The sequence below is a fragment of the Paenibacillus catalpae genome (assembly GCF_900112695.1).
GTDB classification, from domain to species: Bacteria; Bacillota; Bacilli; order Paenibacillales; family Paenibacillaceae; genus Pristimantibacillus; species Pristimantibacillus catalpae.
Genome location: NZ_FOMT01000006.1, coordinates 115,343 through 230,685, shown reverse-complemented (window position 1 = coordinate 230,685; position 115,343 = coordinate 115,343). Strand labels below are relative to the sequence as shown.

113 protein-coding genes and 2 pseudogenes (2 of these 115 running past the window's edge) are annotated in these 115,343 nt (G+C 50.7%); 41 read left to right on the top strand and 74 right to left on the bottom strand.

Features of this window, described 5'->3' with window-relative positions; translation table 11 throughout:
• The 6 genes from BM200_RS30670 to BM200_RS25620 all read right to left on the bottom strand — a co-directional run.
• Positions 1-305, bottom strand: partial view of a DUF4358 domain-containing protein gene (locus BM200_RS30670; RefSeq protein ID WP_091189596.1) — the beginning only. 523 nt of this gene lie to the left of the window's left edge; only the first 305 of its 828 coding nucleotides appear in the window; the start codon lies at positions 303-305; its stop codon lies off the left edge, out of view.
• Positions 306-334: 29 nt separating this feature from the next.
• A complete protein-coding gene (locus tag BM200_RS25640; protein WP_245773153.1) occupies positions 335-1,483 on the bottom strand; it encodes a DHHW family protein in 1,149 nt (382 codons plus the stop codon).
• A 20-nt stretch (positions 1,484-1,503) separates the two neighbouring features.
• On the bottom strand, positions 1,504-2,904 hold the full coding sequence (locus BM200_RS25635; RefSeq protein WP_091189593.1) for an MBOAT family O-acyltransferase: 1,401 nt from the start codon (positions 2,902-2,904) through the stop codon (positions 1,504-1,506).
• A 6-nt stretch (positions 2,905-2,910) separates the two neighbouring features.
• Positions 2,911-3,402, bottom strand: coding sequence for a DUF4358 domain-containing protein (locus BM200_RS25630; RefSeq protein WP_091189591.1), 492 nt, complete (start codon positions 3,400-3,402; stop codon positions 2,911-2,913).
• A 147-nt stretch (positions 3,403-3,549) separates the two neighbouring features.
• Positions 3,550-4,092 carry an NADPH-dependent FMN reductase gene (locus BM200_RS25625; protein ID WP_091189590.1) on the bottom strand — a complete coding sequence of 181 codons (543 nt, stop codon included), beginning with the start codon at positions 4,090-4,092 and terminating at the stop codon, positions 3,550-3,552.
• Between the two features lie 91 nt (positions 4,093-4,183).
• Positions 4,184-5,062 (bottom strand): LysR family transcriptional regulator, encoded by an 879-nt coding sequence (locus BM200_RS25620; protein ID WP_091189588.1) that lies wholly within the window; start codon positions 5,060-5,062, stop codon positions 4,184-4,186.
• Positions 5,063-5,185: 123 nt separating this feature from the next.
• On the opposite strand from BM200_RS25620, the gene BM200_RS25615 reads away from it, so the two are divergent.
• Positions 5,186-5,926, top strand: a complete 741-nt coding sequence (locus BM200_RS25615; RefSeq protein WP_091189586.1) for an SDR family NAD(P)-dependent oxidoreductase — start codon at positions 5,186-5,188, stop codon at positions 5,924-5,926.
• Between the two features lie 2 nt (positions 5,927-5,928).
• Here BM200_RS25615 and BM200_RS25610 read toward each other — a convergent pair whose 3' ends face one another.
• From BM200_RS25610 to BM200_RS25595, 4 genes are all read right to left on the bottom strand, one after another.
• The gene (locus tag BM200_RS25610; protein WP_091189585.1) at positions 5,929-7,074 is read right to left on the bottom strand and encodes a Ger(x)C family spore germination protein; all 1,146 of its coding nucleotides are present in this window, start codon (positions 7,072-7,074) and stop codon (positions 5,929-5,931) included.
• 6 nt (positions 7,075-7,080) lie between these two features.
• Entirely contained in the window at positions 7,081-8,550 is a 1,470-nt protein-coding gene (locus tag BM200_RS25605; RefSeq protein ID WP_091189584.1) for a spore germination protein, read from the bottom strand.
• Positions 8,547-9,671 carry an endospore germination permease gene (locus BM200_RS25600; protein WP_245773152.1) on the bottom strand — a complete coding sequence of 375 codons (1,125 nt, stop codon included), beginning with the start codon at positions 9,669-9,671 and terminating at the stop codon, positions 8,547-8,549. The genes BM200_RS25605 and BM200_RS25600 overlap by 4 nt, the downstream gene beginning before the upstream one ends.
• 109 nt (positions 9,672-9,780) lie before the next feature.
• Positions 9,781-11,070, bottom strand: a complete 1,290-nt coding sequence (locus BM200_RS25595) for a glycosyltransferase family protein (protein WP_091189582.1) — start codon at positions 11,068-11,070, stop codon at positions 9,781-9,783.
• Between the two features lie 120 nt (positions 11,071-11,190).
• Here BM200_RS25595 and BM200_RS25590 point away from each other — a divergent pair, with 120 nt between their 5' ends.
• The gene (locus tag BM200_RS25590; protein WP_091189580.1) at positions 11,191-13,704 is read left to right on the top strand and encodes a choice-of-anchor A family protein; all 2,514 of its coding nucleotides are present in this window, start codon (positions 11,191-11,193) and stop codon (positions 13,702-13,704) included.
• A gap of 248 nt (positions 13,705-13,952) precedes the next feature.
• Positions 13,953-15,443 (top strand): DHA2 family efflux MFS transporter permease subunit, encoded by a 1,491-nt coding sequence (locus tag BM200_RS25585; protein ID WP_091189579.1) that lies wholly within the window; start codon positions 13,953-13,955, stop codon positions 15,441-15,443.
• A 53-nt stretch (positions 15,444-15,496) separates the two neighbouring features.
• On the opposite strand, the gene BM200_RS25580 is transcribed toward BM200_RS25585, so the two are convergent.
• Positions 15,497-16,465, bottom strand: a complete 969-nt coding sequence (locus BM200_RS25580) for an iron-hydroxamate ABC transporter substrate-binding protein (RefSeq protein WP_091189578.1) — start codon at positions 16,463-16,465, stop codon at positions 15,497-15,499.
• 178 nt (positions 16,466-16,643) lie between these two features.
• Here BM200_RS25580 and BM200_RS25575 point away from each other — a divergent pair, with 178 nt between their 5' ends.
• Positions 16,644-17,171 (top strand): YfiT family bacillithiol transferase, encoded by a 528-nt coding sequence (locus BM200_RS25575; protein ID WP_091189576.1) that lies wholly within the window; start codon positions 16,644-16,646, stop codon positions 17,169-17,171.
• A 20-nt stretch (positions 17,172-17,191) separates the two neighbouring features.
• On the opposite strand, the gene BM200_RS25570 is transcribed toward BM200_RS25575, so the two are convergent.
• From BM200_RS25570 to BM200_RS25525, 10 genes and pseudogenes are all read right to left on the bottom strand, one after another.
• Positions 17,192-17,572 (bottom strand): MmcQ/YjbR family DNA-binding protein, encoded by a 381-nt coding sequence (locus BM200_RS25570; protein WP_091189575.1) that lies wholly within the window; start codon positions 17,570-17,572, stop codon positions 17,192-17,194.
• A gap of 3 nt (positions 17,573-17,575) precedes the next feature.
• A complete protein-coding gene (locus BM200_RS25565; protein ID WP_091189573.1) occupies positions 17,576-18,256 on the bottom strand; it encodes a YdeI/OmpD-associated family protein in 681 nt (226 codons plus the stop codon).
• Positions 18,219-18,722: an SRPBCC family protein gene (locus BM200_RS25560; protein ID WP_091189572.1), complete on the bottom strand. Its 504-nt coding sequence runs from the start codon at positions 18,720-18,722 to the stop codon at positions 18,219-18,221. The genes BM200_RS25565 and BM200_RS25560 overlap by 38 nt, the downstream gene beginning before the upstream one ends.
• Before the next feature lie 85 nt (positions 18,723-18,807).
• Positions 18,808-19,383, bottom strand: a complete 576-nt coding sequence (locus BM200_RS25555) for a GNAT family N-acetyltransferase (RefSeq protein WP_091189570.1) — start codon at positions 19,381-19,383, stop codon at positions 18,808-18,810.
• A 119-nt stretch (positions 19,384-19,502) separates the two neighbouring features.
• Positions 19,503-19,937: an SRPBCC family protein gene (locus BM200_RS25550; RefSeq protein ID WP_091189569.1), complete on the bottom strand. Its 435-nt coding sequence runs from the start codon at positions 19,935-19,937 to the stop codon at positions 19,503-19,505.
• Positions 19,934-20,419 (bottom strand): annotated as a pseudogene (locus tag BM200_RS25545) (MerR family transcriptional regulator); the annotation flags it as partial. The pseudogene BM200_RS25545 and the gene BM200_RS25550, both read right to left, overlap by 4 nt.
• A 62-nt stretch (positions 20,420-20,481) precedes the next feature.
• A complete protein-coding gene (locus BM200_RS25540; protein WP_091189566.1) occupies positions 20,482-22,383 on the bottom strand; it encodes an FtsX-like permease family protein in 1,902 nt (633 codons plus the stop codon).
• Positions 22,384-22,745: 362 nt separating this feature from the next.
• Positions 22,746-24,578, bottom strand: coding sequence for a carbohydrate-binding domain-containing protein (locus BM200_RS25535; RefSeq protein WP_091189565.1), 1,833 nt, complete (start codon positions 24,576-24,578; stop codon positions 22,746-22,748).
• Positions 24,579-24,612: 34 nt separating this feature from the next.
• Complete coding sequence (locus BM200_RS25530; RefSeq protein WP_091189563.1) at positions 24,613-25,293, bottom strand: DUF4956 domain-containing protein; 681 nt, start codon at positions 25,291-25,293, stop codon at positions 24,613-24,615.
• Positions 25,290-26,030, bottom strand: a complete 741-nt coding sequence (locus BM200_RS25525; RefSeq protein ID WP_091189562.1) for a polyphosphate polymerase domain-containing protein — start codon at positions 26,028-26,030, stop codon at positions 25,290-25,292. Before BM200_RS25525 ends, BM200_RS25530 begins: the two co-directional genes overlap by 4 nt.
• A gap of 184 nt (positions 26,031-26,214) precedes the next feature.
• Here BM200_RS25525 and BM200_RS25520 point away from each other — a divergent pair, with 184 nt between their 5' ends.
• Positions 26,215-26,892, top strand: coding sequence for a response regulator transcription factor (locus BM200_RS25520; protein WP_091189560.1), 678 nt, complete (start codon positions 26,215-26,217; stop codon positions 26,890-26,892).
• Positions 26,892-28,178 (top strand): sensor histidine kinase, encoded by a 1,287-nt coding sequence (locus BM200_RS25515; RefSeq protein WP_091189559.1) that lies wholly within the window; start codon positions 26,892-26,894, stop codon positions 28,176-28,178. Before BM200_RS25520 ends, BM200_RS25515 begins: the two co-directional genes overlap by 1 nt.
• Before the next feature lie 131 nt (positions 28,179-28,309).
• Here BM200_RS25515 and BM200_RS25510 read toward each other — a convergent pair whose 3' ends face one another.
• Entirely contained in the window at positions 28,310-28,567 is a 258-nt protein-coding gene (locus BM200_RS25510) for a hypothetical protein (protein ID WP_091189557.1), read from the bottom strand.
• Between the two features lie 89 nt (positions 28,568-28,656).
• Here BM200_RS25510 and BM200_RS25505 point away from each other — a divergent pair, with 89 nt between their 5' ends.
• The gene (locus tag BM200_RS25505; RefSeq protein WP_245773151.1) at positions 28,657-29,622 is read left to right on the top strand and encodes a phosphodiester glycosidase family protein; all 966 of its coding nucleotides are present in this window, start codon (positions 28,657-28,659) and stop codon (positions 29,620-29,622) included.
• A gap of 18 nt (positions 29,623-29,640) precedes the next feature.
• Positions 29,641-30,654: a bifunctional glycosyltransferase family 2/GtrA family protein gene (locus BM200_RS25500; protein ID WP_091189554.1), complete on the top strand. Its 1,014-nt coding sequence runs from the start codon at positions 29,641-29,643 to the stop codon at positions 30,652-30,654.
• A 337-nt stretch (positions 30,655-30,991) separates the two neighbouring features.
• Here the strand turns inward: BM200_RS25500 and BM200_RS25495 are convergent, their stop codons facing one another.
• Together BM200_RS25495 and BM200_RS25490 are read right to left on the bottom strand one after the other, a co-directional pair.
• Positions 30,992-31,687 (bottom strand): response regulator transcription factor, encoded by a 696-nt coding sequence (locus BM200_RS25495; RefSeq protein ID WP_091189553.1) that lies wholly within the window; start codon positions 31,685-31,687, stop codon positions 30,992-30,994.
• A 6-nt stretch (positions 31,688-31,693) separates the two neighbouring features.
• Positions 31,694-33,226, bottom strand: a complete 1,533-nt coding sequence (locus BM200_RS25490; protein WP_091189551.1) for a sensor histidine kinase — start codon at positions 33,224-33,226, stop codon at positions 31,694-31,696.
• A gap of 237 nt (positions 33,227-33,463) precedes the next feature.
• Here BM200_RS25490 and BM200_RS25485 point away from each other — a divergent pair, with 237 nt between their 5' ends.
• The 4 genes from BM200_RS25485 (at position 33,464) to BM200_RS25470 (ending at position 37,956) form a co-directional block, all read left to right on the top strand.
• Complete coding sequence (locus tag BM200_RS25485; protein ID WP_175533020.1) at positions 33,464-34,753, top strand: ABC transporter substrate-binding protein; 1,290 nt, start codon at positions 33,464-33,466, stop codon at positions 34,751-34,753.
• Positions 34,754-34,835: 82 nt separating this feature from the next.
• Positions 34,836-35,726 carry a carbohydrate ABC transporter permease gene (locus BM200_RS25480; protein ID WP_091189548.1) on the top strand — a complete coding sequence of 297 codons (891 nt, stop codon included), beginning with the start codon at positions 34,836-34,838 and terminating at the stop codon, positions 35,724-35,726.
• Positions 35,727-35,744: 18 nt separating this feature from the next.
• Positions 35,745-36,590, top strand: coding sequence for a carbohydrate ABC transporter permease (locus tag BM200_RS25475; RefSeq protein ID WP_245773150.1), 846 nt, complete (start codon positions 35,745-35,747; stop codon positions 36,588-36,590).
• Positions 36,591-36,609: 19 nt separating this feature from the next.
• The gene (locus tag BM200_RS25470) at positions 36,610-37,956 is read left to right on the top strand and encodes a glycoside hydrolase family 5 protein (RefSeq protein WP_091189547.1); all 1,347 of its coding nucleotides are present in this window, start codon (positions 36,610-36,612) and stop codon (positions 37,954-37,956) included.
• A gap of 55 nt (positions 37,957-38,011) precedes the next feature.
• On the opposite strand, the gene BM200_RS25465 is transcribed toward BM200_RS25470, so the two are convergent.
• From BM200_RS25465 to BM200_RS25450, 4 genes are all read right to left on the bottom strand, one after another.
• Positions 38,012-38,593 (bottom strand): LOG family protein, encoded by a 582-nt coding sequence (locus tag BM200_RS25465; protein WP_091189545.1) that lies wholly within the window; start codon positions 38,591-38,593, stop codon positions 38,012-38,014.
• A gap of 13 nt (positions 38,594-38,606) precedes the next feature.
• Positions 38,607-38,927, bottom strand: a complete 321-nt coding sequence (locus tag BM200_RS25460; protein WP_091189543.1) for a MazG nucleotide pyrophosphohydrolase domain-containing protein — start codon at positions 38,925-38,927, stop codon at positions 38,607-38,609.
• Between the two features lie 127 nt (positions 38,928-39,054).
• Positions 39,055-39,852, bottom strand: coding sequence for a lipase family protein (locus BM200_RS25455; RefSeq protein ID WP_091189541.1), 798 nt, complete (start codon positions 39,850-39,852; stop codon positions 39,055-39,057).
• A gap of 82 nt (positions 39,853-39,934) precedes the next feature.
• On the bottom strand, positions 39,935-40,879 hold the full coding sequence (locus BM200_RS25450) for a helix-turn-helix transcriptional regulator (RefSeq protein WP_091189539.1): 945 nt from the start codon (positions 40,877-40,879) through the stop codon (positions 39,935-39,937).
• Positions 40,880-40,979: 100 nt separating this feature from the next.
• On the opposite strand from BM200_RS25450, the gene BM200_RS25445 reads away from it, so the two are divergent.
• Positions 40,980-42,161, top strand: a complete 1,182-nt coding sequence (locus BM200_RS25445) for an MFS transporter (protein ID WP_091189538.1) — start codon at positions 40,980-40,982, stop codon at positions 42,159-42,161.
• A gap of 45 nt (positions 42,162-42,206) precedes the next feature.
• On the opposite strand, the gene BM200_RS25440 is transcribed toward BM200_RS25445, so the two are convergent.
• Positions 42,207-42,536 carry a hypothetical protein gene (locus tag BM200_RS25440; protein WP_091189536.1) on the bottom strand — a complete coding sequence of 110 codons (330 nt, stop codon included), beginning with the start codon at positions 42,534-42,536 and terminating at the stop codon, positions 42,207-42,209.
• A 132-nt stretch (positions 42,537-42,668) separates the two neighbouring features.
• Here BM200_RS25440 and BM200_RS25435 point away from each other — a divergent pair, with 132 nt between their 5' ends.
• Entirely contained in the window at positions 42,669-43,307 is a 639-nt protein-coding gene (locus BM200_RS25435) for a DUF2306 domain-containing protein (RefSeq protein WP_091189535.1), read from the top strand.
• Between the two features lie 71 nt (positions 43,308-43,378).
• On the top strand, positions 43,379-44,389 hold the full coding sequence (locus BM200_RS25430) for a GNAT family N-acetyltransferase (RefSeq protein ID WP_175533019.1): 1,011 nt from the start codon (positions 43,379-43,381) through the stop codon (positions 44,387-44,389).
• 16 nt (positions 44,390-44,405) lie between these two features.
• Here the strand turns inward: BM200_RS25430 and BM200_RS25425 are convergent, their stop codons facing one another.
• The 14 genes from BM200_RS25425 to BM200_RS25365 all read right to left on the bottom strand — a co-directional run bounded on the left by BM200_RS25425 (position 44,406) and on the right by BM200_RS25365 (position 59,305).
• The gene (locus BM200_RS25425) at positions 44,406-45,353 is read right to left on the bottom strand and encodes an SDR family NAD(P)-dependent oxidoreductase (RefSeq protein ID WP_091189531.1); all 948 of its coding nucleotides are present in this window, start codon (positions 45,351-45,353) and stop codon (positions 44,406-44,408) included.
• A 115-nt stretch (positions 45,354-45,468) separates the two neighbouring features.
• The gene (locus BM200_RS25420; protein WP_091189530.1) at positions 45,469-45,990 is read right to left on the bottom strand and encodes a TetR/AcrR family transcriptional regulator; all 522 of its coding nucleotides are present in this window, start codon (positions 45,988-45,990) and stop codon (positions 45,469-45,471) included.
• A gap of 203 nt (positions 45,991-46,193) precedes the next feature.
• Positions 46,194-48,149, bottom strand: coding sequence for a GTP-binding protein (locus BM200_RS25415; protein WP_091189528.1), 1,956 nt, complete (start codon positions 48,147-48,149; stop codon positions 46,194-46,196).
• Between the two features lie 35 nt (positions 48,150-48,184).
• Positions 48,185-49,480: an MFS transporter gene (locus tag BM200_RS25410; protein WP_091189527.1), complete on the bottom strand. Its 1,296-nt coding sequence runs from the start codon at positions 49,478-49,480 to the stop codon at positions 48,185-48,187.
• A 176-nt stretch (positions 49,481-49,656) separates the two neighbouring features.
• Positions 49,657-50,619, bottom strand: a complete 963-nt coding sequence (locus BM200_RS25405; RefSeq protein WP_425434627.1) for a phage baseplate protein — start codon at positions 50,617-50,619, stop codon at positions 49,657-49,659.
• 148 nt (positions 50,620-50,767) lie between these two features.
• On the bottom strand, positions 50,768-52,057 hold the full coding sequence (locus BM200_RS25400; protein WP_091189524.1) for an amidohydrolase family protein: 1,290 nt from the start codon (positions 52,055-52,057) through the stop codon (positions 50,768-50,770).
• Positions 52,058-52,071: 14 nt separating this feature from the next.
• Positions 52,072-52,767 carry an NAD(P)H-dependent oxidoreductase gene (locus BM200_RS25395; protein WP_091189522.1) on the bottom strand — a complete coding sequence of 232 codons (696 nt, stop codon included), beginning with the start codon at positions 52,765-52,767 and terminating at the stop codon, positions 52,072-52,074.
• Positions 52,768-52,771: 4 nt separating this feature from the next.
• Positions 52,772-52,915 carry a hypothetical protein gene (locus BM200_RS30135; protein ID WP_175533018.1) on the bottom strand — a complete coding sequence of 48 codons (144 nt, stop codon included), beginning with the start codon at positions 52,913-52,915 and terminating at the stop codon, positions 52,772-52,774.
• The gene (locus BM200_RS25390; RefSeq protein ID WP_091189521.1) at positions 52,881-53,870 is read right to left on the bottom strand and encodes an ABC transporter substrate-binding protein; all 990 of its coding nucleotides are present in this window, start codon (positions 53,868-53,870) and stop codon (positions 52,881-52,883) included. Before BM200_RS25390 ends, BM200_RS30135 begins: the two co-directional genes overlap by 35 nt.
• A gap of 136 nt (positions 53,871-54,006) precedes the next feature.
• The gene (locus BM200_RS25385; protein WP_091189520.1) at positions 54,007-55,311 is read right to left on the bottom strand and encodes an amidohydrolase family protein; all 1,305 of its coding nucleotides are present in this window, start codon (positions 55,309-55,311) and stop codon (positions 54,007-54,009) included.
• Positions 55,312-55,464: 153 nt separating this feature from the next.
• Positions 55,465-56,340 carry an ABC transporter permease gene (locus tag BM200_RS25380; RefSeq protein ID WP_091189518.1) on the bottom strand — a complete coding sequence of 292 codons (876 nt, stop codon included), beginning with the start codon at positions 56,338-56,340 and terminating at the stop codon, positions 55,465-55,467.
• Positions 56,341-56,343: 3 nt separating this feature from the next.
• The gene (locus tag BM200_RS25375) at positions 56,344-57,696 is read right to left on the bottom strand and encodes an FAD-binding oxidoreductase (protein ID WP_091189517.1); all 1,353 of its coding nucleotides are present in this window, start codon (positions 57,694-57,696) and stop codon (positions 56,344-56,346) included.
• Positions 57,697-57,711: 15 nt separating this feature from the next.
• Complete coding sequence (locus BM200_RS25370; RefSeq protein ID WP_091189516.1) at positions 57,712-58,485, bottom strand: ABC transporter ATP-binding protein; 774 nt, start codon at positions 58,483-58,485, stop codon at positions 57,712-57,714.
• A gap of 13 nt (positions 58,486-58,498) precedes the next feature.
• On the bottom strand, positions 58,499-59,305 hold the full coding sequence (locus tag BM200_RS25365) for a creatininase family protein (protein ID WP_091189514.1): 807 nt from the start codon (positions 59,303-59,305) through the stop codon (positions 58,499-58,501).
• 258 nt (positions 59,306-59,563) lie between these two features.
• Here BM200_RS25365 and BM200_RS25360 point away from each other — a divergent pair, with 258 nt between their 5' ends.
• Positions 59,564-60,343 (top strand): DeoR/GlpR family DNA-binding transcription regulator, encoded by a 780-nt coding sequence (locus BM200_RS25360; protein ID WP_091189513.1) that lies wholly within the window; start codon positions 59,564-59,566, stop codon positions 60,341-60,343.
• Positions 60,344-60,417: 74 nt separating this feature from the next.
• On the opposite strand, the gene BM200_RS25355 is transcribed toward BM200_RS25360, so the two are convergent.
• The 3 genes from BM200_RS25355 to BM200_RS25345 form a co-directional block, all read right to left on the bottom strand.
• The gene (locus tag BM200_RS25355) at positions 60,418-60,867 is read right to left on the bottom strand and encodes a helix-turn-helix domain-containing protein (RefSeq protein WP_091189511.1); all 450 of its coding nucleotides are present in this window, start codon (positions 60,865-60,867) and stop codon (positions 60,418-60,420) included.
• Between the two features lie 193 nt (positions 60,868-61,060).
• Positions 61,061-61,720, bottom strand: a complete 660-nt coding sequence (locus BM200_RS25350) for a hypothetical protein (protein WP_091189510.1) — start codon at positions 61,718-61,720, stop codon at positions 61,061-61,063.
• A gap of 33 nt (positions 61,721-61,753) precedes the next feature.
• The gene (locus BM200_RS25345) at positions 61,754-62,560 is read right to left on the bottom strand and encodes an AAC(3) family N-acetyltransferase (protein WP_091189508.1); all 807 of its coding nucleotides are present in this window, start codon (positions 62,558-62,560) and stop codon (positions 61,754-61,756) included.
• A gap of 92 nt (positions 62,561-62,652) precedes the next feature.
• On the opposite strand from BM200_RS25345, the gene BM200_RS25340 reads away from it, so the two are divergent.
• Together BM200_RS25340 and serS are read left to right on the top strand one after the other, a co-directional pair.
• Positions 62,653-63,147: an 8-oxo-dGTP diphosphatase gene (locus BM200_RS25340; RefSeq protein WP_091189507.1), complete on the top strand. Its 495-nt coding sequence runs from the start codon at positions 62,653-62,655 to the stop codon at positions 63,145-63,147.
• Between the two features lie 283 nt (positions 63,148-63,430).
• Positions 63,431-64,708 (top strand): serine--tRNA ligase, encoded by a 1,278-nt coding sequence (gene serS, locus BM200_RS25335; RefSeq protein WP_091189505.1) that lies wholly within the window; start codon positions 63,431-63,433, stop codon positions 64,706-64,708.
• Between the two features lie 398 nt (positions 64,709-65,106).
• On the opposite strand, the gene BM200_RS25330 is transcribed toward serS, so the two are convergent.
• The 3 genes from BM200_RS25330 to BM200_RS25320 are packed head-to-tail and all read right to left on the bottom strand — an operon-like array spanning position 65,107 to position 70,369.
• A complete protein-coding gene (locus tag BM200_RS25330) occupies positions 65,107-66,888 on the bottom strand; it encodes a PAS domain S-box protein (RefSeq protein ID WP_091189504.1) in 1,782 nt (593 codons plus the stop codon).
• Complete coding sequence (locus tag BM200_RS25325; RefSeq protein WP_091189502.1) at positions 66,860-67,702, bottom strand: CheR family methyltransferase; 843 nt, start codon at positions 67,700-67,702, stop codon at positions 66,860-66,862. The genes BM200_RS25330 and BM200_RS25325 overlap by 29 nt, the downstream gene beginning before the upstream one ends.
• Positions 67,703-67,714: 12 nt before the next feature.
• A complete protein-coding gene (locus BM200_RS25320; protein ID WP_091189500.1) occupies positions 67,715-70,369 on the bottom strand; it encodes an ATP-binding protein in 2,655 nt (884 codons plus the stop codon).
• 236 nt (positions 70,370-70,605) lie between these two features.
• Here BM200_RS25320 and BM200_RS25315 point away from each other — a divergent pair, with 236 nt between their 5' ends.
• The 10 genes from BM200_RS25315 to BM200_RS29790 all read left to right on the top strand — a co-directional run bounded on the left by BM200_RS25315 (position 70,606) and on the right by BM200_RS29790 (position 80,188).
• Positions 70,606-72,078: a circularly permuted type 2 ATP-grasp protein gene (locus BM200_RS25315; protein ID WP_091189499.1), complete on the top strand. Its 1,473-nt coding sequence runs from the start codon at positions 70,606-70,608 to the stop codon at positions 72,076-72,078.
• Between the two features lie 33 nt (positions 72,079-72,111).
• Entirely contained in the window at positions 72,112-73,083 is a 972-nt protein-coding gene (locus BM200_RS25310) for an alpha-E domain-containing protein (RefSeq protein WP_091189497.1), read from the top strand.
• Positions 73,084-73,240: 157 nt separating this feature from the next.
• Positions 73,241-74,086, top strand: coding sequence for an AraC family transcriptional regulator (locus BM200_RS25305; protein WP_091189495.1), 846 nt, complete (start codon positions 73,241-73,243; stop codon positions 74,084-74,086).
• A 71-nt stretch (positions 74,087-74,157) separates the two neighbouring features.
• Complete coding sequence (locus tag BM200_RS25300) at positions 74,158-74,859, top strand: response regulator transcription factor (RefSeq protein WP_175533017.1); 702 nt, start codon at positions 74,158-74,160, stop codon at positions 74,857-74,859.
• Between the two features lie 4 nt (positions 74,860-74,863).
• Positions 74,864-75,787, top strand: coding sequence for a sensor histidine kinase (locus BM200_RS25295; protein WP_091189492.1), 924 nt, complete (start codon positions 74,864-74,866; stop codon positions 75,785-75,787).
• Between the two features lie 117 nt (positions 75,788-75,904).
• Positions 75,905-76,825 carry an ABC transporter ATP-binding protein gene (locus tag BM200_RS25290; protein WP_091189490.1) on the top strand — a complete coding sequence of 307 codons (921 nt, stop codon included), beginning with the start codon at positions 75,905-75,907 and terminating at the stop codon, positions 76,823-76,825.
• Positions 76,818-77,591, top strand: coding sequence for an ABC transporter permease (locus tag BM200_RS25285; RefSeq protein ID WP_175533016.1), 774 nt, complete (start codon positions 76,818-76,820; stop codon positions 77,589-77,591). Before BM200_RS25290 ends, BM200_RS25285 begins: the two co-directional genes overlap by 8 nt.
• Positions 77,592-77,604: 13 nt before the next feature.
• Complete coding sequence (locus BM200_RS25280; RefSeq protein WP_175533015.1) at positions 77,605-79,119, top strand: alpha/beta hydrolase family protein; 1,515 nt, start codon at positions 77,605-77,607, stop codon at positions 79,117-79,119.
• Between the two features lie 107 nt (positions 79,120-79,226).
• Positions 79,227-79,691: an SgcJ/EcaC family oxidoreductase gene (locus tag BM200_RS25275; protein WP_091189485.1), complete on the top strand. Its 465-nt coding sequence runs from the start codon at positions 79,227-79,229 to the stop codon at positions 79,689-79,691.
• A gap of 128 nt (positions 79,692-79,819) precedes the next feature.
• A complete protein-coding gene (locus BM200_RS29790; protein ID WP_139230839.1) occupies positions 79,820-80,188 on the top strand; it encodes a phosphotransferase in 369 nt (122 codons plus the stop codon).
• A 57-nt stretch (positions 80,189-80,245) separates the two neighbouring features.
• On the opposite strand, the gene BM200_RS25265 is transcribed toward BM200_RS29790, so the two are convergent.
• Together BM200_RS25265 and BM200_RS25260 are read right to left on the bottom strand one after the other, a co-directional pair.
• Positions 80,246-81,754, bottom strand: coding sequence for a malate:quinone oxidoreductase (locus BM200_RS25265; protein ID WP_091189481.1), 1,509 nt, complete (start codon positions 81,752-81,754; stop codon positions 80,246-80,248).
• A gap of 410 nt (positions 81,755-82,164) precedes the next feature.
• On the bottom strand, positions 82,165-82,512 hold the full coding sequence (locus tag BM200_RS25260; RefSeq protein WP_091189480.1) for a winged helix-turn-helix transcriptional regulator: 348 nt from the start codon (positions 82,510-82,512) through the stop codon (positions 82,165-82,167).
• 145 nt (positions 82,513-82,657) lie between these two features.
• Between BM200_RS25260 and BM200_RS25255 the strand changes: the two genes are divergently transcribed.
• Positions 82,658-83,299: an NAD(P)-dependent oxidoreductase gene (locus BM200_RS25255; RefSeq protein ID WP_091189478.1), complete on the top strand. Its 642-nt coding sequence runs from the start codon at positions 82,658-82,660 to the stop codon at positions 83,297-83,299.
• Positions 83,300-83,336: 37 nt separating this feature from the next.
• Here BM200_RS25255 and BM200_RS25250 read toward each other — a convergent pair whose 3' ends face one another.
• Positions 83,337-83,528 (bottom strand): hypothetical protein, encoded by a 192-nt coding sequence (locus tag BM200_RS25250; RefSeq protein WP_091189475.1) that lies wholly within the window; start codon positions 83,526-83,528, stop codon positions 83,337-83,339.
• A 224-nt stretch (positions 83,529-83,752) separates the two neighbouring features.
• Between BM200_RS25250 and BM200_RS25245 the strand changes: the two genes are divergently transcribed.
• Positions 83,753-84,106 carry a hypothetical protein gene (locus tag BM200_RS25245; RefSeq protein WP_091189474.1) on the top strand — a complete coding sequence of 118 codons (354 nt, stop codon included), beginning with the start codon at positions 83,753-83,755 and terminating at the stop codon, positions 84,104-84,106.
• A gap of 61 nt (positions 84,107-84,167) precedes the next feature.
• Here BM200_RS25245 and BM200_RS25240 read toward each other — a convergent pair whose 3' ends face one another.
• From BM200_RS25240 to BM200_RS25205, 8 genes are all read right to left on the bottom strand, one after another.
• A complete protein-coding gene (locus BM200_RS25240; RefSeq protein WP_091189473.1) occupies positions 84,168-84,950 on the bottom strand; it encodes a GNAT family N-acetyltransferase in 783 nt (260 codons plus the stop codon).
• Entirely contained in the window at positions 84,944-85,330 is a 387-nt protein-coding gene (locus BM200_RS25235) for a YciI family protein (protein ID WP_091189472.1), read from the bottom strand. Before BM200_RS25235 ends, BM200_RS25240 begins: the two co-directional genes overlap by 7 nt.
• A gap of 207 nt (positions 85,331-85,537) precedes the next feature.
• Complete coding sequence (locus BM200_RS25230) at positions 85,538-86,839, bottom strand: polysaccharide deacetylase family protein (RefSeq protein WP_175533014.1); 1,302 nt, start codon at positions 86,837-86,839, stop codon at positions 85,538-85,540.
• A gap of 39 nt (positions 86,840-86,878) precedes the next feature.
• The gene (locus BM200_RS25225) at positions 86,879-87,526 is read right to left on the bottom strand and encodes a hypothetical protein (protein WP_245773148.1); all 648 of its coding nucleotides are present in this window, start codon (positions 87,524-87,526) and stop codon (positions 86,879-86,881) included.
• Between the two features lie 259 nt (positions 87,527-87,785).
• Positions 87,786-89,018: an FAD-dependent oxidoreductase gene (locus tag BM200_RS25220; RefSeq protein WP_175533013.1), complete on the bottom strand. Its 1,233-nt coding sequence runs from the start codon at positions 89,016-89,018 to the stop codon at positions 87,786-87,788.
• 135 nt (positions 89,019-89,153) lie between these two features.
• Positions 89,154-90,023, bottom strand: a complete 870-nt coding sequence (locus tag BM200_RS25215; protein WP_091189466.1) for a DUF5666 domain-containing protein — start codon at positions 90,021-90,023, stop codon at positions 89,154-89,156.
• Complete coding sequence (locus tag BM200_RS25210) at positions 90,004-90,501, bottom strand: RNA polymerase sigma factor (protein WP_091189465.1); 498 nt, start codon at positions 90,499-90,501, stop codon at positions 90,004-90,006. Before BM200_RS25210 ends, BM200_RS25215 begins: the two co-directional genes overlap by 20 nt.
• A gap of 211 nt (positions 90,502-90,712) precedes the next feature.
• A complete protein-coding gene (locus tag BM200_RS25205; protein ID WP_091189464.1) occupies positions 90,713-91,579 on the bottom strand; it encodes an SDR family oxidoreductase in 867 nt (288 codons plus the stop codon).
• A 197-nt stretch (positions 91,580-91,776) separates the two neighbouring features.
• Here BM200_RS25205 and BM200_RS25200 point away from each other — a divergent pair, with 197 nt between their 5' ends.
• A complete protein-coding gene (locus tag BM200_RS25200) occupies positions 91,777-92,355 on the top strand; it encodes a TetR/AcrR family transcriptional regulator (protein WP_091189463.1) in 579 nt (192 codons plus the stop codon).
• Between the two features lie 48 nt (positions 92,356-92,403).
• On the opposite strand, the gene BM200_RS25195 is transcribed toward BM200_RS25200, so the two are convergent.
• From BM200_RS25195 to BM200_RS25185, 3 genes are all read right to left on the bottom strand, one after another.
• The gene (locus BM200_RS25195; protein WP_091189461.1) at positions 92,404-93,234 is read right to left on the bottom strand and encodes a sugar phosphate isomerase/epimerase family protein; all 831 of its coding nucleotides are present in this window, start codon (positions 93,232-93,234) and stop codon (positions 92,404-92,406) included.
• Between the two features lie 166 nt (positions 93,235-93,400).
• Positions 93,401-94,942, bottom strand: a complete 1,542-nt coding sequence (locus tag BM200_RS25190; protein ID WP_091189460.1) for a hypothetical protein — start codon at positions 94,940-94,942, stop codon at positions 93,401-93,403.
• Positions 94,943-95,021: 79 nt separating this feature from the next.
• Positions 95,022-95,792 carry a TerC family protein gene (locus BM200_RS25185; protein ID WP_091189459.1) on the bottom strand — a complete coding sequence of 257 codons (771 nt, stop codon included), beginning with the start codon at positions 95,790-95,792 and terminating at the stop codon, positions 95,022-95,024.
• Positions 95,793-95,973: 181 nt separating this feature from the next.
• Here BM200_RS25185 and BM200_RS25180 point away from each other — a divergent pair, with 181 nt between their 5' ends.
• Positions 95,974-96,708 carry an alpha/beta fold hydrolase gene (locus tag BM200_RS25180; protein ID WP_091189457.1) on the top strand — a complete coding sequence of 245 codons (735 nt, stop codon included), beginning with the start codon at positions 95,974-95,976 and terminating at the stop codon, positions 96,706-96,708.
• Here BM200_RS25180 and BM200_RS25175 read toward each other — a convergent pair.
• Positions 96,705-96,884 (bottom strand): annotated as a pseudogene (locus BM200_RS25175) (peptide deformylase); the annotation flags it as partial. The gene BM200_RS25180 and the pseudogene BM200_RS25175 overlap by 4 nt on opposite strands.
• Before the next feature lie 68 nt (positions 96,885-96,952).
• Entirely contained in the window at positions 96,953-97,195 is a 243-nt protein-coding gene (locus tag BM200_RS25170; RefSeq protein ID WP_091189454.1) for a helix-turn-helix domain-containing protein, read from the bottom strand.
• A 221-nt stretch (positions 97,196-97,416) separates the two neighbouring features.
• Between BM200_RS25170 and BM200_RS25165 the strand changes: the two genes are divergently transcribed.
• On the top strand, positions 97,417-100,350 hold the full coding sequence (locus BM200_RS25165; RefSeq protein ID WP_091189453.1) for a family 78 glycoside hydrolase catalytic domain: 2,934 nt from the start codon (positions 97,417-97,419) through the stop codon (positions 100,348-100,350).
• Between the two features lie 148 nt (positions 100,351-100,498).
• Here BM200_RS25165 and BM200_RS25160 read toward each other — a convergent pair whose 3' ends face one another.
• A complete protein-coding gene (locus tag BM200_RS25160) occupies positions 100,499-101,206 on the bottom strand; it encodes a DNA alkylation repair protein (protein ID WP_091189451.1) in 708 nt (235 codons plus the stop codon).
• Positions 101,207-101,363: 157 nt separating this feature from the next.
• Here BM200_RS25160 and BM200_RS25155 point away from each other — a divergent pair, with 157 nt between their 5' ends.
• A complete protein-coding gene (locus BM200_RS25155) occupies positions 101,364-102,425 on the top strand; it encodes an SDR family oxidoreductase (protein ID WP_091189449.1) in 1,062 nt (353 codons plus the stop codon).
• On the opposite strand, the gene BM200_RS25150 is transcribed toward BM200_RS25155, so the two are convergent.
• From BM200_RS25150 to BM200_RS25140, 3 genes are all read right to left on the bottom strand, one after another.
• Positions 102,415-102,798, bottom strand: coding sequence for a winged helix-turn-helix transcriptional regulator (locus BM200_RS25150; protein ID WP_091189447.1), 384 nt, complete (start codon positions 102,796-102,798; stop codon positions 102,415-102,417). The genes BM200_RS25155 and BM200_RS25150 overlap by 11 nt on opposite strands.
• A gap of 106 nt (positions 102,799-102,904) precedes the next feature.
• A complete protein-coding gene (locus tag BM200_RS25145) occupies positions 102,905-103,531 on the bottom strand; it encodes a nitroreductase family protein (protein WP_091189445.1) in 627 nt (208 codons plus the stop codon).
• A 326-nt stretch (positions 103,532-103,857) separates the two neighbouring features.
• Entirely contained in the window at positions 103,858-105,174 is a 1,317-nt protein-coding gene (locus tag BM200_RS25140) for an alpha-L-fucosidase (RefSeq protein ID WP_091189443.1), read from the bottom strand.
• 196 nt (positions 105,175-105,370) lie between these two features.
• Here BM200_RS25140 and BM200_RS25135 point away from each other — a divergent pair, with 196 nt between their 5' ends.
• Positions 105,371-107,035: a DUF2339 domain-containing protein gene (locus BM200_RS25135; protein ID WP_091189442.1), complete on the top strand. Its 1,665-nt coding sequence runs from the start codon at positions 105,371-105,373 to the stop codon at positions 107,033-107,035.
• 106 nt (positions 107,036-107,141) lie between these two features.
• Here the strand turns inward: BM200_RS25135 and BM200_RS25130 are convergent, their stop codons facing one another.
• Positions 107,142-107,504 (bottom strand): winged helix-turn-helix transcriptional regulator, encoded by a 363-nt coding sequence (locus BM200_RS25130; RefSeq protein WP_091189441.1) that lies wholly within the window; start codon positions 107,502-107,504, stop codon positions 107,142-107,144.
• Between the two features lie 143 nt (positions 107,505-107,647).
• Here BM200_RS25130 and BM200_RS25125 point away from each other — a divergent pair, with 143 nt between their 5' ends.
• Positions 107,648-108,532 carry an alpha/beta fold hydrolase gene (locus BM200_RS25125; protein ID WP_091189439.1) on the top strand — a complete coding sequence of 295 codons (885 nt, stop codon included), beginning with the start codon at positions 107,648-107,650 and terminating at the stop codon, positions 108,530-108,532.
• Between the two features lie 2 nt (positions 108,533-108,534).
• Entirely contained in the window at positions 108,535-109,044 is a 510-nt protein-coding gene (locus BM200_RS25120; RefSeq protein ID WP_091189438.1) for a dihydrofolate reductase family protein, read from the top strand.
• Between the two features lie 19 nt (positions 109,045-109,063).
• Here BM200_RS25120 and BM200_RS25115 read toward each other — a convergent pair whose 3' ends face one another.
• The gene (locus BM200_RS25115; protein ID WP_091189436.1) at positions 109,064-109,417 is read right to left on the bottom strand and encodes a winged helix-turn-helix transcriptional regulator; all 354 of its coding nucleotides are present in this window, start codon (positions 109,415-109,417) and stop codon (positions 109,064-109,066) included.
• 142 nt (positions 109,418-109,559) lie between these two features.
• Here BM200_RS25115 and BM200_RS25110 point away from each other — a divergent pair, with 142 nt between their 5' ends.
• Positions 109,560-109,916 (top strand): DoxX family protein, encoded by a 357-nt coding sequence (locus BM200_RS25110; RefSeq protein ID WP_091189435.1) that lies wholly within the window; start codon positions 109,560-109,562, stop codon positions 109,914-109,916.
• A gap of 106 nt (positions 109,917-110,022) precedes the next feature.
• Positions 110,023-110,922 carry an aminoglycoside phosphotransferase family protein gene (locus BM200_RS25105; RefSeq protein WP_091189434.1) on the top strand — a complete coding sequence of 300 codons (900 nt, stop codon included), beginning with the start codon at positions 110,023-110,025 and terminating at the stop codon, positions 110,920-110,922.
• Positions 110,923-110,978: 56 nt separating this feature from the next.
• Here the strand turns inward: BM200_RS25105 and BM200_RS25100 are convergent, their stop codons facing one another.
• The 3 genes from BM200_RS25100 to BM200_RS25090 form a co-directional block, all read right to left on the bottom strand.
• Positions 110,979-111,740, bottom strand: coding sequence for a glycosyltransferase family 2 protein (locus tag BM200_RS25100; RefSeq protein ID WP_091189431.1), 762 nt, complete (start codon positions 111,738-111,740; stop codon positions 110,979-110,981).
• A 207-nt stretch (positions 111,741-111,947) separates the two neighbouring features.
• The gene (locus BM200_RS25095) at positions 111,948-112,637 is read right to left on the bottom strand and encodes a glycosyltransferase family 2 protein (RefSeq protein ID WP_091189429.1); all 690 of its coding nucleotides are present in this window, start codon (positions 112,635-112,637) and stop codon (positions 111,948-111,950) included.
• Position 112,638: 1 nt separating this feature from the next.
• Positions 112,639-113,661: a glycosyltransferase family 4 protein gene (locus tag BM200_RS25090; protein ID WP_091189428.1), complete on the bottom strand. Its 1,023-nt coding sequence runs from the start codon at positions 113,659-113,661 to the stop codon at positions 112,639-112,641.
• 192 nt (positions 113,662-113,853) lie between these two features.
• Between BM200_RS25090 and BM200_RS25085 the strand changes: the two genes are divergently transcribed.
• Together BM200_RS25085 and BM200_RS25080 are read left to right on the top strand one after the other, a co-directional pair.
• On the top strand, positions 113,854-114,846 hold the full coding sequence (locus BM200_RS25085; protein ID WP_091189426.1) for a sugar phosphate nucleotidyltransferase: 993 nt from the start codon (positions 113,854-113,856) through the stop codon (positions 114,844-114,846).
• On the top strand, positions 114,843-115,343 hold the 5' end (the start) of the coding sequence (locus BM200_RS25080; protein ID WP_091189425.1) for a UDP-glucose dehydrogenase family protein. The gene runs 795 nt beyond the window's last position; 501 of the gene's 1,296 nt are visible here — the first part of the coding sequence; the start codon lies at positions 114,843-114,845; its stop codon lies beyond the right edge, outside the window. Before BM200_RS25085 ends, BM200_RS25080 begins: the two co-directional genes overlap by 4 nt.

The following is a 115,343-nucleotide window of genomic DNA, read 5'->3' as shown; positions in this document are numbered from 1 at the left end:
CTTTGAGCCGGCTCCTTCGTTGCGGCTGGTTTTGTCGCTTGCTCCGGGGTCGCGCTCTGCTCAGGCGCCGGGCTGGCGCTTGGGCTAGCCGACGGACTTTCCGCCGGCACCTCCTCCGATGCCTCCTCGCTTGGCTCCGCATCCGGGCTGACCGACGGACTCTCTTCGGCTGGAGCAGATGCTGTAGGGCTTGGAGAAATATTCGCCGCGTTATTGCCGTTGTTCCCGTCATTGCTGCCGCAAGCGCTTAAGATACCGCCCAGAATCATCGTGGACAGAAGAAGAATGATGGCACGTTTTTTCATGAAAGTAATCTCCCCTATTATGTTGTTGTTTACTTGCTGAGCTTCAGAATCTCATTGTTCTCGGCGAACGTCGCCGTGTTGAACAGCAGCAGCGTATCGCTGATGCCGTTGTCCTTCATGTATTGGCTGATGCTGCCGTTATAATAGCGCATATCAATCACATGAATCTCTTTCACATGCTGCGTCAGGAATGGCAGAAAGCTGTGGGCGTAAGAATCCTTGATTACAAGCAGCTTGTCCAGATTCTCTTCGCCCGCCGGAATATCGCTTGTCAGCGTCATAAGCGCATGAACTCCGCCGAGGAAATACGAATATTTATCTTTTTTCGCCAGATAGCTCTCGTCGTACAGACGGTCCGTCCGGGTATCCGTATCTGCTACGTACATCGACGTGGCAACAGGCTTCTTCGGTATATATACCTGCAGCAAATCCGGCTTCGCCAGACTAAACTGCCCGCGCGTATGGTAGCTGCCAAGGAAGGAATCGCTTACGATCTTCACGGTATAGTCCGTCATGGGATGCGGCTTCCACCCCATCTGCTTCGCATACGCCTCATACGCGTAATAAGCGCCAAGCGTCGTCCAGTGATGATCGGTCCGGTAATAAATATCCTCCGGGGCATGCGGCATCAGAACGTTGAACCCATTCATATACGTCAGATTCGCAAGGCCCTCCAGCTGATTCCCTACCGCTTCGTTCATCTTATCCTGCGGATCATAAGGCGCCTTCCAGGGAAGCTTGTCCGGATAGAGGCCAATCGAGGTCGGCGCAAGCAGGAACTTCATGTCAGAGTCCGGATTAGCAGCGGCAAACGCCTTCACCGCAGCCGTATATTGGGCAATCAGCGCCGGATCAGGCTTCGTAAATTTCTCGAACAGGTAACCTTCCTTGCCGTTATAAATCCCGTTGTTCTCCTGCTGAAGCCTCAGCTGTTCAGACAGCGACTTCACCCACACCCACTGACCGCGCAGCGGAAAATGATCCGTGACGTACGTCTCCGCTTCTTCCGCGAACTGCTTGGAGATCAGATTATCCCAGGTCAGCTTGGGCTCCGCCTGCAAATAACGATTCTCCAGCTCGGAGAACTTGTTAGACGGCGAGAACAGGAAGAGCAGCGCAAGCACAAAGATCGTTAAGACGAACCAAATGACGAGCAGCCGGTCGGTTTGCTTTTTCATGATGATTGTCCTCCTTGCTGTCAGAAGCGGAAATACAGGAACGGATTAAACGTCGCGTCGACGAGATACGAAACGGACAAAAGGAACAAGACAATCAACCACGCGGAACCTGCCAGCGAGCGTACCGCCGAATATCCGCCTTCCCCCTCTGCGGACTTCTTCCAAGCGATTGAAGCGAGAACAAGCAGGGCGAGCAGAACGGCATTCGTGTACAAAAAGTACAGCGTCCCGTCATTCCAGGCCGGCTGCCCGTTTAAGCCAAACATCGCTTTCAGATAATCTCCAACCTTCGGCAGCTCGTCAAAGGCAAACAGCACCCATCCGATCAGTATAAAAAGGCTGGCATATAGATGCCGCATCCACCTCGGAGCACGGGCGAGCAGGCGAAGCCCGGCCCATTTTTCGAAAATAAGAATGACGCCGAAGTAGAGGCCCCACAGCATAAAGTTCCATGCCGCCCCATGCCAGATGCCGGTCAGAACCCAGACAATCAGAATGTTGCGGAGCTGCTTGCCGAGCCCCTTCCGGTTGCCGCCAAGCGGAATGTAGACGTAATCCCGGAACCAGCTGCCAAGCGAGATATGCCATCTGCGCCAGAAGTCCGTTATGCTCTGCGCCGCATAAGGCTTGTTAAAGTTCTCGTTGAACCGGAAGCCGAACATCAGTCCAAGCCCAATCGCCATATCCGAGTAGCCGCTGAAATCGAAATAAATCTGGAACGCAAAGGCCATAATGCCAAGCCATGCGGTCAGAACCGGCAGCGTACCGGCGTCCGCATCTGCGATCGAATGCCAGAGCAGTCCGATATTATTCGCAAGCAGCACCTTCTTGGCCAGGCCAATAATAAAGCGCTTTACGCCTTCGGCGAACATCTCCATCGTCACGCGGCGTTCTTTCAACTGCTCGGCCAGCGTGTTGTACTGCACGATTGGTCCCGCAACCAGCTGCGGGAACAACGCGACAAACGTACCAAAGTCGATCCAGTTGCGCTGCGCCTTTGCCGTTCCCCGGTATACGTCGATAATGTAAGACATCGATTGGAACGTATAGAACGAGATGCCGATCGGCAGCGCCAGCTCCGTCAGCGGAATATCGGTGCCAAGCAGAGCATTGACGTTATGGACGGCGAAGTCGGCGTATTTGAAATAAGACAGAAGCGCCAGATTCACGATAACCGATGCGACCACGATTGCTTTCCGCCGCTTCGGCCCCCACTCCGGCTTGCTTAACAAGAGACCAAAGCCGTAGTCCGTCACCGTCGAGATCAGCATAATGACAATGTAGACCGGTTCTCCCCAGGCGTAGAACACAAGGCTGGCGAGGAATAGAATCAGGTTCTTTCCTCGGCGCGGCGACAGCCAATAGAGCAGGAAGACTGCCGGCAGAAAAACAAACAGGAATAACAGGCTGCTGAATACCATAACTGGTTACTTCTCGTCGAAGAAGGCGTTGAAGGCGGTTACCATTTCATCCGCTTGTTCATCCATAACGAACAGCAGATAGCTGCCTTTCACGGCTGTTTTATAGTTTTTGGCATTCTCATATTGATCAGGCAAATAGCTTTCGAATTGCTTCTGAACATCTGCCGCACGCTGTTCAACGGCTTTCTGGACCGTCTCCATGTCCTTGGCGTCTTTCACCTTCAGAACGGCAACTTCATTGGTCTTGATGTTCATAAGAGGGGTCTTGATAGAATACGCTTCGAGAAGCGCCGGATCCAGATGATACAGATTCTTCACCCCTTCCGGATCAAGCTCGGCCTGCGGCGGCTGCTCGTATGGCTGCACCAGCTTCTCTACCATTTCTTTCGGGGTTAACGAGGTTTCAGGCGATTTGCTGTTGTTGCCCCCATTCGAGCACGCACTCAGCATCAGACTTAAGAGAACCGTAAATAGCAGAAGAAACATTGGTTTTTTCACGTCTAGCACACTCCTTGATGTAGGGTAATCATTTCGAATTCAGACAGTGCTTCTGACGTTAAATATGACAGGAAGGTTACACATTGCCGTTAATTAACAAAAAAAAGAGCACCCTCAAGGAGGATGCTCTTTCATGGTTTTTTGATTCTATTGTCTTAACGTCTTGAGCGCTCCGCTCCACGCTAGAACTTGATCCAGCATGCCGTTTACATTAGTCAGATGCAGATCAGCCGGCTTGAATACTGAGCCGTTCTCAAAGTCAGTGAACAGCGACAGCGCCGGGTGAACGCGTACGTCCGCTACCGACAGCTCGCCAAGAATACCGCGAAGATGCTCCGCTGCGCGGGCGCCGCCCACCGAGCCGTAGCTCACGATGCCGGCTGCTTTGTTGTTCCACGCATCACGCGCGAAATCGAGAGCATTTTTCAGGGAGCCTGTGATACTGTGGTTATATTCCGCTACGATAAACACGAAACCGTCCAAGCTCGCCAGCTTCGAGTTCCAAGCGCCCGCTTGCTCCGATGCATCCACTTCGCCAAACATCGGCAGCTTGTAGTCTGCAACGTCTACAATCTCATAATTAGCATCGCCGCGTTTATCAGCAACACCTTTAACCCACTCGCCTACTTGCGGACATACACGACCTTGGCGTGTACTTCCCAGAATGATACCAATATTCAGATTCGACATGAATTTTCCCTCTTTCTTAGACTAAGTTTAACGATTGAACAGAAATCACTTGCTCTATCGTCTCCATAACATTCTTTCTCTATACAGGGGCTTAAATCCTTTCCATATCTTGCCTTAATTTATCGTAAAGTTTGGCAGCAGCCGGAGCTAACGGCCCCGTTCGACTGAGCATTCCCATGAGCATATCGACCGATGCACCTTGAATCTCCCTTGTTATCGTGCCGGCGGGCAAGGGATCAAGGGCATACATCGGCACAAGGGCAATGCCAAAACCGCTTGCAACATAATGCTTCAACGCTGTCATACTGCCGATCTCCATCGTCCGGATAGAGATTAGTCCGTCATCCTGCAGTATTCTCTCCAGCTTCTTCCGGTAGGGACAGGTGGCCGCGGTAATAAGCAGCCTGTGCCCTTCCAGATCGGCCAAGCTAACCCGATCGGTCCCGGCGAGAGGATGATCCTCCGGCAGCAGCATGACGAACTTTTCCAGAAACAGCGGGTGGAAATACAGCTCTTCTCCAGCCTCTGGCGCCGAGCATAAAGCAAAATCCAGCGTTCCCTGCCTCAGGCTGCTTACTAGCGCCGGTGTACTTGCAATCTCAAGCGATACCTCGATTTTGGGAAATTCCCGCATAAAAGCCATTAACAGCTGCGGCAGCCGCGAGCTTGCGGTTGGCTCCGTTACGCCAAGCCGGATTTTGCCCGCCTCGCCTTTATGCATATCCGACAGATTGGCCTGCAGCTGCTCCATCCGGTATACGATATCCAGGCTTTGCTTGTAGAACAGCCGTCCCGCTTCCGTCAGCCGGACCTTCTTCCCCCGTTCAAACAGCTGTACCCCCAGATCCGCCTCCAGCTTCTGAATTTGCATCGTCACCGTGGACTGAGCATAGCTGAGCTCTTCCGCCGCCTGATTAAAGCTGCCATGCCGCACGATCGCCTGCAGGGTCTTTAAGGTTTTCAGATCCATCCGGCACCTCTTTATCCCTTATTAGTTCAATATAATTGAACCAAACATTCACTTAATTCAATTATACAAATCGATCTGAGACTTTTACAATCGATGTAAGGAAGAAATAAGGGAGGAAATCACATGAACCTGCAGCATAAAACAGCGCTAGTAACCGGAGGAGGAACCGGGATTGGCCGGGCAGCCAGTCTGGCGTTAGCAAGCAAGGGCACATCGGTTGCCGTCAACTATTCACGCTCCAGAGAAGAAGCCGAAGAGACCGTGCAGCTTATTCGGAGCCTGGGCGGACAAGCGATTGCCCTGCAGGCAGATGTCTCGAAGGATCAAGAGGTCAAAAATATGGCGGAGCAGATCGTCCGTCACTTTGGCAGCATTGACCTGCTTGTTAATAATGCCGGCATTACAAGCCATATTCCGTTCCCGGATCTGGAGGCCGCAACCGAAGAGGTGTGGGATAACTTGTTTGCTGTCAACGTGAAGGGCATGTTCTACTGCGCCAGAGCCGTCGCACCCTACATGCAAAAGCAGGGACAGGGCGCCATCGTCAACCTTGGCAGCATCGCCGGCATAACCGGCCTCGGCTCGTCCCTGCCCTACGCGGTATCCAAGGCCGCCGTTCACGGCCTTACCAAGTCGCTTGCCCGCGCTTTGGCTCCCGTTATTCGCGTCAACTGCGTCGTGCCGGGAGCCGTGGAGACCAGATGGTGGGCCGGCAGAGAAGAGCAGATGAAGCAGCATGCTCCTAACCTGCTCTTGCAGCAGCTCTCTACGCCTGAGGATATTGCGCAGCTTATCTGCGCCGCGCTGGAGCAGGAAGCGATGACTGGCCAGATTATCACCGTCGACAGCGGCCAAACGCTGTAAGCCTATTTCACAACCTCTTTATATTTACCTGTACTTGTGATGTCCACCTTAACATGCACGCTGCCGAGAGAACGTTCGTTCAGGAAGAACGAACTGCCTTTCGTTAGCTGGTGGAAGAGCCGGGGATTCCGCCGGTACAGCGTTTCTTCCAGCTGGAAAGGATCACATTTTTTTGCCAGGCCAATTTTGAAGGTATGCCGGATTTCATTCTCAATCGTTTGTTCCGCCTTCTCCTCCAGCTCCCGGATCGATGCGTCAAAGGACTCCCGGATTGTACCTTTCGCGTTAACGGAAATTTCAAACGTTACATCGCCGCCCTGGACAAGGGGCTTCACTTTCAGCTTGGGATGAGTAAACGTAATCGCAGCGTTCTTGTCCTCCTCCAGCGGGACCTGCAGCGTTGTTTTGGCGATTTTTTTGGTAGCCCACCGTATACCCTGCAGTTCTTCCACCGTCATCTTGTCCGCCAGCTTTCCATGGTTGAAAAAGTAAGCGCCGTCCATCTCGAACATCCCCTTCTTCTTCTCATCCTCCAGCCAGCTGTTCTTGTTGATGGCAATAGAGGGCATATAGAAAGAGTTGCCCGGCTCGTTCATATTCGCAATCAGCCGGTTGCCATAGGAGGCAATAACATAAGGACTTTGGCTGCGGGACTGCACGCTTGTGAACATAATCGTGTCAAGCGGCGACAGATTGAACAAGGAACGTTGAGTGAGGACATCCGGCAGCTTTTCCGCCGTTCCAAATACCAGGACGTTATACCGCACCTCATAATGACGGTTGAGCGTGCTGTAGGTTTCTTTGCCTCCGTGCCTCAATATATTTTCACTGAGCACAACCGCCTTCATATGCCCCCAGAACAACGGAAATTGAGAGGTCGTATTCGTATCGGCCAGGGAAAGCGCAAGCGTCTTCCCTTCCCCCTTGCCAATCCAGATCGGCACTTCCGTCCCCAGCTGCGTATTCTCGCTCCGGGCGATATTCGAGAAGTTAAGCACCTGAACGTAGGTCTTATACTTACCGTCCTCATAGTCGATGCCAAGCGCGGTCACGTAAGCCAGGTTCTGAATATCTCTTGAGTTCGCACAGCCTTGAAGAACCGGCACCACTAATAAACAAAGGACCGCTATCCTTCCTATTAATCGCATCAAATTTCAACCTCCCTGCCGTTCATCATCCTGATTCTGCAGGCTGATGGGACGCCGTTTCATCATAAACCACGGCAATCGGAGGAACGAAGCAACCAGATCCTTGATCTTAAGCGGGGATAACGGTGCCAGATAGCTGACGCCGAAGGAGCTCTGACTGCCCATTACAGCAATAAAAATAACAATCCCCAGAATAACCCCGTACATGCCGAGGAAGGAGGAGAGGATGAAGAAGAACAGCCGGATAATGCTGACCACCGTGCTTAATGACTGGTTAACCAGCGTTACGCCCGAGACCGCCGTTATGGCGCCTACGACTACAACTGAAGGAGAGACAAGCCCCGCCCTGATTGCGGCATCCCCGATAATAAGTCCCCCAATGGAGGTTAAGGTCTGTCCAATCGAGGTTGGAAGACGTACGCCCGCCTCGCGGAAAATCTCCAGGAGCATGAGCAGAATAAACATCTCAATTTGGGCCGAGAACGGCAGCCCGAGCCGTGAAACCGAGATCGTCGCCATGATCCGGAAAGGCAGCTGGTCCTGATGGAAGGCCATCAGGGCTACCCAGATGCCCGGCAGAAACACCGTCACAAACAGACTAAATAACCGGATGAACCGGGCGAATGAAATATAGGTGTAGTTGAAATGAATATCTTCCGGCGACTTGAGCAGCAGGCTTAATCCTGCCGGCCCCACAATCACAAGCGGATTGCCGTCCATCACAATGAGAAACCGGCCCGAGAGCAGGGAGTTCACGCAATAATCAGGCCGGCCCGTATAGTCCAGCAAGGGAAGAAACTTGTACTTCGAGCCCGTTAAAGCCTCTTCCAGCTGATTAATGCTGTATACGCCGTCGGTATCAATGGATTCCAGGCTTTTATGAACGGCATCTAACACCTTTGGACTAATAATATCCGAGAAATAAAGGAGCGCAAGCTTCGTCTTCGTCCGTTTGCCAAGCGTATATTCCCGAACATTAAGCGAGTGGCTGCGCAGCCGTTTGCGGATAAGCGCCACATTGGTCGACATATCTTCATTAAAGCCATCCTTTGGCCCTTTAATGGAGATCTCCGTGCTTGACTCCGTTGGCATTCGCTGCGGACGGTCGGCGATCTCCATCCGGAAATAACGCTTCTCCTGGACGAAGTAGAGGAATAGCCCTCCCTCAAAGATCGTCTCATCAATCTCATCGATTGTAGGATGACCCTTGTAAGAGAACAGCGATAGCCGGGACACCAGTTGATTCATCTCTTGGGCGGTGACTTTGCCCGCTCCATCGTAATATTCGGCGAGGACAGGGAGCGCAAATTCATGGATTTGCCCCGTGTCGCACAGGCCAACGGCATAGACCAATACAACTGCCGTCCTATCGCTTGCTCCAAACCGGCATGGCTTCACGCATACATCGGCCGACCCTTTATATAACTGCTTTAATCGTTCCTCCGACCAGTTCATGCTGGCTGCCGGCGCTGTCATTGAGGCTCACCCTTTCGGAATGGTTTGGAAGGCTTGGCGAATAGCGTTATGACCATCCACGTGATTGTCACAGCAAACAGGATACCGAACGATATCGGCAAAAAGAAGGCATACATCCACTTGTAATAGGTGTTATCATTCGTTGGAATAATTCCAACGAATATATAGCTGGCCATTATAATGGCTGTAGCCCATTTCCGAACCCGTCCGGTCAGCCTCAGGGTATCCGTAATCAAATAAGCGGCGAGACTGATCCGAATGCATGCCCCCGACATCCATTGAAAGATCGAGAAGAAATCGACATGCTCGATATATTCCCCCACCTTCACCAGCCGCCACTGCTCATAGGGAGGCGTCATCTGATTGGACGCTTCTTTTGGCCCGAATTCGGTAATCGCCCCAACGATGGGCCCCAGCATGATGACAATAATAAACAGGCTGTAGGCAAATACATGCCAGGTCTTGATCTTCTCGCTGAGCCGATGCTGAAGCATCAGGATGAAGATGACTTCAATGAAGCCGCTCGAAGCATAAAGGATGCCGTCAAGAACGGGAGCCCACCCATGCTCCAGAATGGGAGTTAGGAGACGGTAATCCTTTTCCGAATGATTAAAGACACTGACGAATACCCCCAGCAGACTGACAATGGGAAACAATACCCCTGCCGTAACCGCGATGACGCGAAGCCCCCATATCGTAATGAGGAAGCAGATCGCAACCAGAGTGAGCGTCAGCACCAGCGCAGGAGAAGCCGGCAAATAGTTCGTTGTATTCCATTTCACGGTATGAATGACGGTTGTAGCTCCAATCACGTACAAGACTACGCACACCGGTATCATCAGGATCCACGACACCAAAGGGTGAGTCTTCTCGGATATCCACTTCTGCCACTTCTGCTGTCCGGATTTGCGGATCATCCAGGAAAGCAGCAGACACCATACGATAAACATGCCTCCCGTTACAAGAACGGTAATCCAGGCATCCCGGCCGGAGGAATCCAGCAGCATCGGGTTAATAATGACATGATCAATAAGTCCGTTCGTTAAAGCGAATATCATAAGCAGCTGGATTATTGTAATTTTGCTCGCCGATACATTCATCTGAATATCATCCCGTTTCATAGCATCCCCTGTAACTGGGAAAAGATATGTTATACGCTCCCTCTAGAACTGCCAAATTATTCATAGAACAGCAAAAAGCCCCCTTGGGCAAGGGGGCCGGCATCCGGTTTTATAGTTGATTCTCAATTAACGGCCTCAGCCGGTGCTCCCATATCCACTGCGGGTTATAGCGCTGACGGGTGATGGTTTTGGCCTGTATGACCGGATTATCATCCATCATGCGAACGATCAGCTCCGCATGCTCGCGTAAATAGGCTTCCTCAGAAGGATGATAGGTTTCTCTCGTGTCGCAGCCGAACCCCCGCGCATTCCATCGCATGAAATACGCCTTCAGCCGATTGCCCAGCTCCTCCAGAGCAGGCACCGCCTGATTCAGGACCAGCATATTCCCGCGGCTTGCCGCCTCCAGCACAATAAGTCCAAATGACTCCGAATAGGACGTGCATATAAACAGGTTGCTCAAGGTGAACAAATCCATAACGCCGCGATGCGGGAATCCGTCCGGCCAGCCCAGCTCCGAGGTGAATACAAGCGCATCGACGCCAAGCCCGTATATCTCCCCTTCGCTTCTGATTCTTTGTTTATAAGCAGCGGGCTCAATATCAAGTGAGGGAAAGTCGCAAAAGATCATTTTCACCCGCTTCCCGGACACGGCGCCTATGGCACCCAGCAATGCGGCTGCTTTCTCCATCTGCTTACCCGTTGTCAGCCGGCCAGGATACACCGCCAGAATATCCGGCTCGAGCAGATCGGTCAGTTCTCCGAGCCGCTTAACCTCTTCACTTATCTCGCCATACAGATTCAAGCTGTTAGGAATGGCTCTGCACCGCTCGAGCGGAACCATGTATTGGTCAGCCAGTGCAGCAAGCCCCGACTCCGCCGGATATAAATACGTCGCATTCGGAAGGGGCATATACCTCGCCGAGAGGGGCCAGTCCATCCGCCGCGGCCTGGCGGCCGGATGGGAGTGGTTCATCGCGAGGAACCTTAGCCGGGGAAGCCTGACCTGCACCTGGCGGACGGCCACATTATGTACGAGATGCCATCCTTGATACAGAATATCGTGGAGAAAGACAACATCCACATCCTGCAGCGCGTCATATAAGCTGTCCGCAACGGCCTCAGCCTCCTCAAAGAAGCTCGGATGGACCCTGCCGGTTGGCTGGGTATAATCCATCCAGTGGATCTGCTTACCCTGCAGACGGTTCGTTATTTTTACCCATTCAATCCGTTTATCGTTATAGATCCCGTACCTCTCGGAATCAGGGCAGTCCTGGCTGACCAGCACCTTCACCCGCATTCCGCCGCCAAGCAGCATGTGCAGATGCTCCTCTACAACACTGACCAGGGAATAGGTCTTCGACAGCCCGTTAAACATCGTAAGAATGGCGATTTGCAACACCCGACCCCCTTTTTTTGTGTAAATACTGTCTTCTATGCCTGAATAAGAGGGAATATGCATAGGTATCTAAGGTGTGCGTAAATGGGCTTATTACTGTACTTGGGAGGGGATTCATGAATGGCCTGTGTTGATCTCGGGATAGCCAATAGCTTCAACTTATTTCTGTTTGGCGATCATACCCAATCCTTTGTAGACTCAGAGGGGAGAGTAGCCGTTGGAGGCAATGCCACTTATAACAGCTATGGGATTGGCAATACACTGCCCGTGTCAACGACAAGAGCGGATTTGATTGTGCGGGGAAATATTGATATTTCTGCGGGTACCAATTTCGCTGGGAATACCGTTATCTACCCAGGCAGTACGGTCATTAATTACACGATGACCAATAATAACGGAGTACCCGGCCAGCCCCTTGTAAGTACGCCAATCGACTTCGACGGGGCTGAACAATATTTGGCGCAGCTGTCCCTTAACCTGGCTGCCTTACCCGTAAACGGCACGGTAACCATTAATTTTGGCCAAATCGTACTTACAGGCACGGATCCTGCCATTAACATATTTATGTTCAACGGCAATAATGTGGACGGCAACGGACTGCGGCTGGATACCGCAAACGGCATTAACATCATTGCTCCGGCAAGCTCGACTATTCTCATCAATGTTGGGGATGACAGTGTCGGATTCGGAAGCTATCAGATTTTTCGCAATGGCGTTACCGCTACTCCCGGGGACGGACAATTCATTCTCTGGAACCTCTATCAGGCGATTACCGCCTTTAACCAGAACCTGTCGATTACCGGCTCCGTGCTTGCACCTTATGCGAACTGGGAAGCGATTGGCTTCGGCAACATTGATGGAACGCTCGTTGCTCAATCACTCACGAATGTGGGCGGCACGCTTGAGGCGCATAATATACCGTTTATGGGCTGCCTGCCGGGTACGGTTGTGCCGACATCGTCAACCACATCAACTTCGACGACTTCTTCTACTACATCTACAACAACGTCAACAACATCAACAACATCAACAACGAGTACAACCTCAACAACCAGCACATCATCAACATCGAGTACATCTAGTACAACAACCGCCGTTCCCACTACTTCAACAACAACAACTTCAACGACTACAACGCCAGTGCCGACGACCACAACCACGACATCGACTTCAACCACGACACCTGCAGTTGTCACGGGACCAATCATTACAGCGACCAAAACCCCAAATGTCACAACCGCACAGCTTGGCGATACGATTACGTATACGATTACGGTGACAAATATAGGAACGGCTCCCGGAGAAGTCATATTGGCCGAGGTCTTTCCTCCTGGCGTTCAATTCATTCCATCCAGCTTATTTATTGACGGAGGCCGCTTCAGCGGTGTGGACGTTACCGAGCAGGTCATCATCGGTCTCATCAACGTCGGGCAGGTCGTGACCATTCAATTCCAGGCGTTTGTTACGGGATATCCTCCTAATGGACAAATTACGAATGCCGGCTTTATCGTCGCCGTTCCGCCAGGCACTGTACCGGCAACCTGTACGCCTGGAGAAATTTCTGTAAGCGGCATGTTGGGGGTAACGCCTGTTCCCGGGCTCATTCTACCTGTCCTTCCTATCTTTAAGCCTGGCGTAACACCAACGCCGGGCCAAGTTCCGAACCTGGGGCCGATAACCGGTCCGGATGGAACTGTTCTGCTTAGTCAGCAGGTATCGGTTCCGGGCGTTACCCTTACACCGCTCGTTGGTTTGACCATACCGGTCATGGCAGGAACGGTTCAGCCCATCCTCTCAACAAGCTTTGTCACAGTCCCTTGGATAACGGTTCTGAATACGCCTAACCTGATTGTCTCCAAAGCCTTTCTTGATGTCTCCTTATTTGTGGGACAGCGGATTACCTATACCATCTTTGTCATTAACAACGGCAATGCGGTATCCGGCCGAACGACTTTAACGGACATCCTTCCGGCGAATGCACTATTCATTCCGGGAACCATTCGTGTTAATAACGTGCTTAGACTGGATGATAATCCGAGCGAAGGCATTAGTCTTGGGCCCATTGCTCAGAATCAAAGCACGACCATCCGTTTTGATGTCCTCGTAAGAGGAAGCGGAGCACTAACGAATACAGCTCAAGTAAAAGCTGATTTCGTGCTGCCGAATCAACAGATAGTAACTCAGACCTACCAGTCCAATACGATATCGAACCCGGTATCCATGATTCGCGCATCAGACTTTGCCTCCTTCCTCAAAACCGCCGACGCGCAAATCGTCAGGGTCGGAGACAGCTACCATTACAACATTACGCTCACGAATCTATCTTCGGATATTACGGCCAGCCAGGTCATCTTCTATGACCCGCTCGATAATCAGCTTTCCTTCGTATCAGGAAGTCTGACCGTCGACGGCATTCCGCAGCCTGATCCTCAAGCCGGTATCCCGCTTGGCACCATCGCACCGGGAGTAACGCGGAGACTTACCTTCCTGGTGAACGTGCTGGCCGAGCCGATGGGCGGCATTATCATTAACCAGGCAGCCGTTCTTTTCGAATTCCGGTTTGGAACCTCCTGCTTCCGGGCCGGTCTGCTGACCAATACGGTTCGCATTATCGTCGAGGAAGAAGAAGAATAATTGAGAAAGGCCCAGGATCCTTGCATGGCAAAGGTCTTGGGCTTTTCTGCAATATCGAAATTAAATATAATTATTTCTTCCCGTCAGGCACCCTTTTCTCGGCCTAGCCGCCTGTGATAAAGTGGAAATTGGGCTTGAATATAGATCCGTGGAGGGGAAAATAAGGACGGAACGCCATAGCATACTGTCCAGAGGGCCTAAACAAAATAAGGTACATACCTTTTCGATGGAAAGGAAGGCAATTATCCATGAATGCTTCTCAAGCTGGTGGATCCAGCTCGGCTCCCGACTTAAGCAATATTAAGCGCGGGCCCATTATTGCTACTATTATTATTGGCGCGTTTATCGCGATTCTGAACGAAACGCTGCTTGGTAATGCACTCCCTGAGTTAATGAATGCTTTCGAAGTTGGCCCTTCAACGATCCAATGGCTGACAACCGCTTATATGCTTGTGGTAGGTGTGCTCGTACCGGTAACAGCGCTGCTTCAACAGTGGTATACCACCAGACAAATGTTTATCGGCGCAATGACTTTGTTTTTTGCAGGCACTGTCATTTCGGCCGTTGCGCCTGAATTTGGCGTTCTCCTTGTAGGACGTATCGTTCAAGCGATCGGAACCGGTCTGATGCTTCCTGTATTGATGAACACCATTATGGCGATCTTCCCGCCGGAAAAACGCGGTGGCGCCATGGGTCTGATCGGTCTTGTTATTATGGCCGCTCCTGCCATTGGTCCAACACTGTCCGGTGTTATTATGGACTCGTTGAACTGGCGCTGGCTGTTTATTCTTGTGATTCCGCTTGCGGCATTGTCTATTATTTTCTCCTTTATGTTCCTGAAGAACGTATCGGATATAACAAAGCCTAAGGTTGATATCCTGTCCATCCTTCTCTCCACCATCGGCTTTGGCGGAATCGTTTACGGCTTCAGCTCGACAGGCGAGAGAGGCTGGTCGGATCCAGAGGTTGTCTGGATGATTACGATCGGCGCTGTCTCACTGATTCTGTTCATCTGGCGCCAGCTTAAGCTGAAGGCTCCGATTCTTGACCTGCGGGCATTCAAATTCCCCATGTTCTCGATCGTAACCATCCTGCTGTTCGTGCTTATGATGACGTTGTTCTCCACCATGACGCTGCTCCCGATGTTCCTGCAGGGCGCTTTGCTCATGACCGCATTCACATCCGGCCTGATTATGCTGCCTGGCAGTATTGTCAACGGAGTTATGGCGCCCGTCTCCGGCGTCTTGTTCGACAAGTTTGGTCCACGGGTTCTTGTTACACCGGGCTTGATTCTTGTTGCAATCTCGCTGTGGATGTTCACAGGCATTGATGCAGCCGCAAGCAACGGCCATATCATTCTGATTCATATCATTATGATGATCGGTATTTCTCTTGTGATGATGCCGGCTCAAACCTCCGGTTTGAACCAGCTGCCGCGCCATCTGTATCCTCATGGCACAGCGATTCTGAATACGCTGCAGCAAGTATCCGGTGCGATAGGCACAGCCCTGTTCATCAGTATCATGAGCAACGGCACCAAAGATTATCTAAAGACGTCATCGGACCCGACCGCACCGGCTGAAGCTGCAAAAGGAATGGTCTCCGGTATTCACGATGCCTTCTGGATTGGTCTTATTGTTGCCATCGCCGCAATCATTATCGGCTTGTTCGTGAAGCGTACAAAACCGCCGGAAAGCGATCAGCCTGAAGGTGAGAAGCGCGTCAGCATGAGCCACTAAATTGAAAAAGCGCCTTCTAGGTTGTCCTGGAAGGCGCTTTTTGTTGGGGCAGATTATTTAAGGAAGCCGTCTTTGAAGATAGTCAGCAGGCTTTCCAATGTTGTTGGGTCGCTGTAAGTCGAAGCCTCTGTATCAATTTCGATGACATGGTTATTCTTCACGGCAGGGATGTTCTTCCAAGTATCCGTGTTCATGAAGGCATTATCGTTTGCGGAGCTTCTGCTCAGTACGATCCAATCGCCCGAGTAATCAGGAAGCAGCTCTTGCGACAAGGTGTAGTAGCCAGGGCCTTGAGCATCCTTCGTTACTTTCTCAGGCATTTTCAGCCCCATCGCCTGGTACAATACTTCCGTACCGCGTGCCCAGTGGTCGCCGAATACGTAGAAGCTCTTGGCATCCGTTTCAATAACGGATACGGTTGCGTTCTCGCCGATCTTCGCTCTAACCTCTTCGCCAAGCGCGGCTGCACGGGCTTTGAAGTCCTCAACCCAAGTTTTTGCTTCTTGCTCTTTGCCAAGAATCTTGCCGATTTCCAGCTGTTGATTCAAGTAGTCCAGCTTGCCCCACGTGAAGGCAACGGTAGGAGCGATCTCGCTCAGCTTAGCAACGTTCTTGCTTTCTGTACCTACAATGATCAGGTCCGGATCCAGCTCAATGATTTTCTCCAGATCTTCATCGGATACCACTTCTGCGCCTTTCAGCTTATCCGTGAAGAGAGGGCTCATATTTGTCCATTGGTCTACGCCAACAATATTAGCGCCCAGGGAAATCATGTTTGGCGCATAAGCCAATGCTACGATACGCTGCGGATTCGCAGGAATTTCAACAGGACCGCTTTCCGCTTGGTACGTTGCCGTACCGGAAGCAGGCTGCTCTGCTGCTGATTCCGAAGGTGCGGGTGTTGCGGTAGCTTCCGCAGCCCCGTTGTTAGCGTTGTTCGTGTTGTTTGCCGAGTTGCTGCCGCATGCGCTAAGTACGACTACAAGCACAAGCAGCATCATTGCAGGGATAAACTTTTTCATGGTCTAGCTCCTTTTCTATTTTGAATGGCATTAGCTACGATAATGATTATCAATATCACATTGAATAACTATAAATGGTTATTGGAAGTCTGTCAATGAGGGCAACTTAAAATTTTTATAGAGCTTTGTTCAAATTCTTGATTTCCAATTATAGGAATTTATTAGGAGGAAAAGTGATATGACAATGGACAATTTGCGTTATCCGATCGGCCCTTTTGAAGAGATATGCGAACCAACTGACGAGCAGCGCAATCAATGGATGATGGGGATGACAGAGATGCCGTCGATGCTGCGGCAAGCCGTGGAGATTCTATCCGACGAGCAGCTGTCCACTCCTTACCGTCCTGGAGGCTGGACCATCCGGCAGGTCGTTCATCATCTGGCGGATAATGATATGAATGCCTATATCCGATTCAAAAGAGCCTTGACCGAGGAGGAATCGACCGCTTCAACGTACCGGCAAAACATGTGGGCGGAGCTTCATGACTATGAAGCTCCCATTGAGACCTCGCTCGTGATCCTTGAAGCGCTGCGCAGCAGGTTTGCCATATTGCTTCATGGGATGCAGCCGTATGAATTCCTAAGAACCTTTACCAGCCCGACACATGGGTTAATGACTCTGGATACGGCCTTGCAGCGATTTGACTGGCATGGCCGCCATCATCTCGCGCAGATTACTTCACTAAAAAAGCGTATGGGCTGGTAGCCCATACGCTTTAGTTGATTTTAGTTAATTATGCCGCTTTCCAGCACCTGCTTCACAAGCCGCTTCGGGGCGGCGAGCAAATAGGCTTCCTGAATAATTCCGGTGAGCTCTTCCCAGTTCGGCCCGACCTCCATATCTATGGAAACCCAGCCGTGATGGCCGATATACGGTGTCTTCACGTATCCGCCCTGCTCCAGCAGCAGGAACTGCTGCTCCTTTGTGGCTTTGATCGACAAGCTTGGCAAGGCACTATTATGCCCTTCTCCCATCATGATGAAGGTTTTGCCCCTCACCTTCATGACATCATGGCCAAATCCGTCTACGATCTGATCTACTTCAGGCAGCGTCCGGCAAATGTTCTGCACCCGCTCCAGCATCTCCATACCTAATGGTGTTTGCATCAATTAGCCCTCCCTTCTCCGATAAAGATCCATACTCTTAAAGCCTTCGCCCAATATGATTTTCATTTCGTCCTTCCGTTTGTTCCTGGTCCCCTCTTGAACAGCGCTGTAGACATATCGGGCCCAATCCTTGCGGTATCCCGGTGTAAGCGACTGATAGAAAGCAAGCACCTCCGGGCTCCCCGCCAGATCCTTCTCAATCTCCGCCACCTGACCCGCGTAGTCAGCCGAAACTTGACTTGGCTTCTTCGAAGCGGAAGCCTTAGACTTCCGCGCCTCCGATTTGAAGCCTACAACGGTAAAGACATCATCAAGCCCCACCATACGGGCGAACTTGATGGAGCTTGTGCCGATGTAGCCTTCTTCTTCGTCCGCGCCAAGCCCTTCAAACAGGCTGTCCCGGTGAATGTAAGTCGGATACGCTTTGTTGCCCTTCTTCGGGTATGCCGCGAATAAGTAGCCCCCTTCCTGCAAATAACCTTGCTCAATGACTTCAGCCATCAGCTTCTGCAGCGACTCCATATCGAGGACAAAAGCAAAAATAAGATCATAACGGCTGCCCGTCTGCAGCTTCGTGTCATAATGCTCAAGATCCGCCAAAGCTTTATGGCCTTCCGGCTGATGCAGCACGGCGGCTTTTTTATATTTATGTAAACTCAACTTCTCCACTATCGTCTTGCTCATCAGTGACCTCCGGTTTGTTAACATGGGCATAAGGCGCTTTGTCATACACCAAGTTAAGCTGAATGCCGTGCTCCAGATAAGCCTTCAGCCCGCACAAAACAATCGTAAACCCTTCCGTGGAACCAATCGCCTGCTGAACCACCTCTTCCGCTTCACCTTCAAAGCCGGAATCTGTAATGGTTACAAAGGTCTCGTTCTCAGACTGGGCGGTAAACGTCCATTCCGCATTTGTGCCCCAATGGATTACAATTCGTTTGTTCACTTCGAGCTCCAGTACTTGAACAGGTGCAGAAGCCCCGTACATGTCCCAATCCCATTGGACTTGCTTGCCGGCTTCTAACCTTGCACTTCCCCTCGTGAACCAGAACTTCGACGTAATAGCCGGATCGATAAAAGCCTCATACACTTCGCTCACTGGCCTTCTGATCAGCATTTCTGCTTTTGCAACCGGAAATGTCACTGTCATTACCCTCCCACTAATTAATCATCTTCCTTACTTCTATATTAGCCGGCATTCAACCTGCTAAACCTGATTTAAACCCTTAACTCTATTATCTATCCAATTTCTTATAGACGGCTTTGATGAAACCGCCAAACACCTCGTGGCTGTAAGTGAAGCCGTGCTTCAGATAAAAATCAAGCGCATCCTCATTGCCGTTGGAGACATAGATGAACAACAGCTCGACCTCCGGGAAGCTTTCCAGCCATTCCATGGACATGGCAAACAGCTTGGATCCAAGACCCATGCTCCGATAGCCGTCGCGCAAATACAAATTGCTCAGGAAGCCGATTCGTTTGGGGAGCATGACCCAATCCGGATAAAAGCCTTTACTGACGGCCGGGTCCTGGTTAGGCGCCCATGCAGGAAGCTTGTCCTCCCCTTGCTCCACATCATCTATAGTTGAGAACGCGTAGCCAACCGGAACTCCGCCATCCCTAACGATAAGAACGTGCTTGTGAAGCGCACTGTCATAGCTGCGGCGCATCCGTGTATTAAAGTTCATCCGGTCAAACACTTCGGGTGCCATAACAGCCCGGGACTGCTGAAAAGCCATAAGCTCGTCGCAAAGCTCCCGGCAAGGCTCAATATTGCCGTCCGTTACCACCTCTATTGTTATATTCGTCATGTCTGCCTCCTGCAAGCCATCTCTACTTTGTGTAACTAAAATACCTTGAATATCCGACTAATGCAATCGGTTGATAGAAGCAAAAAAGAGCCTCTGCCCAGAGACTCTCCCCAAAAGTTCTATTCAAACAGCTTGCCAAGTGCATCCAACATCTCGCCTGTGCCATGTTCGCGAATTTCCGGTGTGTCATGACCGTCAAAGAAGGCTCCCTGCTCGGTAAACACCAGCTTCGTACCGCCATCCACCACAAACAGTTCAATGGTTGTCGTGGAGACGGACATCCGCGTTCCGTTCATATCCAGGGTGTAGGTGTACACAATGCGCTCATCCTGCACGATCTCCTGATAAACCGAGTCAAAGGTAAAGACCGGTCCTTCCGGCGGTCCGCCGCTGCTGTACTCGCGCCCGCCTACCCGGAATTCGAATTGATCAGGCTTCGAGAACCATTTGCCCTTTACCTCCGGATCTGCCCAAGCTTCAAAAACCCGCCCCGCGCCAGCCTTATAAGTACGTTCAACAACAAAGGTCGCATGTTTAACAAATCTTTCGTTCATTCGTTTTCCTCCTCAAATGAATGGTCCTGCTCCAGCATCGAACCCAGCCTGTCCAAATGCTGCTCCCAGCTGGCCCGCCGCTCAAGAACGGGCTTCTCAAACTCCATTTTCATCGCTTGCAGAAGGCTTGTAAAATCATCCACCGATAGGCCCTTCTTGCCGATAAGCAGCTTGGAAGCATGCTCCAGTTGTTCAAGCAGCTTCTGCTGCTTTGCGATCTGCTCTTTAATCCGCTGCTTCTGCAGCGTCACCATCTCGAGCGGACTGATCTGCTTGGCGGATAAAGTCTCCTTAATCTCCTCGAGCGATAAGCCCAGTTCCTTCAGCGTCAGAATCTGATGCAGACGCGACAGATCAGCTTCATTGTACAGCCGATGGCCCGAATCGGTCTGCCCCGACGGCGAGAATAAGCCGATCTGATCGTAAAAGCGCAAGGTTCTGACCGTTAGCCCCGTCAATTTGGCGAGATCTCCAACTTTCCATAGATTGTTCCCCTTTCGTTTGCGCTAGCTTTATACCGGTAGCTCTATTGTAGAGCATGACGTTACGTAAGGTGCAACCCCCATGCTGATTTTACGTTCGAAATATATTTTGTACGGATAAAGAGGAAGTAGACGAGCTGAATGATAACGAAGGACCCCAGTACCGTCAGCGACGGCTTCATCATATTGTACTCGAACATATTCTGCATCGCTATAAGGGCAATTGCCCCATGAATGACTGCCACAACAATCGGCGCAAAGAACAGGATCATCAGCTGCTTCGACAGAATCGAGGACAATTCCCGGTCCGTAAGGCCGATCTTATGAATAGCCTGGAACTTCCGCTTATCTTCGCCAAGGTCGGTATAAAGACGGAAATAGAGGAAGCTGCCCGCTCCAACAAAGAACACAATGCCGATAAAAAATCCGACAAACAAGATAACGCCAAAGAACTGATCCTGCTTATACAACTCATAATCGACGCCCATGAACCAGTTGTCCGAAGAACCGTTGTCTGAATAACCCAGCTTGCCGTCGATCTCTTCACCCAGCTTTTTCAGTGCAGCATGCGAACCGGACACATCGAAGGCATATTGATAAATGACGCTCTTCGTTTCCTTCATCTGATCAAACCGCTCATCCGTCACTACATAATAGTTCGGCCCTGCCTGAATCGCAGGCGTATCAATGGTTTGAACCGGCTTCAGTGTCAACGCCGATTCTTTCAGCGTAAGAGGCGTAAGTTCAGGCTGCCCCGCACCCATCATGGTACTGGTGTAATGGACAATCGCTGCCTCATCTCCCTCGACGTCAGCTTTATTCCCTTTAGCCGCACTTACAAGCGCGTTAAAGGCGGACTCTGCCACGACGGAGATCTGCTTGCCGTCCTTCGTTTCAACATTTTTAATCGTTAATTGATATGGATGATAGGACAGTCCCGATCCCTGCAAAGTCTGTTCTATCGTCAAAGCGTCCTGCTCGGACGGCTTATCATAAGAAGTGTACTTCATCGCGAACGGATTATCGTTCCTGATAACATCCGTATACATCGATTTGAAGCCAAACAACGAACCAATGGCGGAGAAAGCAACCGTCGACAGGATCGCGACCATAAAGAACGTTCTGGCGTTATCCTTCATCCGGTAAGCGAGGTCCGAGAACAGGATGATATTCGTTTTCCGCCAGAAGATGGAGCGGCTCTTGCGGCCTTTATGAACGGCGTAAACGCTCAGCTGCGTAAACAGGAAGTACGTTCCTATTATAACGACAATCGTCACCGGCACCATCGCATAAAAAACGATCATTCCTTTGGCCAGCAGGGATACGGTATAACCGCCAACGATAAGCAACAGCGCAAACCAGGACAGCAGAGCGGACGCTTTGGGCTCCGGCTTTGGCTTGTTTGAGCCTTTCAGCAGATCAATAAGCGAATTATTCCGAAGCACGGTAACCGTAAATAACGAGATGAGCAGGAACAGCGCCATAAAGGCCGCCCCGGTCAGCAGAATAGCCTTGGCTGGAAAATAAAACGGCAGCGCCTCATCGAGGCTGAGCAGCTTCTTGGCCGACATCAGAATGATTTGGGCGAAGCCAAATCCAACGACAATACCCGCCACCGTCGCGCCGAAGCCGATTACGATATTTTCCATAAACACGAGACGGCGCAGCTGCATGCTTGTCATCCCGTGCATGATGAGTATGCCAAACTCCTTCTTGCGTGTCTTCAGGAACGACCCCATCGAGTAGAGTACAAAGAAGAACGAGAACACATAAATAACCGATTCGGCAAAATGCATAGCTACAGACACATTGGCATGAATCTTGCCATCCGCCAGTCCCGGATGAAAAGCAAACATCGAATAGACGAAAAAAACCATGACCGAAAATGCACTGCTTAGAAAATACCCCGCGTAAATCCTCCAATTGCGGATTACGTTATTGAAAGCAAACCGTCGCAAGCTCATAAATAAGCCCTCCCTGTTGATTTGTTCTCATCGTAACAAAAGGAGGAATTCTACAGCTATCGATTAACCTTACGCTTTCTTACAATATTGAAAGGTTCTGATCTTCCCTGGCTTGTAAGCTGCAATTTAAAAAGGAGATGCCCATGATTGTCACGGCACATCTCCTTTTATTAGCTTACCGGCCAGGCCTCAGGCTAAGCATTAAGGTCCCTTAAGGACCTTAAAGGTGCTGACTCCAGCCTTTTCTCCGAGGTTAAGACCCTCTAGGGACCTTAACCTCTTCAGTTCAGCCGATAATCGGCCTATTTTTAGGCTTGCCTTCTCCACTAAGGTCCCTAGAGGACCCTAGCCCTCTTTCCTTCTTATTGAGCCTGTGTTGGATCTGGCGCAGCCGCTCCGTCCGGTGGTGCGGCACCGTCTGGAGGTGCGGCACCGTCCTGCGGCATAGTGCCGCCCATACCGCGGCCGCCTCCGCCGCCCATGCCACGACCGCCGCGGCCGCCACCGCCCATGCCGCCGCCAAATCCGCTTTGGGCTTCCGTTACGCCGGACTCATTCACCCAAGTGACTAGCGTCTCTGCGGCGAAGGATACTACCTTTGTGCCGCCGCTGTATTCACCGTCTGCATAAAGCCCGTTTGTTGCAGTGCCCGTCGATTGGCCGCCCGAGTACAAGGTGTACGAAGCGCCCTTTGCCATATCCGGCGTGCTGATATATACCGCCTGATAGCTCTTCGCAGGTGCTGCCGTCACAATCGCCTTACCTGATTCATCTTCCAAATGAACCAGTGTTCCTGCCGCCTGTGCCTGCGGGAACATCATCAGAACGCCTGCTTGTGTCGAGCTGTCCGATGCCGCCTGTACCATGCCGGAGCTTCCCGCCGCAACCAGCGTACCTCCCGTCATGTTGAAGGTACCGTCATAATCCAGCGAGCCGTTGCCGTTCATTGTTGGACCATTAACAAACACGGTTCCTCCGGACATCGCAATCGAGCCGTTCGCATCGAGACCGTCACCTGCTGCATCAACGGTCAGTGTGCCGCCGCTGATTGTGAGAAGCCCTTCTGAAGCACCGCTTGCCGGACTTCCGCCGCCTCCCGGAGCAGCACCGTCAACACCGGAACCGTCGGCGCCCGTTGCTGCATTGAGACCGTCATCGCTTGCCACAACCTGAATATCTCCGCCTGCAATCGTAATATCCGTTGCTTCAATACCCTCGTTGCTCTTCGTAATGTTAATTGTTCCGCCAGAGATCAGCATGGCCATCTCCGCATGGATACCGTCGTCACCGGCCGAAATCTCGAAGCCACCGCTTGCAATCGCTAAACCGCCAGTGCTGTGCAGCGCGTCTTTCCCGGTCTGAATGTTATACGTGCCGCCATCCAAGACGATAATACCTTCTTCGCCTTCTGTATCATTGGTTGTCTTGATGCCGTGACCTTCTGCGTTCAGCGTAAACGATCCGTCCTTTACGGCGACAAGGTCTCGCCCCATCATGGCATCATCCGCCGCCTGGATTTCGAACGTGCCGCCGGTAATTTTCAGCTTATCCTTGCTGGCAATACCATTATTGTAGTTCCCTTCCACGGTCAGCTTGCCCGTACCGTTAATCGTCATATCGTCTTTGCTGAAAATAGCCGCATTGGGCTCATCCGTCTCCGCATCCGGGAATACATACGAATCGCCGTCGGATACCACGTTGCTTGTGCCTTCCGGCAGGGACAGAATCAGCTTGCCCGCTTCTTCTACATAGATCGGGGAGCTCTTGCTGTAATGAATCTCCGCTCCGTTCAGTACAAGCCGCACGGTTCCTTTATCCGCGACGTTCACGACGATCCGGCCTTCATCCAGCTTGCCGCTTGCCACGTAGGTTCCGGCTGCCGTAATGGTAATGATGCCGTCCTTCACTTCCGCACCCGAGCCGTCAACCGTTGCGGTCGTACCGTTTAACGTAAGCGTTGTTGCATCGGATGCGCTCCAATCCGAATACGCGTCGTCCTCGTCATACTCCACCTCGGTGTCCAGATCAAAGCTTGCCGTTTGAACGGCTGCTGCTGTTTCGCTTGTGTTGGTGCTGCCTGCAGCGCCGGTGGTATTCGTAGTGGCGTTGGAATTGGAATTGTTATTGCATGCCGACAGAGCCGCCGCGCATAATAAAATGAATGCCAGTTTACTTAATCTCTTTTTCTTGTTCATCGTTTCTCTTCCTCTCTATATTGCATTCGCAGTATCAAGCTTCAACGACCGTAGGGGTCATCGTTAAGGAAATATCAAGATTGCCGTTCCGGCAGCGGATCGCATCAATAAGTTCCTTCTGGTTCGTGGAAGGATCCAGCGTGACCGCATAGACCAGCTCGTACAAGCTGCCGAGCTCGGTTGTTCTTACTTTTTTGAGCTCATATTGCACATTAAAGATGTTGAAGACTTCGGCAAAAGCTTCCTCATAACCAAGGTTCTCCGGAATGGTTACCTTAAGCAGCTTCTGGGCGGACGACTTTGAGCCGAACTTCACGGCTTTCAGCAGGAACATCAAGAGACAGAGCACGACGGTGAACAGAACCGCGTAGCCGTAAGCGCCAACGCCGCACGCAAGTCCAGCCGCCATGGTGAACAGAACGAAGGCAATATCCTTCGGATCACCGGGCGCGCTTCGGAACCGGATTATGGAGAAGGCACCCGCAAGGCTGAACGCTCTGGCGATATTGCTGCCGATGAGCAGAATGATAATCGCAACGATGGTTGGCAGAACAATCATGGTTAATGCAAAATTTTGCGCGTAGACCGTTTGTGTTTTCATATACGTAAAGCTGATCATCGCACCTAACGCAAACGATAATAACAACGTAAGTATAGCTTGGCCGAATGTTAATTCGGTCACGGTGGCCGTGGTGCTGAAGAGGGAATCAATCATAGTAAAAAGCGCTCCTTTATTCGTTCTTCTTGCCTTATATTCATGCGGTATTCATTGCCGTATTTCGAGAATCCCATCCGAAACATTCCAAGCTCGGACAGCAGCTGTGCGAGCCAGACGGGAACCGTCTTCTCGGCTTTCACTTCCATCAGCCATTGATCCTTGGCCATAATCAGATCCCCGTGGTCGCCGGCCTCCAGCCTGAGATCATGCCGTCTTGAGCGGATATTCGTATCGAAGGTAACCCGCAGATCCCGGTTGTTTTTGCAGAACATGGCGATCCGGTCGTAAGCCAGATACACCTTGGGCTGCAGTTCATAACGGCCGAGAAAATATTTGATTTCCTGAATGACCTGCTTGTTCATATAAGGCTTCAGCTCCGGCTCGGCTCCCGTGCGGACGAATTCGTACGCCTCATCCAGCGTCAGTCCCGTTCTCCGTTTGTTTACCAGGCCAAATACTTTCTTTTTCAGCTCCAGATACACCTTGGCATCCTGCTTCGGAACACCGTATGCTCTAAGCCTGAGCTTTTCCCGGTATTTCGGCTTCGCCAGACTGGTGCGGATAATGGAATGCTGGTCGGTATCAAAGTACAGATTGCTTATGGAGTAGAACTGATCGTTCTTGTTGTATTCGTCGAGCTCCATATAATCAAGCAGCCGGTTATATATCTCGACAAACGACTGATTATCCATCAAATACTTGTTCTCATGTCGGTTAAATACCTCAATGGCCATTGTTCAAGCTCCTTTCCTTGCGGCATGCCGCCTGTTCATGTCTGTATCATAGAGCGGCAACCTTTAATGAATCTTAAATGTTTGTAAAGGGATTTCAGGTTTGTTTTTCGAATTAAGATTGATTAAAGGTTCCCTACCTATAATAGGTTTGCAAGGGCAGCAATTACGAAAAGAGGAATACTTCATGCGAATACTAATAGTAGAAGACGAGGTTAATCTGGCGGATGCCTTATCTCAAATATTGAAAAAGAATAATTACTCCGTTGACGTTGTCCATGACGGACAATCGGGGCTCGATAACGCCTTATGCGGCATTTATGATCTGCTGCTGCTCGATATCATGCTTCCGGAGATGGACGGCATTACGGTACTGAAGAAGCTTCGGGATGAAGGAATCGCAACGCCGGTCATTATGCTCACCGCCAAAGGAGAGATTAACGATAAAATAACCGGACTCGACTATGGAGCGGATGATTATGTAGCAAAGCCATTCTCAACAGGCGAGCTGCTGGCCCGCATTAGGGCGGCATTAAGAAGAAGAGGCGAAGTGGTGCCGGAGGACAGCCTGAAGTTCGGCGACATTGAGCTCAGCGCGGCGAATTTGAAGCTTATTTGCAAAGGGAAAGAATTAAAGGTCATTCTGAAGGAAAGCGAACTGATGGAGCTGCTCATTGTGAGGAAAACGGCGGTTACTTCCAAAGAGCAGATTATCGAGAAGCTGTGGGGGTTCGACTCGGACGTGGAGCATAACAATGTGGAAGTGTACATTTCCTTCCTGCGGAAGAAGCTCGTATTTCTCCAATCCTCGGTCAAAATCAGTACGATTCGTGGCGTGGGCTACGTACTGGAGGCGACCTCCTAATGTTTAATCGGCTGCGCAACCGGTTCCTGATTGTAAACATGGTAATCATCAGCTTTATAATGATTCTGGCCTTTTCCACGATCTATACGATCACTTATCAGAACAACCGCAAGACAATGAATGAGGACCTTATCAAAATCTCGGAATTTTACCGCAAGCAGGACGGCCCTGTGGGCGGCAAGTACGGCGGCGGCAATCATGGCCGCGGCGACATGATGTTACCGGAAGGCAGCATAAAAGCCGGTCCGCCGCCTGAGCGGTCGGTATCTTTTGCCCTTACGACGGATAACGAGTGGACAATAACGAAGACAGACTCCCGCTTCGATATGGACAGCGAATTTTATGATTTGGCGATCAAAGCTGCCTCTAACGGTGATTCCAACCGCGGCGAGTTTAATCTGGACGGCAACCGGTGGGCTTATGATGTGCAGCAGACTATGAACGGCTATTCGGTTGTTTTCCTTGATGTCACGAATCAGCATCAATTCCTGATGACGCTCTTATATACCTTCCTTGCCGTAGGCTGCATCATGCTTATCGTCATTTATTTCACGAGCCGTTACTTCGCTAACCGCTCCATCGCTCCGGTCAAGGAGGCCTTCGATAAGCAGCAGCGGTTCATCGCGGACGCCTCCCATGAGCTGCGGACGCCGCTCGCCGTCATTAATACGAATGCGGATGTGCTGCTGTCCAACAATGATGATCTCATCCGCAATCAGGAGAAGTGGCTGCATCATATTAAGTCGGAGACGGAGCGGATGCGGACGCTGACAAGCGACCTGCTCTACCTGACCCAAATGGATGATGCGCGGGACAACGTGATTTTCGCTCCCTTCGACTTAAGTGAAGCGGTGGAAAGTGTTATTCTGACGCTTGAAGCGGTAATCTTCGAAAAGGACATTGCGCTCAGCTATGACATTTCACCGGAGCTGTCCATTAACGGCAACGTCGAGCAGATGAAGCAGGTGACGCTGATCCTGCTGGATAATGCCATCAAGTATACGAATACGAAGGGCTCGATCGATCTGACGCTGAGGAAACATGGCAGCGAGGTCATGCTCACCGTGACCAACTCCGGAGAAGGCATCTCGCCCGAGCATTTGCACAAAATTTTTGACCGCTTCTACCGCGCTGACGCCTCCCGCTCCCGGAAGAACGGCGGCTACGGCCTCGGCCTTGCCATCGCCAAAGCGATCGTGGAGCAGCATAAAGGCAAGATCCACGCCAAAAGCGTACCGGGCGAAACCACCTCGTTCTACGTTCAGCTTCCCGCTGAGCGCCATTAATCTCATTAAAAGCGGTCATGCAGGTGTTACCCTGCATGACCGCTTTTTTCATATGGGAGGCTTCCGGCAGCTGTAGCCTCGGCACTTCCCTGCTCACTATAGCAGGGATGAGGGGGCCTTAATCCCGCCATTTAGGCGCCCCAGGGTCCGCCAGGACCCTGCAGCTTTCCTACCTGCCGGCCCCTCAGATAGGAAGGGGCGGATCTTGGGTAAGCAGGTGGGTTTGGAGGGAGGCTGGGGTATCCCCTGAGGAGCGGAGCGTTCGCCTTTGCCTTGCGGGAAATATCCGCCGACAAGCGGATTCCAATCGAAATTTCCTGCCAGGCAACAGCGACCGAAGGGGATACCCCAGCTCCCCACCCACCTACAACCAGCCATCCATCATTCATATCCCCTCCCCCCTCCCCTATTTAAGTTTAACTAAAGGTTCCCGCTCTAAGATTACTCCATAACCACAAGGCATCTGCCTATTAAGGAGTTGATCTTAATTTTCCGCACACGCAAAAAAACCAAAATCATCACCATTATAGCGGTCATTCTGCTCATCATCGCAGCCATTCTGTACAAGCTCGCCGACCGGTATTTGATTGAGCACGTTGAGGTGAAAGTCACGCCGGGCTCCGTATCCAATTCGGGTTCGAGCTCCGGCACAAGCAGCGGCACCTCCGCGACTACGTCAACCAACGCCGAATACGATGACTGGAATTACAAGGATGACAACCAGACGATCAGCATCAAGCAGGTGCAGACCGGCTCCGGCTCGGATATGATCACCTACTATGTTGCTGACGTCACCTTTAACAGCACAACCAACCTGCTTACCGCTTTCGCCAAGGATTCCTTTGGCACCAATATTATTCAGAATACGTCAACTATCGCGGCCGATCACAATGCCATCTTCGCGATTAACGGCGATTACTACGGCTTCCGCAGCGACGGAGTTGTTATTCGTAACGGCACCGTCTACCGGGATGAACCGGCAAGGATTGGTCTTGCCCTGTTCAATGACGGTACGCTGAAGTCTTACGACGAAGAGGAGACATCAACAGATGAGCTGCTCGCGCAAGGAGTAACAAACGCGTTCTCCTTTGGTCCCGCTCTGGTCACGGACGGTAAAATCGCCGGTGACTTCAGCCATGTCGAGATTGATAAAAACTTTGGCAACCGCTCGATTCAGGCCTCCAATCCGCGCACCGGCATTGGCATGATCTCGCCGAACCACTTCCTGCTTGTCATTGTTGACGGCAGAAGCACGGGCTATAGCCGAGGCATGACGCTGACGGAATTCGCCGATCTGTTCAAGGAGCTTGGAGCGACCGAGGCGTATAACCTCGACGGCGGCGGTTCGTCCACGATGTACTTCATGGGCCGGGTGGTTAACAATCCGCTTGGCAAGGGCAATGAACGTGGTGTAAGCGACATTATCTATATTCCTCAATCCTAAGAAACGGAGGCCACAACAATGACGATCTTAATCCCCTCATACGAGCCGGACGAAAGGCTGCTCACGCTAATTCATCATCTAAAGGAGGAAACCGGCGTCGCCTCCATTCTGATTGTGGATGACGGCAGCGGCGAGCAATACAAGGCGATCTTCGAATCGGCGGCAGAGGCTGGTTGTACGGTACTCCGGCATACGGTCAATAAGGGCAAAGGCAGTGCGTTAAAAACCGGCTTCGATTATGTCCGGCAGCATGGCGGCCATGACGGTGTTGTCTGTGCCGACAGCGACGGGCAGCACCTGCCGGAGGATATTCTGAAAATAACGGATGCGGTACGCAAAAACCGCAATCATATCGTATTAGGAAGCCGGCAATTCACCGGCAAAGTACCGCTGCGCAGCCGCTTCGGCAACTCCGCGACCCGAATGGTCTACTCGCTTGCGACAGGCAAGCCGATCCGGGATACGCAGACCGGCCTGCGCGGTTATTCCTCCGACATGCTGGACTGGCTATGCGAGGTTCCCGGCGATCGCTTCGAATATGAAATGAACATGCTGCTTGAGGCGCCGAAGGCAGGTTATGACTTCGTAGAGGTGCCGATCGAGACGGTCTATCTGGAGGATAACAAGTCCTCCCACTTCCGTCCGCTTACCGATTCGGCACGCATTTACTTCCCGTTCCTGAAGTTCTGCACCTCATCGGGCTTCGCGGCTGTACTTGATTTCGTGCTGCTGTTCCTCTTCCAGTGGCTGACCTCGAGTCTGCTCATTGCGGTAATCGGGGCCAGGGTAATCAGCTCCATCTTCAACTTCACGATGAACCGCCGCTTTGTCTTTAACGATGGGCAAGCCATTTCGATCAAGAAGTCGCTTCCCCGCTACTTCTCTCTTGTAGTCGTCATCATGATCTCGAACTATGCCCTTCTGTATCTCTTCCATGAGAGCATAAAGATCCCGCTATTTGCGGCCAAGCTGATGACGGAGGCTCTTCTGTTCGCCTTCAGCTACCTGGTGCAGCGGAGATTCGTTTACTAAAGGTAGATTGGAATAAAAAAGGGCTGTCCAAAAGTCATTAAAGATGATGACGTTGGACAGCCTTTTCTTTTCTGTACGTTGGATTTTTTACAGTTGAATCATCCGTTTAAGCGACTTCGTATTCATTAGAATGGAGTCCATCCAACCTAATCTCCGTTGAAACGAGGAATCCGTTCCAAGTTAGCACATTATACTGCATCTACTCCAACGTAGAAGGCTAACTAGCAACAATTATCTTTATAGATTGGATGAAATCCAGCGTACCCTCTGTCCTCACAAAAAAGGAACTGAGCTATCAGCCCTTGACTAAGCCCGGCAGCTTCTTTTGTAACCCTTTCTACTGCTTCGTCTTACGCTGCGACAAAATCTCCGGTATATGAAGCTCACGAAGGAGCGAGACAATCTCCGCCGCACTACTCTTGTTAAACTTTTTCAGAATGCTGTTCATTTGCGATTTTAAGGTCGAAGGCTCTACATGCCGCAGCTTGCAAATTTCCTGGCGTGTGTAGTCCTTCATCAAGAGCTCCAGCACCTCAAGCTCGGTTGGCGTCAGCTGGGAGAAAATATAAAAGTTATGCAGCAGACTGTCTTCCGTCGTCTTGATTCGCTTGAATTCCTTCGTAATCTTGCCCGCAATATTCGAATGCAGGGACGGCCGGTCATAATAGGCATCCTTGACCGCCTCCAGGATCGACTCGGCCGGCATGTTCTTGAGCAAATAATTCGTTGCCCCCAGCTCAAAGGCGCGGAACACCGTCTCATCCGTCTCGCATACGGTCAGCATGACAATCTTGATATCCGGCATGTAATTCAATATTTCGGAGGTGGCCCGGAGGCCCGCCTGTTTATCTTCCAGCTCGATGTCCATCAGAATCACATCCGGCTTGTTCAGCGCAGCCAGCATCGTGCCTTCATAGCCGCTGGCTGCCCGCCCGACAAACTCAATCTCTTCATCCTTTGACAGGATCATCTGATATCGCTTACAAATTAAGGGATCATCTTCTACAATCAGTACTTTAATGGGCGTGCTCATGCCGCTTCATCTCCTCTCCTTGTCCATCGAAAGTAACGGAATAACGATATGAAACGCAGTACCGCTCCCAACCTTGCTATCCACGCTGATCTTGCCCCCATGGGCCGTAATGATGGTATGGCAGATCGACAGCCCCATCCCCCAGTTGGTCGCGGTAGGCTTGGACGAATAGAAGGGCTGAAATATATTTGCCTGGTTCTCTTCCGAAATACCCGGCCCGTTATCTTGAATGACGAGCTCTGCCCATTTATTTTTCACATTGACCAATACATCAATCTGCCGGGCTTTCTCCGGGACAAACTCGAGCGCTTCCGCGGCATTCGTCATGATATTCTCTACCGCTTGGGACAAATAATAAGGGTCGGCCATAATCATCAGCTTCCGCTGAGATCTTGCATAATTGACCCGGATAGACTTTAATTCCACGCCCATCTCGGCCAGCAGCTTATCGAGCAGATCAAATAGAGACACGGGTTCCAGCTCGATTCTGGACTTCAGGTTCTTCTGATGAATGGCATCAAGGCGAGTATAGACCTTATTGCAGCGCTGTTCAATGACCTGCAGCTCCTCCACCAGCTCCGGCTGCTCCTCGTACAGACTCTCCAGGTATTCTGTCTGCGCCTTAATGGCCAGCAGCTCGTTCTTCATATAGTGGCTGAATACACGGGAGGTTAACAGAGCCGAATCGATATTTCGCGAAATAATTGTCTCCTGGTTATTAATCTTATTTTGTATCCGCGCGTACTTGTAGATGCTGTACAGACTCACAAACAGGCAAAGCCCCGATACATACGGCAATAACGAATAGATCGACGGATTGCCTACGAGATTCATCGGTTTATACCGGACAAAATGAGCCGCCTTCGACACATGCACCAGTATATTGGGAGCCCAATAATTCATGTAATAGTACGTAATTTGAACCGATACATACGAGATGCTAATCATAACGATATTGCTTCGTATTTGACGGACTTTCGGGGCATTATACAGAGCATATAAGAGCAGCATTATGCCTGTTGCGATAAACAGCGTATTAACCGTCAAAGTTGCCTTATGGACTGTTTCATAGAGCGAATTCAACCGCTGAGCGGACATATAATCCGGATAAAGCCTGTAATACAGATGCTCATAAAAGACCGGGTCATAGATGACCGCCTGCAGCACGCAAGGTACGGCGATTATCCCAAGCAGCCGTCTGCTTCGCTTTGCATCCGGATCAAAGGCGAAATACATCGCGGAGCAAAGTCCCGTATACAGAAACAACAGCGTGAACAGATGAAAAATACGAATAAGGGCAAGCCGGGAAACCGGCAGGAACAGCAGCTGGTTTTGCAGCCCTTTTTTGATGCCGAAATAGTTGCCCAGGCTGTTGTAATAATAAGCATCCTTGCTCATGTAGGTAATGATGCAGGTCACGACGATCAGATAGGACAAGCCCATCAGCAGCATAAACAGCGTGGCCTTTGTATATTTCTGTTGTGTCAGGCAGAATACCGCGATCGCAATAAATAACAGGAACACAAAGAAGATAAACATAGATGCCGTCCTTTCGACCAAATGAACCAAATAACATTTATTTTATTTGATCTTTACGCTGCTGTAGAGGTTGAAATTTTATACAACCGCCTTTCTATATCCTCCCGTCAATCCCCAATGTATTATGCAAGTCCAGCCCTTCCTCCTGTTCCAAGCGATGATAAAACTTCAACCTTACCGAATTGGCCGGACAGATTTACTATAAAAGGACTACAAAGCTTAGGAGGGAACATTACGATGAAAACTCGCAGCTACTTCAGCTTGGCCCTTATTGCTGCTCTTGGCGTAACCGCTGCCGGATGCGGCTCAAACGATACAAATACACAAAATAGTGCGGCAAGCGGCGGCAAGACCGTCCTGCAATACTACACCTGGACGGACGAGGCCGATTATATGCAGAAGGTTGTGGATGCCTTTAACGCACAAAGCAGCACCGCGGAAGTGAAAATGAACACCATCAGCAATAATGCGGATGAGTATAATACCAAAATTATGAACAACCTGACCGGCGGGTCCAAAATGGATCTGTACAGCATGAACGGAACGTCCAGCCTTGGTCTCTACTCTTCCAAAAACCAGCTGGTCGACCTGACCGACCGCATTAAATCGGCCAACCTCGACGTTGGCGCTTACGGCCCAAGCTACCAGGACATCGTCGAGACGCTGACAGGCGGCAAATACGTCGCCCTTCCTTACCGTACTTCGGAGTACGCGTTGTTCTACAACAAAGCGATCTTCGATAAAGAAGGCCTTCCTTATCCAACGCAGATGACTTGGAACGAATACGCGGATCTCGCCAAACAGCTGACCAAAGGCGACGGAGCCGGCAAACAATGGGGCGGCTACTTCGCAGACTGGCTGACGGCGCCGCTTAGCGCTCTTCAGAAGGGGACAACCATTCTCGATGACAGCCTTGATGATGTAGTGGAATGGCTCGACTTCCAAGACCGCTTGTACTACAAAGACCAGTCGCATATGAGCTATAAGCAAATGAACGGCGAAAGCGTTGACTGGATCAAGCAGTTCGAGAGCGGCAATGTCGCGATGCTGGTTAACGGCGAATGGACCGTCAACATGCTGAAGGCCGATATCGCGAGCGGCAAGACCGACATCAACTTCGATATGGCTCCCCTGCCTCTGCCGGAAGGAACCACCGATCCGGTTACCGTTGGCGGCGTGAGTACGTTTATCGGTATTAACCCGGCAAGCAAGAACGCTGATGCCGCCTTCGAATTCGTCAAGTTCCTAGCCGGCGAGCAAGGTGAATCCATCATTGCGCAATCGAGTGTACTGCCGGCCTATTCCAGCGACAAAACAAAGGATGCCTTCCTGAGCGCTACCGGCATTCAAGGCAGCAGCTACTTCTTTGAAGCAAATACGGTTATTGAAAATCAGCCTATCGCCCAAATCGACGAGATTAACCGCTTGTACAACGAGCAGCGCGATCTGTTCCTGTTCGAGGAGATCGACTCGGCGAAGGCGATCCAGAACTACCTGGATGCGCGCAAATCCGTTCTTAATCCTTAACCCGTAAGTATAGCTTAAGCAATCATCGGCTTCCGCTTCTAATGACGGAAGCCGATCTTATTTCAGCAAGGAGGTTCCTTCCATGACCAGCAGACGACTGCCTCAATATAAGCCGTATCTGACGGGGACGCTGTTTATCCTTCCGGCTTTTGTGCTGTTTGCCGTCTTTATCTTCATTCCGCTCGTGTATGGCTTTGTCATGAGCTTTACCGATTACGGCGGCTTTAATGTAAAAGCGAATTTCATCGGCTTTGACAATTATACGAAGTTGTTCAAGGATGATTATTTTATCGTCTCTCTCAAAAACAATCTGGTCTACACGGTCTTATTCGTTCCGCTTACGATGCTGCTGGCCCTGCTGGCTGCTATCGCTCTTAACTCGATCCTTCATCTGCGCAAGTATTTGCGCATGGCCTTTTATTTTCCGCAAATTACGTCTATGGTGTCGATCGCGATTGTCTGGGCGCTGCTGTTCAACCCGATGTCCGGGCCGATCAACCATATGCTTGAAGCGATAGGAATTGCGAATCCGCCGCAGTGGCTGATGTCCTCGAAGTGGGCGCTGATCGCCATTGTAGTGGTTGCGGTATGGAAGAGCTTTGGTTACTACATGATTATTTTGCTGGCGGGCATTCAAGGCATTCCGACTCACCTGTATGAATCCGCGCGGCTTGACGGAGCGAACCGGTTCAAGCAGTTTCTGTACATTACGCTGCCGTCGCTGTCGCCAACCCTGTTTATGGTACTCATTCTTACCATTATTAACTCCTTCCAGGTGTTTGACCTGGTGTCGGTTATGACGGACGGCGGCCCTGGCCGCTCAACAAACGTGCTTGTATTCCGCATTTACCAGGAAGCATTCGTCAACTACCGGATGGGCTATTCCGCCGCGATGTCGACCGTGCTGTTCCTGATTATCATGATTATTTCCCTGATTCAATTCCGGCTCGAGAAAAAATGGGTGACTTATTAAGATGGAAGCGAGGTGCTCATGATGGATGTCACTACTAAATCGAAATGGGGCAAGCTTGCCAGCTATTTGTTGCTTATTGTGCTAGTCGCTTTTTCGATTGCCACTTTGTTCCCGTTCCTATGGATGATCTCGACCTCCCTTCGGACGGACGTGGATCTGTTCAACAATCCGATGAACTGGATCCCAAGCAAGCTCTATTTGCACAATTACCAGGAGGTATGGACGGCGATTCCGTTTGGCCGCTATTTCCTGAATACTCTTAAGCTATCGGTCATTATAACGATTCTGCAGGTTGTCATCTGCTCCATGGCGGCTTACGCCTTCGCGAAGCTGAAGGTCCCGTTCAAGCAGACGATCTTTATCCTGTTCATGACCAACCTGATGATGCCTTGGCATTCGATCATGGTTCCGCAGTTTGCGATTGTCAGCAAGCTGGATCTGTACAACACGCATACCGGCTATGTCCTTATTCAACTATTCAGCGGCTTTGGTATTTTCCTGATGCGTCAATTTTTCCTCAGCCTGCCGAATGAGCTGAACGAGGCTGCCCGAGTGGATGGCTTAAGCGAATGGAAGATTTTCTGGAGGATTATTATGCCTTTGTCGGCGCCAAGCCTCTCCACCTTTGCGATCTTTACCTTCACCTTTATGTGGAACGATTATCTGGCACCGCTAATTTACCTGAACGACGATCTTCTGAAGACTCTTCAGCTTGGTCTTAAGGTGTTCCAGACGGAGCACACGATGGACTACGGCCTTCTGATGGCCGGCACCGTGTTCGCAACGATTCCAATGGTGATTGTGTTCCTGATCGGGGAGCGGTTCTTTATTCAGAGCGTGGCCACTACCGGCATGAAAAACTAATGAGAAGCGAGGTATTGAGATGACAACAAACCTGAACAACTTTGTGCAAGTACGCGGCGAGGATTTTGTCGTGAACGGGGAAAAAATCTTTTTCCGGGGCTTTGGACTAGGCTCCTGGATGAACCTTGAGCACTTTATGATCGGCCTGCCCGGCACGGATACGATGATTAAGAAGGCTTTTGCCGACGTATATGGCGAGGAGCGCGCGGACAAGTTCTTCGACCGCTTCCTGCTGGAGTTCGTGGACGAGAAAGACTTTGAATTCCTGAAGCGGATTGGCGTGAACCATCTCCGGATTCCGTTCAACTACAAGTATTTTATCGATGACCAGAATCCCGGCGAATATAAAAAAGAAGGCTTCGTCTATCTCGACCATATCGTGAATTTGTGCGAGAAATACGAGATATACGGCATTCTCGACCTGCACTCCGTACCAGGCGGACAAAATCCGGACTGGCATTGCGATACGAACTCCGGACTGCCGCTGTTCTGGGAATACAGCGCGCTGCGAGATACCGTCATTAAGCTGTGGGGCCATATCGCCCGGTATTACAAGGATCAGCCTTGGGTCGCGGCTTATGATATCGTTAACGAACCGTCGCAGGTGACCAATGCGAAGGTGTTCAACGAGTTCTATGAGAAGGTTATTGCGGAGATTCGCCAATATGACGAACATCATATCATCTTCATTGAGGGCAATAAATTCACCACCGACTTCACGATGATTGATCCGATTGATGATCCGCAGGTGGCCTATGAATTCCACTTCTATCCGTTTGTGGACGAGCCTGCTGTTCTTACGCCGGAGATGGATCGTGCGCGACGGAAAGAGATTTTTGCAGAGGCCTTTGGCAAGCTGGTCAGCATCCGCGAGAAATACAAACGTCCTGTCTGGTGCGGCGAGCTTGGCCTTGTGTTCGAGCGGGAGCAGATCGATTTCCAAATGACCATTATCGAAGATATGCTCGACCTGTGTGAAGAGCATGATGTATCTTGGGCGCTCTGGACGTACAAGGACGCAGCGACAATGGGCATTGTATATCCGAAGGCCGATACGCCGTGGAGACAATTAACCGATGAGATCAAGCAGGTGTGGAACCAGCACAAGGAGCAGGAAAAAGGCGAAGCGCTCGTTGACTACATGGCGGCAACCTACTTCAAGCCGATCTCGGCAGAAGAGCGTTACCCGCTGCAGTTCCGGATGAGAACCATTATGCAGGCGATTTGCGTGGAGCAGATGCTGAAGCCGTACCTCGAGAAACGTCCGTGGGAAGAGATGTACCAGCTTCCGGCCTCGTTCCACTGGGAAAACTGCGAGCATTGGAGCGAGCTTGCGACGCTGATCGGGAAGTATACGAAGGTATAAGCCTACAAAGCATACGGAAAAAGGACGATATCCCGGCGGATATCGTCCTTTTCGTTTATTTCGATAGCTCAGTCCATTTATTTGCCTGCTCCGGAGGCGAGTAAGCTGCCATTTTATCGAGCAATGCGGATGGATTCTCTTCAAAAAGCATCAGTCCCAGATTGGTATCCCGCATAAAGCCTGCCGAGACGGCCTGCGTCAGCATATCGGCAATCGGCTGATAGAAGCCCTTCACATTCAGAATGCCAACCGGCTTCTTATGTATGCCAAGCTGCGCCCAGCTTGCAACCTCAAACAATTCCTCGAACGTCCCAAGCCCGCCCGGCAAAGCAATATAACCGTCCGACAGTTCAGACATAAGAGCCTTCCGCTCATGCATATTCCCGACTTCGTGAAACTCCGTCAGACCGGTATGCATCATCTCGCCTAAGAAAAGTCCACGCGGCATTACTCCCGTAACCCGGCCGCCGTTAGCTAACACAGCATCTGCAACACGCCCCATGAGGCCAATCTTGGAGCCGCCATACACTAATTCGATTCCTTTGGCAGCCATCAGCTCTCCAAGCCGGGTCGCCGTTTGTTCATATTCCGGGCTGTTTCCGACATTGGAGCCGGCAAATACGCAAATTTTGCTCATGATGATCCCCCTGTTATTCTTCGATGTATCGCTTGCTCAGCTTATCTTTATGTGCCTCCAGAATTTCCTCTATGGGAACACCGTACATACTTGCGAGGATAAACACATTGCCTAGGATATCCCCCAGCTCCTCCGTTAAATCCTGCTTCAGCTTGGCCTCGGGCTGCGGCGATTCATCGGGGCGATCTCTTCCAATCTCAATCGCCCGTACCGCCCTTGCCGTCTCTCCGACTTCCTCGGTCAGAAAGGCAATCCTCTCAAAGGGTCCGTAGCTGGACCATCCGCGTTGCTTGTAAAATTCTTGAATCCACTGCTGAATTTCCGTTTCCTTCATGATCAATATTCTCCCCTATTCTTGTTGTCTTCTAATTATATAGGTTGTTCTGTTAACGACTCAACACATGAAGGAAATAGAAAGGACACCCTGCAAGTCCTGCGGGGTGTCCCTTCCCAACATTGCCTTATGAAGTTGCTTTACACTTTGCAATATTCGCGTCCGCGTCTCCCAGAACGTACAGATAAGTGCTGAGCGCATGATAGCATGGGATGGAGTGCTTGAGGGGAAACAGCGCCGAATTAATCTCCAGGCCCGGTTCAAGATGACGGTAACCGGCAATCTCCACCGGCACCTGCGGCACAATATCCGGATGGTTAAATACACGGGTGTTCGCAATGTTCATCCGCTGGAAGGCCTCAACAAAGTGCTTGTCTCCCACGCGTGGCGATGCGAAGGTTACCAGTTCAACATCGATATTCTTGCTTCCGGCAAGAAAGGCATGCAGCGTCGCAAGCGAGCTTCCGAGGCTATGACCGGTCACAAGAAGCTTCGTGCCTTGCGGCAGCGTATCGATCGAATCTATCAGTGTCTGGGTCGGGATGCTGGTATCTGCATACTCCACCATCATGCTGCGGTACAGATTCGTAAAGCCGCTCTCGGTCTTGCCCCCATTCGGCACCTCATGGAACGTCTCCAGCACAAATTCGAAATCCGACAGCCAGTCGAGACTGCTCTCCGTACCGCGAATCGCCACTACCTGCTGCAGCGGGTTATCTAAGGATCTTGCAATAAAGCCTCCAAACTCTTTTTCCTTCAGCTTCTCAAGGTAAGGCGTCATCGTCAGATTCGCCACCAGCTCCCAGCCCGCGGGAAAGTCTGCCGGCTTTACCGGCGACGGATGATTTTGCGCATACATCTCGTAAGCAACCTTAACAAAATGCCCCCAATCAATAAGCTTTTCCATACTAATGGTACTGCTCATTAGAATAGCCCCCCATGCCCAAATAAATGGTTAATTCTACCTTTAATTCGACATGTTCAGGAATAAACCTTCCCAATCCGAGTCATTGGTAGCGGTCCAGCAGCCCGATCAATCGGTCCCGGATCGCTTCTCTTAACTCTTCCGGCCCCTTAAGCACCGCCTCATGCCCCAGCCCGATTAGGAAATCCGTATAAAAAGAAAGTTCGCCTCGGGATACCTCCGCATCCAGGATACCGCTTCCGTCCTCCTTCACTTGCAGCATCGGAGCAAGCCACAGCTCTGCCTCGCAGCGCTGCACCCCTACCCGGCTCAGCTCCACATGAAGGCGGATGGGATCATCCGGCTGGACGGCCTCCTTGCGGCTTAAGCGGATATCGCCAAGATCACGCTTTTCGATACCCGAAGTATCCTCCGACGCCGAGCGGATCCGGTCGCAGCGGAAGACACGGAAGCCCTCGCGCAGGAAGCAGTATGCCGTACAGTACCAGAGTCCGTTATGGGCATAGATGCATACCGGCTGTATTTTGCGGCAGCCCGCTTCATTGTCCTTTGTCTCATATTCGATATCCAATACCTTCTGACGCACCGCTGCATCAAGCAGCACGGACAGACTAGGAGCATCCCCCCGCCTCGTTGGCGTGATGAAATCTACCCGATGCTTCATGCTGTCGATGCGGTCCCGCACGTCGCCGGGCATATGGAGATAGAACTTGTTCAGCGCCGAAGCCGATTCCGCCTCGAACGGCAGCGAAGAGTAATGACGCAGGGCATGTACGGCAAAGAACATCGCCACCGCTTCCTCTTCCGTAAACGCAATCGGGGGCAGCACCCGCTCCCTTAATACCTGATACCCCCCATGCGGCCCAACTTCTGAATAGAGGGGAACACCAAGCTCGCTCAGTTCCTGCAAATCCCTCAGAATCGTCCGCTTCGAGACGCCAAATTCATCGGCCAGCTCCTGCACCTTGAAGCGCCGCTTCCGGTTGACGGTCATCATCAGCTCCATTAATCGTTTGGATTTGGGCATCCCGTTTCCCTCCTAAAATTTATATCCATGACAGAATGTGTCACTATTATCCGCTACGATGAGGGCAAGAAGCAACACCAAACCAAAGGAGTGACAACCTGTGTCCAAATATTCCATTCTGTTTTTCCTGGTCATGTTCATGATCGGAACCGATACGTTCCTGATCTCTCCGCTGCTCCCGACTTTGCAGGCGGAATACGGGGTATCTACCGGCATTGCCGGCTGGATGATTGGCGCCTATACGTTAGGCTCTGCCCTGTTTGCCCTTATCTCCGGTCCGCTGTCCGACGGCTGGAACCGCCGAACCGTTATGATCTGCGGCCTCATCGGATTCTCCGTCTCAACCGCATTGTGCGGCTTTGCTGACAGCTTCTGGATGATGCTCCTCTTCCGGTTTCTTGCCGGTGTCAGTGCCGCTTTTACCGCTCCCCAAGTATGGGCATCCATTCCGGCCGTTATGCCCCCAGCGCGAATCGCCAGGACGATGGGTATTGCTTTTGGCGGGCTTGCGGCAGCTCAAGCACTTGGCGTGCCAATCGGCAGCTGGCTGGCAGCGGCCGATTGGCCCGTCCCATTCTGGAGCATCGGCGCGGCGGCTCTGCTCCTTGCGGGGTTAGCGTTCCTGCTGCTCCCGGACATGAAGCCAAGCGGACAAACCCCCGTATCCATCCTTAGCCGCTACACCCCGTTAATGAAGAGCGGGAAAGCAAGAAGCGGCTATCTCGCTTACCTGCTGCTCCACCTGGGAAGCGGCACCGCCATGGCCTTTATGGGCAAATGGCTGGCCGACCGCTTCGAGCTGTCGGTAGGCAGCATTGGTACCGTTATGATGGCGCTTGGCTTCGGCACCTTGGTTGGGAGCATAATCAGTTCGGCTGTAACCCGCAAACTCGGAAATACGAGAACCGTGACAGCGGGAATGCTGCTGCTTGTTTTGCTTTATCTCTTTGGCCCTCATATCGTTCAGCTGCCAGCAGCAGCAATGGTATACTTCATTATTTTCACCGTTCTTGGCGTAATCTTCCCTTTGGTCATGGGATTGCTCACGGCGCTGAACGCTTCGATCCGGGGAACCATATCAAGTCTAGCCAACTCCACGATGAACGGCGCCAATACACTTGGAGCATGGCTGGCCGGACTGCTGTATGTTCACCTTAACGGCTATGTATCGATTGGCATCTTCTCGGCCGTATGCATCTTGCTCTCCCTTGGAACCTTCCGGCTGGGCGGGCTGCTCGCGAGTACAGATACGACGGCCAGGCAGCAGTCGGAGTCGGCATAGCACCAAGCAAAATTAGAGTCAGCCAATCGGCTGACTCTAATTTTGCTAATCGGTTAATGGAATGATTTTATATAAGGAATAGGTTCCATTCTCTCGTTTGGCATAATGTACGGTGTATTTTTGATTGATCTCGATGGTATCCCAAAGTTCCTTTTCAACATCGAATCTGACAACGCTTTTCAGTTTTTTTTTGTCGGGATATGCCGCCATAATCCAGTACTGCCCGTCATTCGTTATACCTTTATCCGCTATTGCAACATTTGCAACGATTGCTTCCAGATGATACTTGTCATTGTTTGTATCGTCCGGGGAGCAGGCACCAAGCAGTATACCAACTACCAGAAGGGTCAAGGTGTTCCATAAATATCTTTTCAATATCCCGCCTCCTATTGGCCTTACCGGTTCAAAGCAATCTATATGCCTTTTATCGTTTTTTTAGAAAGTTTTTAGAGTCCGTAAACATCCGCCAGCTATACTTTAGACATCCAATCCTTAAGGAGCGTTTCTATGAAAAAAAGCTGGTGGATCATGCTGTTCCTGTCCATTGCCATTATGCTGCCGTTTATTATTCCGTACCTAACGTTTGACCCTGCAAGCAGCCGCGTTGACATTTCCTCGCGGACGATTCAATATCCTGCCTTGGTTCTTCATATCGTGTTGGCTTTTGTCGCCATGATTACGGGATTTCTCCAATTCCACAAAAAAATAAGAGAGAACAACCCCTCTCTGCATGCCTTACTTGGCAAAGTATACGTTGTCTCTGTTTGCATAAGCGGCGGACTTGCTCTTATCGTGACTTGCTATGAACCGGACTATGGGAGAGCCTTGTCCTTTCTGTTCCTTGATCTGATCTGGCTGTTCACAACGGTGAAAGGATTCCGGGCAGCGGTGAACGGGGACTTTGCTGCTCATAAGCTATGGATGATCCGCAGCTTTGCCATAACCTTAACGGCGGTTATCGCAAGAGCGGTCGTCCCTCTGCTCATTCTGTTTTACCTGCTGCTGCACGGTTTCGCGCTTCCGAACGGGCGTACGGGCATGATTGAAGAGGTGCTCGATAACAACATCTGGGCGGCGTTTATCCTTCATTTCATAATTGTGGAGTGGTATCTCCTGAGGCCTCGCCGCGAGCAACTTTCGTTATAATCGAATTTTTCCAACCATTGGAATAAAAGGTATGCCATACTAGGCTTATCTAAGTGATGGTGGTGGTCGATATGAACTTTATTATTCGTAAACTCAAGCAGCCCGAAGACTTCCAGGCTGTAGCGCCTCTCGTCAATTTAATATGGCCCGAGCCAACTACGGCGCAGCGGCTGCAGGAGGATGAAGAGAAAATCCCCCCTGGACAGCTTCACTATAACGAAGCAGGCCAGCTTATGGGCTGGGACCGTCCCAAATGGGTAGCCGAAGAGGAGAGCGGACAAATCATCGCTTACGCGATTGCCTGGCGGGCGCCATGGACGGAACCCGGTGCGCTTATTTACACCTTGGTCGTAGACCCGGCATTCCGGGGAAAAGGCGTAGGTACGGCACTGTACGCTGCCCTCCACGCATGGGCGCTGGAAGTTAAGGCTTCGAGTCTGATCAACTATTCCATGAAGGAGACGGACGAACGGTCGCTTGCCTTTGCAGAGCGTCATGGCTATATTCGGGAACGGCTGTCGTTCGAATCCGTGCTTGATCTTCGTGAATACGCCGTTAACGAGGAGCTTCTCGCCTCGATCCATAATGCCGAGCAATCCGGCATACGCTTCGTTACTTTGGCGGAGGAACCGGGTGAGGAGAACGAGCGCAAGCTGCATGAGCTGTATAAAATCACGCATTTCGATATTCCCGGCTATTCCGGCGACTTCCCATGGTTCGAGGAGTGGAAAAAATGGAACATCGGCCTGCCCGGCGTACGTCCGGAATGGATTCACGTCGCCAAGGACGGGGACCGCTACATTGGCGTCGTAACTCTGCAGCATAACGAGCAGACCGGGGCCATGTATCATGAATACACCGGCGTTCTGCCGGAATACCGCGGGCGCCGCATCGCCCTTGCCTTGAAGCTGCTTGGCCTGCAATCCGCAAAGGCAGCCGGTGCCCCTTATCTCCGGACGCATAATGATTCCGCTAATATCCCTATGCTTCGTGTCAACCGCGATCTGATGGGGTTCCGGGCTGAGCCGGGAAGCTACAAGATCGTCTGCACGCTGCAGACAGCAACGAAGGCCATCCTTTAGCGGGATGGCCTTTCTTTTATTTCAACCGGCTGATTGTTTCATGAATCCCTTCCCTGAAGCTTGTTGCCGGAACCGGCCCAATTAACCGCTCATACTTTTGGCTGCTGAGGCGAAGCGGTTCTGATGTCAGATACAGCATCTCCACCACTTCCTTCATTACGGGAACAAATAACCCAAGCAAAGATAAGCCGGCTTTGCCAAGCGGCAGGACAGCCTTCTTGCTGCCGCTTGCTTCTCGGGCGAGACGAACGATCTCATGACCGGATATGACATCTCCGCCCGGTATGTTCCACTCCTGACCGTAAGCGTGATCACGCAGCGAGATCTCGACAATCATCTTCGCCGCATCCGGCAAATAGACATATTCGCGCGGCACATTCATGTTGCCTATGAAGAAGGCCGTCTTGCCCGCCGCAATAGCTTCCAGCGTAGAGCCGAGATACGAGGCTTCATTGGCCGTTGGTCCATAATAGTCCGGCAGGCGGACAATAAGGGGACGGGCACGAGTCCACCGCTTATCAAATACCATCTCCGCAAACCGCAGCCGTGTCCGCCCTTTACGGGTATGAGGCTGTTTCGGATGCTCCTCGGTCACCCGCTCCATCTGCCTTTTTCCATAAGGATAAATCCCGTCAATGACAACAACCTTTAGCCCAAGCCGACTCGCCGCCTCCATCACCGCCTCGCCAAGAGGCAGCAGCCGATCCTCCATCTCGTGGTACGGAACATTCGCACAATGGAACATGACATCCGCCCCTAGCGACGCTCCCTCCACATCATCCGCCTTAAAGGCATCTCCAACGGCTAGCGACAGATTCGCCGGATTGCCTAGCCTCGCTGCAAACTTCTCCAGCTTCGCGCGGGAGCGCCCAAACGCTACGACCGAAATCCCCCGGCTTACCAATTCCTCCGTAATGGCAGCCCCTGTGCCGCCCGTAGCTCCAATAACGATTGCCTTTTTCATCTCTACCACTCCTCGTTTATTTTGTGATTGATCAATCACTAACTTCTATTGAAAACAATATACTACTTATTTAGTGATTGATCAATCACTATTTTACAAGGCTTGGCAGCCCTCTTTATTTGTTCATTAACTCCGGGATATCCAGCGCCATCGAAATATTGCACAGCATGCCGCGGGCCAGGAACAGCATGGCTCTTTCCTCCGGATCAGCGAGCTTATTGTTCTGGAACGCTTCCAATACAATGCGGCGCACTTCCTTCAGCCCCATCTGCATCGCCGCACGGATTGGCTCCTCGTGCATCGTCTGCGCCTGCATCTGGAGCAGCGTCTCCTGCCGGTGGGCAGCCAATATCTCTTCATACGTCTCAATCAGCTCCTGCTCCAGCCGATCCGGCGATGCCGTTTCAACTACCTGGCTGAACGCCTCCGTAATTCTCTCCCAAGAAACCTCAAGCGCCGCCAGCATTAAAGCTTCCTTCGTAGCAAAAAACTTGAATACATAAGGCTGCGAAATACCTGCCCGCTGCGCCACCTGCGCTGTTGTCGTGCGATAATAGCCGGTTTCCGCGAACACCTCAATTGCTGCCGATATTATTTCCGTCCGCCGGTTAACGGACGCCGTGTCGTTCTTCGCCATCGTCTATTTGCTCCTCTGCCATATGCAATTAGTGATGAATCACTTATTCATAGTGTAACAAGTCTTATGCATCCCAGGCAACATGCTTTCATTTGCACTGTATCTTCCGGATGCTTTGAAAGGAATACAAATGATATGAAAAGGCACAAGCATGTTGGATAAAAGGCTGCCCAGAACGGACAGCCCGCTTCTATAATCATCAGCTAGAGCAAATGCATCTTCGCTTCCGCCTCTTCCCAAGGCACCGTGTAACCTGCCCCTTTGGCGCAAAAAATGGACGAGGAGGTATACAGCGGATCCGCATCCTTCCTGTAGCCTTTGCGCGCAATGACCTCCTGCTCGTTATGACAGCGGTCGTAGCCGGCAAAAACGAGTTGAATACTGCCTCTGCCATGCGTGAAGGCGGCCAGGTCCGTGCTGTAATCCATAAAGGTGGCGACCGGCACTTTGCCCGTAATGATCGCATGCGATGCGGTTGTCTGCGGAGGATCGAACTGCCCGGAGGCGCGCTGCAGATCCGATAACACCTTGCCCAGATGGTCCAACTCCACCTTGATTTTGTACTCGTAGAACGGTTCAAGCAGCACATTGTCTGCCTTCTCAAGCCCCTGCCTCAACGCCCGGAACGTTGCCTCACGGAAGTCACCGCCATGCGTATGCTCGTTATGGCCAGCACCTGTGAGCAGCGTAATCCGCACATCCGTCAGCGGACTTCCCGTCAGCAGTCCATGATGCTCGCGCTCGAACAGATGCGTTTCGATCAGATTCTGATTGCCTACGCTCAGGTCATGCACATGGGCAGCATTCGTGAACGTAATGCCGCTGCCCCGCTCTCCAGGCTCGAGCAGCAGATGCACCTCGGCATAATGCCGCAGCGGCTCGAAATGTCCGTAGCCCCTCACCGGGCTGGCAATTGTCTCTTTATACAAAATCTCCGGACTGCCAAAGACTACTTCGAAACCGAAGCGGTCCTTCACCAGCTGCTGCAGCACTTCAAGCTGAATGACACCCATCACGTGAATCTGGATCTCCTGCAGACTCTCCTCCCAGATGACATGAAGAGACGGGTCCTCCGCATTCAAAATGCGGAAAGCCTTCAGCACGTCTTTTACCGGGATGGATTCAGGAAAAATAACCTTGGACGTCAGAGCCGGTACCAGATCATAGGACAGCTTGTCCGAATGAAGTCCTGCGCCTTGTCCCGTTTCGGCTTCCGTAAGCCCGATAACCGCAAACAAATCGCCGGCCGATACCTGATCCACCGCCTGCATTTTACTGCCGCTCACGATTAGAAGCCTTGTTGCTTTCTCGCAACGCTGTTCTTCGCCGCTGCCGTAACAGAGCTCTTCCCGCACCTTGAGCGTTCCGCTGAGCGCTTTCATATACGTTAGCCTTGTGCCGTTGCTGTCATGACGGATTTTATAGACGCGTCCTCCGAAGGGTGCCTGCCCGTTATAATTAACGGTCGTCAGCAGATGCAGCTGTTCCAGGAACTCCTTAACGCCGGCATCCTGCAGCGCCGATCCGCTTACGCAAGGGAATAACCGGCTGCTCCGCACCATCTCCTGAAGCGCGTGCAGCCAGAAGGCTTGATCACCTTCACCGGATAGAAAGCAATCCAGCAGCTGTTCATCCCGCTCAGCGAGACTTTCCATTAATGGTTCTCCCACAACGCCGCCTGCAAAACTTTCCGTAATTAGTGAGGCATCCAGCGTCAGATGAAGCTGAATCTCCTCCAGGACGCGGTTAACATCCGCCCCGGTCCGGTCTATTTTGTTAATAAAAAAGAACGTCGGAACCCGGCTCTTCCGAAGCAGCTGCCAGACGGTTTCGGTATGCCCCTGCACCCCTTCCACCGCGCTTACAACCAATATGGCGTAGTCCATCACCTGGATGGCCCGCTCCATCTCCGGAGAGAAATCGACGTGCCCCGGCGTATCGATTAAGTAATAGGTATCCCCTTTATAGGTCATTACAGCCTGGTCGGCAAATACCGTAATGCCTCTTGCCCGTTCAATGTCATGGCTGTCGAGGTAGGCGTCCTTATGATCCACCCGGCCCCGGTCCCGAATGCTGTTCGTATGATACAGCAGCTGCTCGGCCAGCGTTGTCTTGCCCGCATCCACATGCGCGAACATGCCAATCGTTACTTGCTTCATGCGAATCCCCTTGGTTTGATTTTGCCATAATCATATCACACCGGACGTTTCGATTGACCCGGCTCCTCTAAATTCTTCATAAACAGGGAGATGACAAAGGACATCGCAAGCAAAATAAGCGGCACCACGCAGATCAGCACCCGAAAGACCGTCTCCGGCTGCGGCCCAGGATCGTCTCCGCTCTGATAACCGTAGATCAGGCCAACAATCCAGAAGGCTACCGCGGCTATAAGCCCGCTCGAACGCGTAATAAAGCCCGCAACCGCCGTATAGATTCCTTCCCGCCGCCTGCCGGTCCGCTCCGCATCCAGATCAATAATCCGGCTGCTCAGCATAGCGGGTGTAACAAGGAACCCCGCCATTCCAAAGCCAACCAGTATACCGGCAACAATTCCGCTGCCAAGACTGCCCGCGAACCAAAGCGGGATGACCGACAATCCGTAAACGGCGAGCGCCAGCCGCCAGCTGCGCAGGCCGCCAAGCTTGCGGGAGATGAGATACCATATCGCCACAAGCGGTATGATGGAGACAAAGACGGCACCCATCAGGATGGACACCTCTCCTTCCGAGATATTCAGGACGTATTTGGCATAGAACGGAAGCAGGGCTGCAAGCAGGCCATTCACCGTCTGGGCGAAAGAGCCTGCAATATTAAAGATCCAGAACGGCTTATTCGACAGCGTCTCCCGGAATGCGGCAATTAGGGGAAGCGGCGCTTCCTGATGCGTGCTGTCCTTCTCCCGGACAGATAAAGCGAACCAGGTCATAAAGACGCCGAATATAAGGGAATAAACCACCGACATCCATCCGAAGCCGATCCACTCATACAAAATGGGAGTCAGAGCAGTGCCAATGAGAATAGCCACGATCTGAAACCCCTGCTGAACGGCTGATGCTTTTGCCCGAAGCCGGTCCCCTTTGAACAGTTCCGGGAAGAGCGCCCCGTAGTTCACCCACAGCAGGGTCGCAATCCCCTCGAACAGGATCAGCGACGTCAGCAGCCAAACGAACAGCTCCGTATTGCCAAGCCCTTTAGGGACGGAGAATACCATAATGAAGGCCAGCATAAAGGCTGGCGTGGAGAAAAAGATCCACGGTCTGCGCCTGCCGTAGCGCGTACGGGTCCGGTCGGACAAATAGCCGGCCATCGGGTTGTTGACCGCATCCCAGATGAGATAGATTGTGCGTGCAATCGTAGCAAGCCCAAGGCTCAGGCCCAGCTTTTCCACGTAATAATAGTTAAAGAAGGATGCAAACGCCTGGCTTGGCACCATCATTGCGAACATCCCGAGCGCATACGCGGTTGGAGAATTGAGAAATTTCCTGCCCATCGCTTGTTCCCCCCTTATAGGCGAAGCAAAGCTTCCTTACGTCTTATGCGGCGTGTCCTTCAGATATGCAGATATGCCGTTCTCACACGCAAGGCAAGGCAAGTAATAATCAAAAGGGCTGCCGCGGAAGCTAATCGCTTCTGACGGCAGCCCTTTTCTGATGCTCAGTCGAAATACTAGAATACGCTGTCAGGTACATAGTACACTTTCTGCGTGTCTTTCTTATTGTCCGGGTCTGTAACGATCGTGAAATAAACGTTGCTGTTTTTCGTCTGTACGCCCTCGATCTCATGGGTTCCCACATTCGTAATGTTCACAAGGGTTTTATAGGCGCCCGTGTTAGACATTAAAGCAATTCGCGGCGTTTCGCCTTCCGCTCCGCCCGACGTGTAGATTTCCGTATTCGAGAGCATATCGAAGCCTTGGAAGGATCCGTTTGGCCGAACGATATCGCTGCCCGATTGCGTAAAGCTGGTCACGCAGGCGCTTATCGCTTCCGCGCTGTCCATTCGCACCTGTTCATTGCTGTCCAGAAGCTTGTTCAAGGCTGCCGTGTCATAAATGGACCACGTAACCGTGCCTTCGACGGTCTGTACACGGAAAATCGTATAGTCGCTGTTGCCGCCGGCATCCACGCGGTAAGTATCGCCTAATCTCGCGCCGTTCTTATCGGCATAGTTCATGTAGGTGAATCGATGAAGATCCGTATAATCATGGGTAGCTCCTGCCGAGTATTGGAGTCTGGCTACCTGAAGCGACCAGTTATACGTTGTGGATGGATCCGCTTTTGAACTGAAGTAGAAGTAATCGATACCATTGTAGGTGTACATATCCAGCGTCTGGCCATGACCGGCATTGGTAATCGTCATTTCGTCCACATAGGTAGCGGTGCTTCCGCTCATGAGCAATCTCGACAGATAGACGGTTCCGCCGGAGCGCTGGGTGACGTAAAGATACTTGGAAGCGATGTAGGCTTTTTGGACAGCAAGGTTGTGGTTAAGCCCTTTGAGATTGTAAGCGAGGGTAGCCGAAGCGTTTACGGTTTTCCCCGGAGTTGCTGCAACTGCGGGCAATACGGTTGTGCCGAACAGGAGCATAGCAAGAACAGCAGCAGCAAAAATTTTAACAGGCTTGTTCATAGGGCTAAATCTGTGAAGCGGCAGCATACAAATCCCTCCGATAATATGGTTGATTACACCATGATTATCAAGGAGAAGGATATCGTTTAGAATAGTCTGGACGAACCAATAAATGTTAAAAAATTATAATGAAGCCTCTGTTTCAAAGCTATGGAATAGCCATTCTGCCGTCTGCCGCATTCATCAGCTTCGTAACAGCAGGCTGTGTCTCCGCGGCCAGCACGCCCCGGCTGAAGACATACCGCGGGGCGCAACGCGTCCGGATTAACTCGGCCGGTTCAGCCGCGTCAAACAAGAGGAAGGAAGCCGGATCACCAAGCTTCGGCGCTCCTTGTTCGAAGCCATAGCTGCCGAGCTGCATCGCTTTTGCTCCGCCATGCGTAATCATGGCCACTATATCGTTCAGATCCTGACGGCCGCACATATGGGCCAGATGGGCAGCCATATGCGCGGCATCAAGCGGATTTCCCGTGCCAAGCGGATAAAAAGGGGTCCGGATATCGTCATGAGCCAAGGCCACATTAATGCCGGCCCGGCGGAAATCCTGGATACGCGTAATCCCCCGCCCCTTCGGAGAAGCATCGTAGCGGCCCTGCATCACGCTGTTAATCAGGGGACAAGCCACGATGGAGATACCGGATTGTTTTACCAGTCCAAGCAGCTTCTGAAAATAGGGCTCATTGTAGTATGCTGCGGCATTGGCATGAGCGGTGGTCACTTTGGAGGCAAGACCGGTTGATAAAGCAAGCGAGGCGCATACCTCAAGGTAACGCGAGGCTTCATCATCGGTTTCATCGCAGAAGACATGAACAAGCGAGCCGTACTGCTGTGCCAAAGCAAATGCTTTGCGGAGGCTTAATATCCCGTCCTCGCGGGTCCGCTCCAGGTGCGGAACCGCCGACACCCCGTCTGCACCCAGCCGAAGCGCCTCTTCCAGCCTTGCTTCATTATCCGGACATGCGACAATCCCGTCCTGCGGAAAAGCGATAACCTGCACTTGCATTCGTTCAAGGTAGCGCTCTTTCAGCTCCATCACCGCCCGCAGAGCGGTCAGCTTTGGGTCGCCGATATCAACCATCGCCCGCAGGTGAAGGACGCCGTAGCCGATAAACAGCTCTAGCGTACGCTCCGCCCTTGCCAGGACATCATCGCGCGTAAGCTGCTTTTTGCGGGAAGTCCAGATCGAGATGCCTTCGGCAAGCGTTCCGCTCTCATTCCAGACCGGATCGCCGGCCGTCAGCGTGGTGTCCAGATGCACATGGGACTCAACAAACGGCGGAAGCAGCAGTCTGCCCTGCGCCTGGAAGGTCGTTGCGGCGGATGCTCCCGCCAAGCTGCCAATTGCAGCAATGGCACCTCCCTTGATGCCAATATCCGTTAATATACCGCTGCCGGGCAGCTTTACCTGAGAAACAAGCAAATCAAATGGTATCGTCATCCTATCCCCGCCATTCATTTTATGCCTTTGGTTGCTGCAGCAAATCTCGCCACTCTGGCCCCAAGCCTGCCGGCCATCCGCAGCTCGCGTTCATCCGGCGTTCTCGAGCTGTCCGGACCTGCCAGCGTGGAAGGCCCATAAGGCGAGCCGCCAATCGCGTCAGCGGTCAAATATTCCGGGTTCTGCGAATACGGCAGACCGACATAGACCATCCCGAAATGCAAGAGCGGGATGATGGACGTCAGAATTGTCGCCTCGTGGCCGGTATGAATCGATCCGGCACTCGTCATGACGCCGGTCGGCTTCCCTTCCAGCTCCCCGCCGGCACATAAGCTTCCCGACAGATCCAGAAAAGATTTTACCTGCGCCGGCATAGAGCCGTAATAGGTCGGAAACCCCCATACGATCCCGTCCGCCCAGCGAAGATCATCGGCCTTAGCCTCCTGCACGGTCTGCTGCAAAGCCTGCGCGGCTTCATATTTCTCCCACCTTGCTCCAACCCGGAACGTACCGGAAAGCCCGCTGCCTTCCGTGCTTTGCCTGCGGTCCGGATGGTCCAGCAGCGCCGTAATGTTATCCGGATGGCGAAACTCCGGAATACGTACCAGCCTTGCGGTATGCCCTTCACTCTCTATGCCTTGCGCGGCGGCTTCCGCCATCCGGTGAATATGTCCGTAAGCACTGAAATAAATTACAAGCACGTTGGCCATTCCATCACTCCTTAAGCAGCGTAAACGGATGCGCCGTCCCAAGGAACAGCAGCATACCGTTTATACAGCAGGAGCCGCGCATGCCAACATGCAGCGGCTCCGTTGCCTGCCCTTTATTTGCCCGGCAGATATTCATTCGTAAATACATCTTCGATTGGCTCCGCTTCCTTCAAGAGTCCCATATCAACCAGCTGTGCCTGCAGGCCGGACCAGATGTCCTTGCTCATGTAGCCAACGCCGTTGGTCTCCGCATCACCGCCGTATACAAGCGGTTCCTGCGCTTTGGCGCCAAACGCCATTGCTTCCAGCTTCAGATCCGGGTTTTTCTCCTGCATCACTTTGTTGATCTCATCGGAATGATCTTTATAATAGTCCCATCCTTTAATCGATGCCTCTACGTAGGCTTTCACCGTATCCGGATGCTTCTTCAGGAAGTCTTCGGTTGTATAGAGGATGTTGCCGTATTGCTTATAGCCGAGGTCATAGTTCAGGAAGTATTCGACGTCGACCCCTTCCTGCTGCATCGAGAACGGCTCGGAGGTTACATAAATTTGAGTGGCGGCAGTCGGATCGGATACAAAGTTAGCAAGCGAGCCGGTATACTTCATTTCCGTTACTTTATCGAGGCTGTAAGCCTTCTTTAAGTACTCCCAGAACACGACGCCGCTTCCGACAAAGATTTTGTTGCCGTTCAGCTCCGTTATATCCTTGTACTGCCCCTTGTGGAACATGATCCCTTGCGGATTCTTCTGGAACGTTGCCGCAACCGCCACAAGCGGAATTCCGTTCTGACGCGCCAACAGAATCTCATCCGCCTGCCCCATGCCAAATTCGGCTTTGCCGCCGGCGACAATCTGGGTGGAAGAGATACCCGGCCCGCCGGATTGGATGGTCATGTCGAGACCCGCTTCCTCATAGAAGCCTTTGGCCAGCGCTGCATATTGCCCGCCATGCTCCGGCTCCGCGAACCAGTTGGTCACCTGGCTGACCTTGGTCAGCTCCTTGGAATCTCCCGATGAGTTGTTGCTCCCGCAAGCCGTCAGACTTAAGGTAACTGCAAGAAGCGCGGCCATTCCACCTAATTTTTTCTTTGATCTCAGCATGCTTCTCTTCCCCCTAATAAGAATTGTCACCCAAACAGCCGGATGGCTGTTTGTGATGATTCTTGCATCGAAAGCATAAGCTTATTCTCTTCTCCTCTATATGTGCATCCCTCTTGGGGAGGGACAAGCACCAACCTTAAGTAAGCAGACTTGGCTCCAGTCCGAACCGGTTCAGCCTGGAAGCAAACGTCCACCTGGTTTTGTTATAAATCCAACGCGAGGACGGAAGCTCCTGGAACAACTCTTCTTCGGCGCGTGCATCCAAAATAACAAAGCTCGCCGGATTCCCCGGCGCAATGCCGTATTGCTCAAGACCAACGATGCGGGCCGGGTTTGCTGTCAGCATCTGCAGCACGGTAATAATATCTTCCTCCTTGGCCAAATGGGCGGCATAAGCCGTCATTAAGCCAATCTGCAGCAGATCGCCTCTCCCGAAAGGATGGAACGGATCTTGAATATTGTCCGACGCTGCAGCGATGGGCACTCCGCCTTCCAGCAGCTCACGGACGCGGGTAACGCCCCTCCGGACATTGCCCCGGTCACCACGGCCTTGCAAATAAAGATTAACGGCCGGCAGGGTGACCGCCGCTACACCCGCATCCGACATTTTCGCGATTAACCGTTCCGCTTCGCCATGCTCCATCGCAGACAAGGAGCATAGATGGCCGGCCGTCGCCCGGCCGCCGTAACCGCCTGCCTTGACGTAATCGCAGTAAATATCGATCGTCTTGACGCCCGGATCATCCGATTCATCCGAATGAAGATCAATCGGTTTATCGAACCTTTGCGCCAGCTTGAATGCCCAAGCCAGGTTAGTCTCGGGATCAGGCGACAGATGCGGCGACCCACCCACCCCGTCTATGCCCATGCGCAGCGTTTCGGACGCGAATTCCGTTAATTCTCGTTCATAAGCAGAATCATAGAAGAACATCGGGAAATATTGAATGTCTACTATTCCGCTGACCCTCTCGCGGGCTTCCAGCGCCGCTTCAACGGTTCGCATGGCGATATCGCGGCCAAGATGAACAGGAACGTCAAGATGGCTTCTAAGAACTGCCGAGCCGAAGGAAGCCGAGCTCATCGCTGCCTTCTCTATGCGGTCGCGGATCATTTCCTTTGTAAAAGCCGGAGCAGCACCCCGGTAGTTCTCGATCGCCTCCAGCAGCGTACCGGACCGGTTGCGTACCCAAGGCAGCGAATAGGCTTTGTCGAGATGCATGTGGGCATCTACAAAACCCGGCAGCATCACCTTCCCCTCCAGGTCCAGCAATGCCGTTGTCTTCAGCTCGTCGAAGGAAAGGGAATGGATCGGAGGATGCTCCGAAGACACGATTATTCCCTCCTGCCGGTCGACGGCTGTCCAGCGCCCTCCCTGGACTTTTACCGTGTACAGGTCATCATTTTGCTGCAGCGGCAGCTTTACGTTGATGGCTTCCAGCATCTTTGTCTAATCCCTCCTAAAATGAATTTCAACCTAAGTGACCAGGTCCATGTCACTCGTGAAATTCATGCTTCGTAAGCATATGCCTAATGAATTTCAACCTAAGTGACCAGGTCCATGTCACTCGTGAAATTCATGCTTCGTAAGCATGGGCTACCCCTCAGATGATTTCATTTCGGATTCATGCCAGGAGCTCAGCATCCACTTGGAGAAGGCGTTCACCAGCAGGAAGAACGCGATGCCAAGCAAAGAGGCGGACAATCCGCAAGCGAACAGGTAAGCCGTCTGCAGGCGGGAGGAAGCAACGGTAATCGCATAACCGAGTCCGCCATTGCCTCCGCCGATACCGGCGATATACTCGCCAACAATGGCGCCAATAACGGCTAGCGTACATGAGATTTTTAAGCCCGCCACGATATAAGGAAGCGCGGCCGGGATCCGGAGCCGGATCATCGTTTGCAAGGGAGAGGCGTTATAGAGATAGAAGAGATTCTTCATGTTGTGATCGGTTGAGTTAAGGCCTATAAGAGTGTTGGACAGCATCGGGAAAAATCCGATCAGGAAAGCGATAATAATAATGGCGTTCATACCCGCCCCGAACCAGATCACGATAATCGGCGCGATGGCGACGATCGGAATCGTCTGCATGATGATGGCATAAGGGTAGATACTGCGCTCAATGAGCTTGGAGCTGGCGAGCAGAACCGCAAACCCGATACCTAGAATGATGCTGAGCAAGAAGCCAAGCACGGCCTCCGTAATTGTGGTATAGACCGACACCCACAGATTCGAAGCGTTCTCCGATGCCGCCATCACAATATCCGAAGGCTTTGGCAGCAAATACGGCTTCAGGCCGGACAGACGACAGAACAGCTCCCAGCCGCCAATGAACAGAACGAAGGCGACAGATGGCGGACCGACTCTTTTCCATGCTTTTCTCAATGATGAGGTGCGTTGCTTTGCGTCTGTGCCCACATCTGCCGACGTCCCAAACGATAAATCCGGGCTCGTTATCGTCTCCTCACGCATCGTTTATCCCTCCTGATTTGAAATGCTCTCTACCGGCGTTTGCAGTTTGCCTGGATTCAGCAGTCCGCGGGGGTCATTGGCACGCTTGGCATTTACCATCGCATCCCACTCTCCCCGCCCTCCCATCTCCAAAACCCAGGTATGAGGATCATTAATTCGGACGCCAATGGACCGGAAGTAGGCAATAATCTCATACAGCCGTTCATGTGTGGTGTAACGGACAACCGGCAGCGCTGCTGGAGCAACAACGCCCGACGTGCGGATAAATTCAAGATGCATCAGCACTTCATCGCCAAACTGCTCTTTAATAAGCGCAATCTGGTCGAGGAACCGGTCCTTGTCAAAGCCGGCCTGCAGGTAGGTCATCGTTGGATCCGTCTTGAGCGCCCATAGCGTCGTATGGTTCCATGTAAAATCGGAAAGCCCAATCACCTTGCGGTACTGCTCCGGCGGGATCGTGTAGCCGATTCGGCCGCCTGCCGCGCTGGCATGTGCCGCAAGCAGCCCTTCGCTTCCATGCTCGGTCTCCAGCAGACAAGCGCTGCAGCCGGCTTCCAGCTTTGAAGCGATAGGCTTGAAGAACGTCGGGATCGGCCACTCAACCGGGGCAACGAGACGCTTGCGGATCGTATCATCAAGCGCAACCGCATGCGAGAACCGGGCTGCTGACTCGAAATCGTCGAACTGGACAACCGTCTGGGTCCATTCCACTTTGGCCGCAATGGGGATGACCACTTCCACAAGCACGCCGGTCGTTCCGTAGTTATGAATGTAGGCGATAAGATCGTCTCCCTTGACGGTCAACCTGCGGGGAGTCTCTTCTACCGTCAGGACAACCGCCTCCAGCACATTGCCGTCCCACAGGTTGCCCCAGGTGATGGAGCCAATCCCGCCTGAACCGCCGCATACGAAGCCGCCTACCGTTGCTTTCATATAGGTGCTCGGATAAATCCGGAGCTCTTTCCCCTCTTCGCGGAGGAGCTTCTCCAAAGCGCCAAGCCGAACTCCGGCCTGCACGCGTGCATACGACTCTGTTACTTCAAGCACCTGATCGAGCTTGCTCAGATCAAGCACAATGCCGCCCTCGAGCGGAACCGCCTGACCGTAGTTGCCGGTACCCGCCCCGCGTGTCGTTACCGGAATCCGGTGCTTCCATGCCGATGCGAGCACTTGCGCCGCCTCATCCACCGAATGCGGGACGGCAATGCCCTCCGCCCGTTTGTCCTGAAGCAACGGGACTAACACCGGAGAATACCAGTAATAGTCCTTCGATAATTTATCGACCTGCCCGGGATCCGAGAGCAGCCTCTCTTCCCCCACAGCTGCCTGCATGTCAACCATCCAATCCTTCATCATGCTTGCTCCTCCTCTCTAATGCTTAAGGGCTTGCGACACGGACCGGACGATTTGCCCGAATTCCGGCGTTGTACGGAATGACTCGTCGCGCGGGAAAGGCACCGGTACGTTAATGAGCTCGGCAACCTTGCCCGGACGCGGCGTCATGACAGCGATACGGGTCGACAGAAATACAGCTTCGAACACGTTATGGGTTACGAACAGCACCGTCATCTCCGGATCCTGCCGCCATAATTCAAGCAGCTCAATCTGAAGGGTCTGCCGAGTAATCTCGTCCAGTGCTCCAAACGGTTCATCCATCAGCAGAAGCTTCGGCCTGGCGACAAGAGCACGGGCAATCGATGCCCGCATCTTCATCCCGCCGGACAGCTCGCGGGGCATGGAGCGCATATAATCCTTCAGCCCAACCATCTCCAGCACGCGTTCCGCTTCCCCCTGGCGCTCCTTACGCGGCACCCCGCGCAGCGCAAGCGGCAGCATTACATTATCGATGACCGAATTCCACGGCAGCAGCGTATGATCTTGGAAGACGAATGCGGTATCGGACTGCTTGCGGGCTTCGCTCGCCGCCCTCCCCATCACCTCCAGCTTGCCGCTGCTAGGATTGGACAAGCCGGTAATCATCTTGAAGATTGTCGATTTCCCGCAGCCGGATGGACCAACAAAACAAAGAAATTCGCCTTCATGAATGGTCAGATCAACTTCCTTGACCGCTACCGTCCCGTTCGGATAAACCTTGGACAACCGCTCCATCCTTACCCATTCCTTGGCCCCAGTCAATGTTGTCATGGTGATCATCCCCCTATCCGTTCTTCAGTGAGTCCATATCGAACGTTGCAACATGCATAAGTGCTTCGGCCAGCAACGGCCCTGCGATCGTGAGCATCGCTTCCCCTCTGTCCGCCGTTGCTTTGGTTGCATCTCCTGCGACTCCGCTGCCGGATATATCGTCCATTACCCAGGCAAACGACCTCGACCGGAAGGAGAATGAGCGGGAATCCGGGAACCTCGGCATCTCACGGGGAGCAAGCTCTGCATTTACCCACCCCGGACACATCGCCATCACAAGCGACGTCTCCACATCTCCGGCATGAATGCCGCAGGCTTTCTCTTCCTCATCGGTGAAGGAGTCGCTGTAGCCTACTGCACCGGGATCCAGCCGGTAGACCTCCAGTCCCGTCGCGATCCGGATTTCTCTCGCCATCATGCCCAGCAGATCCGCATTGCCGCCATGCGTATTAAATAGCAGAAGCTTATGGAAGCCGCTTCGCGCAAGCGAGGAAGAAATATCCTCCAGTACTGCCATCAGCGTCTTAGCCGATAGGGTGATGGTGCCCGGATGAGCGGCATGCTCAGTGCTCTTCCCATAGCTTACAGAAGGCAGCAGCCAGATTGGCGCATCTTCCGGCAAATGCTCAAAGGCCGCAGCCAGCATCGCCTCGCCAATGAGCGTATCCGTAAAGACCGGCATGTGGGGGCCATGCTGCTCCACAGCGCCTATCGGCAGAACGAGCAGGACATCCTCTTTGTTCATGGCCGCAATCTCTTTGGTCGTCAGCCGCGGTAAAAACCTCCGGTCATAAGCTTCTCCCTGATAACGAAAGAACATAAACACTCACCTCTTTAAGCAGAATATGATGTTAACTTAAATGACACACGATTCACTAAAAGCAAAGAAAATGGCAAAGGACTAGAAAATTTTCAGAATATTAAGTAAACTTAAATTACACTCATATAACACAAAACTTCCTCTTATTTACCACTTATATCACACAAACGAAAGTTTGTATACAGAATTTTCACACAATTGAACAGGTATGTAACATGTATTGGAAGGTAAAAGGGAGCTATTGGGAGGAGATCACTTATGCTAATCGGAACACGCCGCCACGAAATTATGATGCTGCTCGACTCAAAACCGCAGTTAACGATCCTCGAGCTTGCCGAGCAATTTAATGTCTCCAAAATGACCATCCGCCGCGATCTTGATCTCCTGCAGTCGGAAGGCAAAATCCAGCGGTTCCACGGCGGCGCCGTTAAAGTAAAACGGTTCATGGGCGCCAGGTACGAGCAGCGTGCGAACGAACATAAATCGGAGAAGCTCGCGATCGCCAAAGAAGCGGTCAAGCATATTCAGGACGGCATGAGCATTATTCTGGATGCCGGCACGACCGTAGCCTCAATGGTGGACGAATTGGAGCGTTTCAAGGGGCTCAAGATTATTACCCGTGATCTGCATACCGCCTTAATGCTGTCTAACGAAGAGCGGTTTGGGAGCTTTGATGTATACTGTTCGGGCGGAAGAATAAGCAAATGGGCGTATAGCCTGGACGGGGTTTATGCGGAGAAAATGCTTAAAGCAATGACTGTAGATGCCGCATTCCTTACTTGCGAGGCCGTATCTCTGTCCAAAGGGGCCATGGCCTGGTCGCCAAATCTTGTAGGGGTCCGGCAGACCACGATGGAAGCTGCGGGGAAAACGATTTTGCTGGCCGATTCCACCAAATTTAGCTACAACTCGCTTGCGATTTTTGCAGCCATAGATGAATTTGACGAGATCATTACCGACAGCCGGCTTGATGAATATGAACTCGCTTCCTATTACAAGGCTGGTATGCCGCTAACCATTGCAGCGGGACCAGAATAATAACAAGGAGCCTCTGCAGACAGGATCTGCCGGGGCTCCTTAAATCAGCTTATACTTCTTGTTCACACGGACATTTATTCTTTAAATTTCTCTTTCACAATACCGGAACCAATTCCTGCGCCAACCATAAGAACAAGCGGAGCAAAATTCCAGAACCATGACCCGTCCAGCAAAGCAATATCCATGCCGGCCAATTTGTTCAGCCCCAGCACAACAAGCTTAATAATAAGCAGGACTACACCCAGCAGGAATAACAGGTCAAACAACACCTTTAGTCCCGGATAGGCCAGTTGCTTGCTGTCGTCAATCACCTTTTTGGTCAACTCTTCATCACTCCTTAACAGCTCATCAATCGTAACCCCAAACAGATCACTGATCTTAATAATAATCTCGATACTCGGGTAGTTCTGATTGTTTTCCCACTTCGACACGGACTGCCGGCTTACAAACAGCTTCTCCGCCAGCTCATCCTGCGACCAGCCGCTGCTCTGCCGCATGCTCTTCAGCTTCTCTCCAAACACCATCTCGGCTATCACCTTTCCGCGAGTAAATTCATATCCACATCATGCTGAATTCCATGTACGAAGTAAAGCGAGCTTTCGTTGCGGAGCCCTGCAACCACAGGTTGCGCCAGTAAATACGCGGGTTTTTCCCGCTAGGACAAACGCAAAAAAGGGCCGTCCGGCATGTTGGACGACCCTTTTTTAGATATTACTTTTAATCAGCAATATCACCTATATAGCAAGCATAAATCTGCTCAATCGGCTTGAAGTACAGATGCCCGTCTTCCCATGGCTGAAAATGCAGATCCATCCTTGAATCGCTCCAGTTCTCCGGAGTTCCCTTCGTGCTAAGGCGTCCCGGCATAACAGGCTCCTCGGTCACATTCGGGAATTCCTGATAACCAAACAGGAGATTCTCGTGAATGCCGATGATCTCGTATTTTGGTCCGAAGAAAGCCCGCTCCTCCTGAAGCTGGTAATGGTAATAAACATAACTGCTGACCATCTCCGGCCTCAGATGCGCAACCCGCCCGACTCTCTTCTCGACCGGAGACTTGCGAAGCCAGTGCTCCTCATTCGCTGGCTCGTTGAAGTGGAAGACATCCATCATCCGGATCCATTTGCGCGGCTCCGCCTGCCCCGGCCAATCCTTCAAATACGGCTCTGCCGCACCTGCAACCTCTTCGGGCGCCAGCTTGCCGTCCAGGCACTCATAATAGAGAAAGACATTATGTTCCCAATGGAAAGCCGCGGCCGTCATCAAACGGCCCTGCTTCACCAGACTGGTGACATGCTCATTCTGCTGTAATGCCGCTACGCCAGCCTTTTGACAGCCGTCCTTCCATGCTGCCCTATACATGAACCGCTCGATCATACCGTCCGCTCCATTCCGTATAAAAACCAAGAATTAATGACGATGTTTTGCCAGCCACCCGCCTGCATAATCAACCGCTTCCTTCAATTCAAGCAGCCTGCATTCCGCATATCCGACCTGACCGCGGTTGATGGTGCCATGATCCTCAAAATGCCTGCCCAACTCTTCAAAATCACCGGAGTCGTAAGCATAGTCCATGAACCACTTCCACGTCCGCTGCCCATTCACCAGCATCGCTGTGCCCATCTTTTTGGTCGGCATGCCAGACAGCCTCGACTCGGCAAGATGAAGGCTGGTACAGGAATCAAAGCCAACACCAAGCAGCAGTACTTTCGCACCCGCCGCATATAGCTTGCCTAGCGGAGAAGCCTCCCCGAACTGCGGGGTTAACGGATGACCGTTTGCGATATACTCCGCATATTTGCCGTTCGCACAAAAGGACACCTGCGGGTGCTCCGAGCGCAGCGTACCCGGATAAGTCCGGAACAGTTCGGCGATACGTCCCATTCCCCGCGTTGGCGTTACCGCCGGATCAAAGGCCGGCATTTCGTTATAGATCATTTCGATCCACTCCTGCGGAACCGGGGGATTGCCCCATTCGGCGGGATCACTCCAGTCCCCGCTTTGCGCCGGCATGACGAGCGTCCCGCTTTCTCCAACGGATTGCAGCAGCGCCTGCACGACCGCCTGCGCACCGCCGCATACCCACCCGATGCTGGACAAGGAGGAATGAACAAGCAGATGATCCCCTTCTTCTATGCCCAGCTGACGGAGGTCATGCAGCATCCCGTTTACCGTAACCGGCAGCTTCGTTTGCTTGATAATGTCATGCTCACTCATATTCCCTTCAACACCTTTCTCTTCGCCAATCTTAGTTGCGGATGGTAAAATAAAACTGATTATTCATAGTCTAATAGAATAGGCGGCGCAACATGTCCATTACCTATAAGATGTATACGATGTGTATGGTTCAAGATAAGGATAAGGTACTTTTAATCAATAGGCCAGACAAAAAGGGATTTCCCGGTTATATTGCACCCGGCGGCAAAGTGGACTTTCCCGAGAGCTTCGTAAACGGCGCAATCCGGGAGGTTCAGGAAGAAACGGGCCTGATCGTGAAGGACATTATTTATAAAGGACTGGAAGAGTTCTGTGATCCCCATACGAACCTCAGATATATGGTCTTTAACTACCTGGCGACTTCGTTTGAGGGGAGTCTGCTCGAGAATCCGCCGGAGGGCGAGCTGCTCTGGGTGAACAAGGAAGAGGCACTGAAGCTTCCGATGCAAAGCTGGTTTGCTCGCCGCTTCCCGCTATTCTTCCAGGAGGGTACATTTGAGCTGAGCTACGTGTGGGACGAGAAGACCAGAGAAACGCTCGATAAAACAGAACGCTACTACTCTCTCGCTCCTGTACAGCAGCACTAAGGCCAATAAAATTAGCACTTGAATAAAAATAACGGCATAAGCTATACTAGTAAAAATTCAAACGAAATTATGCCGATGAAGAGAATCCAACTCGGAGGCGTTCTCGTCAAGGGGTTACCCCCTAAGTTAACCGGACCCGCCCGTTACCGCGGAACTAAGTGGATTAAACAGCGGTCAAACTGTTTAATCAATTTGGGTGGCACCGCGAGAATACAAGCGCTCTTCGTCCCAATCGGATGATTAGAGCGCTTTTTTGTATTCAATCGTAGAGGAGCGAGTTGCCATGTTAGACATCAAGTGGATCAGGAACAACCAGGAACGTATTCAAACCGTCGCAGACCAGAAAGGGATTGCCATCTCCATCACCCAGCTTGTGGCATGGGATGATCAAAGACGGGTGCTGCTGCAGGAAATCGAACTGCTGCGCCAAGAGAGGAATCAGACCATTCAGGAGATTAATCTATCCATCTATAGCCATGACCTTCAGCATCTCGATCAGAAGAAGCAGATGATGAAGAAGATCAACCATCGGTTAGCTGCCTTGGAAAAAGAACATAAAACCGTTCACGATCAATATTCGAACCTGATGTTAGTTGTCCCAAACATCGTGTCGCCGGACACGCCTGTTGGCCTTTCGGATCAGGATAACGTGGAGGTAAGACGAGTCGGCGAACCAACCGGCTTCGCCTTCGAAGCCAAAGACCATGTGAAGCTTGGCGAGCTTCACCGGATGATCGATATTCCCCGCGGTGTCCGAACAGCCGGAAGCCGCAACTATTATTTGACCGGCGCCGGTGCCGCGCTTCATCGCGGTGTGCAGCAGCTGGCTCTGGACTTGCTGATGGCCAAAGGATTTACTTTGCTCGAGGTTCCGCTCATGGTCCGAAAGGAAGCCCTGCACAATACCGGCTTCTTCCCGCTTGGACAGGAACAGACCTACCAAATAGACGGCGAAGACAGATACCTTGTCGGTACATCGGAGGTGCCGCTTGTATCGTACTACGATAATGAAATCGTCGATGTCCGCGAACCAATCCGGCTTGCTGCCGTCTCGACCTGTTTCCGGAATGAAGTAGGTTCGGCGGGCAAAGATGTTCACGGTTTATACCGGGTACACCAGTTCTCGAAGGTAGAGCAGGTTATTATTTGCGAAGACAGCCTGGAGGCGTCGGAGCAGATGCTCCAGGAAATCACGCAAAACGCAGAAGATCTCTTGCAGCTGCTTGAGCTCCCCTATCGCGTCATGGCCGTATGCACGGGAGATATGTCGCAGAAGACTTATAAGCAATTGGACATCGAAACCTGGATGCCAAGCCGTCGGGCTTACGGCGAAACCCATTCGTCGTCGAATCTTCTCGACTTTCAGGCGCGCCGCTCGAACATCCGGTACCGGGATGTTCAAGGAAAATCGCGGTTCTGCCACACGCTCAATAACACGGCCGTAGCTTCGCCGCGAATTCTCATTCCGCTGCTCGAGAACCATCAAGAGGAAGACGGCTCGATCCGTATCCCTGAAGCGCTGCGCAAATATATGAATGGAATGGATCGTCTGCACATTTGATGTTTCCTGCCGAGTGGGTTACTACTTGATTCGAGTCGCCCTCTTTAGCTACGTTGTACTTTATGCAGGATATTTAAAGCTATTGGAGCATGGAGGCTGCCTATGTTGTACAATATGCAGGATATTGGCAGCTTTTCGGCTTAATTGCACCCATATGAACGAATATACTGCATTAAATACAACATAGGGTGGCCAACAGCCCCATTGAGCCGGATTATACTGTAGAACATACAACGTACGTCGGCAGATGAGATGCAGGGTGCCCCAGCCAGTATGGGCGGTACCCCCTGGCGAATCACGCCTACGATCATAACGCTCATAGGCATAAGCATCCGCTGAGAACATAGAACAGACCTCCTCTAACCAAAGAGGAGGCCTGTTCTATTCTCTATTCCATTCTATAGCCTGAAATTCACAAAAAAGATCGTTCCCTGCTCGCTCGTCTGCACCTTGATAACCGCGTCATGACGGGCGGCAATACCGTAGCTGACGGATAGGCCAAGGCCAGTTCCGCTCGACTTCGTGCTGAAGAACGGCGTTCCCAGCTTTTCAAGAAATTCTTCCTTAATCCCGCTCCCCTGGTCTTTGACCTCCATCACAACTTGCTTGTCGTCAGAGTATGTCTTAATCGTTAAGGTACCTCCCAAAGGCATGGCATCCAGTCCGTTCAGCACGAGATTCAGCACTAACTGACGGATTTCTTTCTCATCGAGTTGAATAGGCGGGCATTCCCCCAAGTCCAGTGTAATATCATGGTTACCGGTCATCGCTTTGGACTGGATAAGCGGGAACAAGGTTTCAATAACCGTATTGATCTGCTTGAGCTTCCGGCTCGTCGGAGCTTGCGCACCCACGGACAGGAACTCGGTTACGATATTGTGCACGCGGTCGAGCTCTTCGATCATAATATCGGTATATTCCTTCGACGGATTGCTCTTGGACAACTGAAGGAATCCGCGTACCGTCGTCATCGGATTACGGATTTCATGTACAATACCAGCAGCCATCTCCCCTGTAATGTTGAGCCGGTCAAGCCGCGTAATCTCTTTCTCCAGGAATACCCGCTCCGATATATCCGTTACCACGCTTAGGAGGCAATCCTCTCCATGAATCTGCATCACTTCACTAGACAATAGGCCATCCCGCAAATCGCCGGATTTGGTCATATAGCGGATGCGGACGTTCCGGGCCGGCCCCCATGGATCATGGCTGTCTGCTGACAAACTCCCCTTATCCTCGATGTCCACAATATACTGCAGCAGATCCCGGGATTGATTCATTACTTCAATTCCTTCATAGCCGGTAGCCTGCAGCAAGCTCTCATTGACATTAATGTACCGTTTGTCCTTAATCGATCTTAAGACAATGAGGCAAGGCATCGTATCGAAAATTTTACGGAAACGCTCTTCCTCCATCATTTTGCGGTCGGTTACATCACGGATGGAGCAAACGTACAGCTGCTGCTGGGCAATACTTGCTTTGCCAACTTGAATATCCACAGGAAAGGGGACGCCGTCTTTACGAATAGCCGTTGTTTCAATGAGCAGAGCTCCCTGATTCGTCTCTGCCTGAAGAAATGAGAACATGTCGGGTACGATTTGGTCAATATGCTGACCCGCCAATTTATCCGGCGTATAACCAAACATTTTGGCCGCGGTAGGATTCAGTGTTTGCATAATCCCATGCTCATCCGCGGTTACGATTGTGTCATTGGACGTTTCTCCGATAACCTTGAGCAGTTCATTTTGCAGCTTAATCTGCTCCTGATACTGATACATCTGAACGAAAGCCTCAATTTTCATTTTTAACGTTTCCGGGTGGAACGGCTTGAAGATATAATCAATTGCGCCAACGGAATAGCCGTGCTTCACATGCTCTGCCGCCTGGCTAATCGCCGTGATGAAAATAATTGGAACATACTTTGAACGCTCTCTCATCTTAATAAGACGGGCGGTTTCAAAGCCGTTCATGCCCGGCATTTGAACGTCCAGCAAGATGACAGCAAAGTCCGTTGTCAGAACATGACGCAGCGCTTCCTCGCCGGAATGAGCAGAGAATAAGCGGTAATTCGGGGAAGCCAGTATCGCTTCCAGCGCGATCAGATTTTCCGGCCGATCGTCTACCATTAATATATTGACCGTAGCTACGGCGCTATTTAACTTTGCGGTAAAGCTTTTCATTAGGCTCCATCTCCTTATAACAGTCTGTATAGCCGGTAAAGGTCATGCTTTCTTTATTCCCGAGTCCCAGAAATCCGGATGGAGACAAGCTCCCATAGAACAGTTCATGAACGCGATTCTGCAAATACGAATTAAAGTAGATCATGACATTACGGCAAATAATAACGTGAAATTCGTTAAACGATTCATCAACCGCCAGATTATGCTGGGCAAAGGTGATTTTCTCACTTAGAAAAGGCCGAAATTTCGCGTATTCCTTCGTATAGGACAGGTAATCCTCTATGGAATTCCTGCCGCCCGACAGCTTGTAGTTAAAGGCATACTGCTCCAAACGTTCAAGCGGAAATGAACCCAGCTTCGCTTCTTCAACTACCGCTTCATTCATATCCGTGGCATAAATTCTTGTCCTCTCAAGCAGACCTTCCTCATGCAGCAGAATCGCCATCGAATAGGCTTCTTCGCCTGTGGAGCAGCCGGCATGCCAAATCCGGATGCGAGAGTAATCCCTCAGCTCGGGAACGATTGTCTGACGGAAAGCTTTGAAGAAGCCAGGATCGCGAAACAGCTCCGTTACATTAATGGAAAAATCGTTAGCCAGCCTCTTGAAAATCAAGCGGTCATGCAGCACCTTCTCCTGTAATCCGGATATCGTCTTCAGACGCTCCGCCCGAATGCGGTACCATATTCTCCGGCGTATAGTCGGCATTACATAATTACGAAAATCCACACCGTAATACCGGTAGAGCGCCTCCAGCAGCAGTTCAATCTCAATCCGCTCCAGCTCCTCAAGCGGTTCCTTCTCATTCGCGCACAAATGCCTTACCACCTATCTGCTCAGCCAACTATGTATGCGGGCAAACAACTGCTCCAGCTTAACGGGCTTGCTCATATAATCCGACGCACCTGCCTCGATGCATTTGTCTTTGTCATCTTTCATCGCCTTGGCGGTTAAAGCAATAATGGGCAGCGATACGAAGCCTGGCATTTGCCGCAGCGTGCGCATCGTCTCATAGCCATCCATCTCGGGAAGCATAATATCCATCAGGATAAGATCGACGTCCGGATTATCCTTCAACACTTTTAAGCACGAAAGTCCATTCTCGGCAAAAAGCACATTCACCTGTTTACTTTCGAGGGCGATGGTTGTGGCATATATATTACGCATGTCATCGTCGACTATTAGTATTTTCTTACCCACCCATACCGCGTCATCAAGTTCATCCTCGAAGCCACGCGCTTCAACCACAATTTCGGGCTCGGGCTCGGCTGCAGCTGCGGCGGATTCTTGATGGACCATCGCTCCGCTCTCTGCTTCTTCTTCATTTGGCACCACCAGCGAGAATACACTTCCTTTGCCAACCGTACTGCTCACGATAATCTCGCCATTCAGCAAATGAGCCATATTGATGCTGATCGACAGCCCAAGTCCTGTACCCCCGTACCTCCGGTTTGTCGTCCCGTCCGCCTGCTGGAACGCCTGGAAGATCAGCTCCTGCTTCTCCTTCGGAATGCCGATGCCCGTATCCGTAATCGAGAACGCAATTCCGGCCTGAGGGGGCGCAGCACGATGAATATGCAGCTTCACTTCGCCCCGCTCGGTGAATTTGAATGCATTGGACAACAGGTTCTTAATAATTTGCAATAGTCGTTGTTCATCCGTAAAGATAGCTTCTGGCAGATCGGGATCCAGTATCGTTGTAAACTTAAGTCCCTTCTGACGGGCGACCGGAGTAAACTGCTGCTCGGCAAATCCGCTTATTTCGTGCAGACAAACCTTTCCGTGTACGAGATCCATTTTCCCCGCTTCGACCTTAGCCAGATCGAGGATGTCATTAATTAATTGAAGCAGATCGTTGCCCGAGTGATGAATCGTATTTGCGTATTTGACCTGATGCTCATTCAGATTGCCTTCCGCATTCGTTGCCAGAATATTAGATAAGATAAGCAAGCTGTTCAGAGGTGTTCGCAGTTCATGAGACATATTAGCCAGAAACTCGGATTTATACTGGGAGCTTTGCGACAGCTGTCTTGCCTTCTCCTCTAGCTGGGTCTGGGTCTTCTCCAGTTCTCTTGTCTTCTGCTCCGAATTCTTGTACTGCTCCTCCAGCTTCTCGTTAATTCCCCGAAGTTCTTCGGATTGAGTCTGCAGCTCTTCGGTCAGTACCTGCGATTCAGCCAGCAACTGCTCTACTTGCATACGCCCTGAAATACTGCTTAACACGCTTCCAAGATGCGCAGATGCTTGCTGCACCAGGGTTTGTTGAATAGGAGTAAATGGACTGAATGATGCCAGTTCGATGACCGCTACGACTTGCCCTTCGAATTGGATAGGCATAATGAGCAGGCTTGCCGGTGCTGCCTTCCCAAGTCCCGATGTAATTTGAATATAGTTGTCAGGGAGGTTGTTCAAAAGAATGGTTCGGCTCTCCAGTGCGGCTTGTCCTACTAGTCCCTCTCCGGTCTTAAAGGACTCTACTCCGACGCTGGACTGCTGGTAAGCATAGGAAGCCAGCTTGTTCAGCTGTTGACGGCGGCCTGCGCCTTCCTTCAAATAAAATACGCCATAGCTCGCTTCGACGAGCGGGGTAATCCTGGTGATAAACAGCTGCGCCAGTGCTTCCAGGTGGTTGACGCCTTGGAACTTTGTAGCCATTTCGGCAACATTGGTCTCGAGCCAGCGCTGATCTTCTTCAAGAATGGAATATTTATTCAGCGTAAGGGCCATTTCATTAAAGGAACGGGCAATATCGCCAATTTCATCCTGCGAACGAACATCAATATGAGGTAGTTTTGAGGCTGTGTTGGAATCGTGGGTAAAGCCTTTAATGACGCTTGTAATTTTGAATAGATTGCTCGTGATGCGGTGAGATAACAGGATTCCAATCAGCAGAGTTAATAGAAAGGTAATAACCGTAAGAACAGCGGTCATTGTGTTGACGAAATCAACCATTGAGGCATTATCTGCCCGCTCTTCATCCAATAATTGTTGTTGATGATCCACAAATGCCATCGACAGAGGACCCAGCTGTTCACCTATCGGAAGTACCGTTGTTTTGAAATAGGCTAATGCTGCTTCCTGATCCTGATCCTTCTCCAGGTTAAGCAGCAGCTGATCCGAGCTCTTGATGAAGGCCTCATCCATATTAGCCAGCTCCCGGAACGATTCCCGTACATCAGGCTTAATGATTAGGTTATCCACCTCATCAACAAGGGCCGTCATTTGGGTATTGGAGCTGCGGAGCTCTGTCAGAAAATCGGAGTCCTGAGTCAGCAGATAGCCCCTCAGACTGTTCGTTTGCTGAACGGACAAATATTGAATTTCCGTTGCTTTACTGAGCACGGCCACTCGCCTGTCGATTAGTTCATCAAAGGACCGATTGAGTTTATCGTTGTAAATGTAAGCTGTGATATTCACTGCCGTTACAAAGAATGCAACCGATAAAAAGCTAATAAGCAGCTTGCTCCGAATCGTAAACCTCATGAGACACCTCTCTATTCATTTCCCTTATCTTACTATTCTTACAAACAAGTGAATATAGCAAAAATTAGTAGTAAATGCTGGTTTTTGAATTGTCACAAAACAGACACATTTACGCAAGGAGTTTCGACATACATTCAGTGACCCGTTGCTCTATACTTGCGTTGTTATCCAAATGTCATATAAATTTACACGCTTATAAGGGATCAAGCAATACGAACAATGGAGGGATTTCTGTCATGGCCATGGTTATGATGAAGGATAACATGAACCAGCTTTTCGCTGATTATGAACATCCGGCTTATTACGATGAAATGTTTGAAAGGCGGGGCAAGGGCAGAGCCCACTACGGTGCAATTCTGCAGCGGCTCTCCAAGATGGGACTAAGCGAATTACAAAGGCGCGACGCCATGATGCAAGAAGAAATGGTGAAGCAAGGTATTACCTTTACTCTATATAGCAATAATCCGGAGGAATCCTCGCAGGAGAGAACGATTCCCTTCGACATGCTGCCGAGGGTCATTACTTCGGACGAATGGCTTCATCTGAATCAAGGTCTGAAGCAGCGGGTCAAAGCGCTGAATCTCTTCATATGGGATATCTATCATGAGCAGAACATATTGAAAGACGGACTCATTCCCAGCGATATGGTTCTAAATAATCCTTATTTTGTGCCCGAGATGGTTGGAGTGGATGTTCCAAACCGCACTTATATTCCATTATCCGGTATTGATATTATTCGCGGCCACTCAGGAGAATTTTATGTACTTGAAGATAATCTTCGGACCCCTTCGGGCCTGTCCTATGTATATAAGAACCGGGCTCTTACGACGTCCCTGCTGCCCGAATTGTTTTTCGATCAACGAATTCGCAGTATTGACCATAGCATGAATGCTCTGCTGAGCAGCCTTCGCTGCTTAGCTCCGAATGCCAAACCCGATCCTCTCGTTGTACTCCTTACCCCTGGCATCTATAACTCCGCCTATTATGACCATACGTTTCTGGCGCTAGAAATGGGAATCGATCTGGTTGAAGGAAGCGATCTTATGGTCAAAGACCGGGTTGTCTACATGAAAAGCATAGACGGGCTTCGCCGGGTTGATGTGATTTACCGCCGCATAGACGATGAGTATCTGGATCCTCACGTATTCCGCAAAGATTCTTTGCTCGGCGTGCCGGGCCTCATGGATGCGTATATTGCCGGCAATGTGGCCTTGGCGAATGCGCCTGGCACAGGGGTGGCCGATGATAAAGCGGTGTATGCATTCGTGCCTGATATGATCCGTTACTACCTTCAGGAAGAACCCATCCTCGATAACGTCCCGACTTATATCTTAACAAGACCTCACGAGAGAGAGTATGTGTTATCCCGCTTGTCCGATATGGTTGTAAAAGAAAGATCCTTATCGGGCGGATATGGCATGCTGATCGGCCCAACGGCTACCGAAGAAGAAATCAAGGCCTTTGGCGAGAAAATTGTGCGGCAGCCGGAGCGATATATTGCCCAGCCTACCATTAAACTGTCCTGCAGTCCTTCGCTTACAGGCGGCTGTGTTGCTCCTCGACATATCGACCTGCGCGCTTTTACTTTTATGGGCTCCGAAACCTACGTCGTTCCTGGCGGTCTAACCCGCGTTGCACTGAAAGAGGGCTCGCTGGTCGTTAATTCATCCCAAGGCGGCGGCACGAAGGATACCTGGGTGTTAACGTAATTCGGCTTCATACACTTATATGAGGTGATAACCATGATAACCCGTTATGCGGAATTGCTGCTCCTGATCGGACGTTTGCTAGAGAGGGCGGACAACTATTCCCGCATTATTAATAACTACTATAGTATGCGCGATGAGCTCATTGAAGGTGAGCAGAGCTATGCGTGGGAGCGGCTTGCAGCAGCTGTTGGCGATATCGATGAATTCAAGCTGGCGCAGCCCCAAACGAATGAATGGGATGTCCTCCATGACCTGACATTCGAACGGTCGAATGCAGACAGTATATTTTCCTCCGTTCAGCAGGCCAGAACCCATATCCGCACCTTGCGGCCTATGCTGCCCGGCGAGCTGTGGGATATCGTCAATTCCTTCTATCTATGGCTGAAGGATCAGGACGTGAACAAGATGATGTCGCAGTCACCTTATATGTTCTATAAACACGTCAGCGAATGGCTCGCCATGTTTAACGGTACTGCGGATTCCTTGATGGTCCGCGGGCAAAGCTGGAATCTCCTTCAAGCCGGTAAATTCATCGAACGGTTAACCGGTACCGTCCGCATCGTGCATGCAACTTACCGCAACCTGCTGAAGGACGCGAAGAAGCTTGATAAGGATGCCCGTTATAATCGTTTTCTTGTCCTTCTTAAATCATGCGGAGGTTATGAAGCATTCCGAAAGTTCCATGCTCAGGACGTCCAGCTTACTGAAGTAACGGAGTTCCTTCTACTGAATGCGGAATTCCCGCGTTCCGTCCGATTTGCGATCAATTCGCTGGCCTTCCATATTGAGAAGAGCCCTCTGTTTCATCATTCCATCAAAACACTGTCTATCCAAACAAGTGATGTCCTGTCGTGTATACGTGCAAATAAGCAGCGTTATGGCGACCATGTGACCGAGGAAGTATTGCTGCTCCTGGTGCAGCTGTCACACTCTTCGGGTGATCTTGGTGCAATCATTGCCAAGGCCTGTCAACAAGAGGAACAGCATGTTCCTGCTCAGTTATGAACAAGACTGTCAACCGTTTCTGCAGCCATTACCGGCGGGTGCAGAAACGGTTTTTTGTTTGTTTACAGCTAAGTTATTCCCCCATTAGTCCAGGGGTCAATTGTGATATGATAAAGGCATCACATTTTTATTGATTAACCTGATTCGAGGTGTCCTCATGCCGCTTAACCCTAATCATGAGTTTCTTAACGAAATGATTCAGCACCTGCAGGTTCATCTGGAGGAAGCCTATTATACCGAATGCTCCCCGCAATGGTGCGAGCTTGATTATGTACCTTCTTATAATAAATTTTATCTGATCTGCGAAGGGGAAGGCTGGCTTAAGATCGACGGCCGGGAATACCGCCCCGCACCCGGACAGCTTGTCCATATGCCCGCCCATGTTCTGCAATCCTACTCCGCGGTAAGCGATCACCCCTATTCGAAATATTGGTGCCATTTTACCGCGACGATGGGAGAGATGGATCTGTTCCAATGGCTGGAGGTCCCTCATATTCTCGATGTCTCTCCTATTCATATGGATTCCTTAGTGAACCTGTTCCGCGAGCTTGGAGAGCTGTATCAGGATCGTTCTTACTTGGCCAGGATCCGGGAAAAAGCTATCCTCCTCGACATCATCGCCATCTTCCTTTCCCAGTCTGACACTCATCTCAGATTCGTACCGGGCCGGCTTGGCGAGATTGAACGATTAAGGCAGATTGAAGCCTTCATCGATGCCAATCTGTCCGAGCCCTTAACACTTGAGCAGCTGGCAAAGCATGTCCATCTTCAACCCAACTATCTTGTCCGTTATTTCAACAAGCATTTTGCGGTCTCTCCGCTCAAATATTTGAACCGCAAGCGAATGCAGAAGGCCAAGTCACTCCTTGGCTCCACCGACCTTGCGATCAAGGAAATTGCAGAACTGGTCGGTTTCCCCGACACCAATCACTTTGCCAAGGCTTTCCGCAAAGAAGCAAGCTGCTCCCCGACGGAATACCGTCTGCGTGCCGGGCGGGGTTAGCTTGAGTCCGGGGCATACATACGGTATATTCGGTTTGAATGGAAGATAACTGCCATGATAGGGGAATCGTGATGATCTCTACCCGCATTTTGATTATTGAAGACGATCTGGAAATTAACCAGTTGGTTGCCCGCTACTTAAAGAAGGAAGGCTACGAAACGCAATCCGCCTATAACGGCAAGGAAGCTTTGGCGTATTTGGCCAAAGACGACTACCAGCTGATTCTTCTCGATCTAATGCTGCCCGTTGTTGACGGTCCAGAAATTTTACGCAAAATCCGCGAGACCAGAACCACGCCTGTTATTGTTTTGTCGGCCAAAGACAGAGAGATGGACAAAATAAGTCTGCTCGAGCTTGGAGCGGACGATTACATAACCAAGCCTTTCACAATCGGAGAGCTTGTTGCAAGGGTTAAAGCCCAGCTTCGCCGGTATATCGGTTTCCAGCCGGATCATTCCGCGGCCGCGCCTAAAGTTCTTAAGCATGGGGATTTAGAGCTGGACACCGGCTCCTGCGAGCTTACGGTGAGAGGGCAGAAAAAGCCGCTTACCGCCAAAGAATATGCCATCTTAAAGCTGTTCCTCTCCAATCCCACCCGGGTATTTGCCAAGTCTCATATCTTCCAGGCGGTGTGGCAGGAAGAAAGCATGGCCGACGATAACACCGTAATGGTGCATATTAACCGGATAAGGACAAAGATCGAGAAAGACCCCTCCAACCCTGTTTATATACAAACGGTCTGGGGATTTGGCTACAAGCTGGGCGAGGGGTGAACGGATGTTATATTGGGCCTTTATCGTTGCCCTTCTGCTAGTTATCTTTATCGTCTTATTCAAATATGTTCAGCTTCAAAATGAAATGAAGAACATAACGCGGACCACGGCAGAAGTCCGCAGCGGCAATCTCAATCTGCGCTACCGACTTCATACGAACCATAAAGCCCTCTCGGAATTGGGAGCTGAGCTCAACCGGCTGGTCGACTACTTCCAAAAGGCCTTCGAGCGGACAAGATTTCTGGAAGAAGAACGCAAACGGATGATTGCAAATATGTCGCATGATCTCCGCACTCCGCTGACTTCCTTACTAGGCTATATGGAAGCCCTTCAGCAGGACACAAGCTTATCCGCCGAGGAGAAAGAAGCCTTTCTCCGTGTAGCGGTGAACAAAGGCGACGATCTGCTGGCCCTGCTGCAGGATTTCTTTGAATTAGCGCGGCTCGAGACCGATGATTCTACCCCTGATCTGGAGCGCATTAACCTGACTGAGCTTGTACACGAGGTTCTTATTGATTTCTACCCGGAGTTGACCAAGGCAGGCCTTACACCTGTTATTGAAATGCCCGACTCGCCTCTCTATGTCAGAGGAAATAAGGCTTTTTTGCGGCGCATTATGAACAATCTTCTGTCCAACAGTTTACGTTACGGCACAGACGGCGGCGAGATCGGGATTCGCATTCGGGAACAATCCGGCTCCGTTCTGGTGGATGTCTGGGATAAGGGACAAGGAATTGCCGCTCATGATCTGCCCTATATTTTCGAACGGCTGTATACCGGCGAAGCATCCAGGAATGCCTCTCTTCGGGGCACCGGCCTTGGACTAACCATTGTGAAAAACCTGGTCGAGAAGCAAGGCGGGCAGATCACGGCCCACAGCGCGCCTAACGAGAAAACGATATTTTCTTTCAACCTTATGAAAAGTTAAACCGTCATCCGGTTTGACTTTTTCTTTTTATGATTCGATTTAAGGTTTTTGTAAGGTATTTATTAATGCCCTGTGAAAAGTGTTCTGTACAATAAGCTTCGAAAGGAGTTGATATTCGTGGATTATGTACTGCGAACGAATCATTTAACGAAACGTTATGGCGGCAAAACGGTCGTCCATAACCTCAATATGACGATCAGGCAAGGCGATATCTACGGTTTTCTCGGACAAAACGGGGCTGGCAAGACCACAACGATACGTATGATCATGGGGCTGATCCGCCCCACTTCGGGAGAAGTCGAATGGTTTGGCGAAGGTGTCCGCGGCGGCAGAGCAAGAGCAATGGAGCGTATCGGCGCTATCATTGAGTACCCGGGATTTTATCTCAACCTGAACGCAGTGGACAATCTGGATATTCATCGCCGTCTGATGGGTATGGGCAACAAAGAGTACATCGAAGAGGTATTATCCCTTGTGGGCCTGCTTGAAGCCCGAAATGAGAAGGTGAAAAACTACTCGCTTGGCATGAAGCAAAGACTTGGCATAGCCCGCGCACTGCTTCATCATCCCGAACTGCTTGTTCTCGATGAGCCTACGAATGGACTGGATCCGGCTGGCATTAAGGAAATCCGTCAGCTGTTCCTCGATCTGGCCAGGCAACGCGGGATCACCTTTCTAATCTCTAGTCATCTGCTTAGCGAGGTCGAGCAGCTGGCTACCCGGATCGGAATCATACATCAGGGGAATTTGCTGGAGGAAATCGACTACGAGGACTTCCAAAGAAAGACCCGGCATTATCTTGAGATCAAGGTTGACGACGACAAGAAGGCCGCCTATGTGCTGGAGCAAAAGCTTGGCGTATCCGATTACCGTATCGCCGATCCCGGTATTCTGCATCTTTATGATTTGCTCGATCAGCCGGCAAAAGTCAATCTGACGCTGACAAATCATGAGGTTGCCGTTAGGGAGATCCGGCTGTCCGGAGATAGCCTGGAGGATTATTTTCTGAAAGTAACGGGGGGTGCTCCGCTTGTTTAACGTCATCTATACCGAGCTGTTAAAGCTTAAATCCACGAAAATCCCTTGGCTTGTGCTGTTCGGAGCGATTCCTGCCAATCTCGTTGCCTTGTTTGCCTTCCTGCCAAAAGTAACGCCGGATGGAACACCAGCAGGAATAGACATGCAGGATATGTTCTACCGGCAAGGAATGATGCTTGTTATGGTGGCGCCGTCCATATTCGCTCTGTTCACAGCCTATATTATCTCGAGGGAGTATCAGGAGCGTACGGTTAACCAGTTGTTTGCCTATCCGGTATCACGTGCAAAAATCCTTACGGCCAAACTCTCTGTTGTGTTTATTCTTATTGTCATAACAACGGTATTGTCCTGCGTGACCGCGGTTGTCGTCGGCATTGTCATGCTGCTGCAGGGCCGCATCGGCTTTGAGATCATCTGGCTTGGCCTGAAGACGAATGCAGGAATTTGCATCCTTTCATTTGGCACGATTCCGGTTGCAGCAGCTGTTAGCCTGATCGCCAAAAATGTCATCCCTGCTGCCGTACTTGGAGTGTTCGCAACCATTGTCACCGTTATTGGCAAGATCGGCCATGGTCAGGGCGGCATACTGTTCCCTTGGCTCACGCCTTACTGGCCGGTCCGTCATCTTGCCCAGGATATTGCAGACAATACGGGCGCTAACCCCTATGGGGTTCCCGCGCTGATCATTTTGACATTAACCTTCCTTCTCTCGCTTGCCTTCAGCCTCCTCTACTACATCAAATCCGATGTTCACAGCGGATCTTGAGGAGGCGTGCAGCATGAGAATAGTAGAGATCGCGCTTATTGCAATCAATATATTGTCGCTATTCCTCGGTTTTAGCAGACCTTCCAAGCAAATATGGATAGGAACGGCCGCGGTTAATTTGGCTGCACTCCTTTTGCACGGCCTTGTTGAAGGCTTCCGGTTCCAGATGTTTCTCGCCTACGGCTACGTTGGACTTCTGGTTATCTACACTTTATTCAAGACAACAACCAGGTTGTATGCAAAGAAAATGCCGAAATTGCTGAAGGGTTTTGTCATTTGCTTGTCCATAGGATGTCTTGCCCTAACTTCATTCCTCTCTTATGCCCTTCCTGTTTTCTCCCTTCCGCAGCCTACCGGCGACTACAAGATAGGCGTAGAGGAGCTGCATCTGATTGATGAGAACCGGGATGATCCGTTTCTTGACAAGTCGCCGAAAAAGCGTGAGCTGATGGTGAAGCTGTATTACCCGGCAGAGGAAGATAACTCCAAGCCCTACGAGCCTTATTTGCAGTCCGAACTCCTGACCTTATTCGCCTCATTCTTTCACGTGCCTGCATTTGTGCTTGGGCACCTTGGGCTTGTAACAACCGATACGAAGGCAGATCTGCCGGTATCCGGACAGCTTCAACAATATCCTGTTATTCTGTTCTCCCATGGTGCAGGCACGTCAGCGGCTGTTCACACCTCGCAATACGAGGATCTGGCCAGCCATGGGTATATCGTAGCGGCCATCGATCATACATTCGTATCGGCAGGCACGGTGTTTCCCGATCATACCGTTTCGGCCATGGAGGCGACAACCGACTTCCATACCGCAGAACCGGCAGAGATCATCACACAAATTATGGCCGATGACGCCTCCTTCGTCATGGACGAGCTAAGCGGGCTGAACGAAGGCAACGGCACACAGGACGTAGACTTTAAAGGGAAATTAGATCTTAATCATATTGGAGCTGCTGGACATTCGGTCGGGGGAGCAGCTGCCTATAATCTGGCCATTCATGACAGCCGTGTAAAGGCAGCCATTGATTTAGACGGTGCCGTTTATATGAAGCCTGGCAAAGAGACGATTATCGCTCCGTTCCTTATGCTGGCGAACGATAAGAACCATATTCAGCAGATCAAGAATCGCAAACCGCTGTATCAAGATTTGAATGCAGTGCCCGCGGAGGAACAGGAAAAGCTGATCTCGGAGTCGATATACGGCACGAGAGAAGCCTATGAGGAGGCCTATAACAAAGCACGGCAAAATGTAATCGGACTTACAGAAGTGCTTCACGAATCCGGCAATCTATTTACGATTGCAGGCAGCGATCATATGAAATTCACGGATATCGGCCTGTTCATCGGTTCTAATAAACTGCGTAATCTAATTGGCATAGGCGGTCAGACAGATCCGGCTAGATGCCTTGTCGTTACCGAGGCTCTGACTCGGGCGTTCTTCGATCAACATCTGAAAGGCGTGACGGAAGATACCTTAAACGCTTTGCCTCGGGAGTACCCGGAGCTGGAGAAAATAAAGCTTTAATCCCCGCCCAAGGTCTGAGGAGGGTTCCTTCCTGCGGGTGATTAACCCACTCGGCGATTCCTATATAATTAGGGGCAAAGAGGAATCTCCAGAGAGGATGGAAGCTGATGCCGGATAATCGAGAGGATATTCAGGCCATACACAATGTATTCCGGGCTTTGTACAAAGCATGGGATCAGGGCGACGGCAAGGCCTACAGCGAGTTCTTCACCCCGGATGCGGACTATGTTACTTTCTTCGGCGAGCACCTGAAAGGCCGCAGTGAAATCGACAGTGCCCACCAGGCATTATGGGATGGCCCGCTGCGCGGATCAAAGATGATCGCAGACCTAAGGGAAATGCATCTACGCTTTCTCACTCCGGATGTTGCCCTGGCCCACGCGACCGGAGCCGTTCTGATGCGATGGCAAAAGAAAGCGCCTGCCAGCCGTGATTCGATTAACACCAACGTGCTGGTCAGGCAAAACGGCGAATGGAAAATCGCCGCATTCCATAACTGCCGGATCAAAAAGTTCAACTGGCTCACCCGCCTCTTGTTTCAGCCCAAGAGCAAATCGTCTGCCCATGCATAAAAATGAAGGCCATCCGGATTGGATGGCCTTTGTTATGATTAAGAACCGTAAAAAGACATAAAAAAAGAGTCCCGAATTTTCCCAAGACCTTATTCAACATCATAGCAGAGCGGAAAACATAAGTCTATATCGTCACCCTTGTCCATCATGATTACCATGCCAAAAATCTGCTGATTCAAAAGAACGGCGGCATTATGCCGATTGACTGGTCCCTCGCCTACTTAAGTCCTCATCTGGGGGACTTATACTGCTTAATAAGAGAAGCTCAAGCTTTGGCCGGTCTATCCAGGGAGGAAGTAAATGCTGCTTATCAAGACGTATCTAATATCGATATCGGGCAACTGAACTGGCAAATATCCGTAGGAGGTTTATGCTGGCTCATAAAGACCTTACGATGGCTTGTCTACGGCGGGACAGAGATCATTCCCGGTTCCGAGGCGTGGATACCTGATCTTATGAGCGATGTAGAGAAACTCGTGGAAGAGATTCGCGCTTAATAAAAAAGCCTTCAATTGCTGTTGCAGCAATCGAAGGCTTATTTTATAGAACGGGCGTTATGCCAACGCCGAGCTTGTTGTTTGTTTTTTGCCTGCCAGGCCAAGAGCTTCATTTGTTGTGGCATTGATCTGCTCGATCAGCTCAGGATGCTGCAGCAGCTTAACTCCATAGGATGGAATCATTTCTTTCAGTTTTGGTTCCCACTCCTTAACATGCTGCGGGAAGCATTTGCCGATCACTTCGAGCATAACCGATACGGCTGTGGATGCACCTGGCGAAGCGCCAAGCAGGGCCGCAATCGAACCGTCAGCAGCACTGATCACTTCTGTGCCGAACTGAAGCGTACCTTTGCCTGCCGGTGTTTCTTTGATGATCTGTACGCGTTGGCCTGCTACGAGCAGTTCCCAATCTTCGCTCTTCGCGTTCGGAATGAATTCGCGCAAAGCTTCCATGCGCTGTTCTTTCGAAAGCATCAGCTGTTTGATCAGGTAAGTCGTCAAAGACATATTTTTCGCGCCAGCGGCCATCATATTCGTAAGGTTATGCGGCTTGATCGAAGTGAACAAATCGAGCATCGAACCGTACTTCAGGAATTTTGGCGTGAAGCCGGCAAACGGCCCAAAGAACAGCGATTCTTTATTATCGATAACGCGTGTATCCAGATGCGGTACGGACATTGGCGGTGCGCCAACCGGAGCTTGACCGTAAACCTTCGCGCGATGCTGGGCTACAACTTCCGGCTTCTTGCAGACCATGAACAGACCGCTTACCGGGAAGCCGCCGATGCCTTTGCCTTCCTCAATGCCGGATTTCTGCAGCAGGTGCAGACTTCCGCCGCCGCCGCCGATGAAGACGAACTTCGCATTAATGCGTTCCGTGCTGCCGCTGCCCAGATTGCGGACTTTCAATTCCCAGGAGCCGTCGCTTGCACGTTTAATATCGTCTACATTATGGTTGAAGTTTATGTCGACGTTTTGCTTCTTCAATTGATTAAACAGTATGCGCGTTAAAGCACCAAAGTTGACGTCCGTCCCGGACTCAATTCTGGTCGCTGCGATAGGCGTATTCACTTTACGGTCTTTCATCATAAGCGGAATCCATTGCGCCAGCTTTTCCGGGCTATCCGAGAATTCCATGCCTTCGAACAATGGGTTCACCGACAAAGCTTCGAAACGCTTCTTCAAGAACGTTACATCTTTTTCCCCTTGCACAAAGCTCATATGAGGAACGGGTACAACAAAATCCCGCGGATTACGGATCAGATTGCTGTTAACAAGATAAGACCAGAACTGCTTCGATACCTGAAACTCTTCGTTAACTTTAATCGCTTTGCTGATATCAATGGATCCGTCCGGTTTTTCCGTTGTGTAGTTCAGCTCGCATAGCGACGAGTGTCCTGTTCCTGCATTGTTCCACTCGTTAGAACTTTCCTCACCGGCCGTGGCACGCCGCTCGAACACTGTAATTTCCCAGTCCGGCTTTAATTCCTTCAGCAATGAGCCCAAGGTAGCACTCATGATGCCGGCACCAATTAAGATTACGTCTGTTTTCGTTTGTTTGCTCATTTTAACCGTCCTTATACCCTTCGATTTGCAGAAAGGATGTTCACGCTCCTGTTTCACACATCTTTTCTGTATCTAAAATAATTTGTTTCACGATAACAATAGATAATGTCTATTTCTATTATACGACAGTTTCAAGCTATAATCGACGCTATTTACACATGATTTTTTAACCATTCCCTGAACAATTCTCCACATATGTAACCCCGGACAACCCGAAAAACAGCAAAACCACCCCAAACATTGGAGTGGTTTCTTATTTATTCAGCTTATCACTTCATTTGGAATATTCCAGATATAACAGTGCTTCGTATACAGCCTTGTCTTCTTGGTGATAGATTGGCCAACATGCCAATGCTACCTCCCGTACCACACTTATTTATATAGACGGAAGGTTGTTTGGAAAGGTCCCACTACTTCTTGTTCACCGCATATTTCTTGCCCCATTCCCCCATACTTTCAAGAATAGGGATGAATTGCTCTCCTGCTTCCGTCAGCGAGTACTCGACCTTCGGAGGCACTTCCTGATAGACCTTCCTGTTGATCATCCGATCCTTCTCAAGCTCTCTTAACTGACTGGTTAATATGGCCTTCGAGATGCCGGGGACAAGTCTTTGAAGCTCCCCAAACCGCTTGGTCTCCCGCAAATGCCATAAAATAATAATTTTCCACTTGCCTGCAATAACGTTCTGCGTCTCGGTTACCGGACAAACCCCGATTTGCTCTACCGGAATTTCCCCTTCGAATGAGCTGCGGGCCATCGTTAATCCCCCATTTCGTCCATGGTTCTGTTTTTATGACTAGGTAATATTATTATGACTACTTTAAAAAATCGAACTAAGGAAATAATATTAGATTATGCTTAATCGCACAACTTATCCATAAACCAAAATGGAGGAATAGATCATGAAGATTGGTATCATTGGGGCAAATGGCAAAGTCGGAAGCCTGATTCTGAAGGAAGCTGTAGAGCGGGGTCATGAGGTGACCGCTATTGTAAGAAATGCTTCGAAATTAACGGCTACAAACGTTAATGTTCTCGAGAAGGATATTTTCAGTCTCAAGGGATCTGATCTGTCAGCCTTTGACGTTGTTGTTAACACATTTAAAGCTGCCGAAGGAGAAGAACATCTCTATGTGGATGCAGGAAGAGTTGTGGTTCAGGCTCTCAAAGATGCTCCAAACACGAAGCTCATCGTAGTTGGCGGTGCCGGAAGCCTCTATGTTGATGAGCAAAATACAACCAAGCTGATGGACACACCTGACTTCCCGGCTTTTGTATATCCGACAGCATCCAATGCCGGCAAACAGCTGGATGAGCTGAGAAGCTCGGACTCGATCACATGGACTTACATTAGCCCGGCAGCTTTCTTTGATCCAGACGGCAAGCGGACAGGAGCATATAAGAAAGGCCTCGATCATGTCATCGTTAACAGCCAAGGCCAAAGTTACGTCAGCTATGCCGACTATGCTGTCGCCGTGCTGGATGAAATCGAAAAACCGCAGCATGTGAATCAAAGATTTACGCTTGTTGGCGAAGCCGAATAAAGCTAAGATGCCTCCCGAATTGGGAGGCATTCTTTGTTTAGCTGCAAATGATATACCGGAATTTCTCCATAGCCTCGGTGTCCCCCAGCCATCTAGCTCCCGAAGTGCCATCAGGCTTGCCGCCGAAAAAATCAAGTTGTGCCTCACCCGTTCTCTCCCAAATATCCCCCGTCCTCGGCTTGCACTGAGCAATCAGGGACAGTCCTCCTTCGAGCAGTGCTTTATTCATGCTGGAGCCCTCCGCTATATCCCATTGAAAATTGAAAAATCACATTATCGAAAGATTAATGATGGCAAGATGGATAGCTAAATCATTTTACCGGTCCTAATCAAGGCAAATGCGATTAATTGATCCGATATGACTTAAATCAAGAAAAGCCTCATTTTACACCAAGCTCTATTCGGAGTACGATTCTATTACTTGCTTAACCTAACACGAAGGGATTGTTACATATGAATGCGGAAGCAATATCGGGAATACAGCTTTATCATTTCAGCAAGGAAAACTGCCATTACGGACTCCTGAGCATGACCAGCGGTACTCATACAGGCTGGGGTGAATGCGTCATTGCCATTGATGTCCCGTATTTCGATATCGTTCCATGGGCTAACTTTCTATTTCGGTTAAACAAGCTGTCTCTGGCCGAAGCCAGGCATACCGCTCTTGCGAACCGGAGCGTCTGGGGCGACACGAAAACCGGTCTGGTGCTCATGGCCTTATCGAATCTGAGCAGCAAAGCTGAGGAAGAACAGCCGGATCCCGACATCCTGTTTCAGACATCCCGGAGCTATCTTTCTGTTCTGTAAGGCGCCAGCCATCATCCGCTATGCAGGGCCCCCCTGCGGGAAGCCCTGCTCTATATCATCGTTAGGCTTTGGCTTGCGAAGACACTTCCATATTTAACAGCCTTGTCCTCGTCACCATGCCTGCGCTCTCCAAGGTTCGTTTGGATGCTTCGTTGTAATACCAGCAGCCGCAGATCGGGATAATGCCATGCTCTCTGCACCAATTGCGCATATGGATGATGATTGCTTTCCCGTTCCCCTGCTTCCTAAAGGACTCATTCACAAACATCCCGATGCTTGCGTATCCGTTGAACATCTTCGACTGCTCCATAATTCCAACGCCAAGTAGATTCTCGCCTCTGTAGTATACAAACAACCTGCCGCCAGCAAGCCATTGCTCATAATCACTCAGAAAATCTCCGCACACCTGCTGGATAGGATGAAGATCGGCCTCTTCAGCAAGCCGGAACACTTCCCCGTCCGCTTTGCTTACTGCGATATCCACCTGACTGTCCTGGAAAAAGTAAGCCTGCTTGTTAATCTTGAAGTCCTGATCTATGGCGAGACTTAGGAACAGCTCATCGCAGGTCGGTACGAACAGATTCTTAACGGCATGCCGTTCAAGTGCTTCAAGAAACAAGCTCTGGGCATGCTTCAAAGATGACTTCCGGATATAAAACTGCGTCAGCAGCTCACCGTTATGTAAAGCATAATAACCGATATCCTCCGAGCTGTCCTGAATCCGGTAAAAGGCGGAGGACAAAATATGATCCTCCAGGAAAGAATCAAATGGCGAGGACAAGCCTTCCAGATATTCTGTAACGAGAAGCTGAATTTCATCGAAGGTACATTCTTGAATTACCATACCGTTTCGTTCTCTCCCTTGAAATAATGTATCGGACGGATCTCGATCCCCCATTCGAACCGTTCACCTTCCCCTACCTGTACAGCTGGATGCAGTGAGGCGATCCGGATAGCTTCCTCCATGCTCTCTGCTTCAATGATAAACGCGCTGCCAATCATCTCCTTCGTCTCGGTAAAGGGGCCGTCCAGCACCTTAATTTTCCCATTAGCCCGCCGCAGGCTTTTGGCCTCCGCGGCTAGCCCGGCATCCATCATCACTTGACCGCTCTTATACAGTTCCTCGAGATGAGGGGGACAATGGCTCATCACAGCATTAATCTCCTCTTTAGGAAGAGCATCCATTTTCTCTGCATTCAAATAACCTAAACAAAGGAATTTCATAGTTATATTCTCCTTTACCATTAGATTATGGATTATATATCTTCAACGAATGGAATCCGGCAAAATCGACCGATGCTCAAGATTTAATTTTCTCTGAACATGGCCTGAAACCTGCTTCCCTTTTCCTGCCGAAATTTTTTTTCTTGCAATCCATAAAAAAAGCACCCAAACGGGTGCTTCGCTGCGAATGATATTAGTAAAGTATGATTACCGGAAAGCAACGAACGTTAAGTCCTTGCTTTTTAAATAGTTGATAATAGCTGGCAGCGCCTCTAAGGTGTTCTTGTCTTCATGCAGCACATAGATGCCGCCGGCCGCTTCTACATGATGGAAGTAACGAATGATGTCCTCCGGATTTTTTGCGTTCCAGTCTTCCGGGTCGCGGTTCCAGAGCAATGTCTTCATTTGCTGCTTATTGGCCGCAGAGATCAAATCATCGTTAACCGCGCCGTATGGCGGGCGGAACAAGGTAACTGGCGTATGGGTCAGAGCTTCGATCGCCTTGTTTGCCTTGGAGAGATTCTCGCTCTGAGCTGCAAGAGTAAATTTAGTCATTATACTATGATCCCAGGAATGATTGCCGATGGACATGCCTTGCTTCGAGGCATAAGTAACGGCCTCTTCATGATGCGCAACATTTTGCCCTATAAACAGGAATGTCGCCGGCACCTTCTGCTCCGTCAGAATATCTACGATTTCCTTCGTCAGCTTGGATGGCCCATCATCAAAGGTTAAAGCTACATATTCCTTTGACAGTCCGAAAAACTTCTTCTTTTCATCGATATCGATAATGGTGAAGCTGGACTGCTTCTCCTGTTCTTCGGGAGGCACCGAATCCTGCTCCGCTACGGTCTGATCAGCCGTAATAACCGCGCCATCCCGTGAGAGTGCCGTCATGCTGCTGCCGCTGACTGCAGAAGTTGAAGCGTGTGCAGCTGGCAAACTCGTCGAATCGCCGCTCGTTACCTTAGCCTTGGCGACTTGTCCGCCCAGCATGCGTGCGGAATCTACCCTGCCTCCGGTTGCGATGGACAGAATAGCCAATAGACCAACCATGATCAGAATAGCAACCGCAATCTTCGGCAAACGCGCGGAGAAACGGCTCCGGAGCTTAGTACGGCTTGGATTCCCATGCAGCACTTCGGCTATCTTCATTTCCACTTCTGGAGGAACGGGCGCAAGCTCTCCTTGCCGGATCTGCTGGATCATATGGACATAAGCTTCACTACATGCAAAATACAACGGGACGCGGATGCTCCCTGTCGTTCGGATTATGGAGCTATAATACGATTTGCGGTAAGGATCCCACTTGGAGTAAGGAGAGATGCGAATCCTGTCTCCATGCAATGGCCCCAGTGCTTCAAGTTCAAGGAACGTAAACTCATCCATTTCGATTACGTATGTTGCATACTTGTCGTCTTGGGTGACGGCGATCTTCATCTGGCTAACACCACTTGAGGTCCTCCCAAGAGACAGCAGCTCCATCACCTGCGTGCTGTATGTCTCCATCCCCACCATCGTCCTTCTCTTCGCATTCCCGGCATGACCTTAATCGGATGAACCTCCATCAATAGAGCCTGTGTTTGGTGCAAACGGAGACGTCAGCCGGTTCGTAAAGTCATTTACAATGTTAAGAAGATGCGTCTTCTCCTGGCGAAGAGCATCGAATTTCTGTTTCATTTGGGAGAGCTCGGCTTCCAGCCTTGTATTCTTCTCCTCAAGCTCATTTATTTTCTTATTCTTATCGGCAGTCGTCTCATTGTGCTTCTGCAAGAGTCCGGCATAGTTCTGGCGCTCGAGCTCAATGACGCTCTTAAGTTCCTCAACCTCGCCGGATAAGGTGGAATGAAGCTCACGGTAGTCATCCATCATCTGGTCAACCTTCAGATTCTTATCGCTAAGTCTCTTCTCGAGATCCAGAATACTCTTCTCGCGCTCCTCAATGACCTTGCCGAGGTTTTTCAAATCTCTGTTCAACCGGTCAATCTGGCCATTCGCATGTCCCAGCCGGTCCTGCAGATCGTTATGGCTCATTTCGACGTGCTGCTTGGCCTTAATCATCTGCTCAACAGCAAATACGAGATCAAGCGACCGTTTGTCCATGTGGCCCTTATTGATCAGAATCGAGCCTGAAGGCTCATCACTCTGCTCAGCCTTGGCTGAAGTAACCGACACTTCCTCCTGAGGTTCTTCCAAGTCCCTCCTTATCCCAAGATCCTCTCGCGATTGCTGCTGCTCTTTCTTCTTTTGGAAAGGAGAAAACATAGATCAACTCACCTTTTCTGAGAAAATATGTCGATTAATATCGAAAAATGTTTCCTTCATTATAGATTAATTTTCCAAGTTTATATGCGGGGCTAAAGTACCTAATTGCGTCCATGTAACTAGGCTTAAAGGAGTGGTATTGCAGGAGGATGCCAACGTTTAGCCTACTTTCGCAAAATCGCTCACGTGCTTAAGTCCGAGATTTAAATTGTGTTTTCCACTTCACAAATGCGTTGGCGGCCGGAAAGAAAACCTGCATAGCGGTTACTCGCAGCAATGGATTGGCAAATCGCTGCTGCCAGATGAGCGGGGGTCTGGCCTCATCTACGGCTCGCGGCGCGTATTTAAGCATCTCGGTTTGATAGGCTTTCAGCGCGTCAGCAGCATCCGTAGTTGTTGCGAGCAGTTGGGCCAGCGTAACGGCATCGATGATTGCCGTGCTTGCGCCAAGACCTGCAGTTGGAGGCATGGGATGAATCGCATCCCCGATCAGCGTCACCCTTCGGCTCATCCATGGGGCCAGAGCCGCAGGAAACCAGAACGGAAATGCAGCAGCGCTGTTTGGCGTGGCCTGTTGGACAATTTGCCGATAGACTGGTGACCAATCCCGAATGAGTCGGAGCGTCTCCTCCATTAGCTGCCCGGACGTCAGCTTCGCCGGATCAGCACTGTAGATAGATAGCGGTGCCGCTACCGACCAAACCATGTACGGCTCTTCTGTCCGTATAAGTGAATTCGTTGTGCCACCATCCAAGACACTTCCGCCAGATAGATCATGAATCGTATAAAACGCACCTACACCCTTTGGTCCGATTACAAAGCCGGGGCCCTGGTACAGGTCTTTATTCAAGCTTATGCGTATAGCGTCAGTCAGCAGCGTTTTCCCAGCTATACCAATAATGCCTGCAGACTTTGCGCTTGGCCTTCCCAATAATTGACGCCCTACTAGTGAACGAACGCCATCGGCTCCAACCAATATATCCACCTTTTCGCTGGCAGCATTGTTGAAGTACAGCCGCACACCGGATTCCCGCTCCTCATACCGCTCATAACGGACACCCCAACGGATAATGTCCTCCATCTCTGCAGCAAGAATGGTCCGAAGCGGTACCCGCCCAATCATCGCCAGATCTTCCCCGGCAGGAGAAGGTATAAGAAACTGCGTTTTCCCTCGATGGTCCATAATCGAGAAGGTCCGAAATGCCTCCGGGCCAGTACCGCTAGCCCGTATGGCTTGCTCAAATCGTTCCGGCAATCCTTGCCGCAAGGCTGACAGCGCTTCTCCGCTAAGATGCAGACGGTACCCTGGCGTCCTCCACGGTCCAGGATCACGGTCGAACACAATAACATCGATGTTTTTCGCCCGCAAAGCCTGTGCCAGCGTTAATCCGCCAATTCCTCCGCCAATGATTCCGATACGCATAAGCATCCCCCGCTTCTTCTTCCTCCCATATACGTATGTCGATAAGCATGGTATATATAAATGTTTCACGTGAAAAAATCGGAGCTGCTCAAAAAGAAAAGGCACCCCGAGAGGTGCCTTTTCTAAATATACCTATTATTTTTGTGGAGCAAAGTTGTTGTAAATACGGGTTGCATTTACTTTGCCGGTGCTCAGGTCTTCCGTTGTAAATCCGGATACCGCGTTGCCGACTTTGAATTCTTTTTGCAGCAGCTCGTCGGACTGTTCGCCAGCTGTTGGTTCAGTAATGCCCATAATGGTGTCAGGAGTTACCGTTACCCATACATCATTAACTTTGAAGCTTTTGCCGTCTGCGCTTACTTCGGAGATAAAGCCGTCAATGTTAACCGCCATTTTGCCTGTAGTAGCTGGCTTGCCGGCATCCTCTTTCTCAGGCGCGATAAGGTTGTAGATCACATCAGCCGATACTTTACCTGTGCTTACGTCCTGGGAAGTAAAGCCGGAAACGATGTTGCCTACTTTAAATTCTTTATTGAGCAGCTCTTGGGACGGCTCTGCCGCTGTTGGCTCGCTGCTTCCCAGCTGTGTTTTATCCGTTACTTCTACCCACAGGTCGCCTACTTTGAAGCTTTTGCCGTCTTCGCTTACTTCAGAGATCACGCCGTCGATGTTAACCGCAACTTTGCCCATGATAGGAGGCTTGGATGTTGCGTCAGCCGTTTGCTCCTGATTTGTTGGGGCGGACGCCGGGTTATTTTGATTTTGGTTTACGCTAATTACGCCAACCGCCAAGATTGCTGCTGCTGCAATACCTACTGTCCAACCAGTCAATTTCTTTTTGTTTGCTTTTTCCATTTTAATCCGCCCCTTTTGAATTGTAGAGTTATTTGTAGGGTTAATTGTTGATTTATCTAATTCCAGCATTAACTTCTGATAGGTTGCCTCTTTGAAGTCCTCGCTGGTTCGCACGCGGGACATCGCGGATTTATAAACAGATTTCTTCATCCTCCAGGCCTCCAATCTTTTCTTTTAAGAGTGAACGTCCTCTGGCAAGCCAAGTTCCTACCGTTGCGGACTTAGCCTGCATAATTGCCGCTATCTCCTGGATTGAGTATCCTTCGTAATAATGCAGATGAATGGGAATGCGATACTTCTTGTCTAAGGAGAGTACGGCCTGCAGGACCTCACTTTCTTCCTTGGGGAGGTAGCTCAGGTCTTCGGGCACAGGGTTTCTGCTTTTGAACCATCCGGTTTTCAGCATATTTTTGCTTTTATTAATGGTTGTTCGAATCAACCATGCTTTTTCATGTTCACTGTTCTCAAAGACAGGGCGCTTTTGCAGATACGTCAGGAAAACCTCCTGCGTCACTTCTTCTGCATCCGCTATATTTTTCAAATAAGCAAAAGCAATCTTGATCATGCTTTGCGAATATAGATCCAAGGCCCGTCGCACAGATTCATTGAGCTCATATGAATTGTACACCTCAGCACCTCCTTTCACTTGTAATACAACTGAGTGCCCAATTATTTTTCATTCGATACTAATTATTTTTTAAAGACGTAACAAAGGCCGTGAATGACTGCAATTTCCCGACATGTAAATTACCCCAATCGCCCAAAAAAGACAAAGAGGCAAACTCCTCTTCCTGCATGCAGGATGGAATTTGCCTCATTAATAGATGGGTATTTCCTCATTACTTGATATTACCTATAAGATTAGCTTTCAAAAACTCTCTCATCTGGACAGGCTCCCGGCCGAGTAGCCTGGCTAGTGCCCCATCCGTGCGCGCGAACTCGCCATTACGGCTTGCTTTGAAGAGGCACGCAAACATATCCGCTCTCTCTTCAGGCAGACCATGAGCAAGCAGACCCGCCCGATACTCGTCATCCGGCACAACAACCCGGCGAATCAGGCGGCCGGTCAGCTCGGAGGCCATCGCCGCGATGCCGGCAAGGTCGAACGTTTCCGAAGCCGTAAGAACCGGAGTAATGCCCTCAAGTCCCCCTTCGCTGATTGCTATCGCAGCCGCTTCCGCCAAATCGGAATGAGCCGTCCAAGCTACTGGCCCATCTTCCGGTGCTGCCAGTATACCCGATTGAAGAGCGTCACCAAGCATCATGAGTGCCGAGCCCGCGTAAAAGCCATTGCGAAGGGAGGTAAACGCCACGCCCGATGCTTGCAAGACATCTTCGGTAGCGGCATGGTCCACCATCGGCGGGAAATAAGACATTGGCGAAGCTCCCATCTGACTGGTGTAATGAATGCGATGAACACCTGCCTTCTTGGCCGCCTCAATTGCCGTGCGATGGTGCTTGAGAGCAGCATCGCCAAGACTATTGGACGACACAATAAGAACCTGAGCAGCCACTTCGAATGCATGAGCCAAACTTTCCGCATCGTTATAATTGCCCTGACGCACGCGGACTCCCCGCTCCCGAAGATCGTTAACCTTGCTTGTATCCCTTACACTTAGACCAATCTGATCGGCCGGAACACGCTCAAGCAGCTGATTCACCACCAGCCGGCCAAGCTGGCCGCTTGCTCCCGTAATAATAATCATGATGATATCCTCCTCCTTCTTCCTGTTTATGAAGACTAACTCTACACCGTTGTCTAAATAACATTGTTGTGTATACTACAGTGTAGATATCATAATAGGCCACCTGAAAAACCCTCGCAATCAGCAATAAGACGTATTGGTTGCTTACACAACACGGATGCATGTTTGTTGGGTTAACCGGTAGGAGGAGGTTAAAAATGCCGGTAAATATAAACGACCCCCGCGTCAAACGAACGCGTCAGCTGCTGATGCAGGCTTTTATGGAGATTCTTAATGAGAAGAAAAATATCTATTCCATCTCCGTGCAGGATATTGCGGCACGGGCTACGGTAAACCGCGCCACCTTTTATGCCCATTTTGAAGATAAATACGCGTTCCTGGAAAGCTGGATGAGGGAGAAGTTCCAGACAAAGCTGGAAACCGAGCTGCCGAGCGGCTCATTATCAGATATGTTGAGCCTGAAAGCCCTTATTACAAGCGTATTCGACTTCCTTTCCCGTACCCGGCAGTATATGACTCCTGCGGACAGTCAATTCGAACCTCTATTCGAGGTTGCCATGCAGAATGAGCTTCACCAGCTTCTGTTCAACTGGTTGAGTAAACAGAATTCTAACGCCTCTCGAGAAATCGTTGAGACTGCCGCTCTCGTTGTCAGCTGGGGCATATTCGGATCAGCCGTACAGTGGAGCCGCAGTTCTCACAAACGTCCTATGGATCAGATGGTGCGGGATGTACTGGTTGTTGCAGCGGCAAGCCTGGCGCCTGTTATGGAGTAAGTCATTAAACACAAAAGAACACTCCCGGCAAAAGTTTCCCATTTATATTCATCTGCTTCTAGCTGCCAACCGGCCTTCCCGGACAAAACGTGCTGCATCGGCCATCTGCGGTTCGCTTACTGCTTCCATTGTCGCAAAGCCATACGGCTTGTACTGCTCAAGCAGCTCGAAGAATAGCGGATAGTTCAGCTCACCAGAGCCGGCTGCCGTCTCGGTCAACGTACCGTCTGCTGCGCGGCGCAGGTCTTTCACATGTGCGCTCACGATGCGAGGGCCAAGCAGGCGGAAGGCTTCACGCATCGTATGGTCCTGATTCTCGAACCGCGCGGGGTTCATTAAGTTGCAAGGATCCATCACAACGCCAACACAAGAGGACGGGAACCGCTCAATGGCTTCAGCCAGAGTTTCCGTTGTATCGATCATATGTCCCTGTGCAGCTTCCAGACCGATCGTCACGCCCCACCGCTCTGCCTCTTCGACCAGCTCTTCAAGCGCCCGGTTTAACCGTTCGACATGCTGGCCGCGACGCTCCGGATCGGTTACGCCGCCGACCTCGGTCGCTACAATGGGAGCGCCGAAGTGCCTGGCGCTACGAAGATGCTCCTTGAAACGGTCTACATTATGACGGAATACGTCATCATCCAGATCAACCAGACTTGCGTAGCAGCCCAGTACCGCGATGCGCACACCTTGCTCCGCAAATGCTCCGCCTACCTCCTGAGCAAGTCCGGGACTTAGCTTGCCAAGCCGGGAATCTACATCCGAGAACGCTTTTGCAAGCGCCAGCTGTACATAGGGAAAATCTTGTGCAGCAACCTTCGCCGCCAATTCCTTATAAGGCAACGTTCCAAGCAAATGAGCTAAAATTCCGACTGACATGATTACCATCCTCTCACGTTTCATCTGAAATCTACTTTGTCTATCATTATACTTGGTATCTCCTGGAACGTAAAAAGGAAAAACCCGCGCGCCTAACCCGAAAGATAGCCACTTTAAAAACAAAGTGCTTGTCTATCGGGTTAAAGCGCCGGGTTCCTTATGTTACCTACTCAAAATTTTGAATTAACGCCAAGGCTTCTTCATGATCCGGTTCAAGCCTTATTAATTCTCTTAAGTAATGCAGAGCCTCATCCACCAATTCCAGCTCGAAACAGCAGATGGCCAGGCAATAAAATACGGTAGATACAATCTCCTCTTCGTCTTCCTTGACCGAGATTTCGAGGAAATGCTTGGATTCCTCATACATGTCCATTTCAAACAGCAGCAATCCCGCTTCAAGAGCAAGATCATACTTCTGCTCCATCACATAATACGAAGACCACATAATCCGTATCCCGAGCAAAATATCTTCCTTCTCTTCATCCAAGGCATCCGCCAGAAGACTCGAAATCTGCTTCGTGCTCTGGATGAAAAACTCCGCGTCATGGCCGCCGAGGCGCCAGAAGCTCAAAATATGCCGCAGCTCCATGCTCTCCAGGTTGCGGTCTACCCAGATCTTCAAGCTGTAGAAATCATCCGGACCATAGCGCTCTACAAACCGGCGATAAGCTAATCGGGTCTGGAGACAGCTCTCCGGCGAATCCACATGGATCATGCAGCCCACATTTATATTCTCGTAGTGGTGTTGGGGAAATAACACCAAGGCACCCTGATTCTCCAGCACCTGTTGAATCGCATGGTAATTAGCCGTTAGAGAGAAGCTGCCGTGCAGGACGAGCTCCGGCGGGTCTGCGAATTTCCAGTTATCAAGCAGATGATCTCCTTTATCGGCCGTCAGCAACAAATAACCGGCTTGTGACAGCTGATTTAACCGATCCAGGCAAGTTAATCCGGCAACGGGGAATACAATATGCGAATCTTCAAGCTGCTCCTGATAGACCGCTATGACGTCACGGTACGGATAAGTTTCTTCCTCGTACGCCGGCGCCCTCCGGTGCTCGTAGCTTAGAGCGATTTGAGTCAACAGCTCGGACGGTTTCAGGGATTCCCTATTTTCCGGATATTCAACCATCACGTCGGTCTCATAAATTTGACCTTCACCCACATAAAGCAGCTCTTGCGGAATTCCATCGAAGAAATAGTTCCCGACGATGACTAAAGGCTGCTTTACATCTCCCTTGCCGATTGTCTCTCCGGATACAATCAGCTTCAGCTCTGTATCATGAACGGCATCAAAGGGAGCAAAATCAAGCATTCCCCGCGCGATAAAAGCTTGCAGGGCCGGATGCTTCTGCCAGGCTAGCACATTGCTCATGGCCAGGTCTGTCATGATATAGCGGAATGCTGGCAGCGGAATACCCGCATAGTCTACCAGCTGGCACAACTCATGCAGCACATGGAAAGCAAATCGGCCCGCTCCTGCTCCAAGCTCCACAATTTGAACAGACCCTTCTTGATTGGCCCGGTCTTGCAGAAAACCGAAGATCATCTCGGCATAGGCCGCTGCGATCATGGGATTGCTCGTTATATATTGAGGCACCTGATCGTTGTTCCAGGCCCTTAAACCTTCTTTTTCGTAATATTCCCGCTGAATATTCCAGATCGGCGCTTCACTGAAGCGGTAACGCTGCTTGTTTTGAATAGTCATTTATCCTTAACCTACTTTCTGAACTTTGCACAATACCTCCTATCTTACCTCAATAACAGCTTTTTTACGATTCTTCCCGTTAGGATGCCTCAGCCTTCTGCTGTTTCTTGCCCGGCGCAAACCAGCCCAGAAGCGCAATGGCAACCAAAACACCATAGAAGACAACCGTCCAGCCCGTGCTATGCGGGAAATCATGATCCAGGAGGCCAATATCCTCGTGAGCCAGTGTAATGACAGCCAGCTTGACTCCTACCCATGCTACGATTGCATACGCCGTAGTCTCAAGGGCCGGACGATCGGCAAGCAGCTTCACGAACCAGGTAGCTGCAAACTTGATCAAGATAAGCCCTGCAATTCCTCCAAGCAGCACGACAATAAATTTGCCTCCGTCCATTCCGCCAAACTCGCCAAGCGGTGAATCAGGCAATCCGAGTGCTAGAGCTACCGCAGCAAGAATCGAGTCAATGGCAAAGGCAAGGTCTGCCAGAGCAATCTTGCTTACCGTAGGCCAGAAGCCTGAACCCGCTTTTTGTTTTTCGTCCTTATGAACATCCTCGTTCTTCTTGCCAAACCGTGCCTGAATGATGTGCTTTAAACCCAGGTAAAGAAGATAGGCTGCGCCAATCGCTTGTACCTGCCAGACATTTGCAATAAAAGATATCGCAAAAAGAGCGCCAAAACGAAAAACAAAAGCCATAATGATGCCGTAGTTGATCGCTCTTTTCTTCTGATCATCCGGCAAATGCTTCGCTATAATCGCGAGCACCAGCGCATTGTCCGCCGACAATAAACCCTCCAAGCCTATAAGGATTAGTAACGCCCACGCATACTCCAGCCAGATTGATTCCAACGTGGATTCCCCTCTCTTCGAACATAATCGGTATAAGCAATAATCTTCTCTTGACCGTCAATGCATATACGTACGAAATGGCCATAGGATTTCAATTTTTTCGCAAAAAATTTGAACTGGAACCAAATGGAAGGAGAATGCGTATCAGGAGAAACGAACGAACAGGGTACGGAGGTAGAGAATGAGGTCTATGATTAAGAAAAAAGAAGGGGCACTGGAGTACGCACTTTCGGTGAAAGGAACACCCGCGATCATCCTAATGAACGGAGGAAGCGGTCCTGTTGAGGGCTGGCACAAAATCTATCATGCACTGGCTGATGATTTTACCGTGCTGGCCTATAATCGCCTGGGAGTGGGTAAAAGCGATCGGCCGTCCAGTCCCCAGCACGGTGCGGCTATTGTATCGTCTCTGAGGGAGCTGCTTGATGCGATCAAGCTGCCTCCCCCTTATATTCTTGTCGGGCATTCGCTTGGGGGATTGTATGCCCATTTATTTGCCCGCGAGTTCCCGGGCCATATTGCCGGTGTTGTGCTCCTTGAAGCGAGCCATCCGCTGGATCTGGCGATTAACGATACCCAGCCTGCTTTGATCCGCCTTATCAACCGTTTTCTAAGCGGATTTGATGCCCTCTCTCCCTCCAGAAAGTGGAATGAAATTCACTATGTAGAGGAGACAGCGAAGCAATTGGAGCAGGCCGGACCTTTTCCTGACATCCCTCTCTTTGTTGTGACAGGAACAAGCAAACCTCCGATGATGCCGAAGCAGGCCTTTGACATTCGAATGAAGAATCAGCTGGACCTCGTACAGCTAAGCAAACACGGCAAACAGGTCCTAGCAACGCGCAGCGGACATTTCCCGCAATTCACGGAGCCGGACCTCGTCATTCAAACGATCCGGGAGTGTGTGCAGCCCTAATTAAACGCTTGGTTGGTCAGCTTCCTAACATCCCATACGTTTACCTTTTGCTGTGACTCTTCATGATAGAGCCATCTATCCTGAACATGGTCAACGAACAATACTCCGTTTAAATGATCGATTTCGTGCTGCATGCAGCGGGCGAGGTATCCTTCTCCTTCAAGGGTGATGGTCTCGACAACCGGCTTTGCTGTTTTTCTTAAGATAGGGTCGCCAAAAGGCAAGATGAGTTTCACCGACATGGTCAGGCTCCTTTCACTTTATGCGGCGGCGTATAGACCCACAAGTCATTAGGCGTACACTCGAGCGCCGTACAAAGAGCATCGAGCGTTTCTGCTTTCATTTGCTTCGGTTGATGGGTTAACAGAGCGCTTATAGAGGCCGGAGTCAGATTGTAATCTGCCTTCTCCCTTAATAACCTCGCTAAAGCCGCACCTGTCCAAATTTGTCTGTCTGCCATTACTTTTCTTAGCATCCATACGAGCATTTCATCACCTCTGATATTAGGTAATAACTTATTTTATTAGGTAATGCCTAATATATCACATTTATGCAATTCATTAAAATCGGACAATTATTTGATGAGATCCGATCTATTCTTTCCTCTCCGGATTGATTAGTATAAAAGGTAAACACCACGGCGCACGATGCCCGCACTTCGATCACTTCAACAAAAATCTCCAGACTATAGGAGGAACAACAACTATCATGGCAATCCCTGCAAAGAACACACCATGGCAAGGAAGTTGGATTTGGGGAGGATCTGAGGAAAGTCCCCGTAACGAGTGGCGTTGGTTCAGAACCTCCTTCAGCTGCCCTCTGGATTTGGAAGCACTGGCGAAGGCTGTCTTATGGATTACGGCAGACTCCCGTTACGAGCTATACGTCAATGGAACAAGGGTCGGCAGAGGTCCTGTTCGTTACTTCTCCACGGATATTTTCTATGACGGATATGAAGTCGGGCATCTGCTGCGCCGGGGCGAAGTGAATACCATTGCGGTGCAAGTGATGCATTATGGCGTCTCTACCTTTACCTATTTGAGAGGACGCGGCGGCTTGCTTGCCCAATTAGACATACTCTCGGAGGATGGGGAGATTACGCTCGCCAAGACCGGAGCCGATTGGCTTACGTCCTTGCATGAGGGTCAAGATCCGGCCATGGCGCGGATGTCCTGTCAGCTTGCCTACTCGGAGCGGATCGACGGAAGAAAGCTTGCAGAGGACTGGACCTCATCCGATTATTCGGATAAGCATTGGCAGCAGGCGGAGGTTATTGGCCAAGCCGGAATGGAGCCCTGGGTGCGGCTGCATCCGAGAGATATTCCGTATTTGACGGAGGAGCCCGTCCTGCCTGCGCGTGTCATCTCGTTAAATCGGGTTGTCCCATACAGGCTTACTGCTTTTATCGATGCGTATGCCCTTATGAAAGCTCCCGGCGAAGAGAATGCCAATCATATCCGCTTCTGCGGCGCCTTTATGACCACACTCCGGTTGAAGGAAGCTTCGGACGTAAAGGTCATGTTCCACGTTGGCGGACTAGGCATGGTCAGGCTGGGAGAGCAGGTATATTCGGCAGAGGATATGGAAGGCGAAGCCCCTCTTGCAACCCTTCGCGCCCATTTGCCGGCAGGCGAGCATGTCTTGCTGTATACCGTTTTTGGGCCCGAACACGGCCATAGCAACCGGATAGGCATCGATGCGGATCAAGAGATCGAGTGGGTCTCGCCTCTGGAGGCGGAGTTCGTCCATGCGGAAGGGACGATGTCTCCATTCGTACGTATTGGTCCTTCCTATACATACACCTGCATCGATTACGTGGTACAGTACGACAAGTTTGCAGCATGGAAGGCTGCAAAGACCGAGTTCGAGGACCGAATCGCCTCTATCGCAACAATTGAAGAGCTGCGGGCTACAGCATATCCGGTCGAGCCTGTCCCGCATAGCCATGCTAACGGCGAAGATGCGTTTATGCCGCAATTCGCCAAACGCGAATCCGATGCGTACGCCGTTCCGGCCAGTCTGCAGCGTATTGCGGCAGCCTCCTCCGATCCGGGAATTGTGCCCGTGTTTAACAACGCGGACACGGAATTTATGCTCGATTTCGGCAAGGAGTGGAGCGGATACCTTGAATTCGAGCTGGAGGCCGAGGCAGGAGTTACGATTGATTGGTACGGCATTGAATACCGGAAGGATACCTATATCCAACATACATTTGGTCTGGACAATACACTGCGTTATGTGACAAGGCAAGGGTTTCAGCGTTATTCCTCCCCTGTCCGGAGAGGGCTGCGTTACCTGATCGTCACCGTCCGTGGCGCTACAAGTCCGGTTCGTATCCGCGGTGTGCGGATCATCCAAAGCAACTATCCCGCACCGGAGATTGGAAGCTTCCAATGCTCGGATGATAGGCTGGGACGGATTTGGGATATTGCCAAGCATACAACCAAGCTTTGCATGGAGGACACCTTCGTGGATTGTCCGGCTTATGAGCAGACTTTCTGGGTAGGCGACAGCCGCAATGAAGCGCTCGTCAACTACTACGCGTTCGGGGGAACGGATATCGTGGAACGCTGCCTTCGTTTGGTTCCCGGCTCTGCGTTCCAGACGCCGCTCTACGGCGACCAGGTACCAAGCGCCTGGACCAGCGTCATTCCGAACTGGACGTTCTTCTGGATTGTCGCCTGCCGGGAATACGCCGAGCATACAGGCAATCGCGAATTTGCAGCTGAGATACTCCCATCGGTCTTATTCACGTTAGATCATTATCTGAAGCTTCTGAACGCGGATGATCTGCTTGATATGAAAGGGTGGAACCTGCTGGACTGGGCGCCAATCGACCAGCCGGATGACGGAATTGTTACGCATCAGAATGTCATGCTGAAGAAGGTTCTGGAGGACGCAGCCGCGATTGTTGCATTCGCCGGGGTACCTGAACAGGGGACAAAATACACGGAGCGCGCCGCTAGAATGAAAGCCGCGATTAATCAGCATCTCTGGAGCGAGGAGCGCGGTGCCTATCTCGACTGTATTCATCCGGGGGGCCGCCGTTCGACTATCTTCAGCATGCAGACGCAAGTCATGGCGCTCCTCGCGGACGTCGCGGATGAAGAACGCCAAGTGCTCTTGAAGGAATACTTAACAGCTACACCGGAAGGATTCGTACCCGTCGGAAGTCCGTTTATGTCCTTCTTCTATTACGAGGCGTTAATGGCAAACGGCAACCTGCAATGGATGCTCGACGACATGCGCACGAACTACGGATTCATGCTTGATAACGATGCAACGACATGCTGGGAAATGTATGGACATACAACCATGAACCGCGCGAACGAAAATGATCTGACCCGCAGCCATTGCCATGCCTGGTCTGCCGCACCGGGATATTTCCTTGGTGCCTATGTGCTGGGAGTTAGATCCGCCACGCCGGGGTGGACGAAGGTTATTATCGAACCGCAGATCGGAGATTTAAGCTGGGCCAAGGGAACCGTTCCTTTGCCGCAGGACGGTTGCGTGGAGGTAAGCTGGAAAGCCGGGAATGGCAGCCTAACCGAGCTCACCGTTACCGCTCCCGAGCTGATCGAGCTCGATATTCGGGTCCCGGCAGCATGCGCCGTAACGATTCGTCGGGTGAAGACACTGTAAAAGATATAGCAAAGCCCCCGCTCCTTACGTAGGTGCGGGGGCTTTATGTATTATCGAAAAATGCTGAGAAGCAACATGGATGCGCCAATCAGCACGCTAACCGAGATGATAAAGTAACCAATAAACCTGATGGGGCTGGATAAAGAGATTAACATCTTACATGTTTACGCTTGAAGCCGAGCTGCCCTTTGTCTACCGCCTTCTGAATATTAACGGAAGCGTTGATAAGCTTGTTTTTCGCCGTACCCTTGCCAACCTCTACCGGACCTACTTCCTTTGCGGTCTCAACCGCCTTGTCATGGAGCGGCAGATAGGATGAGGCTACGGTGTACAGGAAATTGTTCATCGCGTATTTCGTGCGTTCAGGCGCATCATGAATCGAATCTTTCACAAGCTCCAGCATACCCGCGATTTTCTCCTCGGAGAACTCGCTGTCCGGACGATTGCCGAGCAGCCAGCAGTAACAGCTCCAGCCCGCCGACATCTTAAGCTCCTCACCGCTTGCAATCCATTTATCGGACACCTCTTGCGCAATATCCGCTTCAGACAACGTTACAGCCACCACATAGTCCGACAGCATGTAAAAATACGCGCCGTCAATCCACCGCTCGAAATCCGCTTCCGTCATCGCCTTCGGGTCGGCAATGATCCCGGCGAAGTACATCGCGTCATAATTCCCTGTCGCATAGAGCTGCTCGGCCAGCGGCTGATTAAGTTTTATTTTCCGGAAGATAGGCTTCATCTCGCCCGTAGCCACCCCAAACAGCGGTTCGTGCGCGCCATTGGATAAGTAGATCTTTTTGGTTCGTTCCTTGCTAAGCCCTTCAAGCTCCTGCATGACCTCTTCTAGATTCATTGTTCGCACTTCCTTTGGTTATTGGGGAAATAGCTCTCTTCCTTGAATATACCATACAAGGTTACTTGAAAGTGCGTATATGAGCTGAAAGTGCGTACTTCACAGCACCTCTGTTCTGTTTCACAATAGTCATCAAGAAGCAGAGGAGGAATGGAATATGAAAAAGGATACGCCAAAGACCGCTCTTGTCGTTGGAGCAAACGGAGTTATCGGAAGGAATCTTATCGATTATCTGAGGACGCTTCCCGAATGGGATATTATCGGAGTATCTCGGCGCGGCGGAGAGGCTTCTGGCCGGACGCGGTATATCGCCGTTGATCTTCTCGATGAAGAAGACACCCGCGAGAAGTTAAGTGGACTAACCGCCGTTACGCATATCTTTTATGCGGCTTATCAGGATCGATCTACATGGGCTGAACTTGTCGTCCCTAACCTTTCCATGCTCGTGAATGTTGTCAACGCCATTGAACCAATCGCTCCAAATTTGCAGCATATCAGCCTCATGCAAGGTTATAAAGTGTACGGTGCGCATCTAGGACCCTTCAAGACGCCGGCACGGGAGACGGATGCTTATCACATGCCGCCTGAATTTAATGTCGACCAACAGCAGTTTCTTGAGAAACGGCAGCCGGGAAGCAGCTGGACCTGGTCAGCCCTTCGCCCTTCCGTCGTTGCCGGGTTTGCATTGGGCAATCCCATGAACCTGGCGATGGTTATCGCCATCTACGCTTCCATGTCGAAGGAGCTTGGTCTGCCGCTTCGTTTCCCGGGAAAGCCCGGTGCTTACCATAGCCTGCTGGAAATGACAGACGCGAATTTGCTTGCCCGCGCGACAGTGTGGGCAGCCACCGATGAACGCTGCGCGAATCAAGCCTTTAACATTACGAACGGCGACCTCTTCCGGTGGAACGAGCTTTGGCCGAAGATTGCCGCCTATTTCGGGCTTGAGACCGCCCCTCCGTTACCAATGTCGCTGGATGTCGTTATGGCTGACAAAGAACCGCTCTGGAATGCCATGGTCGATAAATACGATTTGCAGAAAATCAGCTATAAAGACGTGTCATCGTGGCGTTTCGGGGATTTCGTGTTCTCTTGGGACTATGACTTTTTTGCAGACGGCTCCAAAGCCCGGCGCTTCGGCTTCCATGACTTTATCGATACGGAAAAAATGTTTATGGACATATTTGAAGACTTCCGGCAGCGGAAGATCATTCCGTGATCTCCTCTTCAGATACCGGAGGTTTGAAAAGAATCTTGCCTTTGTCGCCGTACTTCTTATCCATATACCCGTCACCCCAGCGGCACATGGCATGCAGGATTTCTTTCAAGCTCCACCCATAGTCCGTCAACTCATATTCCACTTTTGGAGGTATTTGATTATAAGCAATGCGGTTTATGATCCCGTCCCTCACTAGTTCCCCAAGCTGCTGTGTCAGTACTTTTTGCGAAATAGCAGGGATCAGCTGCATGAACTCACCATTACGCTTCTTGCCGAAGGTGAGATGAAATAAGATAACCGGCTTCCACTTGCCTCCGATCACTTCAAGAGTTACTTCAACAGCGGTATTATAAGTTTTCTCCTCATTCTGCATGGTTTCGGATCGCCTCCTATGTCTAACTTTACCATTTCACCTCCGTTTGGAGTACCGCTCCGAGAAAGAAGTTAAGGGCGCCCTATGCAGGACGCCCTTTAAAGTCTTAGAACCGCTCAAAGCTGACAAACTCTCCGACCGGCTTGCGGTAACCGCGTATTCTGCGGTTTGAAGGATCTTCTTTCCCGATTCCAATGAGCAGCGCGGGCACATAACGATCCGGAACTTGCAGCACCTTCATCATGGCTTCAGGGTCAAAGCCTATCATAGGACTGCTGTCCCAGCCCTTTTCTTTGGCCGCGAGCATAAACAGCATCGCTGATAGATTGGCATTCCGGATAGCCTCATCCCGCTTGAAGGCCTCGCCGCGTTCTTCGTAAAACTCGTGAACAGACGATACGGCATAATCAAACTCCTGTTTATTGATAACCCCCAGGTTCAGCAGTCCTTCATTGATCTCCGCTGCATTCAGATACGCATCCATATGTCCTAGAACAAGAATGACGGCGGAAGCCGTTTGCACCTTGTACTGCTTATTGGCAGCTTCATAAACCTGTTGTTTGATCTCCTCATCCTTAACGACTATATAATGGGCATGCTGCAAATTAAACGACGACGGAGCGTACTTCACCAGCTCAAAGATTTCATTCAGTTCCTTATCTTCAATGGATACCCCTTTGTTAAATTTATTTGCAGATCTTCTCTCTGTAACTACGGACACGAAATCGCTCATTTCGCCCGCCTCCTCTATGTAATAGATTAATTTAGCAAAATCTCATTATCTTAAATTTAAGATATGGAGTTTAAAAAAAGGCACCTTCCAGTTGCGATGTATGCTCGTCTATTGTCTTGCCCATATTCCTTTAATTTAATTATCTTAATTTTAAGACATATAATATGAAAATGCAACCCTTTTTATTTGCATAAACCACATTTTCTTGTCTAAAGAGGAAAAGGCAATGCCGAAGAGGCCCCCGCTTGCGGATGTTCCGCCGCTCCAACGCAAAGAGACATCGCGCAAGACAAGACAGGCGATGTCTCTATCTTCATCATGCTATGCTAGTCCTTTAGAATAATCTCGATTACCGTATTGCGCTCATCCGGGAGCGGATACGTGAAATGCTCCGGCTGTGCAAAGTTGAAGAACGCGTCATTCGGATAAAGCGTTGCGTTCCACGGGCGGGTAACAAACAGCTCCGAGCCGTCCGCCAGCAGTCTTGCGCTCTTGACGCGGTCACCCAGTCCCGCCAGGTTAACTGGTCCCACGCTTTCTTCAAGCAAATGAGCATACAGCTTGTTGCCTTTACGCGTATAACGACCCCACTCCGGCTTCGAGAAGCCTGCCTCACCGCAGCCATAAATGCTGTCACCATTCTTGCGCAGCCATTCACCGACTTCTTCAAGTACCACCAGCGACTGCAGCGGAATCTCGCCCTTTGCGTCCGGACCGACGTTCAGCAGCAGGTTGCCGTTCTTGCTGACGCATTCGGTCAGCTTGCGGATGACCGTCTTGGCGGTCTTATAGGTGTGATCGGATGCGCCATAGCCCCAGTTGTTGTTCAACGTAATGCAGGCTTCCCAAGGGATGGAACGGCCATTGTTGTCCGTGATGCCAGCAGGCGGAATGATCTGTTCCGGCGAGGCAAAGTCGCCCGAGTAGATGCTCGGATTATCGGTATAGATGGAGCCGCCTTCTTCACCGCTTGCTTCCAGGCGGTTATCGACGATAATATACGGCTGCTCGGAGCGGATCATTTCCATCAGCTCGGTTGCCCGCCATTTCTCACCTTTCAAATCGTCATAGGAGAAATCGAACCACATAATATCAAGCTTGCCGTATTCGGTCAGCAATTCGCGTACTTGTCCATGCATATAATCAAGGTAGACGCCAAACCGGGCAGGGTCACGTCTATAGGCTTCATTATCGCGCATGGGATGAATACGATCGCCGTAAGCCGGGTAATCCGGATGATGCCAGTCCAGCAGCGAGTAGTACAACCCGACCTTCAGCCCTTCTTCACGGAAAGCATCAAGAAACTCCCGCACAAGATCACGGCCGCATGCCGTGTTGGTCGATTTATAGTCGGTAAGTTTGCTGTCGAACAGACAGAAGCCGTCATGATGCTTAGCCGTCAGAACGGCATACTTCATTCCTGCCGCCTTTGCCGCTTTAGCCCAAGCCTTCGGGTCGTAGCGGTCCGGGTTGAATTCGTCAAAGTATGGCTGGTAGTCTTCGTTGCTGATGCGTTCTACGCTTCGCACCCACTCCCCGCGTGCCGGTATCGCATACAGTCCCCAGTGAATAAACATGCCAAAGCGATCATGAAGGAACCATTCGGTACGTTCTGTGCGCTCTTGAATTAAGGTTTGGCTCATATTAGATTAACGCCTCCATACATCGGAATATAAGCTAAGTCTAACAACGAATCGTAATTAGCTATAGACGATAAATTAGCTTGTATGGGGATTAAATTATCTTTTTAGAGGTGCAGTAAGATTACAATTTCGTTGCGCTTAACCATACGGGCAAGTAAAATACTTCCTGTAATACGAAATATAGGAGGCTGCTTAATTGGAACTTGATGATCGAGTAAGTAGACTAGAAGCCAGGATTACTGAGCTCGAAAAAGAAATAACGGAATTGAAGCAGAGCAGACTGCCCGTTAACAGACCTCTCTCACCGGCTGCACGCAACGATCATCTAAAGAAGACTCGCCATGAATATGGTGCGCATCCTGCACAAAAACAGGAAATCAGAAAAGAAAAGACCGATTGGGAGCATCTGATTGCAAGAGTGTGGCTGCCAAGAATCTTTTTATTCGTGCTTCTTATCGGCATGATTTGGGGATTTAAAGCAGCCGTTGACGGCGGATTTATAACGGAAGCCATGCGCGTAGTTATAGGTTATTTAGCTTGCGGGGCTTTTATATTCGCGGGATTCAGACAGCAGAAGGCCAAGCGGCCGTTGCTCTCGCAAGTGCTATTAGGGGGCTCCATCGGCATTGGCATGCTCACCACGTTTGCAGCCCACGGCTTATACGAACTAATAAATGTACCTGCGGCATTTCTCATCAATTTCCTGCTCGTCATACTCGGAGTAGTGTTCTCATACCATCTGAAATCGCAGCCCCTTGCTATGTTAGCGAGCGCAGCAGGCGTTCTGATACCATTCCTGCTGAACAGCGATCATCCTTCAGTCGTATTCTTGGTGACCTACGAATCCATGCTGTTCATCAGCTTCATGATTTTTGCGGTAAAAAGAAAATTTGTTGCTTTGTTCTATCAATCCTTTGTATTGCTGCAAATGGCGTTAGCGATCTATGCGTTAATTGCAAGCGGAAATGAGGACATTGTTGCAATCGGAGTATTCGTTCAGCAATTGGTGTTGCTTCTCTCTATTTTCTTCAAGACCACGATAATGAAACATCAGCTTAAATTGCTCGTTCCGAGCTTCGCACTGACAGTCGTCTGGTTCAAATTATCCTATTCGGATCTGCCATTTAACATTGTCATGCTTGCACTGTTTGCAGGGTACGCCTTAATAACCGCATGGTTCTTGAAGAAACCCGAGCACAAAGATAAAGTGCCTTACACATTAACCATTGCAAGCTATGCCCTATTATTCTGCTTGGCTAATTCTCTTCACTCCGAAACCGTATCCGTAGTCTTATTAATCGAAGGCGCTGCTGCCTTATGGCTTGGATTCGTTGTGAAGTCCTTATTGCAGAAAATAAACGGCCTTCTGATTTATCTGCTTGGATGCGTTATTGGACTCGAGAAGGTGATCGGAAATTTGGACAGCATAGCTTCGGTTGAAATGCTCATTTGGATTGTGTTGCTTGGAACATTAGGGTGCTTGATTAGAATCGTAACTCGATTCGAAATAGGCAAAAACACAAGGGATATCCTGATTATCCTGTGGTATGGCATTGGCTTAGCCTTCTTGGTTTTCCTTACCGAAGTAACGAATGTAATAACAAAGGACTTCAGCACGAATGCGCAGCATCTGTCAGTGTCAGCAGCATGGGTTGCCTACTCGGTCGTAGTCATTGGATACGGATTGAAGAAGCAAATAAAGAAAGCAAGACTGACCGGCATCGCTCTCTTATTCCTGACGTTAATGAAGGTCATTCTCATGGATTTGCCTAGCGTATCTTTGCTTGCTAAAGCGATATTATTTATGGGACTTGGCTTCATTGGCATCCTATTGTCGAGATTCTTCTACAAAAAAGATTAGTGCTTCGGCACTGTACGTAAAAAGAAACCATGCTGACGCAATTGGAGGCGTTGCCTCCTTTTACGAACGCATGGTTTCTTTGCATGTTTACCAAATTTGTATTCATTTACAGCACCTTTTCCGATCCCTGCTCTTCCCCGCTCTTCTCATTCCCCAGATATGCGCCATGCTGCTGGGTCCATGTCCACATGGCCTCAAAAATCGGCTGCAAGCCCTGCCCGCTTTCGGTCAGTTCATATTCGACATGCAGCGGTACGCCCGGATAAAGCGTACGTGTAACGATCCCCTTCTCTTCTAATAACCGCAGGCGGTCTGTTAACGTTTTTGGACTGATGGGCTGCAGCTTGCGGCGCAATTCCCCAAATCGACGAGTCCCGTTAAACAGCTCGAACAAGAGAAGCAGCATCCATTTTCCGTCCAAAATCTCCAGAATGGGCTCCACAGTGCCTGGACAAGACCGGTCCATCATTGTTTTATTCCTCCATAGTTCATTTTTTGAAACTATTGCACTTTAATGTAACTACTTTTCAAATGTACCATAGAACCTTTATGATGTGAATCAAGCAAAGAGGAAAAATAAGTTAATGATTTGCTTGGCAAGGAGGGTTCATTTTGGATAGATCTTTTAAAGTAGATCCGGCGGAGTATCCGTTCACCGATCACTGGCTGCCTTACCGCGACGGTTACGTTCATTATCTGGATGAAGGGCAAGGACCAACGGTTCTTCTTCTGCACGGCAACCCGACGTGGTCCTATCTGTACAGGAATGTGATCCAAGAGCTTCGAGGAGAATTTCGTCTCATTGCTCCGGATTACCCGGGATTTGGCATGTCAAAGGCCCCTGACGATTACCGCTTTACGCCGCAAGAGCAGTCGGATGCCGTACAGCATCTGATCCGCCATTTGGATCTTAAGGACATTATTCTAGTCGTTCAGGACTGGGGCGGCCCAATTGGGCTGAACTATGCCGTACAGCATCACGCTAACTTGCGCGGCATTGTCGTCATGAATACATGGGCCTGGCCCGCAAAGATTTTGCCGATGAAATTGTTCTCGCTTGTTATGGGGGGATGGCCGATCGGGTACTGGCTTCAGACACGACGCAATTTCTTCGCCAAAGTCATCGTTCCGGGCGGAATATACCAGACCAACAAAATAACCGACAGCCTGCGAAAAGCTTACACAGACCCGTTCCCCACCCCAAAGTCCAGAATACCGACATGGGTCTTTCCAAGGCAGATCCGCAAGGCACGCAAATGGCTTGCCGGCATTGAATCAAAGCTGCCCAATTTGTCTGATCTGCCTGCGCAAATTCTGTGGGGGACGAAGGACAGTGCCGGCTTTCCGCCCGGACAGATGGCCAAATGGCAGCACTATTTGCCGTTGAACGAAACGGAAATTCTGGACGACTCCTCGCACTATGTACAAGAGGACCGGCCGGATCGGGTTGCAGCATCCATTCGAAATATTAGGAAAAGAACTCGAGGAGGAGTATGATAATGAAAACTATTTTATGGGCAACGTTAACGGCTAACGGCAATTATGCGCAATCGGGTCCCGATAACCCGCCGACCAAGGAAGCGTTGCACGACTTCGCGGCACAGGCCAAGGCTGCGGGTAACTTTATTGCAGGACGCCGGACTTTCGAAGGGTTGCGGGGCGGTGGCGGCCCGGGGCCATTTGGCGAAGTCGACATCGTCGTCATTTCCAGAAATGCTGCGGAATTCCCCGGGGCGAAGGTTGTGAGGTCGCCTCAAGAGGCCTTGGACTATCTGCGGCAAAAGGGACATCAGACCGCTCTCGTTAGCGGCGGCGCAGATATTCATAATTCCTTTCTCGAACAGGGGCTGGCAGACGAGGTGATTTTCAACGTGGCGCCTGTATTAGAAGGCAAGGGCCTAAATCTTGTCATCGACAAAGATAACTACGCCTTCAAGCACGTCGAGCTGCTGGACTGCAAGCCGCTCGGCGGCGGTGTCGTGCAGCTGCGTTATGCTGTCGGCCGGTAAGTTGCATTCTGCATGTCGCTCAATCCTGCTTATTCTGTAAACGATCCGCTCCATAAAGCTCATCCATGTGTTCCGTATGAGTCGCTCCCCAATCGTTCATGACCTGCAGTACTTTGCTTAAACTTTTGCCGTAATCCGAGATCGAATATTCCACCTTCGGAGGAACCTGGTTATACACCTCACGGTGCACAATATCGTTATATTCCAGTTCTCTTAATTGCTGAGTAAGCATCTTTTTGTTAATATCCGGTATCGCTTTTAGAAACTCGCTGAAGCGCATCGTACCGTTTGCAATAAGCTGAAGCAGAATGACGGGCTTCCATTTTCCGATTAATATATCTAACGCCGATTCGAACTTGCAATATTGTTTCATGAAAACTCTCACCTCTTCCGCATCACTAGGTAACTTTTTATTACCTTTGTTTAGATAAAGTGCCTACTTCCTCGATCCGATTGGTTGGGTCTATTATACCTTAGAGGCTAGCTAAAAAGGGATCGGGAGGTTGACACTATTCATGAATATTACACTTTGGGTTTTTCAAGGGCTTGCAGCTCTTGCTTTTGTCTACTCAGGATGGTTAAAGGCGTTTCAGCATGACAAAGCCAAAGCGTCGTGGGGATGGGCAAAAGACGTTCCGAAAGGGCTTGTCGTCTTTATCGGGTTAGCAGAATTACTTGGAGCAATTGGACTCATCGTGCCTCAGGCTTTGAACGTTGCGCCTGTATTGGCCCCAATTGCCGCAACCGCGCTTGCCGCAGTCGTATTATTCGGCGCAGTCCTTCATCTTACGCGCAAGGAATACCGGGAAATCGGGGTGAATGCTGTCTTCATCTTGTTAGCGGCAGTTGTTGCGATCGGTCGTTTTCTTTAGACGTTGCTTGTGTATAGCCGTTTTATCCTTTGATATGTCCGCGGCGGATTGTTATGATCTATGTACAATTACGTTGCATCGACTTGTATGGAAGGAGGCGAAGGAAATGATTGAAATTACGACTGGCCTTGTTCGTCAATTAATCAACAGCCAATTTCCCGAGTGGAGGGATTTAGAGATAAAGCCTGTGGAAAAAAGCGGGCACGATAACCGCACCTACCGGCTGGGAGACGAAATGACGGTTCGTCTGCCGAGCCATGAGCGATACGCCTCGGCCGTTGAGAAGGAAGTGACATGGCTTCCCGTTTTTAAGCCCCTTCTTTCCTTGCCCATTCCGGCTCCCGTTGCAAAAGGCGAGCCAACGGACGAATATCCCCTTCCCTGGTCCGTTAACCGGTGGATTGAAGGCGATACCGTCTCGAATGCCAACATACGCAATCTTAACGAATTTGCCGAGGATCTCGCGGGCTTTCTGAAGGAACTGCAGGCTATCGATGCCACAAACGGCATACCGGCAGGCATACAAAACTTTCATCGCGGCGGAAATTTAGCGGTTTACGATGGAGATACAAGATCTGTCATTGAGAAGCTGACCGGTCAATACGATCAAAAGCTATTAACGGAAATCTGGGAGCTTGCCCTAGCGACGAAATATGAAGCGGCACCGCAGTGGCTGCATGGCGACGTGGCGGTAGGCAATCTGCTCGTACAGGATGGCCGGTTGTCCGGCGTCATTGATTTTGGAACCATGGGCGTTGGCGATCCATCAAGCGATCTGGTGATGGCATGGAACTTTTTCGATGACGAAAGCCGTGGGGTATTTCTGCGTTGCATGAATGTTGACCCGGATACGGTTGACCGCGCGCGCGGATGGGCTTTGTGGAAAGCACTCATCACCTACGCCTGGAATGAGCAGGGCTCGGAAGCCAGTGGTTGGGGCAAACGCGTCATTGATGTCATTGTTCAAGACTACAAATCGGGTTCACCGCCTATTTTGCAGCGGTAAATGATAAGGCCATCCAAACGGATGGCCTTTAATCATTTTTATGCAATCTCCCCCCATTACACCCCCAAGTCGCTTTGGACTGATTCCATTCCGCCTTGCAGGATCGTCCGATCCACATAAGGCTTGAAGTCCGCGGTGCGTATGATCGTGGCGCCTTTCGAAGAGAGCAGCTGCTGCTCCGATACTTGCCAGGTGTGCGATTTACGATTCGCGCGGCGGTAAGCGGCGAAGTTATAGGAAGAGGTCGTGAATACCTTGAAGCCTTGCTTCAGGCAGTCTTGGACGAATCGCGCATCGGAACCGGCAACCAGCTTCGTCGAGAAGGAGACTTTCTTGAATACCCGTTTGTGAAACATAATGGTGGCCCCTGCGATACGTCTGCATCGCCCGTAAGGCTTTACGGTCGTTTTGCGCAGCAGCAGGACCGAGCGGTGAGGGAAGAAGAAATAACAGGAGCGTTTACCGACGACATCTGCATTCTTCTTGGAAAACAAAAACATAGCTTCATCCAGATAATGAGGCGAGTAGTAATCGTCGTCGTCGAATTTGGCAATATAGCGATAACGGGCGCGGGCAACCGCGTAGTTCAGGCATGCGCCAAGATTCAAGCGTCCATCGACGCGAAAGACGCGGACGTTGTCATACTGCCGCGCAAGTTCTTTATATGGAAGCAACGCGATATCGTTGTCGTTGACGGTCACGATCAGTTCTTTGGCGGGCCATTCCTGACGGTTGTAGTTGTCGAATATATCCGTCATGTGCTCCGTTCGAATGGTCGAAGTAATGATCGTTACGCCTGCATTCGTATTCTCGAACATTGTCTTCGTCCCCTATAAAAATATTAAATCTAGAACAGGCTATGCGCATAGACCGACTAGCATCTCGAATCATAGTTTATAGTAGTGTCTGAAAAAGAGGATAAAATGAAAGCATGCAATCAGATTACGTCGTAACCGTCACTCGGCCGGGCAAGGTCAACTCCTGAAGGCGGGTTGACCTTGCGTGCGTTACTGTGCATGCCAAGCCTAGTTTACGTAACGTGTGTAATGCTTCGTCTTGCGAATAAGCTTGCAGTGCGACATGTAGAGGCGCGTGCTTTTCTTTTGCGTATGGCTTTTGGTATCTTTTCTTCTAATACAAACATAGTGCCGCTTGGATAAGGAATATACACGAAATCCTCTGCGGACGCACCGCCCGACCCAGCCGGAATCCGTGCCGACCTTTTTGAACTCGGGAAACGGGACACGCTTCCAGACCGATTTCCGGAAGACCAGCGTGCCGCCCTTGATGCTGCGCTGGTATTTCTTCTCGCCCCCTTTGCGGAAAACCATCAGCGCACTAGTTGCCTCGAAATAAATGTAGGCGGTATGTTTGCCTACGATAGACGCTTTGCCGCTTTTGATTGCACGGGCAGCTTCGCGCAAAAATTTGGGTCCGTAGTAATCGTCATCGTCAAACTTGGCAATGATGCCGTCCTCGGCTAGATTGATGGCGTGGTTCAGGCATTTGCCGAGCTTATATTTTTGGGGAAGTTGAATCACTCTGACTTCGTTCTCCGGGTATTGGCTTGCCCGCTCCTGATAGGGCTCGATATCCATACTGTCGTTATTCAAGACGATAATCATTTGTTTGTCCTTCCAAAGCTGCCGGTCGTAATTCTCGAATACGTTATCGATGAATGAGGATCTCATCGTACATGCGATTACGGTGATCATCTTAACCCATCTCCTTAGGCGCGGCTAGAAGCTTGGCTTTGCGACGGTTCCATAATGTATTTTTTTTGATTTTGTACAATCTTTTATCGATGATTTTTTGATACAGACTTAGGAATCGATCGGTCATGATGCTGTCGGAGTAGCGGTCTCTGACATAGCGTCTGCATTCGCGGGCTGCGGGCAGCCGCTTGCGGTACTTGACCTTCATCGCCATATCGGATGTCGTTCTGCATAGGAGCTGAGGCATTCCTTTAAGCACCTCGGCAACGCCGCCTTTCTTAAAGCCTAGAACTGGCGTGCCGCTGGCCAGCGCCTCGATGAGAACTAGTCCAAAGGGTTCATCCCAAGTCGACGTGAACAAGACGCAGCTTGCATTAGCGAGCAGCTCGCGTTTGCGGTCTCCTCCGACGGGGCCGATATAGCTGATTTTTTTGCCAAGATGAGGCTTGATCTTAGCATTGAAATAGGTTTTGTCGTTTAGTGTGCCGGCTATTATAAGCCGCATGCCTGTTTTCTTGGCAACCTTGATGGCGAGGTGGACGCCTTTCTCCTTGATCAATCTTCCCATAAAGAGCAGGTAATCCTGTTTGTCTTTCGTAAACGTGTAATCCTCCAAGCGGATGCCATTATGGACAGCATAGCCTTTTTGTTTTCCGTATTTGCGAAGGATGAATTTGCTGACGTATACCCGAAGCTGCACGTTTCCCTTGATCCCTTTGGAATGGGAGTTGCTGATCGTCGGAATAGGCGGATTCGCTTTCGCCACGATGCCGTAGTGATCGTGTATGATATCCACGTCTGGCGGGAGGTTTTTAATAATGAAGTCCAGCTGCTCCTTCGGATCATCCGACTCGTATTCGAACGTTTGGGTCGCATTCGAGGTCGATCCTTTTTTGGCAAACAGAATTACTTCATGCCCCCGGTTGACCAACTCTTCCGTTAAATAATGCACATCGCGCTGCGTGCCCCCGTAATCCTTCGGTGGCACAGGAATTGTATTCGTCGATATCTGAGCAATTCTCAAATGTCTCTCAACTCCTTAGGTCAATAACTTCCCATAGGCATTCCTTGTAGGATATGAATGGACTCCTGTGCAGGGCACGGCGCTTTCACCAATTTCATCGTCCTAAATTACACCGCGTACAGGATATGGCCCATACCAAGTGAAAGCCATTTTAATAGAATAATAGAAGTTGATAGAAAGAGGTGAGAAGCATTGAAAGGACTAATTCTCTGTGCAGGGAAAGGGAGCCGCTTATATCCGTTTACCAATAATCTTCCAAAGACGCTTATACCTGTCGCTAATACGCCGCTGTTGCAATTATCAATCGTAAAATTAATGGAGCTTGGAATAGATCGTATCGGCGTAGTCATTCATCCATCCCAAGAAGCCGACATTCGCGGGCAATTCGGCGAGGGAGAAGCACTTGGCATCTCGATCACGTACATCTATCAGCATGAGGCCAAGGGAATCGCGAATGCACTAAAACAAGCGAAAGACTATATATCAGGCGATGCGTTCCTGCTTCTTCTGGGGGATAATTTGATTTCCGCTCCGTTATCCGATCTGAAGAGCGACGTCGAGTTTGGGGGTGTACAGGCATCCTTGCTGCTCGCGGAAGTTGCGGTCCCTCAGGATTACGGCATCGCGGAGATCCAAGATTCGCGCATCATAGGTCTGGAAGAGAAGCCGGCGCATCCGAAGTCTAATTTGGCGGTATTAGGGGGTTACGCGTTTACGAAAGAGATCTTCGACGCGGTCGACGAAATTACGCCCTCTAAGCGGGGCGAGTATGAAATAACGGATGCGATTCAGTGGTTGATCGACCAGCAGCATGCCGTCGCTTACCATGTTACCGACCAATTGAACATCGACGTAGGCACGATGGATCGATGGCTGCTGGCCAATCAAAAATTGCTGGACGCAAAGGCATTAAAGAAACGGGTTCACGACTCTGTCCGGCTGGAGCGCTGCACCATTGTGGAACCGGTATCGATCGAGAAAGACTGCGTGCTGAAGGATTGCCAGGTCGGCCCTTACGTTTCGATTGGCGCAGGCTCCAAGCTGGAAAACTGTCAAATCGAGAACAGCATTATATTGAATGGGGTTCATATGAAAGATCTCACATTCCCTATTAAAAATGTTGTTATCGGCGAACATTCTATCGTTTCTGGGGTACTCATTGATAAAGAGGTGACAGAACCTTGAAAATTTTGATTATCGGTACGGGTTATGTAGGGGCCACAACCGCAATGGTTTTTGCCGAGATCGGCTGGCAAGTAACCGGACTTGATATCGATGCGGGCAAAATCCAACGGCTGAGACAGGGACGCCTGCATTTTCACGAACCTGGCCTCGAAGACATGATTGCCAAGCATGTGAAAAGCAGCCGATTGCAGTTTACAACGGATAAGGAAACCGCCATTAAAGAACACGACGTTATATTCCTCTGCGTCGGAACGCCATCGCTGCCGGATGGAAGCGCGGACCTGCGCTACATTGGGCAAGCGGCTAAGGATATCGGGCGTTCTATGAAAGGTTATAAACTCATCGTCACGAAAAGCACTGTTCCCGTCGGAACGCAAGAGCAAATCAAAAAGTGGATAGCAGCAGCGCAGCAAGAGGCTATTCCATTCGATGTCGCTTCCAATCCCGAATTTCTGAGGGAAGGCAAGGCCGTCGAAGACGCATTGCGGCCCGACCGT

Bases quoted from the DNA above. Each gene is read 5' to 3' on its own strand.
- BM200_RS25640 (WP_245773153.1), bottom strand. From the start codon at position 1,483: ATGAAAAAGCAAACCGACCGGCTGCTCGTCATTTGGTTCGTCTTAACG.
- BM200_RS25635 (WP_091189593.1), bottom strand. From the start codon at position 2,904: ATGGTATTCAGCAGCCTGTTATTCCTGTTTGTTTTTCTGCCGGCAGTC.
- BM200_RS25625 (WP_091189590.1), bottom strand. From the start codon at position 4,092: ATGTCGAATCTGAATATTGGTATCATTCTGGGAAGTACACGCCAAGGT.
- BM200_RS25620 (WP_091189588.1), bottom strand. From the start codon at position 5,062: ATGGATCTGAAAACCTTAAAGACCCTGCAGGCGATCGTGCGGCATGGC.
- BM200_RS25615 (WP_091189586.1), top strand. From the start codon at position 5,186: ATGAACCTGCAGCATAAAACAGCGCTAGTAACCGGAGGAGGAACCGGG.
- BM200_RS25610 (WP_091189585.1), bottom strand. From the start codon at position 7,074: ATGCGATTAATAGGAAGGATAGCGGTCCTTTGTTTATTAGTGGTGCCG.
- BM200_RS25605 (WP_091189584.1), bottom strand. From the start codon at position 8,550: ATGACAGCGCCGGCAGCCAGCATGAACTGGTCGGAGGAACGATTAAAG.
- BM200_RS25600 (WP_245773152.1), bottom strand. From the start codon at position 9,671: ATGAAACGGGATGATATTCAGATGAATGTATCGGCGAGCAAAATTACA.
- BM200_RS25590 (WP_091189580.1), top strand. From the start codon at position 11,191: ATGGCCTGTGTTGATCTCGGGATAGCCAATAGCTTCAACTTATTTCTG.
- BM200_RS25585 (WP_091189579.1), top strand. From the start codon at position 13,953: ATGAATGCTTCTCAAGCTGGTGGATCCAGCTCGGCTCCCGACTTAAGC.
- BM200_RS25580 (WP_091189578.1), bottom strand. From the start codon at position 16,465: ATGAAAAAGTTTATCCCTGCAATGATGCTGCTTGTGCTTGTAGTCGTA.
- BM200_RS25575 (WP_091189576.1), top strand. From the start codon at position 16,644: ATGACAATGGACAATTTGCGTTATCCGATCGGCCCTTTTGAAGAGATA.
- BM200_RS25570 (WP_091189575.1), bottom strand. From the start codon at position 17,572: ATGCAAACACCATTAGGTATGGAGATGCTGGAGCGGGTGCAGAACATT.
- BM200_RS25565 (WP_091189573.1), bottom strand. From the start codon at position 18,256: ATGAGCAAGACGATAGTGGAGAAGTTGAGTTTACATAAATATAAAAAA.
- BM200_RS25560 (WP_091189572.1), bottom strand. From the start codon at position 18,722: ATGACAGTGACATTTCCGGTTGCAAAAGCAGAAATGCTGATCAGAAGG.
- BM200_RS25555 (WP_091189570.1), bottom strand. From the start codon at position 19,383: ATGACGAATATAACAATAGAGGTGGTAACGGACGGCAATATTGAGCCT.
- BM200_RS25550 (WP_091189569.1), bottom strand. From the start codon at position 19,937: ATGAACGAAAGATTTGTTAAACATGCGACCTTTGTTGTTGAACGTACT.
- BM200_RS25540 (WP_091189566.1), bottom strand. From the start codon at position 22,383: ATGAGCTTGCGACGGTTTGCTTTCAATAACGTAATCCGCAATTGGAGG.
- BM200_RS25535 (WP_091189565.1), bottom strand. From the start codon at position 24,578: ATGAACAAGAAAAAGAGATTAAGTAAACTGGCATTCATTTTATTATGC.
- BM200_RS25530 (WP_091189563.1), bottom strand. From the start codon at position 25,293: ATGATTGATTCCCTCTTCAGCACCACGGCCACCGTGACCGAATTAACA.
- BM200_RS25525 (WP_091189562.1), bottom strand. From the start codon at position 26,030: ATGGCCATTGAGGTATTTAACCGACATGAGAACAAGTATTTGATGGAT.
- BM200_RS25520 (WP_091189560.1), top strand. From the start codon at position 26,215: ATGCGAATACTAATAGTAGAAGACGAGGTTAATCTGGCGGATGCCTTA.
- BM200_RS25515 (WP_091189559.1), top strand. From the start codon at position 26,892: ATGTTTAATCGGCTGCGCAACCGGTTCCTGATTGTAAACATGGTAATC.
- BM200_RS25510 (WP_091189557.1), bottom strand. From the start codon at position 28,567: ATGAATGATGGATGGCTGGTTGTAGGTGGGTGGGGAGCTGGGGTATCC.
- BM200_RS25500 (WP_091189554.1), top strand. From the start codon at position 29,641: ATGACGATCTTAATCCCCTCATACGAGCCGGACGAAAGGCTGCTCACG.
- BM200_RS25495 (WP_091189553.1), bottom strand. From the start codon at position 31,687: ATGAGCACGCCCATTAAAGTACTGATTGTAGAAGATGATCCCTTAATT.
- BM200_RS25490 (WP_091189551.1), bottom strand. From the start codon at position 33,226: ATGTTTATCTTCTTTGTGTTCCTGTTATTTATTGCGATCGCGGTATTC.
- BM200_RS25485 (WP_175533020.1), top strand. From the start codon at position 33,464: ATGAAAACTCGCAGCTACTTCAGCTTGGCCCTTATTGCTGCTCTTGGC.
- BM200_RS25480 (WP_091189548.1), top strand. From the start codon at position 34,836: ATGACCAGCAGACGACTGCCTCAATATAAGCCGTATCTGACGGGGACG.
- BM200_RS25475 (WP_245773150.1), top strand. From the start codon at position 35,745: ATGATGGATGTCACTACTAAATCGAAATGGGGCAAGCTTGCCAGCTAT.
- BM200_RS25470 (WP_091189547.1), top strand. From the start codon at position 36,610: ATGACAACAAACCTGAACAACTTTGTGCAAGTACGCGGCGAGGATTTT.
- BM200_RS25465 (WP_091189545.1), bottom strand. From the start codon at position 38,593: ATGAGCAAAATTTGCGTATTTGCCGGCTCCAATGTCGGAAACAGCCCG.
- BM200_RS25460 (WP_091189543.1), bottom strand. From the start codon at position 38,927: ATGAAGGAAACGGAAATTCAGCAGTGGATTCAAGAATTTTACAAGCAA.
- BM200_RS25455 (WP_091189541.1), bottom strand. From the start codon at position 39,852: ATGAGCAGTACCATTAGTATGGAAAAGCTTATTGATTGGGGGCATTTT.
- BM200_RS25450 (WP_091189539.1), bottom strand. From the start codon at position 40,879: ATGCCCAAATCCAAACGATTAATGGAGCTGATGATGACCGTCAACCGG.
- BM200_RS25435 (WP_091189535.1), top strand. From the start codon at position 42,669: ATGAAAAAAAGCTGGTGGATCATGCTGTTCCTGTCCATTGCCATTATG.
- BM200_RS25430 (WP_175533019.1), top strand. From the start codon at position 43,379: ATGAACTTTATTATTCGTAAACTCAAGCAGCCCGAAGACTTCCAGGCT.
- BM200_RS25425 (WP_091189531.1), bottom strand. From the start codon at position 45,353: ATGAAAAAGGCAATCGTTATTGGAGCTACGGGCGGCACAGGGGCTGCC.
- BM200_RS25420 (WP_091189530.1), bottom strand. From the start codon at position 45,990: ATGGCGAAGAACGACACGGCGTCCGTTAACCGGCGGACGGAAATAATA.
- BM200_RS25415 (WP_091189528.1), bottom strand. From the start codon at position 48,149: ATGAAGCAAGTAACGATTGGCATGTTCGCGCATGTGGATGCGGGCAAG.
- BM200_RS25410 (WP_091189527.1), bottom strand. From the start codon at position 49,480: ATGGGCAGGAAATTTCTCAATTCTCCAACCGCGTATGCGCTCGGGATG.
- BM200_RS25405 (WP_425434627.1), bottom strand. From the start codon at position 50,619: ATGAACAAGCCTGTTAAAATTTTTGCTGCTGCTGTTCTTGCTATGCTC.
- BM200_RS25400 (WP_091189524.1), bottom strand. From the start codon at position 52,057: ATGACGATACCATTTGATTTGCTTGTTTCTCAGGTAAAGCTGCCCGGC.
- BM200_RS25395 (WP_091189522.1), bottom strand. From the start codon at position 52,767: ATGGCCAACGTGCTTGTAATTTATTTCAGTGCTTACGGACATATTCAC.
- BM200_RS30135 (WP_175533018.1), bottom strand. From the start codon at position 52,915: ATGTATTTACGAATGAATATCTGCCGGGCAAATAAAGGGCAGGCAACG.
- BM200_RS25390 (WP_091189521.1), bottom strand. From the start codon at position 53,870: ATGCTGAGATCAAAGAAAAAATTAGGTGGAATGGCCGCGCTTCTTGCA.
- BM200_RS25385 (WP_091189520.1), bottom strand. From the start codon at position 55,311: ATGCTGGAAGCCATCAACGTAAAGCTGCCGCTGCAGCAAAATGATGAC.
- BM200_RS25380 (WP_091189518.1), bottom strand. From the start codon at position 56,340: ATGCGTGAGGAGACGATAACGAGCCCGGATTTATCGTTTGGGACGTCG.
- BM200_RS25375 (WP_091189517.1), bottom strand. From the start codon at position 57,696: ATGATGAAGGATTGGATGGTTGACATGCAGGCAGCTGTGGGGGAAGAG.
- BM200_RS25370 (WP_091189516.1), bottom strand. From the start codon at position 58,485: ATGACAACATTGACTGGGGCCAAGGAATGGGTAAGGATGGAGCGGTTG.
- BM200_RS25365 (WP_091189514.1), bottom strand. From the start codon at position 59,305: ATGTTCTTTCGTTATCAGGGAGAAGCTTATGACCGGAGGTTTTTACCG.
- BM200_RS25360 (WP_091189513.1), top strand. From the start codon at position 59,564: ATGCTAATCGGAACACGCCGCCACGAAATTATGATGCTGCTCGACTCA.
- BM200_RS25355 (WP_091189511.1), bottom strand. From the start codon at position 60,867: ATGGTGTTTGGAGAGAAGCTGAAGAGCATGCGGCAGAGCAGCGGCTGG.
- BM200_RS25350 (WP_091189510.1), bottom strand. From the start codon at position 61,720: ATGATCGAGCGGTTCATGTATAGGGCAGCATGGAAGGACGGCTGTCAA.
- BM200_RS25345 (WP_091189508.1), bottom strand. From the start codon at position 62,560: ATGAGTGAGCATGACATTATCAAGCAAACGAAGCTGCCGGTTACGGTA.
- BM200_RS25340 (WP_091189507.1), top strand. From the start codon at position 62,653: ATGTCCATTACCTATAAGATGTATACGATGTGTATGGTTCAAGATAAG.
- serS (WP_091189505.1), top strand. From the start codon at position 63,431: ATGTTAGACATCAAGTGGATCAGGAACAACCAGGAACGTATTCAAACC.
- BM200_RS25330 (WP_091189504.1), bottom strand. From the start codon at position 66,888: ATGAAAAGCTTTACCGCAAAGTTAAATAGCGCCGTAGCTACGGTCAAT.
- BM200_RS25320 (WP_091189500.1), bottom strand. From the start codon at position 70,369: ATGAGGTTTACGATTCGGAGCAAGCTGCTTATTAGCTTTTTATCGGTT.
- BM200_RS25315 (WP_091189499.1), top strand. From the start codon at position 70,606: ATGGCCATGGTTATGATGAAGGATAACATGAACCAGCTTTTCGCTGAT.
- BM200_RS25310 (WP_091189497.1), top strand. From the start codon at position 72,112: ATGATAACCCGTTATGCGGAATTGCTGCTCCTGATCGGACGTTTGCTA.
- BM200_RS25305 (WP_091189495.1), top strand. From the start codon at position 73,241: ATGCCGCTTAACCCTAATCATGAGTTTCTTAACGAAATGATTCAGCAC.
- BM200_RS25300 (WP_175533017.1), top strand. From the start codon at position 74,158: ATGATCTCTACCCGCATTTTGATTATTGAAGACGATCTGGAAATTAAC.
- BM200_RS25295 (WP_091189492.1), top strand. From the start codon at position 74,864: ATGTTATATTGGGCCTTTATCGTTGCCCTTCTGCTAGTTATCTTTATC.
- BM200_RS25280 (WP_175533015.1), top strand. From the start codon at position 77,605: ATGAGAATAGTAGAGATCGCGCTTATTGCAATCAATATATTGTCGCTA.
- BM200_RS25275 (WP_091189485.1), top strand. From the start codon at position 79,227: ATGCCGGATAATCGAGAGGATATTCAGGCCATACACAATGTATTCCGG.
- BM200_RS25265 (WP_091189481.1), bottom strand. From the start codon at position 81,754: ATGAGCAAACAAACGAAAACAGACGTAATCTTAATTGGTGCCGGCATC.
- BM200_RS25260 (WP_091189480.1), bottom strand. From the start codon at position 82,512: ATGGCCCGCAGCTCATTCGAAGGGGAAATTCCGGTAGAGCAAATCGGG.
- BM200_RS25255 (WP_091189478.1), top strand. From the start codon at position 82,658: ATGAAGATTGGTATCATTGGGGCAAATGGCAAAGTCGGAAGCCTGATT.
- BM200_RS25250 (WP_091189475.1), bottom strand. From the start codon at position 83,528: ATGAATAAAGCACTGCTCGAAGGAGGACTGTCCCTGATTGCTCAGTGC.
- BM200_RS25245 (WP_091189474.1), top strand. From the start codon at position 83,753: ATGAATGCGGAAGCAATATCGGGAATACAGCTTTATCATTTCAGCAAG.
- BM200_RS25240 (WP_091189473.1), bottom strand. From the start codon at position 84,950: ATGGTAATTCAAGAATGTACCTTCGATGAAATTCAGCTTCTCGTTACA.
- BM200_RS25235 (WP_091189472.1), bottom strand. From the start codon at position 85,330: ATGAAATTCCTTTGTTTAGGTTATTTGAATGCAGAGAAAATGGATGCT.
- BM200_RS25230 (WP_175533014.1), bottom strand. From the start codon at position 86,839: ATGGAGACATACAGCACGCAGGTGATGGAGCTGCTGTCTCTTGGGAGG.
- BM200_RS25220 (WP_175533013.1), bottom strand. From the start codon at position 89,018: ATGCGTATCGGAATCATTGGCGGAGGAATTGGCGGATTAACGCTGGCA.
- BM200_RS25215 (WP_091189466.1), bottom strand. From the start codon at position 90,023: ATGAAGAAATCTGTTTATAAATCCGCGATGTCCCGCGTGCGAACCAGC.
- BM200_RS25205 (WP_091189464.1), bottom strand. From the start codon at position 91,579: ATGATTATTATTACGGGAGCAAGCGGCCAGCTTGGCCGGCTGGTGGTG.
- BM200_RS25200 (WP_091189463.1), top strand. From the start codon at position 91,777: ATGCCGGTAAATATAAACGACCCCCGCGTCAAACGAACGCGTCAGCTG.
- BM200_RS25195 (WP_091189461.1), bottom strand. From the start codon at position 93,234: ATGTCAGTCGGAATTTTAGCTCATTTGCTTGGAACGTTGCCTTATAAG.
- BM200_RS25190 (WP_091189460.1), bottom strand. From the start codon at position 94,942: ATGACTATTCAAAACAAGCAGCGTTACCGCTTCAGTGAAGCGCCGATC.
- BM200_RS25180 (WP_091189457.1), top strand. From the start codon at position 95,974: ATGAGGTCTATGATTAAGAAAAAAGAAGGGGCACTGGAGTACGCACTT.
- BM200_RS25170 (WP_091189454.1), bottom strand. From the start codon at position 97,195: ATGCTCGTATGGATGCTAAGAAAAGTAATGGCAGACAGACAAATTTGG.
- BM200_RS25165 (WP_091189453.1), top strand. From the start codon at position 97,417: ATGGCAATCCCTGCAAAGAACACACCATGGCAAGGAAGTTGGATTTGG.
- BM200_RS25160 (WP_091189451.1), bottom strand. From the start codon at position 101,206: ATGAATCTAGAAGAGGTCATGCAGGAGCTTGAAGGGCTTAGCAAGGAA.
- BM200_RS25155 (WP_091189449.1), top strand. From the start codon at position 101,364: ATGAAAAAGGATACGCCAAAGACCGCTCTTGTCGTTGGAGCAAACGGA.
- BM200_RS25150 (WP_091189447.1), bottom strand. From the start codon at position 102,798: ATGCAGAATGAGGAGAAAACTTATAATACCGCTGTTGAAGTAACTCTT.
- BM200_RS25145 (WP_091189445.1), bottom strand. From the start codon at position 103,531: ATGAGCGATTTCGTGTCCGTAGTTACAGAGAGAAGATCTGCAAATAAA.
- BM200_RS25140 (WP_091189443.1), bottom strand. From the start codon at position 105,174: ATGAGCCAAACCTTAATTCAAGAGCGCACAGAACGTACCGAATGGTTC.
- BM200_RS25130 (WP_091189441.1), bottom strand. From the start codon at position 107,504: ATGATGGACCGGTCTTGTCCAGGCACTGTGGAGCCCATTCTGGAGATT.
- BM200_RS25120 (WP_091189438.1), top strand. From the start codon at position 108,535: ATGAAAACTATTTTATGGGCAACGTTAACGGCTAACGGCAATTATGCG.
- BM200_RS25115 (WP_091189436.1), bottom strand. From the start codon at position 109,417: ATGAAACAATATTGCAAGTTCGAATCGGCGTTAGATATATTAATCGGA.
- BM200_RS25110 (WP_091189435.1), top strand. From the start codon at position 109,560: ATGAATATTACACTTTGGGTTTTTCAAGGGCTTGCAGCTCTTGCTTTT.
- BM200_RS25105 (WP_091189434.1), top strand. From the start codon at position 110,023: ATGATTGAAATTACGACTGGCCTTGTTCGTCAATTAATCAACAGCCAA.
- BM200_RS25100 (WP_091189431.1), bottom strand. From the start codon at position 111,740: ATGTTCGAGAATACGAATGCAGGCGTAACGATCATTACTTCGACCATT.
- BM200_RS25095 (WP_091189429.1), bottom strand. From the start codon at position 112,637: ATGATCACCGTAATCGCATGTACGATGAGATCCTCATTCATCGATAAC.